The 94,533-nt window shown below is 47.2% G+C and carries 75 protein-coding genes; 39 read left to right on the top strand and 36 right to left on the bottom strand.

Features of this window, described 5'->3' with window-relative positions:
* Window positions 1–660: colicin D domain-containing protein (locus A596_RS23315; protein WP_200882853.1), on the top strand; the 660-nt coding region annotated here is incomplete at its 5' end.
* Entirely contained in the window at window positions 657–923 is a 267-nt protein-coding gene (locus tag A596_RS03535; RefSeq protein ID WP_039912726.1) for a colicin immunity domain-containing protein, read from the top strand. The genes A596_RS23315 and A596_RS03535, both read left to right, overlap by 4 nt.
* 135 nt (window positions 924–1,058) lie before the next feature.
* Here A596_RS03535 and A596_RS23835 read toward each other — a convergent pair whose 3' ends face one another.
* Window positions 1,059–1,322: a SymE family type I addiction module toxin gene (locus A596_RS23835; protein WP_084128005.1), complete on the bottom strand. Its 264-nt coding sequence runs from the start codon at window positions 1,320–1,322 to the stop codon at window positions 1,059–1,061.
* Between the two features lie 140 nt (window positions 1,323–1,462).
* Window positions 1,463–2,116 carry a putative glycoside hydrolase gene (locus A596_RS03545; protein ID WP_235425608.1) on the bottom strand — a complete coding sequence of 218 codons (654 nt, stop codon included), beginning with the start codon at window positions 2,114–2,116 and terminating at the stop codon, window positions 1,463–1,465.
* A 342-nt stretch (window positions 2,117–2,458) separates the two neighbouring features.
* Here A596_RS03545 and A596_RS03550 point away from each other — a divergent pair, with 342 nt between their 5' ends.
* The 3 genes from A596_RS03550 to A596_RS03560 all read left to right on the top strand — a co-directional run bounded on the left by A596_RS03550 (window position 2,459) and on the right by A596_RS03560 (window position 7,977).
* Window positions 2,459–3,823: a family 43 glycosylhydrolase gene (locus tag A596_RS03550; RefSeq protein ID WP_039912728.1), complete on the top strand. Its 1,365-nt coding sequence runs from the start codon at window positions 2,459–2,461 to the stop codon at window positions 3,821–3,823.
* Window positions 3,824–3,904: 81 nt separating this feature from the next.
* Window positions 3,905–5,878, top strand: coding sequence for a glycoside hydrolase family 97 protein (locus tag A596_RS03555; RefSeq protein ID WP_039912729.1), 1,974 nt, complete (start codon window positions 3,905–3,907; stop codon window positions 5,876–5,878).
* 161 nt (window positions 5,879–6,039) lie between these two features.
* Window positions 6,040–7,977 carry a family 43 glycosylhydrolase gene (locus A596_RS03560; RefSeq protein WP_039912730.1) on the top strand — a complete coding sequence of 646 codons (1,938 nt, stop codon included), beginning with the start codon at window positions 6,040–6,042 and terminating at the stop codon, window positions 7,975–7,977.
* 120 nt (window positions 7,978–8,097) lie between these two features.
* Here the strand turns inward: A596_RS03560 and A596_RS03565 are convergent, their stop codons facing one another.
* The 7 genes from A596_RS03565 to A596_RS03590 all read right to left on the bottom strand — a co-directional run bounded on the left by A596_RS03565 (window position 8,098) and on the right by A596_RS03590 (window position 21,794).
* The gene (locus A596_RS03565; RefSeq protein WP_039912731.1) at window positions 8,098–8,808 is read right to left on the bottom strand and encodes a FadR/GntR family transcriptional regulator; all 711 of its coding nucleotides are present in this window, start codon (window positions 8,806–8,808) and stop codon (window positions 8,098–8,100) included.
* Window positions 8,809–8,914: 106 nt separating this feature from the next.
* The gene (locus tag A596_RS03570; protein ID WP_039912732.1) at window positions 8,915–11,725 is read right to left on the bottom strand and encodes a sensor domain-containing protein; all 2,811 of its coding nucleotides are present in this window, start codon (window positions 11,723–11,725) and stop codon (window positions 8,915–8,917) included.
* A 373-nt stretch (window positions 11,726–12,098) separates the two neighbouring features.
* On the bottom strand, window positions 12,099–13,355 hold the full coding sequence (locus A596_RS03575; protein ID WP_200882854.1) for a glycoside hydrolase family 2 protein: 1,257 nt from the start codon (window positions 13,353–13,355) through the stop codon (window positions 12,099–12,101).
* Complete coding sequence (locus tag A596_RS23320; RefSeq protein ID WP_200882855.1) at window positions 13,325–13,963, bottom strand: sugar-binding domain-containing protein; 639 nt, start codon at window positions 13,961–13,963, stop codon at window positions 13,325–13,327. Before A596_RS23320 ends, A596_RS03575 begins: the two co-directional genes overlap by 31 nt.
* Window positions 13,964–14,206: 243 nt before the next feature.
* Window positions 14,207–17,293 carry an efflux RND transporter permease subunit gene (locus tag A596_RS03580; protein ID WP_039912733.1) on the bottom strand — a complete coding sequence of 1,029 codons (3,087 nt, stop codon included), beginning with the start codon at window positions 17,291–17,293 and terminating at the stop codon, window positions 14,207–14,209.
* A gap of 78 nt (window positions 17,294–17,371) precedes the next feature.
* A complete protein-coding gene (locus A596_RS03585; protein WP_039912735.1) occupies window positions 17,372–20,446 on the bottom strand; it encodes a multidrug efflux RND transporter permease subunit in 3,075 nt (1,024 codons plus the stop codon).
* A gap of 193 nt (window positions 20,447–20,639) precedes the next feature.
* Window positions 20,640–21,794 (bottom strand): MdtA/MuxA family multidrug efflux RND transporter periplasmic adaptor subunit, encoded by a 1,155-nt coding sequence (locus A596_RS03590; protein ID WP_039912784.1) that lies wholly within the window; start codon window positions 21,792–21,794, stop codon window positions 20,640–20,642.
* Window positions 21,795–22,423: 629 nt separating this feature from the next.
* Between A596_RS03590 and A596_RS22560 the strand changes: the two genes are divergently transcribed.
* Window positions 22,424–24,679 (top strand): cellulase family glycosylhydrolase, encoded by a 2,256-nt coding sequence (locus A596_RS22560; RefSeq protein ID WP_084128007.1) that lies wholly within the window; start codon window positions 22,424–22,426, stop codon window positions 24,677–24,679.
* A 51-nt stretch (window positions 24,680–24,730) separates the two neighbouring features.
* Here A596_RS22560 and A596_RS03610 read toward each other — a convergent pair whose 3' ends face one another.
* From A596_RS03610 to A596_RS03625, 4 genes are all read right to left on the bottom strand, one after another.
* Window positions 24,731–25,432, bottom strand: a complete 702-nt coding sequence (locus A596_RS03610) for a hypothetical protein (RefSeq protein WP_039912738.1) — start codon at window positions 25,430–25,432, stop codon at window positions 24,731–24,733.
* The gene (locus A596_RS03615) at window positions 25,419–26,372 is read right to left on the bottom strand and encodes an MbnB/TglH/ChrH family RiPP precursor modification enzyme (protein WP_152600085.1); all 954 of its coding nucleotides are present in this window, start codon (window positions 26,370–26,372) and stop codon (window positions 25,419–25,421) included. Before A596_RS03615 ends, A596_RS03610 begins: the two co-directional genes overlap by 14 nt.
* A gap of 83 nt (window positions 26,373–26,455) precedes the next feature.
* Entirely contained in the window at window positions 26,456–26,842 is a 387-nt protein-coding gene (locus A596_RS03620) for a hypothetical protein (RefSeq protein WP_039912739.1), read from the bottom strand.
* Window positions 26,843–27,003: 161 nt separating this feature from the next.
* A complete protein-coding gene (locus tag A596_RS03625; RefSeq protein WP_039912787.1) occupies window positions 27,004–27,738 on the bottom strand; it encodes a helix-turn-helix domain-containing protein in 735 nt (244 codons plus the stop codon).
* Window positions 27,739–27,993: 255 nt separating this feature from the next.
* Between A596_RS03625 and A596_RS03630 the strand changes: the two genes are divergently transcribed.
* Both A596_RS03630 and A596_RS03635 read left to right on the top strand, forming a co-directional pair.
* Window positions 27,994–31,470: an acyl-[ACP]--phospholipid O-acyltransferase gene (locus tag A596_RS03630; RefSeq protein WP_039912740.1), complete on the top strand. Its 3,477-nt coding sequence runs from the start codon at window positions 27,994–27,996 to the stop codon at window positions 31,468–31,470.
* Window positions 31,467–32,555 (top strand): amidohydrolase family protein, encoded by a 1,089-nt coding sequence (locus A596_RS03635; protein WP_084128011.1) that lies wholly within the window; start codon window positions 31,467–31,469, stop codon window positions 32,553–32,555. The genes A596_RS03630 and A596_RS03635 overlap by 4 nt, the downstream gene beginning before the upstream one ends.
* A 47-nt stretch (window positions 32,556–32,602) precedes the next feature.
* Here the strand turns inward: A596_RS03635 and A596_RS03640 are convergent, their stop codons facing one another.
* The 7 genes from A596_RS03640 to A596_RS03670 all read right to left on the bottom strand — a co-directional run bounded on the left by A596_RS03640 (window position 32,603) and on the right by A596_RS03670 (window position 41,654).
* A complete protein-coding gene (locus tag A596_RS03640) occupies window positions 32,603–33,970 on the bottom strand; it encodes an NAD(P)/FAD-dependent oxidoreductase (protein ID WP_084128013.1) in 1,368 nt (455 codons plus the stop codon).
* 23 nt (window positions 33,971–33,993) lie between these two features.
* A complete protein-coding gene (locus tag A596_RS03645) occupies window positions 33,994–35,421 on the bottom strand; it encodes a tetratricopeptide repeat protein (protein WP_152600086.1) in 1,428 nt (475 codons plus the stop codon).
* Window positions 35,422–35,431: 10 nt separating this feature from the next.
* Complete coding sequence (locus tag A596_RS03650; RefSeq protein WP_039912742.1) at window positions 35,432–37,690, bottom strand: DUF3857 domain-containing protein; 2,259 nt, start codon at window positions 37,688–37,690, stop codon at window positions 35,432–35,434.
* 47 nt (window positions 37,691–37,737) lie between these two features.
* Window positions 37,738–38,730, bottom strand: coding sequence for a Gfo/Idh/MocA family protein (locus A596_RS03655; RefSeq protein ID WP_039912743.1), 993 nt, complete (start codon window positions 38,728–38,730; stop codon window positions 37,738–37,740).
* Window positions 38,731–38,913: 183 nt separating this feature from the next.
* Entirely contained in the window at window positions 38,914–39,576 is a 663-nt protein-coding gene (locus tag A596_RS03660) for an SDR family oxidoreductase (RefSeq protein WP_039912744.1), read from the bottom strand.
* Between the two features lie 107 nt (window positions 39,577–39,683).
* Entirely contained in the window at window positions 39,684–40,727 is a 1,044-nt protein-coding gene (locus A596_RS03665; RefSeq protein ID WP_039912745.1) for an AraC family transcriptional regulator, read from the bottom strand.
* A complete protein-coding gene (locus tag A596_RS03670; RefSeq protein WP_039912746.1) occupies window positions 40,728–41,654 on the bottom strand; it encodes a GGDEF domain-containing protein in 927 nt (308 codons plus the stop codon).
* Window positions 41,655–41,958: 304 nt separating this feature from the next.
* Between A596_RS03670 and A596_RS03675 the strand changes: the two genes are divergently transcribed.
* Window positions 41,959–44,721 carry a TonB-dependent receptor gene (locus tag A596_RS03675; RefSeq protein ID WP_052417200.1) on the top strand — a complete coding sequence of 921 codons (2,763 nt, stop codon included), beginning with the start codon at window positions 41,959–41,961 and terminating at the stop codon, window positions 44,719–44,721.
* A gap of 143 nt (window positions 44,722–44,864) precedes the next feature.
* Window positions 44,865–46,811, top strand: coding sequence for a phytase (locus A596_RS03680; protein WP_052417201.1), 1,947 nt, complete (start codon window positions 44,865–44,867; stop codon window positions 46,809–46,811).
* 49 nt (window positions 46,812–46,860) lie between these two features.
* Here A596_RS03680 and A596_RS03685 read toward each other — a convergent pair whose 3' ends face one another.
* The 3 genes from A596_RS03685 to A596_RS03695 form a co-directional block, all read right to left on the bottom strand.
* Window positions 46,861–47,322 carry a GNAT family N-acetyltransferase gene (locus A596_RS03685; RefSeq protein ID WP_039912747.1) on the bottom strand — a complete coding sequence of 154 codons (462 nt, stop codon included), beginning with the start codon at window positions 47,320–47,322 and terminating at the stop codon, window positions 46,861–46,863.
* A gap of 25 nt (window positions 47,323–47,347) precedes the next feature.
* Window positions 47,348–47,641 carry a hypothetical protein gene (locus A596_RS03690; RefSeq protein WP_039912748.1) on the bottom strand — a complete coding sequence of 98 codons (294 nt, stop codon included), beginning with the start codon at window positions 47,639–47,641 and terminating at the stop codon, window positions 47,348–47,350.
* Between the two features lie 139 nt (window positions 47,642–47,780).
* On the bottom strand, window positions 47,781–48,350 hold the full coding sequence (locus A596_RS03695) for a gluconokinase (protein WP_235425609.1): 570 nt from the start codon (window positions 48,348–48,350) through the stop codon (window positions 47,781–47,783).
* Window positions 48,351–48,509: 159 nt separating this feature from the next.
* On the opposite strand from A596_RS03695, the gene gntR reads away from it, so the two are divergent.
* The 3 genes from gntR to A596_RS03710 all read left to right on the top strand — a co-directional run bounded on the left by gntR (window position 48,510) and on the right by A596_RS03710 (window position 53,386).
* Entirely contained in the window at window positions 48,510–49,544 is a 1,035-nt protein-coding gene (gene gntR / locus A596_RS03700) for an HTH-type transcriptional regulator GntR (protein WP_039912795.1), read from the top strand.
* Between the two features lie 37 nt (window positions 49,545–49,581).
* Window positions 49,582–50,955 carry an MFS transporter gene (locus A596_RS03705; protein WP_235425610.1) on the top strand — a complete coding sequence of 458 codons (1,374 nt, stop codon included), beginning with the start codon at window positions 49,582–49,584 and terminating at the stop codon, window positions 50,953–50,955.
* Between the two features lie 79 nt (window positions 50,956–51,034).
* On the top strand, window positions 51,035–53,386 hold the full coding sequence (locus tag A596_RS03710; protein ID WP_039912749.1) for a GH36-type glycosyl hydrolase domain-containing protein: 2,352 nt from the start codon (window positions 51,035–51,037) through the stop codon (window positions 53,384–53,386).
* 73 nt (window positions 53,387–53,459) lie between these two features.
* On the opposite strand, the gene A596_RS03715 is transcribed toward A596_RS03710, so the two are convergent.
* From A596_RS03715 to rpsT, 3 genes are all read right to left on the bottom strand, one after another.
* Window positions 53,460–53,837: a TFIIB-type zinc ribbon-containing protein gene (locus A596_RS03715; protein ID WP_039912750.1), complete on the bottom strand. Its 378-nt coding sequence runs from the start codon at window positions 53,835–53,837 to the stop codon at window positions 53,460–53,462.
* A gap of 207 nt (window positions 53,838–54,044) precedes the next feature.
* Window positions 54,045–54,452 carry a DUF413 domain-containing protein gene (maoP, locus tag A596_RS03720; protein WP_039912751.1) on the bottom strand — a complete coding sequence of 136 codons (408 nt, stop codon included), beginning with the start codon at window positions 54,450–54,452 and terminating at the stop codon, window positions 54,045–54,047.
* A 305-nt stretch (window positions 54,453–54,757) separates the two neighbouring features.
* Window positions 54,758–55,024: a 30S ribosomal protein S20 gene (gene rpsT / locus A596_RS03725; RefSeq protein ID WP_039912752.1), complete on the bottom strand. Its 267-nt coding sequence runs from the start codon at window positions 55,022–55,024 to the stop codon at window positions 54,758–54,760.
* Window positions 55,025–55,266: 242 nt separating this feature from the next.
* On the opposite strand from rpsT, the gene A596_RS03730 reads away from it, so the two are divergent.
* The 3 genes from A596_RS03730 (at window position 55,267) to A596_RS03740 (ending at window position 60,650) form a co-directional block, all read left to right on the top strand.
* On the top strand, window positions 55,267–58,044 hold the full coding sequence (locus A596_RS03730) for a carbohydrate binding domain-containing protein (RefSeq protein ID WP_084128017.1): 2,778 nt from the start codon (window positions 55,267–55,269) through the stop codon (window positions 58,042–58,044).
* Window positions 58,045–58,122: 78 nt separating this feature from the next.
* A complete protein-coding gene (locus A596_RS21875; RefSeq protein WP_052417203.1) occupies window positions 58,123–59,937 on the top strand; it encodes a serine/threonine-protein kinase in 1,815 nt (604 codons plus the stop codon).
* A 32-nt stretch (window positions 59,938–59,969) separates the two neighbouring features.
* The gene (locus tag A596_RS03740; RefSeq protein WP_039912753.1) at window positions 59,970–60,650 is read left to right on the top strand and encodes a hypothetical protein; all 681 of its coding nucleotides are present in this window, start codon (window positions 59,970–59,972) and stop codon (window positions 60,648–60,650) included.
* Window positions 60,651–60,706: 56 nt separating this feature from the next.
* On the opposite strand, the gene murU is transcribed toward A596_RS03740, so the two are convergent.
* Both murU and A596_RS03750 read right to left on the bottom strand, forming a co-directional pair.
* Window positions 60,707–61,396 (bottom strand): N-acetylmuramate alpha-1-phosphate uridylyltransferase MurU, encoded by a 690-nt coding sequence (gene murU / locus A596_RS03745; protein ID WP_039912754.1) that lies wholly within the window; start codon window positions 61,394–61,396, stop codon window positions 60,707–60,709.
* Entirely contained in the window at window positions 61,393–62,454 is a 1,062-nt protein-coding gene (locus A596_RS03750) for an aminoglycoside phosphotransferase family protein (RefSeq protein ID WP_039912755.1), read from the bottom strand. Before A596_RS03750 ends, murU begins: the two co-directional genes overlap by 4 nt.
* 243 nt (window positions 62,455–62,697) lie before the next feature.
* Between A596_RS03750 and A596_RS03755 the strand changes: the two genes are divergently transcribed.
* The 10 genes from A596_RS03755 to A596_RS03800 all read left to right on the top strand — a co-directional run bounded on the left by A596_RS03755 (window position 62,698) and on the right by A596_RS03800 (window position 74,685).
* On the top strand, window positions 62,698–65,343 hold the full coding sequence (locus A596_RS03755; protein ID WP_084128019.1) for an LPS-assembly protein LptD: 2,646 nt from the start codon (window positions 62,698–62,700) through the stop codon (window positions 65,341–65,343).
* Window positions 65,344–65,360: 17 nt separating this feature from the next.
* A complete protein-coding gene (locus A596_RS03760) occupies window positions 65,361–66,671 on the top strand; it encodes a peptidylprolyl isomerase (protein ID WP_052417204.1) in 1,311 nt (436 codons plus the stop codon).
* A 106-nt stretch (window positions 66,672–66,777) separates the two neighbouring features.
* Window positions 66,778–67,809, top strand: coding sequence for a 4-hydroxythreonine-4-phosphate dehydrogenase PdxA (gene pdxA, locus A596_RS03765; RefSeq protein ID WP_052417205.1), 1,032 nt, complete (start codon window positions 66,778–66,780; stop codon window positions 67,807–67,809).
* 14 nt (window positions 67,810–67,823) lie between these two features.
* A complete protein-coding gene (gene rsmA, locus A596_RS03770) occupies window positions 67,824–68,666 on the top strand; it encodes a 16S rRNA (adenine(1518)-N(6)/adenine(1519)-N(6))-dimethyltransferase RsmA (protein ID WP_052417206.1) in 843 nt (280 codons plus the stop codon).
* Between the two features lie 27 nt (window positions 68,667–68,693).
* Window positions 68,694–69,062, top strand: a complete 369-nt coding sequence (apaG, locus tag A596_RS03775; protein WP_039912756.1) for a Co2+/Mg2+ efflux protein ApaG — start codon at window positions 68,694–68,696, stop codon at window positions 69,060–69,062.
* Window positions 69,063–69,082: 20 nt separating this feature from the next.
* On the top strand, window positions 69,083–69,895 hold the full coding sequence (locus A596_RS03780) for a symmetrical bis(5'-nucleosyl)-tetraphosphatase (protein WP_039912757.1): 813 nt from the start codon (window positions 69,083–69,085) through the stop codon (window positions 69,893–69,895).
* Between the two features lie 497 nt (window positions 69,896–70,392).
* Window positions 70,393–71,556 (top strand): cytochrome c oxidase subunit II, encoded by a 1,164-nt coding sequence (gene coxB / locus A596_RS03785; RefSeq protein ID WP_235425611.1) that lies wholly within the window; start codon window positions 70,393–70,395, stop codon window positions 71,554–71,556.
* 2 nt (window positions 71,557–71,558) lie between these two features.
* A complete protein-coding gene (gene ctaD / locus A596_RS03790; RefSeq protein ID WP_039912758.1) occupies window positions 71,559–73,178 on the top strand; it encodes a cytochrome c oxidase subunit I in 1,620 nt (539 codons plus the stop codon).
* A 29-nt stretch (window positions 73,179–73,207) separates the two neighbouring features.
* Window positions 73,208–73,747 carry a cytochrome c oxidase assembly protein gene (locus A596_RS03795; protein WP_039912759.1) on the top strand — a complete coding sequence of 180 codons (540 nt, stop codon included), beginning with the start codon at window positions 73,208–73,210 and terminating at the stop codon, window positions 73,745–73,747.
* Between the two features lie 71 nt (window positions 73,748–73,818).
* Window positions 73,819–74,685, top strand: coding sequence for a cytochrome c oxidase subunit 3 (locus A596_RS03800; protein WP_039912761.1), 867 nt, complete (start codon window positions 73,819–73,821; stop codon window positions 74,683–74,685).
* A gap of 14 nt (window positions 74,686–74,699) precedes the next feature.
* On the opposite strand, the gene A596_RS03805 is transcribed toward A596_RS03800, so the two are convergent.
* Window positions 74,700–74,909 carry a DUF2909 domain-containing protein gene (locus A596_RS03805; protein WP_039912762.1) on the bottom strand — a complete coding sequence of 70 codons (210 nt, stop codon included), beginning with the start codon at window positions 74,907–74,909 and terminating at the stop codon, window positions 74,700–74,702.
* 23 nt (window positions 74,910–74,932) lie between these two features.
* Between A596_RS03805 and A596_RS03810 the strand changes: the two genes are divergently transcribed.
* From A596_RS03810 to A596_RS03845, 8 genes are all read left to right on the top strand, one after another.
* Entirely contained in the window at window positions 74,933–75,733 is an 801-nt protein-coding gene (locus tag A596_RS03810; RefSeq protein ID WP_039912763.1) for an SURF1 family protein, read from the top strand.
* Window positions 75,730–76,299 (top strand): hypothetical protein, encoded by a 570-nt coding sequence (locus tag A596_RS03815; RefSeq protein ID WP_039912764.1) that lies wholly within the window; start codon window positions 75,730–75,732, stop codon window positions 76,297–76,299. The genes A596_RS03810 and A596_RS03815 overlap by 4 nt, the downstream gene beginning before the upstream one ends.
* Complete coding sequence (locus A596_RS03820) at window positions 76,296–77,402, top strand: COX15/CtaA family protein (RefSeq protein WP_084128021.1); 1,107 nt, start codon at window positions 76,296–76,298, stop codon at window positions 77,400–77,402. Before A596_RS03815 ends, A596_RS03820 begins: the two co-directional genes overlap by 4 nt.
* A gap of 30 nt (window positions 77,403–77,432) precedes the next feature.
* Window positions 77,433–78,365 carry a heme o synthase gene (cyoE, locus tag A596_RS03825; RefSeq protein ID WP_052417207.1) on the top strand — a complete coding sequence of 311 codons (933 nt, stop codon included), beginning with the start codon at window positions 77,433–77,435 and terminating at the stop codon, window positions 78,363–78,365.
* Window positions 78,366–78,456: 91 nt separating this feature from the next.
* Window positions 78,457–78,819: a copper chaperone PCu(A)C gene (locus A596_RS03830; RefSeq protein ID WP_160280071.1), complete on the top strand. Its 363-nt coding sequence runs from the start codon at window positions 78,457–78,459 to the stop codon at window positions 78,817–78,819.
* The gene (locus A596_RS03835; RefSeq protein WP_052417208.1) at window positions 78,809–79,477 is read left to right on the top strand and encodes an SCO family protein; all 669 of its coding nucleotides are present in this window, start codon (window positions 78,809–78,811) and stop codon (window positions 79,475–79,477) included. The genes A596_RS03830 and A596_RS03835 overlap by 11 nt, the downstream gene beginning before the upstream one ends.
* A 210-nt stretch (window positions 79,478–79,687) precedes the next feature.
* On the top strand, window positions 79,688–80,287 hold the full coding sequence (locus A596_RS03840; RefSeq protein ID WP_039912766.1) for a Yip1 family protein: 600 nt from the start codon (window positions 79,688–79,690) through the stop codon (window positions 80,285–80,287).
* Window positions 80,288–80,529: 242 nt separating this feature from the next.
* On the top strand, window positions 80,530–81,945 hold the full coding sequence (locus tag A596_RS03845) for a hypothetical protein (protein ID WP_039912767.1): 1,416 nt from the start codon (window positions 80,530–80,532) through the stop codon (window positions 81,943–81,945).
* Between the two features lie 76 nt (window positions 81,946–82,021).
* Here the strand turns inward: A596_RS03845 and hemL are convergent, their stop codons facing one another.
* From hemL to A596_RS03870, 5 genes are all read right to left on the bottom strand, one after another.
* Window positions 82,022–83,305 carry a glutamate-1-semialdehyde 2,1-aminomutase gene (hemL, locus tag A596_RS03850; protein ID WP_039912769.1) on the bottom strand — a complete coding sequence of 428 codons (1,284 nt, stop codon included), beginning with the start codon at window positions 83,303–83,305 and terminating at the stop codon, window positions 82,022–82,024.
* A 91-nt stretch (window positions 83,306–83,396) separates the two neighbouring features.
* A complete protein-coding gene (gene thiE, locus A596_RS03855) occupies window positions 83,397–84,005 on the bottom strand; it encodes a thiamine phosphate synthase (protein ID WP_039912770.1) in 609 nt (202 codons plus the stop codon).
* Window positions 84,002–85,177 carry an acyltransferase family protein gene (locus A596_RS03860; protein WP_039912771.1) on the bottom strand — a complete coding sequence of 392 codons (1,176 nt, stop codon included), beginning with the start codon at window positions 85,175–85,177 and terminating at the stop codon, window positions 84,002–84,004. The genes thiE and A596_RS03860 overlap by 4 nt, the downstream gene beginning before the upstream one ends.
* 36 nt (window positions 85,178–85,213) lie before the next feature.
* Window positions 85,214–85,636: a protoporphyrinogen oxidase HemJ gene (gene hemJ / locus A596_RS03865; protein WP_039912772.1), complete on the bottom strand. Its 423-nt coding sequence runs from the start codon at window positions 85,634–85,636 to the stop codon at window positions 85,214–85,216.
* Window positions 85,637–85,670: 34 nt separating this feature from the next.
* The gene (locus A596_RS03870; protein WP_039912774.1) at window positions 85,671–87,425 is read right to left on the bottom strand and encodes a chloride channel protein; all 1,755 of its coding nucleotides are present in this window, start codon (window positions 87,423–87,425) and stop codon (window positions 85,671–85,673) included.
* 191 nt (window positions 87,426–87,616) lie between these two features.
* On the opposite strand from A596_RS03870, the gene argC reads away from it, so the two are divergent.
* From argC to erpA, 4 genes are all read left to right on the top strand, one after another.
* A complete protein-coding gene (gene argC / locus A596_RS03875; protein ID WP_039912775.1) occupies window positions 87,617–88,663 on the top strand; it encodes an N-acetyl-gamma-glutamyl-phosphate reductase in 1,047 nt (348 codons plus the stop codon).
* 74 nt (window positions 88,664–88,737) lie between these two features.
* Window positions 88,738–89,490, top strand: a complete 753-nt coding sequence (locus tag A596_RS03880) for a DUF6776 family protein (RefSeq protein ID WP_039912776.1) — start codon at window positions 88,738–88,740, stop codon at window positions 89,488–89,490.
* A 21-nt stretch (window positions 89,491–89,511) separates the two neighbouring features.
* Entirely contained in the window at window positions 89,512–89,898 is a 387-nt protein-coding gene (locus tag A596_RS03885) for a bactofilin family protein (RefSeq protein ID WP_039912778.1), read from the top strand.
* Between the two features lie 74 nt (window positions 89,899–89,972).
* Window positions 89,973–90,326: an iron-sulfur cluster insertion protein ErpA gene (gene erpA / locus A596_RS03890; protein WP_039912779.1), complete on the top strand. Its 354-nt coding sequence runs from the start codon at window positions 89,973–89,975 to the stop codon at window positions 90,324–90,326.
* 8 nt (window positions 90,327–90,334) lie between these two features.
* Here the strand turns inward: erpA and A596_RS03895 are convergent, their stop codons facing one another.
* Window positions 90,335–91,453, bottom strand: a complete 1,119-nt coding sequence (locus A596_RS03895; RefSeq protein WP_039912780.1) for an anhydro-N-acetylmuramic acid kinase — start codon at window positions 91,451–91,453, stop codon at window positions 90,335–90,337.
* Window positions 91,454–91,467: 14 nt separating this feature from the next.
* Window positions 91,468–92,811, bottom strand: coding sequence for a peptidoglycan DD-metalloendopeptidase family protein (locus A596_RS03900; RefSeq protein WP_235425612.1), 1,344 nt, complete (start codon window positions 92,809–92,811; stop codon window positions 91,468–91,470).
* A 273-nt stretch (window positions 92,812–93,084) separates the two neighbouring features.
* On the opposite strand from A596_RS03900, the gene tyrS reads away from it, so the two are divergent.
* Complete coding sequence (tyrS, locus tag A596_RS03905) at window positions 93,085–94,392, top strand: tyrosine--tRNA ligase (RefSeq protein WP_039912781.1); 1,308 nt, start codon at window positions 93,085–93,087, stop codon at window positions 94,390–94,392.
* Window positions 94,393–94,533 lie beyond the last annotated feature (141 nt).

Below are 94,533 nucleotides of genomic sequence, written 5' to 3' on the forward strand. Positions count from 1 at the left end.
TCAGCGGGTAGTGGTGCGACTACATTGTGTGGGCAGGATGCGATTGATTTTGGTCGGTACTGGCAGGATTTTACGAATAGCTTTTCAAATCAAGATTATCAATCTGGTTATGCAGGTAGTCTTGGTGGTTGGGGATCTATCACAGGATCAATGAATGTCGCGATTCCGATTGCGGATGCTTGTTCGGGTGATCCTCAGTGTATAAAAACGGCGGGGAGTGAATTAGCAGAAGGACAGGCGACGGCGATTGGATTTATGATTGGTGGTGAGGGATTAATACTTGCAAAGCTTGCAAATAGTGCGAAGAAAGCTGCTGAGGCCAAAAAGGCGGCTGATGCTTTAAGTAAAATTACTACAAACTTTTCAAGTAAGCAGCTTGATAAGAAATTTAAGCATGCAGCAGATTTCGGGGTGGATTCCACTAAGAAAAATCCAGCGACTTTATCCCAATATGAGAAGGCCTTAAGGGATCATTTGTCTGACTCAAATACTGTTGAAAAAGGCACATATGGATTTGTAAAGGATTTTAAGTTGTTCTTCAACTCAAATACTAATAATGCAGTTGTTTTAGATAATTCCGGTAATTTTGTTACAGGGTTTAAATTGTCTCCTGGTTCTGATCAGTTTATCAATTATTTCAAAAACGGAGTTTTACGATGAGCCTCACCGTTCTCTCACTTGCAAAATCATTTGTCATGGAAAGATTGTCGGCGGACCAATTTTCGGATGCATACATGGAAATATGGAAATTTGAAAGAGATTCAAATCTCTTTCAAAAAGATGAAGCAAAATTAAATGGATGCTTGTCTAGTATTTTTTGTTTGGCCGATTTATATAATCCGGAATCAGATAGGGAGGAGTACGAACTCGATGAAAAGCAGCTTAGGAATAAAATATCTGAACTAATTTCAGATCTTGAGTGAAGAGAGTCTGCTGGTTCGTAGGTTGTGGTGAGCTTGCGAACCGCAACATTCGTCATCGCAAATGACGTTGTTAGTTGTGATTACAAAAAACAAATGAATGCCGCTTCCGTAGCGGCATTTTTATTAATTGTTGAATCACTCCGCCGTCAACACCAAACACCCGTGCATGACCCGAATAGTCACCGGCGCGTTGATACCAAACCCCGCCTGCTGTAACCAATCCCCCTTGAGTTGCAACCAGGGCACCGTTGCCTGTTGCGGGTACTGGTGCTTGCGCCGATAGTCGTAAATCACCTTTCCGGTTTTGATTTTACGAATGTGACATGGGGGCGTAGCCCGTAGGTTGTGGTGAGCTCGCGAACCGCAACATTCGTAATTGCTAATAGCATATTGTTTCATGAGTGCAAAAAAACAATTAAAGGTACTCGGATTTTGGTTTTGGTTGTTATTAAGGTATGGCCATGTTGAGGTTGGTTCCTCCCTATCAATCTACAAAAAACCGAATAGCAAAAGCTATTCGGTCTTTTTCATAAAAAATACTATTCTTTTTTCTCCTCCACACACCCTTTCTCCCCATCGCCCAATTTTTCCAATCGAATATTGGTGATACTTACCGTGAATTTTCCATCAGTAGAAATACTAAAAGGCCCGACAATTTTACTTAAATCAAAGTTGTCACTTTTAAAACAATTTAGCGGCAACGGCAGGGAAAACCATTCACCTTTGGGCATTTTTTTAATCAGGCTGTTGATAGATAGATCTGCGCGGCAAGGGTAGCCGCAGTCCAGGCCGATTTTTACATCTTTATCGGGTTTTACATCTACGCGCATATCAATGGTAAGTGCAGCGGCATCTTTAAATTTGGATAGGTCGATCGCGCTGCCGTAAAGACCAAGGTTTCCGACTTCTTTGCTGCGTGGCGACCATTTGATTTGGATTGCATCGCCTTGCGCTTTGAAATCTATTGGCGCTACTTCTATCTTGCCGCCTGCGGATTTACCTTCTCGCCCCTGGATATTCAGGCTCCAGTTGCTTGGGTCGCCCAATGAAATGCTGCGGTTGATTAATTCCCCTTTGACCAGATAAAAATATGCTGGATTCAGGGTGTTTTGCGCTTGCACTGGTAATGCCATGAAAAAACCAAGGCTGGCGCAGGTCAGGAAAGAGGTAAGTGGGGAAAATGCGTTGCCCATAATTATTGTCTCGTGTGACGTTATTATTAATTGTGTATCGCCATTAACTATTATTTTGGCGCCCAAATAATATTCACCCAAGAGTGACAAATGTCAAATTAATGAGCTGGACGCATCATTTTTAGACGCACATAAGCTGGAGCCTCGCAGGTCTCTCATTGTGTATCGCTTTGTTGAACTGCTGGTTCCGAACGTAAAGGAGATTGTAAAGACGCCTGATTCGCCTTGGCAGGTTATTAGCTTTAAGGGTAAACTCGATTTGTCTTATAATATTAGGATGAAATCCTGACGAATAAGATAATCAACCGCAACCCTGCTAACAATAACGAACAGGTGATCACTATGTACAAGCGTTTACTGGCCGGCCTCGGCCTTTGGTTCTGTAGCCTTACGGTGTCTGCTATTACCCTTTCCGGGCTTACCAATTCCCATGATCCGGGTGCTATCACTAAGGATGGACATACCTATTTTCATTTCACCACGGGAACCGGGATTTGGTATTCAACATCCACTAATTTGACGACCTGGACCGGTGGCCCCAGCCCGGTGTTCAGTTCCTATCCCTCCTGGATTTACAACAAGATCCCGAGCTTCGGCGGTTCATTCTGGGCGCCCGATATCATTCATATGAATGGCTATTTCTACTTGTATTACTCCGTATCGACATTCGGTTCTTCGAATTCGGCGATTGGTGTCGTGCGCTCGGAATCGCTCACATCACCCGCTTGGCAGGATTTGGGAATCGTAGTGGAGTCCTACGGCGGCAGTGCGGAAATCAATGCGATTGATCCTGCGCTTTACCGCGATCACGACGGCAAAGTGTATATGAGCTATGGCTCATTCTTTGGTGGTATTGGCCTGGCGGAAATTAACCAATCCACAGGTAAATTAAATGGCAGTGTGACCAAAATTTACGGCGGCAACCACGCTGATATCGAGGCTCCTTACATTACGCGTAATGGCGATTACTATTATTTGTTTATCAATCGTGGCGCTTGCTGCAATGGTGCGAGCAGCACCTATTACGTGCAAGTTGCGCGCTCCACATCTGTTTATGGGCCTTACACCGATGTGCGCACATTGCTACCCAATACCGATGGTAAATACAAAGGCCCCGGCCATATTGGCCTGTTGAAGCAAGATGGTTGTAATTATGTTTCAACCCATTATTACGACTTGAATGATAACGGTGCGGCCAAACTCGATATTTTAAAAATGACCTACAGCAATGGTTGGCCAACATTAACACGCAATTTTTCTGTCGCGAGTTGTGGTGGTGTAAGTGATGGCGTGTATCGGATTACCGCGCGCCATAGTGGTAAGGACTTATTACCCGCAGCGAAATCAGGTGCAAATGGTGCGATGATCCAACAAGAAACCTGGAATTCCTATCGCGCACAACAATGGTATGTAATTAACCAGGGCACCGGTTATTACAGCCTGATTAACGCGGCGAGTTTGAAAAGCCTGGATGTGTATAACAACTCCACGGCGGCGGGCGCGAATATCGCGCAGTGGGATTATTGGGGTGGTGCAGGGCAAAAGTGGAGCCTGACCAGCAGCAGTGGTTATTACACTGTTAAATCGCAACTGAGTAATTTGCCGTTGGATGTATTGAATTTGAGTACCGCTAATGGTGCGCAAATTATCCAATGGAACGCGACGGGGGCCACTAACCAGCAATTCAGTTTAACGCGCTTGAAGTAATTATTTTCAAGTATCAAAACTGCAGCACATTTTATCTGGTGCTGCAGTTTTTTCTCAGAAATAGAGCAATGCGAGGTAAGAATGAAAATAGGTAATGTTTTGGTCAAAATCGCTGTGGTTGCCACAATAATGATAGGTGTTGTTGGGTGTAGTAAAAAGCCGCAGGAAACTCTCACCAGCCCTGACAAACAAATCAGTGTAAAAATAGTGGTGACTGACCAACATACACTTGCCTATAGCGTTGAGCGCGCCGGTCAACCGGTAATCCTCGAATCTGCATTAGGCCTGCAATTAACTGAAGCGGATTTCACTCATGATGTAAAAATTGATGCGCAGTCACCAGTGACTCCGGTGAGTGATAGTTACCAAATTCAAGTCGGTAAAAAAAGCAATATTACTTACACGGCTAACGAACAAACATTTTCTATCAGCAATGCACAACAACAAAAACTGACGTTGATATTTCGTGTTTCCAATGATGGTGTTGCCTTTCGTTATTCGGTGACGGATTCCACTCTTGCCACCAAACAGTTTTCAAAAGAAATTACGGCTTTTAATATCGCGCCATCAGCAAAAGCCTGGCTGCAACCTATGTCAGTTGCGCAAACCGGCTGGAGCAATACTAATCCTTCTTATGAAGAGCATTATCAAATTGAAGTGCCGGTAGGCACTGATGCAACCCTGGGGCAAGGTTGGGTGTTTCCGGCGTTATTTAACCTTGGCGAAAACGCGCAAACCAATCAATGGATTGTGATTTCAGAAGCAGCGATAGATGGTAATTGGCATGGGTCTCATTTGCAATCGGGTTCAGCGGCTGGCCAATACACATTGGCATCGCCGCAAAGTGCAGAAGTGTTTATTTCTGCTACCGGTGAAAAAGGTGGGCTGCTTGCAAATGGCAGTGAAGTACTGCTCTCGCCGTGGCGAATTATTGCATTGGGTTCACTTGCGCAAGTAATGGAATCTACCTTGGGAACTGACCTTGCTACACCAGCCATTCCTATGGAGAAAGATTTTATCAAGCCAGGTCACAGTTCCTGGAGTTGGGCGATTTTAAAGGATGATTTCACTACCTTTGATGTGCAAAAAAAATTTATTGATTACGCTGCTGATATGCAGTGGGATTACACGTTAATTGATGCTGATTGGGATAAAAAAATTGGATATGAAAAATTAAAAGAATTGGTCGATTATGCCGCGCAAAAAAATGTCGGCATTCTGGTGTGGTACAACTCCTCCGGGGATTGGAATACCTCTCCCTATAGTCCCAAAAGCCAATTGATAACCCCAAAACAACGCGAAGCAGAATTTTCCCGTTTACATGACATTGGTGTGAAAGGTGTAAAAATTGATTTCTTTGGCGGCGATGGCCAATCCTTTATGGCGTATTACATCGATATTTTAAAAGATGCGGCCGCACATAAGTTGTTGGTGAATTTCCACGGTGCGACTTTGCCGCGCGGCTGGCAACGTACATTTCCAAATTTAATGACCATGGAGTCAATCAAAGGTTTTGAATTCACAACCTTCACCCAGGCAGATCAGGACGCGGTTGCACAACACGTAGCTACCGCGTTATTCGCGCGCAATATTTTTGATCCTATGGATTTCACACCGATGGTCTTCGGTGATATTCCCAATATTAAGCGCGTGACTGAAAACTCGTTTGAATTGGCAGAGTCGGTGCTGATGATTTCCGGTATCCAGCACTTTGCTGAAATTCCCGAAGGTATGGCAACTGTTCCCGAGTATGTAAAAGATTTTTTACGCGAGTTACCACGGGAATGGGACGATGTGAAATTTATTGATGGCTACCCGGGAAAGTTTGCGGTGATCGCACGTAAAGCAGGTGACACCTGGTATATCGCCGGCATCAATGCTGAAAAAGAAAGTAAAACCCTGACGCTGGATTTACATTTTATCAACGATAAAAAAGGTTATGTCATTGCCAGTGGCGAAACGGAAAGAAGTTTTATGCAGCAGCAAATAAATAGCAAAACACCTCAAACGCTGACCCTGCGACCCAACGCCGGTTTTGTGATGGTATTGAAATAAACCTAGACGTAGGTTGCCGGTGAGCTTGCGAACCGCAACATGGCCATGCACATACAACATGTCCAATATCTATTCGATTGCGAATGTTGCGGTTCCAACGCTCAGCCTGCGCGGCCCGCAGCAACCTACAGAACGATGTACATAATGAGCGATATATTTAAATGAAAAAATTATTAACCAGCTTTTTATTGCCGATCTTCTTGTTAAGTTGTGCAACCAAAGAATCTGCTAAAGAAACTACACCAGCTAACGATGCTGCAGCGTCCGTCGCTCCAGCGGATGTAAATACCTTTACCAATCCGATTTATCCCAATGGTGCAGATCCATGGCTGGAATATTTTGACGGTAATTATTATTTAACGACTACCACCTGGACCTCGCAATTGGTAATGCGCAAATCGCCGACGCTGGCTGGTTTGGCAACGGCGACACCGATCCATATCTGGTCTGAAAGTGAATTGGAACGTTGCTGTAATTTTTGGGCATTCGAGTTCCATCGCTTAAAAACTGAAAAAGGATATCGCTGGTATGTGATGTACACGTCGGGCATCGCCGAAAATTATGACCGCCAGCATTTAAGTATTATTGAAAGTCAGGGTGATGATCCTTTGGGGCCGTACACCTACAAAGGCTCACCCATGCCGGATACCTGGAATATTGATGGCAACTACCTTGAATACCACGGCCAACTTTATTTGTTGTGGTCTGAATGGGTGAAGGACGAGCAATCGATCTTTATTGCCAAAATGAAAAACCCCTGGACGATCACCGGAGAGAAAGTATTAATTTCCAAGCCGGATTACGAGTGGGAAAAATCCGGCATGAAAGTCAATGAAGGTCCGGAGATTTTAAAACGCAATGGCCGAACCTTTATGATTTATTCTGCGAGTTTCTGTAACACACCGGATTATAAATTAGGCTTGATTGAATTAACTGGCGATCCATTAAAACCTGAATCCTGGAAAAAATCCGCTGAACCGGTATTTAGTAAAGCGAACGGTGTTTATGGTCCTGGTCACAATGGATTTTTCAAATCACCGGATGGCACTGAGGACTGGTTAATCTACCATGGCAATGCCAGTGAAAAAGAAGGTTGTAGTTCTACCCGTTCATTACGCGCGCAAAAATTTACCTGGAATGCGGATGACACGCCAAATTTCGGTGAGCCGGTTGAAGCAGGAACGCCGGTGATTTCTCCGGCGGGTGAAAATGGTCCTCTGGTCACTAAAGTACAAGGCACACAAGTGCAGCTGGTTAGCAAAGCCAATAAACAATGTGTAGCGTTTGATGTGAATGGAAAAATTGCCCCGGCAGATTGCCGTAATGAATCTGCCAGTAATTGGGTTCTGGATTACACCACCAACGGGAATTATCGGTTAGTGAATAAAGACGGAAAATTTTTAGGCCAAGGCATTGGGAAAGAGGGCAATGGACAATGTAAGAGGGGAAATTCCAGCGATTTAAATATCGCTCCCTGGTACAACCAGCTGTGCCAGCAATGGCAATTGGTGCCGCATCACCAGGGTTGGTTAAGCCTGGTTAATGCGCAGACCAAACAGCCTATCCAGTTTTCAAATTGTGCGGAGCCCGCACCGGTTTCCGAGAAAAAATCGGTAGAAGATGTCCCGCAATTTATTGAGCAAAAACCAGCATGTGCGTTGTGGCGTATTCAACCATTGCAAGAAGTTGCCATCACCAGTGTGCAAAGTGGTAAAGCGATTAGCTTCGCTGGAAAAAATAAAGCGGGCGCAAATATCGAACAGGACGAATGGAAAAACCAGGCAAATCAGCGTTGGGCATTTGTGCATACTGAAAACGGTTTTTATCAAATTCAATCTGCCGCTAACGACAAGCTGTGTTTAAGTGTCGCTAATAAATCCATTGTGCCCGGCGCCAATATAGAGCTGGCTGCCTGTGGTGATAACCACGCGCAATGGCAAGTGGATTTCCTTACCGATGGCACGGTGAAACTGGCAAACCGCAAAAGCAACCTGGTCGTTGATCTGGCGCATTGCGGGGTGGCGAATCATACCAACTTTGCCCAAGGGCAATGGTTGAACTCCACTTGCCAGCGTTTCCAGCTCAAACCGATCCGGTAATATTTGTTATCGCTCCTGCTTTAAGCGGGGGCAACTATTTCCTGTTCAGAATATTTTTTAAAGACCAAAGCAAAAGCGGCAGCCAATTGGCTGCCGCTTTTTATTTACAGGAAGGTTAAATTATTTTCCCGCTGCAATTGAATCCTCAATAAAATTCAACGCTTCATCGATCAAGGCGAGCATCGCCTGGCGTGCGCGTTCGGGGTTGCGGTTTTTAATGGCATTGAATACTTTTGAGTGATCCTCTACCACACCTTCGTGATTGCCTTTGATAGGATTGGTGTGGCTGATACTTACGCGCAGTGCAGTGGAAATAAAATCGCGCAGGCGAATATAGAAACGGTTGTTGCTCGCGTACAGAATACTAACGTGGAAGGCGATATCTGCTTCCAGGTCTTCCTTGCTATTGCCTTCCGCTTTGCGCATGCCTTCAAGTGCGTTTTCAATCGCCTCCAGTTTGGACTGGTCGGCATAGCGTGCGGCGAGTGCGGCGGCTTCAGGTTCAATCGCGATGCGCACTTGCAAAAATTCTTTCAACACATGCAATGATGGTTTGCTTTCCAGAACCCAGCGCAATAAATCCGGATCAAAAATATTCCATTGATCTTCCGGTTGGATGCGGATGCCCTGGCGGGGTTTGCTGGTAATCAGGCCTTTGGCCGATAACATTTTTACAGCTTCGCGGACGGCGCTGCGGCTTACGCCGAATTTATCGCACAGTTCTGCTTCTGTAGGCAGGCTGTCATCAATGAATTCACCACAGATAATAGTGCGTCCCAGTTCCTGTACCATGCGTTGTGAAAGATTGAAGTTGCGATCGAGGATTGCCATCGTTGTCATTGCTCTAGGAGACCGAATTTATGGCAGCAGATTAACGATTTATTGTTAATAATACAATCTGAGAATTGAACGGAAATTGTCCGTTCTACGTGCGCTTTTAAACCAGTCGATGCAACTTTGTCCAGGCGGGAGCGGGCTTCCAGGTTGCGGCCCAATCGGGTAAATCAGCCGCAGGCATCGGTCGCGCAATACCATAACCCTGCGCCAGTTCGCAGCCAAGGGGAATTAATAATTCGCCGTGGGCAATAGTTTCAACGCCTTCTGCAATGACCTGGCGATGAAATGCATTCGCTAAACCGATTACACCTTTGACAATAGCAAGGTCATCGGCGTCTTCCAGCATATCGCGTATAAACGTTTGGTCGATTTTTAATAATTCGGCGGGTAAACGTTTTAAATAGGTAAGTGATGAGTAACCTGTACCGAAATCATCAACTGCGAAACTGACTCCCAGGTTGCGACAGCGTCGCATAATATCAGCGACTTCAGCGATATCTTCCAGCGCGCTGGTTTCTACTATTTCAAGTTGCAAATAGGCCGGTGGCACTTGCGGGTGCGCCGCTAATTGTTCTGCGAGTTGTGTTACAAATTCACTGCGCTGCAATTGCAGCGCACCAATATTCACGCTGACCGGAATTAAAACGCCAAGCGTTTGCCAATACGCAATTTGTGTTAATGCCTCATTGATAACCCAATCGCCCAATTCAATGCTGAGCGGATGATCTTCAATGACGGGTAAAAATAATGCCGGTGATAATAACCCCCGTTCCGGATGTTGCCAGCGCACCAATGCCTCCGCGCCGATAATTGCACCGGTGCGCATATTGACCTTGGGTTGGTAATACAACACAAATTCTTTTTGGTCCAGCGCAATGCGAATATGCTCGATTGTTTCTCGCTGGGTTTTCACCGCGATATCTTTTGCTACATCAAACAAATGATAACAATTCTTGCCTGCTTGTTTGGCGATGTACATGGCTTGGTCCGCATGTCGCAAGAGCTGATCGGCATCAACCGGGTCTTGTGGATAACGCGTTGCGCCAATGCTGGCAGATACACGCAATAAATGCTGGTTCAAGGTAACGGGTTCGGCGGCCACATTTAACAAGCGCAGGAGTACAGCTTCGTAATCATCGGGTTGTTCAAGGTCAACCATCACTACAATAAATTCATCGCCGCCAATGCGCGCGAGCGTATCGCCTTCACGCAACACTTCTTTTAACCGGTGTGAAATATTTACTAATAATTGATCGCCAATATCGTGGCCATGTTGATCATTGACCGCTTTAAAGCCATCGAGGTCCAAATAGAGCACCGCCAATGAATGGCCGCTGCGATGGCTGCGTGCCATGGCTTGTTTCAGGCGATCTGCCAATAAAACACGGTTAGGTAAACCGGTGAGTGCATCGTAATGCGCAATATATTCCAGCTGGCGCTGGTGTTCTTTGAGCGGGGTAATATCGGTAAATAAATTAACGTAATTTTGGGTGACCCCGTGAATATCCTGTACCGCACTGATCGTCATCATCGCAGCATAAAGCTCGCCATTTTTACGGCGGTTCCAGATTTCACCATACCAATTGCCATTTTCCAGCAGGCTGTGCCACAGCGATGAAAAAAAATCCTGATCGTGCAACCCCGATTGTAACAAGCGCGGATTTTTCCCCAGCACTTCTTCGCGACTGTAGCCGGTAATGTCTGCAAATACCTGGTTGGCTTCAATGATATTGCCTTGAGTGTCAGTAATTAAAATCCCTTCGCGCGCGTGGGTAAAAACACTTGCCGCCATTTGCAGGCGCGATTCGGCATTGCTTTGTTCAATGGCGAGCGATGTTAAACGCGCTTCGCTTTCAATTAAATTAATTTCGTAATCATCGGGATTGCGTGCTTCCTTGATATATAACGCAAAGGTACCCAATACCTGGCCCTGCGCAGAAAAAACCGGTTGTGACCAGCATGCATGAATACCGGCTTCGCGTGCGAGATCACTAAACGCCATAGTCCAGGGATGGCTGTGTACATCGGGAATGATGACACGGTGGCGAAAAAATGCAGCGCTGCCACACACGCCCATGCCTGCACCTACTGGCAAACAATCAATCGCATTGAGAAAAAAATCCGGCAAACTGTGTGCAGCACCACTGTGTAAATGTTGGCCGTCGCTGTCGATCAACATAATACTGCACATACAATCGGGTAATAATTTTTCAACATCGCTGGCGATGGTGCGCAGGATTTCCGGTAGCGTTACTTTGGCGATGAGCATTTCCAGGATGCGGTTGTGATGCTGATGGCGCCGCTCGGCTTGTTTGCGCTCGGTAATATCCTGGTAGATACCGGTAAGACGTACCAATTTGCCATTTTCGAAATGCGATGTGCAGGTGGTGCGCACATCAATTTTTCGACCTTTAAAGGTATATTTTTCCAATTCGATATCAAACACTTCACCGGTTTCGATTGCGCGGCCTATTGCCGTTGCAATGCGCTCACGTGAGCCCGGCAGGTATGAGGAAAATTCTTCATCCAGTGTGGGGGTATATTCTTGCGGCGTAGTGTCATGGATGCGAAAGGTTTCTGCTGTCCAATAGATGGTGCGTGTAGGCACATACATTTCCACGCCGCCGACTTTGGCAATACTTTGCGATGCTTCCAGGATGCGCGCGCTGGTGCGCAGGTCGTCCAGTTGTTTGCGTTCCAGGCTGATGAGGTCTGCCAGTTTTTTTTCCAGGGCTTGCAATTCATTGCGCTGGATTTCAATAGCCAATTTATAAATTTGTAATTCGCGTTCCTGCAATTGTTGCGGCGTTGCGTCTGCGAGTGTTTTTGCCGCGCGCGGTAATCGCTGCTGCCATTCGGCCAGCGCGCGCGCATAGAGATCAGTTTGGTCAAGTGAGGGTTCAGCAGTCATCGGGGTTATTAATCCTTCGGCTAAAACTCCCTGGGGCAGAATGCCTTGAGGTGTTGAGGTCGCTGATAAAATATAGCAGTGGCATTAAAGCGTGTCGAAGCGGGACATTATTATTTTAATTACTGCTGTTTTTAATAGAACCAAAGGGTTGGGGGGCGAAATAATTAGGCAGAAAAAGCTATGATGGAAAACGTTCAGGATAAAAATGCGTGGAAAATTTATTGTAACCGTTTGTCGCGAAGGGGCTGTCGCCTATATCTTTGTCGCCTGTATCGTTATGTTCTATGGCAGTGCATTGGTTTTTGCTGGCGCATCAAGATGCAAATGGAAATTTTTGCACCCTGATGCGGTTGTTCAATCACGAGTGATTGAGTTAATGGGGATTAGCCCCTGCTTTTTTATCGTAGAAATTTTTCAGGACATAAAACGCTTTTTTCTTTTGCCCGGTGTTGGAATAAATTCCCTTGCGGTTGAATTCGTCCTGAATGCCGGGCAGGTGGCGGCGTGGAGAACGGAAATCGGTGAGGATCCATGGCGAAGTACCCACAAAGCCATCAATGCCATCAAGCATTTTCAATGTTTTGATATACAGGTTTTCCTGAAATTCCTCAGTGAAAATTTTATCCACATCGCCATGATTGCCCGCGCGTGCATCGCCACCAAATTCGCTGATAAATACTGGCTTGTTGTAATTGATTTCCCAGGTGATGCGATCAATTTTTTCCGGTGTGCCATCATACCAGCCGATATATTGGTTGAAGCTCACCATATCCAGGTGTTCGGCTAATGGATCTTCTACTACCGCGATGTTCCCGTTGTCTGCGCGATAATGTTTTTCCAGCGCAGCACTTAGCAGTCGGGTGTTATCAAGGCTGCGCGCTTTAGCGGCAAGGCGCGTGAGAAATTGATTGCGCGCATCGGATACCGGCGTTTCATTGGCCAGCGACCAGATGATGACAGCGGCCCGGTTTTTATCGCGTTCAATCATTGCGGTTAATTGTGCTTCAGCATTTTGGTAAGTGCTTTCGTTGTTCCAGTTGATAGTCCAGTACACCGGGATTTCCGACCAGACCAACAACCCTGTTTTTTCTGCGAGGCGCACCATATCTTCATTGTGGGGATAATGGGCAAGGCGTACGAAATTCGCGTTTAATCCTTTCGCCCATTGTAATAATTGCTGCGCTTCCGCCGCATTTTTTACCCTGCCACCACCTTGTGCGGAGTACTCTTCATGCACAGAAACACCGCGCAGGAAAATGGGTTTGCCATTTAATAATAGTTGTTTGCCTTGTGTACTGATACTGCGCAGGCCTATTGAATCGCCAAGTTTGTCTGCGCCGGAGGAGATTTGTACTGCATACAATTTTGGATTTTCCGGTGACCAGAGTTGGGCTGTGCCAACGTTGAATGAAAAGGTCGCTTTGCCGTGTTTATCGGCTGTTAACGTGTACTGGACATTTAACTCCGGCACTTTGAGCGAAATTTTTTCGCCACCTTTTGCTCCGTCCAATAACACAAATCCGGAAACAGTTTTTTCGGCCAGGGATGTAAGTGCGATTTTATAATCGCGAATAAACGTTTTAGGTACGGTGATCAACGTTACATCGCGGGTATGCCACCGTAGTTCCACCAATCGGTATTTAATGTTGGTACGGCATCGGCGTGACGTTTGTTATCTACCTTGACTACCAGCGAATTATTTTTTGCTTTTAAGTGATCGGTGATTTCATAGTGGAAGGGGGTAAATCCGCCCAGGTGTACACCAAGTTTTTTGCCATTCAGATAAACATCTGCACGGTAATTTACTGCACCAAAATATAAAAATGTTCGATCAGATTTTTTTGTAGCGGGGGCGTCAAAGGTTTTGCGATACCAGACGGTGCCTTCGTAGTAATAAAGCTTATCGGTTTGGGTGTTCCAATCGCCAGGTACTTGCAGGCTGGTTGATTTATCAAAATCATATTCCAGTAAATCACCCGGGTGCTTTTGTTTTGAATCGGTGAAGTATGCGTTTTGCGATGGGGTGGACTGTTGGTCAAACGGTTCGTAGCGATAGTTGTAATAACCGTTTTCGTAAGGATCGACAATGATTTTCCATTCACCATTAAGGGATGTTGCTGCGCGAGTGTAGGCGTGTAAGGGTAATTCAGTTGTGATGGTGCTGGATGTTTGTACGGCAAATGCAAATTGCGCCAGGCAGGCGCAAGCCCAAAGGGCGCCGGATAAAAATCGTTTCATAATTTTTCTCTGTTGACTGATGGTCTTATGGTTTATGTCGTTCGCTTGTCTGGGCAAGCTGTGGGTCAGGATCAGTAGAAAAAAATGCGTCGCGGAATAATATTGTTAGGCAGTATGTTTGTGTGCGATGCGCCCCGGATTCTAGTCTGGTTTGCGGCAGGAATTTAAGCGGGGTGGGGTAAAAAATTGTTAATCGTGAGAGTCCGTATCCTGTCGAGGGACGAATACGGACTCCGGCAGCGACTAATGCGCAGTGACGTGAGTGAGATTTTTTTTGCGTAATCCCCAGTTGCGCAATTTTTCCATATACAAATACACCACCGGTGTGGTGAACAGCGTGAGCAATTGGCTGACCGCCAGGCCACCGATAATGGTGATACCGAGCGGGGTGCGTAATTCCGAGCCTTCGTTGAAGCCGAGGATTAATGGCACTGCGCCAAATAGGCCGGCGAGGTTGGTCATGAGGATAGGGCGGAAGCGAATTAATGCAGCCTGGTAGATTGAGTCGCGCGATGACAGGCCTTCGTTGCGTTCGAGTTCCAGGGCGAAGTCGATCATCAGGATCGCGTTTTTCATCACGATACCAATTAACAAAAACAGGCCGAGCATGGCGATCAAACTGAATGGTGTGTTGGTAAGCCAGAGCGCCAGCAATGCCCCGATTCCCGCTGAGGGAAGGGTGGAGAGAATCGTGAGCGGGTGGATAGTGCTCTCGTACAAAATCCCCAGGATTAAATACACGGCGAGCAGCACACACAGAATCAGGATCGCCGGATCTTGCGCCATGCCCGGTGTGCTTGGGCCCCAACCGGGACGCGTGCTGCCGGCGGGAGCGAGGTAAACCTCCTTGGGCATCATGATCTCCGCCACCTTGGCTTCAATCGCTATACGCGCTTGTTCTTCGGTGACACCTTCGGCAAGGCCGTAGCCAATGCTTTCCGATACGAACTGGTTACTATGGCGCACTCGGTCTTCTGCCAAACCGTAGTCAAAACTGGAGAAGGTAGACAGTGGAACGCGGTTGCCATCGCGGGTGATGACTTGTAGCTGGTTGAGTATTTCCGGGGTTGCTGTGTAACCAGGTTCCAGCTCCATTACCACACGATATTGGTTCATCTCCTCGTACATGGTGGATACTTGCCGTTGCGAGAAGGAATTATTGAGCAGGCTGGCGATGGTGGTCATATCCACGCCCAAACGTTGCGCGGCTTCACGGTCGATGGTGAGGTTAATTTGCTGGGTACCTTCTTCCTTTACACCATCCACTTCAACCAGCTCCGGCATTTTTTCCATGGCTGTGGTGAGCGCGGCAGCCCATTTGTAGAGCTGGCGGATATCGTCGGAGAGCATCATAACTTCATGTTGGCTGCGGCTAAACGGAGAGCTCAGGCGAATGTCCTGGTCCGGACCTACCATCAACATGGCACCGGGAATACTGGGCAGTTCACGGCGGATGCGATCAGTCACTTCCATCACTGAAACCCCGCGCTCGGCCATGGGTTTGAGGCTGATACGCATCCACGCATTGCTTACGCCGTTGCCGCCACCGCTTGCACCGAAAACATCCTCGATAGCGGGATCATTGAGCAGTACGCGGCGGAATTCCTGGATCTTCGGCTGCATCAACTGAAAGGAAAAGCCATCATCGCCACGGATAAAACCGGTCATCTGGCCGGTGTCCTGTTCCGGCAGCATGGTCTTGGGAATGGCGATGTACAGGTAAATATTCACCCCGATCACCGCCGCGAGAATCAGCATTACGATCCGGCTATGGCGCAATGCCCAATCCAGTGCCACGGCGTAGCCTTTTTTCAGGTCATCGAAAACACCCGGTTTCTCTTCTTTCCTGGATTCTGCTTTTAACAATTGGCCGCACAGGGCAGGAGTCAGGCTCAGGGAAACCAAGAGCGAAATAATCATGGCCGCTGCGAGGGTGATGGAGAATTCGCGGAAGAGTTTTTCCACTACCCCGCCCATCAGCAAGATGGAAACAAACACCACTACCAATGTGACGTTCATCGCCAGCAAGGTAAATCCAACCTCACGGGCGCCCTGAATGGCGGCCTCAAAGGGCGGCGTGCCCCTTTCGATATGGCGTTTAATGTTTTCCAGGACCACGATGGCGTCGTCCACAACCAGGCCGGCCGCGACGATCAGCGCCATCAACGACAGGTTATTGAGCGAAAAGCCCCACAGATACATCACCGAAAATGCGCCGATGATCGCCACAGGAACGGCCAGGCTCGGGATCAGCGCGCTGTGGGCGCTGCGTAAAAATATGAAGACCACGCCTACAACCAGCAATACCGAAACGGCGAGCGTGATTTGCGCTTCGCTCAGGGTGGCGCGGATGCCGGGAGAGCGATCCATCACCACTTTCAATTGGGTATCGCCAGGCATTAACTCGCGCAGTAGTGGTAACTGGGCGTTGATGGCATCAATTGTTTCAACGATATTGGCGCCAGTCTGGCGGCTTACGGTAAGGGTTACGGCCGAGCTTTGGTTGTGGAAACCATCGGCATAGCGGTTTTCCACGGAATCGCTCACGGTAGCGACATCGCGCAACCGCACCGGCCCTGAATCGCCATAACGAATCACCAGATTCTGGTAATCCGCGGCGGAGCGCAGGGTTTCACTGGTGTAAACCTGCCAGCGGGAATCGTTTTCCTCCAGCACACCCATGGGGCGTTGTACATTGGCATTGCTGATGGCGTTGCGCACTTCGTCCAGCGCTATGCCGTAGCTGGCAAGGGCGTTGGGGTTGAGCTGGATGCGCACCGCTGGTAGCGACGCGCCGTCAATACCCACCTGACCCACGCCTTTAATTTGCGAAAGCTGCTGCGCGAGGATAGTGGAGGCGGCATCGTAGAGTGTACTGGGCGACAGGTTGGGTGAGCTCAACGCCAACGCCATAATCGGCGCTTGTGACGGGCTGATTTTGCGATAGCTTGGATTGCCGGGCATTCCCGCTGGTAACTGGCCGCGGGCGGCATTCAGTGCAGCTTGCACATCGCGCGCGGCAGAATCCAGATCGCGGTCGAGGGTAAATTCGACCCAGATAAATGTTGAGCCCTGGGTAGAGTTGGAGTTGATCGCCGTTACCCCGGGAATGCTGCCGAGGGCGCGCTCCAATGGCGTCGCCACCGTCGCCGCCATACTTTCCGGGCTGGCGCCAGGCAGGCCGGCGAAAATTTGAACTGCGGGAAAATCTACCTGTGGCAAAGGCGCCACGGGCAACATACGCCAGGACAAAAGCCCAAGCAGCACAATCCCGATTGCCACCAAACAGGAAGCAACGGGCCTTTTAATAAACGGTTCTGCGATTGTCATGAGATTGTCCGTAGGTTGGGCAGCCATGCCCGACAAGTGTGTTTTCAGGCATGGTTATGTTGGGCATGGCTGCCCAACCTACGCCTCCTCCGCAAGTTGATTTGTGCCGGGTTTATTCACCCAGCGATCAAAAAACAAATACACCACCGGTGTAGTGAACAGGGTCAATACCTGGCTGACCAACAAACCGCCGACCATCACCAAACCCAGCGGTTGGCGCAACTCAGCGCCGGAGCCGCTGGCGAGCATCAGTGGAATAGCGCCAAACAGGGCGGCGAGGGTGGTCATCAGGATTGGGCGGAAGCGCATCAAGGCGGCGCGATGGATTGCTTCGCGCGGGCTCATACCGAGGGTACGCTGGGCTTCGAGCGCAAAGTCCACCATCATGATGCCGTTCTTTTTAACCAGCCCGATTAACAGGACCACCCCGATTACTGCAATCAAATCCAGTGGTTGGCCCGTCAGGAGCAATGCCAGTAGCGCGCCGACAGTGGCGGAGGGCAGTGTGGACAGGATGGTCACCGGATGGATAAAACTTTCGTAGAGCACACCGAGCACAATGTACATAGTGACGACTGCTGCCAGCACCAGCCACAAGGTGTTGCTGAGCGAGGCGCGGAACGCTTCTGCCGCCCCCTGGAAACGCAATTCAACAGCGGCAGGCAAATCCAGATCCGCCTGTGCAGCGTCAATCGCAGCGATGGCTTCCCCCAAAGACGCATCTTCCGCGAGGTTGAAAGACACCGTTGTGGACGGGAATTGGCTTTGATGGTTGATCAACAACGGCGTCGGGCGTTGGGTGATTTTGGCTACCGTGGACAGCAACACCGGTTTGCCGCTGCTGGAGTTCACATACGTATTCTCCAGCGCCTTTAAACCCCGGGCATAATCCGGATCAACTTCCAGCACCACGCGATATTGGTTGGCTTGCGTAAACAGGGTCGCAATCTGCCGCTGTGCGTATGCTGTCTGCAAACTGCTGGCAATGTTGCTAACACTCACCCCAAGGCGTGCTGCGGCATCGCGGTCAATATCGACATAAGCTTGCAGCCCGCGGGTTTGTAAATCAGCCGCCACATCAGCCAATGCCGGTTCCTGGCGCAAACGCTCCAGCACGCGCGGCAGGGTTTGATCCAGCAAGGCGATTTCCGGGGCAGTCAGGGTGAACTGGTATTGGGTACGGCTGACCCGATCTTCGATACTTAATTCCTGTAGCGGCTGAAACCAGGCGGTGATGCCGCTGATAGTGGCAATTTTTTCCTGCAAGCGGCGAATCACATCGCTGGCGTGGGTATCGCGTTCGCCATGGGCCTTGAGATTAATCAGCAAACGCCCGGAGTTGAGGGTGATATTGCTGCCATCTACGCCGATAAAGGAGGAAAGGCTTTCCACATCCGGGTCTTGCAAAATCAGTGCGGCAATTTGCTGCTGGCGTTCGGTCATGGCGGCGAAGGAGGTGTCTTGCGGTGCTTCGGTAATTGCCTGGATGGCGCCGCTGTCCTGTACCGGGAAAAAACCTTTCGGCACCAGCAAATACAACCCGGCGGTGACGACAATTGTGCCAATCATTACTGCCATGGCGGCGGTTTCACGCTCCAGTACCTTGTCGAGCAATTCCCCGTAGCGACGGATGACCTTATCGAGGACGTCTGGTTTGTTTTCGTCGTGCACCGGCGCGGTTTTGAGCATGCGCGCGCACATCATCGGGGTGAGGGTGAGCGATACGATCAGGGAGATCCCGATCGCCACGGCCAGCGTAATGGCAAACTCCTGGAACAATCGACCAACCAGGTCGCCCATAAACAGCAGCGGGATTAATACGGCGATAAGTGAAATTGTCAGTGATACCAGCGTAAAGCCGATTTCCCCCGCGCCTTTCAGCGCGGCGTTCATCGGTGTTTCGCCTTGCTCGCGATGACGGGAAATGTTCTCCAGCATCACAATCGCATCGTCCACCACAAAGCCAGTGGCGATGGTAAGTGCCATGAGTGTCAGGTTGTTGATGGAGAAATTGAGGAAATACATCACCGCAAAGGTGCCAATCAACGACAGTGGTACCGCGAGGCTGGGAATAATGGTGGCGGGCACCGAGCGCAGGAATACCAGGGTGACGGCGACAACGAGGAAAATGGCGAATACCAGCTCTTTTTGCACATCGCGAATGGAGGCGCGGATACTGTGGGTACGGTCGCTCAATACTTCGATTTTTGCGGCGGCGGGCATGGTCACCATCAGTTTTGGTAGCAATTCTTCGATGCTGTCAGCTACATCAATAACGTTCGCACCGGGCTGGCGCTGGATATTAATCAGCACTGCCGGTTGTTTATTAGCCCAGGCAGCAAGGAAGCGATCTTCTGCGCCTTCTTCCACTGTGGCGACATCCCCCAGACGCAATGGCGAGCCATCGCGCCAGCTGACGATAAGGTCGCGATATTCACTGGCGGAGCGAATTTGATCATTGGCATCCAGCATGGTCGAGCGGTATTCGCCGTCGAAACTGCCTTTGGGCTGGTTGGTGTTGGCGGTGACCACAGCCGTGCGGACTTGCTCCAGGCTCAACTGGGTATTAGCGAGGGCATTGGGATTGACCTTGATTCGAATCGCCGGGCGCTGGCCGCCCGCAAGGGTCACCATACCTACTCCGGGTAATTGGGCGATCTTTTGCGCCATCCGCGTATTCACCAGATCGTACACTTCGGGTAGTGGCAGGCTTTCCGAGGTGACCGCGAGCGTCATGATTGGGGCATCCGCCGGATTGACTTTGCGGTAGATTGGCGGAGTAGGCAGGTCATTGGGTAACAGGTTGTCAGCAGAGTTCAACGCTGCCTGGACTTCCTGCTCGGCCACGCCCAAATCCACTTCCAGCAAAAATTGCAGGGTGATAATGGACGCACCGGTAGAACTGGTCGAAGAAAGTTGTTTGACGCCGGGAATCTGGCCGAGGCTGCGCTCAAGCGGCGCGGTTACCGTACGTGCCATAACATCCGGGCTGGCGCCGGGGTTGAAGGTGAAAATCTGGATGATCGGATAATCCACCTGCGGCAATGCCGCCACGGGCAACAAGCGATAGCCCAGCAAACCGGCAAGCAAAAACGCCAGCATCACCAGCGAAGTGGCGACAGGGCGGAGAATAAAGGGACGGGAAATACTCATTGTTTATCTCAAATAAATAATAAGGTGCGATGTAGCTTCGTAGGTTGGGCAGTGTGTAGGTTGTGGTGAGCTTGCGAACCGCAACATGACCATATATCCGCATCCACCAAAATAATTTGAATATTCAATCAGGTTGGCGGCAGTTGGTGTGAGATGGTCATGTTGCGGTTCGTTCCTCACCGGCAACCTACATTTACATCACCTTGACATCTTTGCCTTCCCACAAGCGATCAATACCTTCCAGCACTACTTGTTCACCTTCCTTCAATCCTTCAAGCACGGCGATGCGGTCGGCTTCCAGTGCGCCGAGCTTGATCTGGCGCATTTTGGCTTTACCGTCGTCAATCACGTAAACATAGGTACCTTTGGTGCCGTATTGCACTGCATCGGCGGGAATGGTCACGGCGCCGTCGAGCGTCTGCAAATGCAGGCGGGCATTAATAAACTGGTTGGGGAAGAGGCCGTCATCGCCATTATCGAATTCGGCTTTCAGGCGCAGGGTACCGGTGGCGGTGTCGATTTGGTTATCCAGGGTGGTCAATTTGCCAGTAGCCAACAGGTTTTGTTCGCTGCGGTCCCACGCCTCCACGCTCAATGCTTGCTTATTGGCTATGGCCAACGAGTTTGCCTGGCGCACAGCCATTAACTGGTTTTCCGGGATGGTGAATACCACCGAAATGGGTTTGGTTTGGGTAATCGTCACCAGACCGGTAGTGTCATTGGCATTGACCAGGTTACCCACATCCACCTTGCGCAAGCCGGTACGGCCGGCAATCGGCGCAGTAATGCGTGTGTATGAGAGCTGTAAACGCGCATCTTCCAGTTGGGCGGAGTGGCTCTTTAATGTGCCTTGCAGTTGGTCGACCAGCGCTTTTTGTTTGTCGTATTGCTGCTTGGCGATGGAGTTGTTCGTCAATAAACGTTCATAAAGTGCGAGGTCGTCCTGGGCATTTTTCAGTTGCGCCCGGGTTTCCTGCAGTGAGCCTTCGGCTTGATGGAGTTTTACCTGATAAGGCGCCGGATCAATTTCAGCCAGCACTTCACCCGCTTTCACCAATTGCCCCTCGGAAAACTTCACACTGATTATCGGACCGCCAACACGCGGGCGCACAGTAACCGTATTGAGTGGACTTACCGTGCCAATGGCTTTGAGATGGACCTTCAAATTACTTTTGCTAACCGCAACTACATGGACGGGCGTTGGGCCCATCCAGGGGTTAGGTGGCGGAGGGCGTTTTGCTTCAGGTTTGCGAATGCCAAAAAACCAGACCAACAATAAAACCACAACAACACCGGCACCCACTAACCAGCGCTGGCCGCGCGAGAGGCGATTTAACGAAGCAAGCATGAAAACATCCATCAATTGATTAATTTGAAACAGGATTGGCGCGTAGATGTTTATAAATAAACGGAATGAAATCTGGCGCATTGGAGCGGGAGGCTATTATGCAAGGAATAAGCCTGCAATCGGTTTTACATTTCTGGACGATTGCACAGTAAATTGTCACATATTTGCAGCAAGATCCGGTTTTTCCCCACAGAAGGCGCACAAAATGTAGGTGTTCTGCCGGGTAATCTTTTTGGTAGTAGATTTATTCCCCCTGCGAGAAAAATTCTCTTCGAATGTTAACTGGTTCTCAGTATTCCTTTTTTGAAAACACAAAAATGACAGCGCTGTCTTAATTAAGTGAGACAAATAACAACAATAATAAAAATAAAATTTTAGGCGTCAAACAAAGCTCTCCAAGCAATCATCCGTGCCCCAGCCGTAATCGGGGCGAAATAATTTTCTGGCGTAGATTTTCGCGTCGTTCGAAGTAACAGGACCACCAAAGTAGTAACGACTTTTGGGTGTTGCTGCCTTGGCTGTCTGCTTTTGCAGGCAACAGGAGTGGCTGTTTCATGCCCGGATATCAGGGCTTTTCTAATAAAACCAGGGTTTAACCCTCATCCATGTTTCGTCCAAGGAGACAATAAATGACTACTCCTCCAAACAAACGCTTCCGGCTGGCCCTGCTCGGGCTGAGTGTGCTGGCAGCGAGCTACGCAGGCTCTGCTTTTGCTGCCTGTAGCTATGTAATTACCAATGAGTGGAACAACGGTGCAACCGGTGAAATTCGCATCACTAACTCCACGACTTCCACTATCAATGGTTGGGCTGTCAATTGGCAATACGCTACCAACAGACTGAGCGGCTCCTGGAATGCCCAAGTGAGTGGCTCCAACCCGTATACAGCCACGAATGTTGGTTGGAACGGTACTTTGTCGCCAGGCCAAACCGCAACCTTTGGTTTCCAGATCAATAAAAATAACAGTGCAGCTGCTGAGCGTCCGACTATTACCGGAGCGGTTTGTGGTGATACTCCGCCGCCTTCCTCTTCATCGGCGCCATCGACTTCATCATCAGCACCAACCACATCGTCGTCTTCTTCAAGCTCCCTGCAAGCTTGCCTCCAGCAATGTAACTGGTATGGCACGCTTTACCCTGTATGTGTGACGACTACCAGCGGTTGGGGTTATGAGAACAATAGAAGCTGTATTTCACGCGCTACCTGTACCAGCCAGCCATCGCCATTTGGCCTCACCAATACTGCCAATTGCGGTACATCTTCAAGCGTGGTGACAACATCCAGCCGCTCCAGCTCTTCAACGCCAGCAACCAGCTCTTCAACGCCAGCGACCAGCAGTTCGCGCTCAAGCTCATCGGTGGCAGTGACCAGTAGCTCTCGTTCAAGCTCTTCTGTGGGCGTGACTACCAGCAGCTCCAGTTCAATCCGTTCATCCAGCTCTGTTCCAACAACCAGTTCCAGCTCAAGCTCCAGTGTTACTCCTCCTGCTGGTGGTGTATTCCGCGTGAACGCGCAGGGTAACCTGACCAAAGATGGCCAGGCGTTGCCGGCACAATGCGGTAACTGGTTCGGCCTGGAAGGTCGTCATGAGCCATCCAATGATTCGACCAACCCCAGCGGTGCGCCAATGGAGCTGTACGCCGGTAACATGTGGTGGGTGAATGACAGTAAAGGTTCAGGCCGTACTATCGACCAAACCATGAAAGAGTTGAAAGCTGCCGGCATCACCATGCTGCGGTTGCCGATCGCTCCACAAACCCTGGAAGCCAATAACCCGCAAGGTATGGCACCTAACCTGAAAAACCATCCATCGATCCGCCAAACCAACGCTCGCCAGGCGCTGGAGGATTTCATCAAGCTGGCTGATCAAAACAACATTCAGATCTTTGTTGATATCCACTCCTGCTCCAACTTCGTCGGTTGGCGTAAAGGTCGCCTCGACGCACGTCCACCGTATGTGGATAAAGATCGCGTTGGCTATGACTACAGACGTGAAGAATATTCTTGCTCTGCAACTGGCAACCCCAGCAGCGTGACTAAAATCCACGCCTATGACAAAGCCAAATGGCTGGCTAACCTGAAGGAAATTGCAGGTCTTCCAGCGAAACTGGGTGTAACCAACCTGGTGGGTATCGATATTTTCAACGAGCCATGGGATTACACCTGGGCAGATTGGAAAGCGTTATCAGAAGAAGCCTACGCTGCAATTGATTCCGTTAACCCTAACCTGCTGATTATTGTTGAAGGTATTTCCGGTACCGCAAATAACCAGGATGGAACGCCTGACACCAAAGATGAAGTGCCACACGGTAATCCGGACCTGAACCCGAACTGGGGTGAAAACCTGTATGGGTTTGCTGAGGCACCGCTCAACATTCCAAAAGACCGTTTGTTGCTGTCACCGCACACCTATGGCCCATCAGTGTTTGTACAAAAACACCATATGGATCCAGCCCAAACCGAGTGTGAGGGGCTTGAAGGTGACTCTGCGGCTGAGCTTGATTGCCGTATCGTGATTAACCCGACAGTGCTTGAAGAAGGTTGGGAAGAGCACTTCGGTTACCTGCGTGAGCAAGGCTACGGTATTCTGGTGGGCGAATTCGGTGGCAACATGGATTGGCCAAACAAAACCAGCCAGGCTGATCGTACTGCGTGGAGCCACATCACCACCAACGTAGATCAACAATGGCAAGTTGCAGCAGTTAACTACTTCAAGAAGAAAAATATCCACGCGTGCTATTGGTCGATGAACCCTGAGTCGGCTGATACCTTCGGTTGGTATTTGACCCCTTGGGATCCGGTTAGCGCGAACGATAAGTGGGGCCAATGGACCACACTTGACCCGCGCAAAACCTCACTGTTGAATTCACTCTGGGGTAAATAATCCCTGATTGGGTAACACAAAAAACGGCGCTGCAATTGCAGCGCCGTTTTTTTATTGCAAAAAATTTTCGCGAATGAGCCATTCCACTAATGGCCGGTTAACTCCTGGCGCAAATGCTTCTGCTAAACATTGCGCTTGCGACGTTAACAACAAATATTCTGCTGCTGACGCCCGGCGCCATAAATCCGGCAAATGCGGTGCGACTACCACATAAAAATTTTCCGCTTTTCCGGCAGCAATTGGTTTTGCTGTCAATAGTGCATGAAAGACTTCGAGTGGGTTGCGATTGAATTGCAATGCCACAACCCCGGGCGCGAGCTGGATTTTATCGACCTGCTTTATCGGCGCTCCATCATTACTCTGCAATTGACCTGCTTGTTTTAATGCATACTCAAATGCAATAGTTGTTTTGGTAAATGCATCTACATCGTCGCGATCCAATAAAAATTGTTTGAATTGTTCTATCTCCGCCGCAAAAAATAACGTGCGCAACGGCATATGGGTGATGTAGTCGATAATTAAAAATTCCTGTTGCCAATATTTTAATAATCCGACGGTGAGAGGGGCTGCAGTGTGCAGTCGTCCCAATCGCCACCAGCCCTGGATTTGCTCAGTAACCATTAACCCCTTGCTGGCGCGTAATTGCTGTAGCCAGCTTCGTTCTTCATCGCTCAGGTTTTGTTTGTGCATTAACGGCGTGTGATTGCCGCGTGCAAGGCTGACCAAACAGGATTGAACATCAGCAAGCGGCATAATTAGGCTCCATTTGTTGCAAATTCAAATGGTTTTTTTCCTGGGCGCAACAATAATGTTGCCAGAGTGCCTGGCAGCGCGTTAGTTGCGCAACGATTTTTTCCTCGCCCAACAATGGCAGTGCGTGCTCAAGTAACTCGTAGGTAATGGCACACAGGTTTGGGGTATAAGGCAAAATAGATTCCAGCATGTCCCATACGGGTTCGGGCACCAGGTCGCTGTGTACGTCCAGTAAAAAACCTTCATGGGTGACGCCACCTGCAATATGAATTTCTATCACTCGATCAAGTTGCAAACGCATCAGTGCCGCTAATGGATCAAAGCCAAAATTAATGGCATTGCAGTAAAAATTATATAAATCCAATAACAATCCGCAGTCGGTGTTGCTTAATAACTGGTTGAGGAATTCAATTTCATTCCATTCATTTCCAATAAAATCAGGTAAGTAACAGGTTGTATTTTCAATAAGGAAAGGAGTTGTGTAACGCTGGCATAAATGCTGGATGCGCGGGCAGAGTAAATCCAGTGCTTCGCGGGTAAACGGCAAAGGGAGTAGAAGTCCGGCGTGATCTTCACCGCCGTCCGGATTTTTGGCGAGGGTAAAACCCAAATGCTCGCTATGCCACAAAAATGGTTGTTGTTGCGCATAGCTATCCAACATGGATAAATAATCCTGGTTCCATCCGCTCGCTGAGCCTATTGATAGACCAAGGCCATGCACTATTACCGGAAAATCACTGGCGATAAATTTAAGCTGTTCAATTTTGTTGTTATCAAAACACAATTTGCGTTGTTGCCTGGTAATGATTTCCTCGCACAAAATGTCGGGGCTAACTTCAATAAAATTAATGATATTGGCATTGCGTAAAATCAGCGCTGAAAAATCCCAATGATAATTAATGCCTACCCCTAATTTGGTTGGACACTGTTTAATCGCCATAATGCCTCCTGCCTGAGACTAACGATGCGTTATCAACAAAAAAAGCCGACACCACAGAATGTCATGTATCGGCTTTTTTTGCGTTAACGTTGCATAAGGCTGGCCGCAACGGGAATACGGGTGTCCAATTTGATAACCGGATTAATGCGGAAGCGCAAATCAAAACCGTTGAAACCGCAATTCAAACACCCGGTCATTCTCCCCAATTGTTTGAGGATGCTATTGAAATCATCAAGTGCGACATCCGCACTATTAAAAGCGATGTCAATAACTTGCACCGGGCTTGCTGCTTTAGTGACATTGCCAGCGGCATCGTAACAGGTTTGTGCTGTGGCGGATTCTGCGGCTGTGAGCGTTGCTATAGCACCGGCGGCGAGCATGGAGTTGCGTAAAAAATCGCGGCGGTCATTGGGATTGCTGGATGCGTTAACGTCTTGAGTTTCAGTGACAGGGGATTTTTCGTCAGACATGATCCTTCTCCTTAACGATTGATAAATGAAAGAGAGTGCTTGCCGGAAACTCCTTGGGCTCTCTCGCATTTAATCATCTGCTCCTGTTGAATATTAACCAGCGAACAATGAAGCAGAATTCTTGTGAAATATTCACATAACTCCAAAAAAATGGCGTACATTTATTTGTTTAACAGTGGTTTAAACAAACCATAATTCCAATGGCGTGCCGCTAATACCAATGTAACACCCTTGCGTTCTTCCAGTGGTAAACCGGCATCCTGGTTATTTAATTCATCGAACTCGCGCGCTACACGTTTAAGTTTGCGTTGGAATTCCTTATGACTGGCAGGGGACAGCATACCGTTTAAGACCAGCAAATATTCATCCTGGTTATCAAAGCGTGCCTTAAAAAATTCCTGTGCAATTTTTTCCTGGAAAAATTGTTGGATAGGGCCACCTTCGCGCCAACCGAAATTGGTTGCAACGCGTAATTTAATTTTATTGCGTGGCAATAATTCAATCAGTTTCAGCTTGTCCAGTTGGATTAATTTTTGCAAACAATCATGTTCGCTAATTTTGTACCAATCCAGAATTTCTTCCATTGTCCAGCGATTCAACACGCACACGGTAACCAATAGCAACATCAAGTCGCGGGTAATTTCCTCTTCTTGTTCGCGGGTTAACTGCTGCAATTGCGGTTGTTGTTCATTCATCAATTGCACCAGGTCAGAAATTTCCATCTGCATTAACTGGCAAATTTGCTCCAGGCGTTGCAGGGATATTTGTTGTTCGGAGAACAGGCGTTTCACACTGGCCTCGGTGAGATCCAGGTGGATTGCCACCCGGGCATAGGTGAGGCCGTGACTTTTCAGGGCTTTTTTCAGGGTGCCAAGCAGGTTATTGATTTGGGGCATGGTGTCGTGGATGCGCTTATGGGGTTGGTTTGTGGTAAAGGTAGCAAAATACGCTACCTTGTGGCCATGAAAATTCAACTTTACAGAAAAAGGTAGAAAGTGGGCGCCGGCTTGGGCATGCTGGCCGGGCGTTAAAAAACCGGCTGCTCCCCACGCGCGATTGCTTGGGGTAAAAGGACGCCGATACTAAATACCACTTAAGGTAGTCCGCTTTAAGGCCCGGCTCCCGGGCCTCTTATAAGGAGAGTCAACACTGTGCTGCCACTGTTCCGCATTAAAGGTTTTATACCTTATCTGCTAGTACTATTTGTAAATGCCTTTATCGATTTGGGCCACAAAATCGTTATCCAGAATACTGTTTTCAAAATCTATGATGGCAATACGCAAGTTATTTTAACTGCGTTGGTGAATGCCCTCATTTTGATTCCTTTTATCCTGTTATTTTCTCCCGCCGGATTTATTTCCGATAAATATCCCAAACACAAAGTCATGCAATACAGTGCCTGGGCTGAATTAGTCGCCGTGTTAGTGATTATGTTGGCGTATTACCAGGGCTGGTTTTGGCTTGCATTTGCGATGACGTTAACTCTCGGTATTCAAGCAGCAATTTATTCACCGGCAAAATATGGTTACATCCGCGAACTGGTTGGCGACATTAACCTCGCCAGCGCTAACGGCATCGTGCAAGCGCTGACGATTATTTCCATTCTCGGCAGCACGTTTGTTTTCTCCGCACTCTTTGAAGTATTTTTGAAAGATGTTGTGATCACTGACCCGAATTCAATTATTACCAGCATAGCTCCGCTCGGTTGGGCATTAGTTGCATTTACATTGATTGAATTATGGATGGCTTACCAATTACCGGATCGCCACTGCGAAACGGAAAAGCAACACCAGACTTTTTCCGTGGGTAAATATTTAACTGGCGGTTACCTTGGCAAAAATTTAAAAACGATTTCCGCTAAACGGGCAATCTGGTTATCCATTATCGGCCTCACCATGTTCTGGGCAATTTCCCAGGCAGTATTAGCGTCATTTCCTGCATTTGCCAAAGAAGTATTAAATGAAAATAATACGCTGGTAATTCAGGGAATTCTTGCTTGTACCGGAATCGGTATTGTGATCGGTTCGCTGGTCGCCGGTAAATTATCCAAAAATTATATTGAGTTGGGTTTAATTCCTGTTGGTGCTTTGGGCTTTGCTGTGTTGCTCGGTGTATTGCCCGCGCTGGATTCGCGCTTTGCAATGGCTATGACATTCATGGGGCTGGGAGTGCTCGGTGGCTTATTTATTATTCCGCTTAATTCATTGATTCAATATCACGCCAAAGCCGATGAAGCCGGTACTGTGCTTGCCGGCAATAACTGGGTGCAAAATATCGGCATGATTGCCTTCCTTGGTTTAACCATGTTGCTGGCGAGTGTCGGCCTGACTACGCCACAATTATTTTTCCTGTTGATGTTGGTTGCATTGGGCGGCGCATTCTTCACTGTTTATGAATTGCCGCATTCATTAACCCGTATTGGTGCTGCTTTATTAGTGCAAGGCAAATACAAAATCAGCGTGGTAGGTTTCGATCATCTACCAAAAACCGGCGGTGTATTACTGTTGGGTAATCACATCAGTTGGATCGATTGGGCGATGGTGCAAATTGCTTGCCCGCGTCCTGTGCGTTTTGTAATGCTGCGTTCTATTTATGAGCAATGGTATTTAAAACCCATCTTTAAATTTTTCGGTGTAATTCCAATCAGCAGCGGCCAAAGCAAGGAATCCCTGGAGTTGATCAATCAGTTATTAATTGCCGGTGAAGTCGTATGTTTATTTCCTGAAGGCGCAATTAGCCGCACCGGATCATTAGGAACATTTCGCACCGGTTATGAACGTGTTGTAGACGGTTTCAATGGTGTGATTGTACCTTTTTATCTGCATGGCTTATGGGGCAGTCGCTTGTCGCGCGCACGCAGTGAAAAACTGCGCAAAAATACCGCGCGTGGTTTGCGTCGCGAAGTCGTTGTTACCTTTGGTCAACCATTGCCTGCGGATACCAAAGCGGAACAACTAAAACAAAAAGTATTTGAACTTTCCTTCGATGCCTGGGAGCAGCACACCAAAGAGTTTGATCCGTTGCCACTTGCTTATATTCGCTCTGCAAAAGAACATCTGGGAGCAACCTGCGTAATTGATACCAACGGCACAGAATTGACCAATGCCAAAATGCTCGCGGCAACCGTGGCTTTTGCGCAGCAAATGCGCAAGCGGGACCGTGAACAAAACGTGGCGATTTTATTGCCCGCCAGCAGTGCGGCGACTATCGCCAACCTGGCGGTAATGTTGAATGGCCAAACGGCGGTGAACATAAATTTCACCACCAGCATTGCGGCTATTCAGGCGGGTGTAAAAAATGCCGCGATAAAAACTGTTTATACCTCGGAAAAATTTATCGAAAAATTGCAGGGGCGCGGCATTGATACCGATGCAATGTTGCAGGGTATGCAGGTGGTTTATCTTGAAAGCCTGAAAGAACAACTGTCAAAATTCGTGGTGGCACTCGGTTTTATCGGCGCACATATTCTTCCAGCTGATCTGTTCTATCTGGTGTTTGGTAAAAGGGTGGGTATTAATGATCCGGCAGCGATTCTTTTTTCCAGCGGCAGTGAAGGTACACCCAAGGGAATCGTATTAAGCCATCGCAACTTTATGGCCAACATAAAGCAAATCAGCGACGTATTAAAAACCCGTGAAGATGATGTGGTGATGGGCAGCTTGCCACCGTTCCACTCTTTCGGTTTAACTGTCACGACCTTCCTGCCATTAATCGAAGGTATTCCGGTGGTGTGCCATCCGGACCCAACTGATGTGGTAAATATCGCCAAAGCCATTTCGCGCAACCGCGTCACTGTGATGTGTGCGACGGCAACTTTCTTGCGTCTGTACAGTAAAAATAAAAAAGTGCATCCATTAATGCTGGAGCCGTTGCGGGTTGTGGTTGCCGGTGCTGAAAAACTGGCGCCGGAAGTGCGCGAGGAGTTCCAGCAGCGGTTTAATAAAATTATTTACGAAGGCTACGGCGCAACGGAAACCACACCGGTAGCGAGTGTGAATATCCCCGATCAGCTGGACCCTAACGACTGGCATGTGCAACCGGGAAATAAACTCGGCACTGTTGGTCTGCCATTACCCGGTTGTTCATTCCGCGTTGTTGATCCGGTAAGTTTGCAAACCTTGCCGGTCGGTGAAGATGGTTTGATTTTAATTTCCGGTACACAAGTTATGCTTGGCTATTTAAATGATCCGGAAAAAACCAAATCCGTTATTGTGGAGCTGGATGGTCGTCGCTGGTACAAAACCGGCGACAAAGGTCACGTTGATGCCGACGGATTTTTAACAATTGTGGACCGCTATTCGCGCTTCGCCAAATTGGGCGGTGAAATGATTAGCCTGGGTGCTGTTGAACAGGAAATTAAAAAAGTAATCACCGAACCCGATGTGGAAATGGTTGCAGTGAATATCCCCGATGAGAAAAAAGGCGAACAAATTGTATTGTTGATCACCCTGGCAATTGAGGCTAGTGAATTACGCCAACGTTTATTATCGATTAATTGTAACCCGCTAATGATTCCGTCACAGGTTCAACAGGTTGAATCTATTCCTAAATTGGGTAGTGGCAAAACGGATTTCAGTGCAGCAAAACAATTGGCGTTGAGTTTGTCTTCAGTAGGTAATGTGGAATGAACGCGTTAAAAAAATGGATTGGTCTCAGTGCAGTGTTTGTGAGCTTTGGAGTGGCTGCATTTTATGTGGCTGCTTCAAAACCTCCAGTGGAGCTTACCGGCACTGGCAAAAGCATTATCGATTTCCATGCGCATGTGGCCGGTTTGGGTTACGGCAATTCCGGTTGTTTTATTAATAAAGAAATGCGGGACAATGTTCGCTTTCCTTTATATCTCTGGGCGATGGGTGTAAGCCTGAATGAGCTGGAAGAGCAAGGTGATAGCATTGTTGTCAAGAAAGTCAGCGATGCAGTCGCGCAATCATCACGCGTTAATAAAGCGGTGATTCTGGCGATGGATGGTGTAATAGATTCGAAAGGAAATCTGGATAAAAACCTCACCCAGATTTATGTCCCTAACGAATACGTGTACGAACAAACGCAAAAATATCCCAATTTGTTATATGCGGCGAGTATCAATCCCTATCGGAAGGACGCAATCCAGCGCTTGGAGCAGGCCAGCGCACAAGGTGCAGTGCTAATCAAATGGTTGCCATCAATTATGTATATTGATCCGGCCGATCCCGCATTGATTCCTTTTTATCAAAAAATGATTGAATTGAATATGCCATTGCTGACGCACACCGGAATGGAAAAATCATTTAGCAGTGCGCGGGATGAATTGGCTGACCCACAAAAATTGGCGCTGCCTCTTTCTATGGGCGTTACCGTTATTGCCGCACATATTGCAACAACCGGTGAGTCCCACGGTGAAGATAATTTCGAACGTATACTGCCCATGTTCAAACAATATCCCAATCTCTATGGCGATATTTCCAGTCTTACGCAGGTTAATAAACTCGGTTTTATGCGTAAAGTTGTCAGTGCACCGGAATTGCAAGGTCATTTAATTTATGGAACAGATTGGCCACTGCAATTTTTCCCACTCGTTTCACCGCTTTATCACCTGGGTGATATTACTCTCAAACAAGCGATTCAAATTTCATTGATTCGCAACCAGTGGGATAGGGATGTGGCATTAAAGCGTGCGATGGGTGTGAAGGAAGAGGTGTTTCAGTGGAGTGATAAATTATTTAATCAGGGATAATAATAAATCGCGAAGTGCAATGCACTCCGCTCGTAGGTCAAAATCAATCAATGCAATTTCAAGCGCGGACGCAACCAGCGATTCAAACGTCCTCCCAGCATAATTAATCCGGTGCGGATTAATCCGTGAATCGCAATCTGGTGCATACGGTATAGCGAAATATAAACCATACGCGCGAGACGTCCTTCGATAAACATACTGCCCTTGCTCAAATTACCCATCAAATTGCCAACGGTGGAATAACTGGCAAGGGAAATTAATGAACCATGATCAGTGTATTTGTAAGCATGTAATGGTTTGTTATCGATCAATGCCAGCAAATTTTTATAGCAAGTGCTTGCCATCTGGTGCGCGGACTGCGCGCGCGGTGGAACGCGTGAGCCATCGGGGTTGGTAAACTGGGCGCAATCGCCAATGGCAAAAATATGTGGGTCGCGCGAGGTTTGCAAAAATTCATTCACCTGCAGTTGGTTGATGCGATTGGTTTCCAGGCCAGCGATATTGGCCATAAACTCAGGCACTTTAATGCCAGCGGCCCATACCATTAAATCCGCTTCAATTAATTGGCCGTCTTTGGTTTGCAATCCTTCTTTGGTCGCGGCAGTAATCATGGTGTTGAGTTTTACATCCACGCCGATTTTTACCAGTTCGCCGTGGGCCGCGCCGGAAATGCGCTCGGGCAATGCAGGAAGAATTCGTGGACCCGCTTCCACCAGGGTAACTTGCAAATGTTCTTTTGAAACTGCGTTAAAGCCGTAATTATGAATTTCCTGTACGGCATGATGTAGCTCAGCGGAGAGTTCTACGCCCGTTGCGCCGGCGCCGACAATTGCGATACGCACGCGATCTTCTGCTCCGGTCACACGCTGGATGCGCAAAAATTTATTGAGCAATTTATTATGGAATTTATGGGCTTGTGTGGGGCTATCCAGGAACAGGCAATTTTCTTTAACGCCGGTAGTGTTGAAATCATTGGAGATTGAACCGAGTGCAATGACCAGGTAATCGTAAGGAATACGGGTTGATGGTAAAAATTCTACGCCTTCATCGTCGTGCATCGGCGCTAACACGACTTCGCGATTATCGCGATCAATATCGATCATGGTGCCGACGCGAAAGAAAAAGTGATGGGCGTTGGCGTGGCCGCGATAACTCACTGCGTCTACATCTTCGTCCATGGTTCCCACCGCAATTTCGTGCAGTAATGGTTTCCATAGGTGGGTGGTGTTGCGATCAATCAGGGTGACTTCTGCTTTGTGTTTGCGTCCGAGTTTATCGCCGAGCTTCGTGGCGAGTTCAAGTCCGCCCGCGCCGCCACCAACGACAACAATTCGCGGCCGGGCCGCAGATCGATTTGCAGTCGATTGGCTGGTAGTAGATTGGCTTGTGGCCAATTGGGTGGTTGATGTTTGCATGGTGCACCTGCATAGGTAGTGGATTAATCTCTCTCCAGAAAAAGGCTTGCCAGGGGCCGCTCGATAAATCGATAAGTATTTTGTTGTAATGCGGCCTTGAATAGCTGTTTGGCAGCCTGGGTGTTGCCAGCGCGATAATCGCGATAGCCGGAATAAAAATAATATTCGGTGCGTTCGCAGCGATTGCGAGCCGTTTTTTCAAATTGTTGGCGATTTATTTTGTTGGTCCAATAGGCGTAAACCGCGCCTTCCCATTCGTTACGCACGTTAATTTTTTTACCGCTGGTTACTTTGGTGAAATCCAGTTCGGTCTGGTCGCGCAGGATATCAGCCTTGATCGCATCGTAAATACTGATTTGCGGTTGCGCTTGCAAATATTCGGTGAAGCTCAGTGCGGCTTGCATCCAGTTTCCCGCATTCATATAAATTTCATGGTATGCCATATCGCTGGTTGCAAGTCCTTGTTGTTTAGCTTTATCGAGCAATTCAAATGCTTTCTGCTCGCGCCCTAACAGGGAATAACTTTGTGCGGCCCAGCCGTAATTTTCAGCAGTGGGTGCAAGCTCCAACACGATCGCAATTTCGTTGAGGGCCAGCTGGTAATGGTTGTTGTCCATAAACATTTGCGCCAATTGGTAATGCATATCCGGTTTATCAGTGGCGAGGGGAATGGCTTTCTGGTAATAGGTAGCAGCGCGGTAAAGTGAATCACTTTTTTCATAGGTACAGCCACCGGCTTCCGCGCGTTCTTCATAGGTTTCTGCGAGGTTTTGATATAACGCACGTGATTGCACCTGATTTCCTTCCGCGTTTTTCAGTGTTGCAATCGCTAAAGGGTAATAACCTTGTGTGCGATACATTTTTGCCAGTTGGATATATGCTTTATCGCTGGCAGGTTGCTCGCGCGTTGCACTTAACAATGCATCAAAAAGCTCATTGGGATTTTTTTCACGGGCATCTTTTTGGGCGATGTAACGTTGTAAAAAATAGGCGAGCGATGGTGGATTTAAATTCTCGCGTGCTTGTGATGATAATTGGTTAAATATCGTTTTGGCTTTTTCCAGCGCTTTGTTATCACCCTTTACTACATCATCGTAATAAATATTGTACAACGCTGTTAAGGTGTTTTCGTTGCCGGGAACCAGTTTTAATACGTTGCGAAACTCCCGGATAGCCTGCTTGCGATCCGCAGCGGATTTACTTTTTTCCGCCTGTGCGATGTAAGCGTAACCCAGTTTGTAATGCAGTTCGGGATTATTGGGATCTTTAAGCAGCTGCTGCTCCAGATCGGAGACCAAAGCAGATGCTGTTGACAAGTTAGATGAGGCAAGAGGCGCGTCAACGTGTTTTACAGTTTGGCTGCAACTCATTAGCAACAAACTGCCAATTAATACCAGTCCAGCAAATCCGCAGGAATTGAATTGCAATGAATTGTTATACGGCTTCACCAATTAATGCCCCTTAAAGTTTATAACCCAGTGCTTCTGCTTTTTTAAACGCAGCATCAGACTCTTTGAATTGATGGGTATATCCTAATGCTAATCCCAATTGGTAATGGGCCTCGGCATTTGTGGGTGCGATTGTCACTGCAGATTGTGCCGTTTCAAGTGCTTGTTGGTAGTCGCCATTTTTAATATGCAATTTGCTCAGCGCGATCAAACTGGCGATATCATTTTTACCGTTGCTTTGCAGTGCGGCCATATCGGCAGCGGTTGCATCGTATTCGTAGGCCAGGGTCCAATCCGTAGAATCGAGCAGCTCTTCTGTTTTCTGGTAAAAATCAGCGTAATTGGCCAATTCAATACGACTGGTTTTCAATGTGAGGTTTTGCTCCACAATATAACGCTGCGGTTCCTGTGTTCCCGTTTGCACTAATTTGTAGTAGGGATTGTCGATATTAACCCCGCGGGTTTTTATACGCAGCTGATGCCTGGTGCTCGGGCTATTAAACACAATGCGTGATTGCAAGCTGTAGCCAGGGTCATTGACATAAGGTTGTTTGCGATCATCCGGTTTGTGCAAATTGCGTAAATCTGCAAATAAATTGGTGAGTTGGGTGATGCTGAAGGCATAATTAATAGGTTCCTTATCGCCACCCCATACTTTGGTAAATGCAAAACGGCCATTGATGACAAATGGTTGCCATAGGTTATCGGCATTGCTGGTATTTAATTCGATCACTTCAGCGGCGTTGTAAATTTGCCCGATTAACTCGCGAAAATATTTATCGCGTTCGCGTGAGTATTGCCACATGCTGCGTAAGCGTTGTTCGTAGAGTCCGCCAAAGGTGAGTTTAAAACTGGCTTGCGCGTTTTGACCGTCAAATTTATCGAAGACCAATTCCAGGTGCGCAAAATGTTTATCCGGCCCCTGGCTGGGTAATACGCTGATTTGTTTGCTCTGCTCGTTAACAATCAACGCTGGCTGGCCTTCAATGCCTACGGAAAAACCGGGGTACAAACTGGTTTCGCCGGTAGTGTCCATCCAGATTTCCTGCAAACCATTTTGCGCTGGAATATGCACAATCATATGGTCAAAACTGATGCCGGGAATGGTCATGTCCGGAATGCCGCGCCCGCGTGTGATGATCAATGCCGGATCGGCTTTTATGCCCAAATCGCGCAATAGTTTTACTGCCAGCACAGTTTGGTCTTTGCAGTCGCCGTAACCGTTTTTCAAAATATCTGTGGTGTCATGGGGTTCATAACCACCGCGTCCTACGTGGGCAAAGACGTAACGAATATGATCCTGGATGGTTTGATAAACCGCTTTGACTTTTGCATCCGGCGTGAGCGCAGTTTGCTTTATATCGGTAACAATTTGCGCTAATGCAGCATCGCTTAATAAGTGTGGTTCAACCAAGCCGTCAGCCCAACGCGCCACATCATTCCACTTATCTGTAGTGGCGACGCGCAGGTAGGGGGCGTAGTTATGTTCGCGCGGCATATCGCTTTGCAATTCAATTTTGGCAATATTTTTTCCAGTCCAGGTGACTGTTTGTTGCTGGCCTTGCGCGCTGCGTTTTTGGGTAATTTGATAGGGCGTAACATCGCTGCTGAATAAATGAATACTGGTGGGTGCAGTAATACTTAATTCGCTGGTAAGGATGGCATCGGCACGCGTACCCTGGCCGGCAGCGAGATCTTCCCACCAGTGGAAACTGAAACTATCGAACCATTGGTTGGGCACCATTTTTTTTGTATCGGTGTAGCGATATTGGAATTCAATCACCGAACCTTTGCGCACATTGGGCAGTGAAAATAATAATTCCTTGCGGTCGTGATAAAAATTTTCATCGGTAGGGCTTTGGATTTGTGTTGCATCGGCCTTGATGCTGTCGAGTTTACCATCAGGTGTGCGCACATGGGCAAACTCCAGCTGGATGTCTTCATAAAAACTATTGAAGGTCACACTGATTTGACTATAGTCGCGCACGGCTTCATCGCTGTTGATATATACCGCCACATAAGATGTGGCATGGCTCATCAGTTGAGCATCGATATAAACATCTGTTTTGCGCAATAAAACCTGTGCTTCGGTTTTGTCGGCAGGTTTGAATCCGCGCATCAGGGTTTTTAGTGGTGGGGCAATTCGCGCGGCCTCACCTTGGTCTTTTTCTGCGGCGAGAGTGCCTGTGCTAATTATCAATCCACACAGAAACAGAAAACCAAACAGGCACAATGAACGCTTTTTTATTAACCGCACAAAAAAATCTGACACGCGATATTTCTCCACAATGAACTAACAGCAAAACCTGCAACTTTTTTCTAGAGCTCTATCCATTGGCCTTCAGCGGCGCTTTCGAAAATGGCATCGATAGCGCGCATGTTGGCAATGGCATCCTCCAGTGATGCAGGTGCCGGTGTATTGTTAAAAATACTTTGCGCAAACGCATCGCCCATTTCACTGTAATGGTTGGCGGGCGGAATATTAATTTCTTCCACATCGCGGTTGCGGGTAATCCGAATTGTTTTGGGCGAAGAATCGGTGGGGCCATAAAACGGTTGGCTTAAATAGAGGCTACCTTCTTCACCACTGGCTTCAACGAATTGTTGCGGTTCGATTTTAGTGGACGTCGTAAAGGTCGCCGCACCATCGTTGAACTCAAGGATGCCAGATACCAGGCAATCCACCTCCTCACCGGGGAACGGGGTGATGTGGCCCATTACTTGTGCCGGCTCTTCGTTAAACAACCAACGCGAAAGCGAAATGGAGTAACAGCCGATATCCAGCAACGCACCTCCACCCATTTCGATTTTATTGCGAATATTGTCACTATCGCGATTGTTGTAGGAAAAATTTGAATGTACCGAGCGCAGTTTGCCGATGCGCCCTTCATCAATCAGTTTTTTTACCAATTGCCACTGCGGATGAAAGCGATACATAAATGCTTCCATCACTTTCAAATGGGGATGGGCTTTTGCGGCATCGACCAAACGTTGCGCGTCTTCTGTATTTAACCCCAATGGTTTTTCGCAGAGTACGTGTTTACCGGCTTCCAAGGCTTTGATCGACCATTCAACATGCAAGTGATTGGGGAGTGGGTTGTAGATTGCATCGATTTCCGGGTCTGCCAGCAATTCGTGGTAATGGCCATAAGCTTTGGCGATGTTCAGTTGGTCGGCTACAGCTCGGGCGCTTTCCTGGGTGCGCGAACAAATCGCGATCACCTGGTTATGGGCAGAGCTTTGCAGTGCAGGGATAACTTTTTCGCGGCCAATCTTGGCAGTGCTAAGCACTCCCCAACGAATTTTTTGCATGGCAGGTCCTTGGTGTCAGAGTTTTTGTCGGTAGATATCAAGGGTGTATAGATAGATATCAAGAATGTTTTTAGTGGTTGTAATGGGTTCTGTAGCGTGCGGTCAGTGTAGCCCAAGCGCGACCTTGAAGGTGAGCCGCGCGCGGGTTAACAGGAAAAAATGCACCAGTGGGCGGGGCCGCATTTACCAGGGCAGTGTGTCGCCGTTGGAATGCCAGAAGGTGCCGCTGTTTTCCAGGGTCAGGCTGGCGATACGCTGGCTCAGGCGCCGGGCGGATTCCTCGGCGGAAATATCGCCACCAAAATTAACCATCGCTGTTTGTACATAACCGGGATGCAATATCGCAACGGCTACACCTTTTGGGTGCAGGTCGCGCGCCAGTGACATGGCGGCTGCATTCAATGCCGCCTTGGACATACGGTAACCGTAATAAGCACCGGAGGTGTTGTCGGCAATGGAACCCATGCGGCTGGTGATAAACGCAATTTTGGAGCCTTTATGCAAGCTGCCCAGCAAGGCTTCGGTCACGCGCAAGGGCGCTACTGCGTTGATGTTGAATTGATGTTCAATGCTGTTGTAATCAATATTCCCCAGCGTCTCGCGCTGCAACACGCCGGCGTTATTGATTAATAAATCGAGTTTTTTTCCGGTGAGTGTATCGGCAAGGTGGTTAAGTGCCTTCTGGTCTGTGACATCCACTCCGGCAATAACGCGTGCACCGGTTTCGGTCAGTTCCGGCGATGCATTGCGGCACACGCCGATCACTTGCCAGCCCTCGGCGAGATAGGTTTTGCACAAGGCAAGGCCAATGCCGCGGTTGGCGCCGGTGATTAATACGGTTTGCATAGGTTCGTCCCCTTATTTGAATGCAGCAGAATGGGAAAACTATAGAGTGAACCATTGCAGATGGAAAGCCCGGCCGGTTAATCCACAACAATCTGGCATGGGGATCGTTAAAGTTTGCCGGGTAATTGTCCGGTCCAACGCTTGAATGCGCGGCGTAAATTGGCGGCATCATAAAAATGCAAATGTTGCGCAATTTCTTCCTGGGTAACACCTTCCTTGCTCAGCCAATCCAATGCCAAATGTTTACGTGCCTGATCAAATTGCTGCTGAAAACTGCTGTTATGTTTTTGCAGTTTGCGTTTGAGGCTGGCACTGCTCATACCAAAATCCTGCGCCGTTTTTTCAAGATGGGGATTGTGTTGGATATTGGTTTTCAGGTAGTGATAAATTTCATGCAGGAAACCACGCACAACCGGAGTTGTAATGCCATGGTGCCGGTTCTCACCTATTGTGGACACCTGTGCAAGCTGAATGGATGAATCGGAAGTGTGCCATTGGCGATACAATTCAGTGCGCGCAATCGATACCGCATTGCCACGTGCATTAAATAACACCCGCTCGCCCAAATGTACCTGATATTGTTCTATGTAAGCGGGTTTATTGTGGCTAACATGAAATGCCCATGGCAATTGATAACCGGCGCGTCGACGCGTATAAACCTGTAAAGCGGTGAAAATCATTTCCAATAAAAAAGGCATGATTAAATCTGCACCAAAATTATCTTGCCAGTAAATGACCAGCCGCTCTTGCTCATAGTGAAAATGCGGGCTGAGTAATGGCGATATCGCATAACTGTGGCCTGCAAATAATTCCAGAAAATCATGCAGGTTGGCTGCATTATCCAGCTTGGCGTTGTTAGTGAACACATCGTGACAAAGTAAAAATGCCAATTCGTGTCCCGCTGGATGCTTCAGTATATTTTCAATCAGTTGAAACAACTGCGCGGCGGAAAACTGCAATGTGTTGTGTGCGAGATCTTGCAGGAAAATACCGGTGTTGCGTAACAGCTTATGTTCCTGGTGTCCGCGGGCACAGGCAAGTTCAATCAAACTATGTGGCCAGCCACCGGCATATATAAATGGCGTGTCTATTTCCCGCCAGGTTTGCGGAAAATAATAACAATCATGTGTTGTGGAATGTGGGAAACTCACCTAGGCAACCTTATCCAGCGTCGATTTGCGTTTTTCTTTCGCATGCAGTAATGCAATCGTTGCGCGTTCAATCAATGAATCGGCTGTGTCTTGCCGGTGTGAATCAGTGAGTGCAATACCAATACTGGCGGTGTGGAAAATACTTTCCCCTTGCGTGCGCGATTTAAACGCGAAGTGATGCAGCGCGCGCGTGATTTCAGCGCTGAGGGCCTCCGCCATTATGCGGCCAGTGTTAGGTAATACCAGTGCAAAGCGATCACCTGCATAGCGGCACAGCAAATCAGTGCCGCGAATGTTCAACAAAATAAATTCACCCAGCGCCTGCAAAAAACGATCACCTTCCTGATGGCCGTAACGGCGGTTGGTATCATCAAAATAATCGATATCAATAAACACTAATGCCAACGATGAATGACTGTGGTAATGGGTTGACAACTCCTGTTGCAATTGTTTGCGTAGATAAGTGGCGCCATTTAATTGCGTAATAAAATCCAGCCCGCGATGTTCGCGAAACAATCGCTCGCGCTTACGCAATTGTTCATTAATCGCAATTTGCTCCTGATGCCAGTGATAAATTCCCAAGGTTAATAAACCGAGTCCGATCGGCATTAATCCGGACTCTACCCAATGGTCCCATAAAGCGGCATCTGGAAAGGTAATAAATTCGTCCAGCCAATCCTGGAATCCGGCCAGAAAAATACAACTCAAACCCAGGCTTAACCATTGGGTCACGCGCCCGGCGGGGCGGCTCTGAAGAATTAATAACAGCCATACTAATGCGAGTAACGCTGCCCCACCTTCACTAATCACATCCAGCCAATTGATAACGTTCCAGCGTTTGGTATCACCCAACGCAAAGTTCGCACTCAATAAAATGTTGGCAGCCAATCCCAGTGCCAGTAATTTCCATTGGTGAAGTTTTAACATAGTGCAATCAATTCCCGCATAAAAAGTTTCAATAAATAAAGCCCGCCACCCTTAACAGTTATTTGTGACAATTTTATGAATTCAATTTTGATTGTCAGGAATCCGGTTTTTTATGTTGGGCTGAGATGACTTGTGCTGTTTTTGCGCATTAATCCGGAGGCAAATCAGCTCAGCGCATATTTTTTTAGTAAGCCTATTTAGTCACTTTACTGTCATCTATGGCACCTAATTTTGCTCACCGATATTTCACATCCCGGCGCAGCACGGGGACACAAACAGATGGGGAAGCAAGGTGGGCCGTTTAATGAAAACTCAAGCACTATCAAAACATAATTTTTTAAAAAATACGCTGGCAATTGCATTAACAAGTATCGCCGCGGGCGCGGTAGCCGATGGGCGCATTGAAGGTCAGGTGAAAACAACCGATTACGGTGTTGCACTGGAAGGTGTGAAAGTGCGCATTGTTGAATTGAATCGCGAAGCGACCAGTCAGCGTGATGGTCGTTTTATTTTTGTCGATGTAAAACCCGGCATTTATACATTGGAAACAAGTTACATTGGTGCTGATGCAATCAGTCGTCGTATCAATGTTACTGATAACGCAACTACAAAAACCCAATTTCAATTAAGCGGTGTTTCCGGCATTGTTGAAAACGTGATTGTTATCGGCCAGGCGGCGGGCCTTAACAAAGCATTGAATAAGCAACGCGCCGCAGAAAATATTATTACTGCTGTATCGGCTGATGCGATTGGCCAATTTCCTGATACTAACGTCTCTGAATCGTTACAGCGTTTACCGGGTTTATCGATTGAGCGCGATCAGGGCGAAGGGCGCTATGTGCGTGTGCGTGGTATGGGGCCAGACTTCAACGCAGTGACGATTAACGGTGTTGGTGTTCCCGGCCCGGATGCAGATCGTCGTGCGGTTGCGTTGGATGTAATTCCGTCAGACCTGTTGGAAAATTTAGTCGTCACTAAAACCTTAACTCCCGATATGGATGCCAATTCATTAGGCGGTAGCATTGAAGTGCAAAGCTTGTCAGCATTTGACCGCGACGGATTATTTTTGCAAATGACGGCGGAAGGTAGCTTTGATGAAAATACCGAACAAACCAGCCCGAAACTTGCGCTTACAGCGAGCAATCAATTCAGCGTTGGCAGCGATGAAAATAATCTGGGCGTAGCGTTTGGTATCAGTTCATTTAAACGCGATTTTGGTTCAGATAATGTGGAAACTGGCGGTGCCTGGGATTTTGAAGAAGGCGCATTGTTGGAAGAAATTGAGCAGCGCGACTACCGTATTTCCCGCGAGCGTTCCGGGTTGACATTCAATATTGATGTTAAACCTTCTGAAAATACTGACTTATATTGGCGTAATCTTTATAGCGAATATACGGACTCGGAAATTCGCCTGGCGAATGTTATTGAGTTCGAAGATCCTGCGGCGGAAGGTGATGTTATTACTGCGGAAGTACAACGCGAATTAAAAGATCGCACTGAAACCCAGAAAATTTTATCCAGTTCTTTCGGCGGCCAAACGCGTGTGGATAACTGGACAGTGGATTATCGCATCGCACATAGCAAATCCAGCGAAGATGAACCACAAAATATCGCCGGTGCAGTATTTAAAATCGACGATGATGTGATTGCTGATGAAGTATTTGAGTTGGCGTTCAACGATAGCAAGAAAATCCATATCACCGCTCCGGCTGAATTTTATCAGGCCGCCAGCTATAAACTGGATGAAGTGGAATTGGGGAGCACCAATACCAATGATGAAAGTAATGCATTTAATCTGGATATCGCCCGCGATCTGGAAATCGGTGCACGCCCGGCGCAATTAAAGTTTGGTGTAAAACGCGTTGAGCGCGAAAAAGATAATGACGTCAATGTCTGGGCATCCGAAGATTTTAACGGCGATACATCCCTGGCTAATTTCAGCGGTGGCAATGCAGATTATAAATTAGGCCAGTTTGGTTCTACTATTAATGCTCGCGCGGTAAAAGCCGCTATTGCCGACGCTGAAGAAGATGAAGTGGAAAGCAGTATTGGTGATTATGATATTACGGAAGATACCAGCGCTGCCTATGTGATGGGGCGCATTGATATCGATGCGCTGCGAATTCTCACCGGCGTTCGCTATGAGAAAACCGATTTCACTGCACAAGGTTATTCCTGGGATGATGCCGAAGAAATTGCCAGCACGCGTAACTTCGATAACTCCGACGATTATTTTTTACCGGCGTTGCACCTTCGTTATAGTGTGAATGATAGAACCCAAATCCGCGCTGCCTGGACTAATTCCGTGGTGCGCCCCGGTTTTGCGCAGTTGTCGCCCGGTCAATTAATTGAAGAAGATGATGGTGATATAGAAGCCGAATTCGGGAATCCGGAATTAAAATCGCTGGAATCACGAAATTTTGATGTGGGTATTGAATATTATCCCGGTGTTGCCAGCGTTATATCGGCATTCGCATTCCATAAAACCATTGATAATTTTGTTTATCAAACCGATTTGGCAGGTTCTGCGGATTACGAAAATTATAAACACGCAGTGACCTATGCTAATGGCGACTCGGCAGAAATTACCGGTATTGAATTGGCAGCATCCAAACAATTTTCATCCTTGCCCGCCCCGTGGAATGGATTGCTGATTGGCGCTAACGCTACGCTGGTGGATTCTACTGCAGAAATCGGTGCTTACGATGATGGCGAATTTGTTGCACGAGATATTGCCATGCCGAGCCAATCCGATACGTCTGCGAACCTGATGGTGGGTTATGAATCAGAAAAAGTCAGCGCGCGTTTATCCGCAAACTATAAATCCCGTTATTTGCTGGAAGTGACCGAACCGCTGGAAGCAGATTACGATGCGTATGTGGATGATCAGTTGCAATTGGATTTCTCGTTGCGCTATTACATCACTGATGCTGTCAAAGTGCATTTTGAAGCGTTAAACCTGACTGATGAAATTTATTACACCTACGTAAAAAATTCACGTTATAACGCGCAATATGAAACCTATGGCGCAACATACAAAATCGGTGTGAGCTTTATGCTGTTTTAGATTTCGCTTATTTGCCATTAAATATCCAGGGCGAAGTTTAAGTGTGAATTAAGCTAATACAAATATTGTAGTGAACACATATGCATCGGGTTATGAAGTGTTTGTTGCCAGATGCATATTTCATTCACCAGGGAATATTGTCCATGAAAAAAATAGTCGTTATGTTATTGTCAGGCTGCGTTTGTTTATCTGTTGGTGCTGTTGCGCAAGAGCAAAAAACCTTATCTAAAAATATCCAGGCGGGTGCCGTTGCTCCTTTAGCCCAATCAAACTATTTGAGTGTTGATGATCGGGCAGGTATAACCTGGTTTGATGCACAAGGTAAACGCAAAGCACATTTGGCTGCATCGGCAGAACTGTTGGATGTGCGCGAGAATGTCGAGGTTAATTACAACAATAAATTAACCCCGTTCGACGTGGCTGCCACCGTATTATTACCGGAACAGCAGGCGGCGTTGATCGCATTGGATAAAACCGGTAAAAAAATTATTGTGCTGGCGCGTTTACCGATTCCTGCATTTAAAATTGAAAACCTGTGCTTAAGCCGTGACACGGCTAATAATTTATCATTGTATTTGCTGGATGAACGCGGCACAGCTGAGCATTGGTTGGTGTTGGACGCCAATGGTAATCAGCAGATCAAAAAATTACGCAGCCTTCCTATCGCACCTAACAGTAAATCCTGTTCGGTTGATGATGCTGGCGAGCATTTATTGATTGCTGAGGAATCTATTGGTGTTTGGGCTTACGGTGCGTCTGTTGAGTCATCACCGGGGCGGCGTGTGGTTGATATGTCCGCGCCGTTTGGCAGGCTCAGTGAAGCGGCGGAATTGGTAAGTGCAGTTCCTGGCGGCCTATTGGTATTTGATGGCGAGCAAAAGAAGTTGCATGCATATCGTACGGATAAGCTTGAATTAATAAATAGCATTGCCGTGAATGATATAGATGAGGCCGAACATCTCGCTGCCCGTTATGATCCGGCAACGCAGCAGATAACAGCGGTGTTGTTTGATGAAGGAAAAAAGCAACACCATGAAGTTGTCATTCCCTGGGGCCATGCGCACACTCTGGCGCAAAAAAAATCGGCGTTAGCAATTAGTTCGGTAACCGCTGATGCGCAAACTCACGTCATGGCCCGTTTTGGTGATGCCGCTGATGATCCTGCTATTTGGGTTAATAAACACAATCCACAACAAAGCCGCGTTATCGGCACTAATAAGCAACAAGGTTTATTTGTTTATGATTTGCAAGGCAAAGAGGTGCAACATTTCAACACCGGTAAATTAAATAATGTGGATGTGCGTTACGGCATTCCGGTTGGGCAGCAACAGTTGGATATCGCGGTGGCGACCAATCGCGATGACAATAGCCTGGCGATTTATACCATTGACCCAGCGACTGGAAATTTAAATTTTTCTGGCAGTGTAAAAACCAATCTTGAAGAGATTTATGGCTTTTGTATGTATCAATCACCGGCATCAGCAAATGCACCGGTAAAAACCTATGCAATTCCCAACGCAAAAAGCGGTGAATTCCAACAGATCGAGCTAACGGCAACTATCGATAAAAAGAAAGCGATAAGCTGGAAAGGTAAGGTTGTGCGTCGTTTTTTTGTTAAAAGCCAACCGGAAGGTTGTGTAGCAGATGATCAGCACCAGCGTTTATTTATTGGTGAAGAAGATGTTGCTTTGTGGACTTTGGGTGCGGATGCAAATGCAAGCCCGCTACCGCAATTGGTGTTGGCTGCGGGCGATACCCTGGTAGCTGATGTTGAAGGTGTTGGTGTTTATGCAGGCAAGGAAAAGTCGTATGTTGTGGTTTCAAGCCAGGGTAATAATACATTTGTGGTGATGGATGCATTGCCGCCGTTCAATGTGCGTGGAATTGTTCGTATCGATCTGGACGCAGCCAATAATATTGATGGTGTTTCTGAAACTGATGGTTTGGAGGTGAGTTCGGTAAATTTTGGGGGGGCGTTTAGCGAAGGTTTATTGGTTGTACAGGATGGGCATAAAGTAATGCCGGAAGCGCCGCAGAATTTTAAATATGTTGCCTGGAAAAAAATCCGCGAAGCATTGCAATTAGAGTAACCTGTTTTAATAGTGAATAAAAAATAGCGCATCGGATGCGCTATTTTTTTCATACTGCTCGAATATACCATTCAGGTTTTAATGCGTAGCCTTTTTCTATATCGCCCCGAAAGCCCAGCTTTTCATAAACCCGATGCGCTTCTATCCGCTGCACACCCGATAATAATACGATCTTGTAACAATCTTTGCTCCATGCCAGTTCTATCGCAAAGCGTAGCATTTTGCTGCCGATTCCTTTGCCGCGACAGACATTGGTGGTAATCACATGTTCAATCATTGCAATCGAGCGAGCGCCGTTGGTGAGTGTAGGGATTAAGCCCAGCATACAGCTGGCAATAAGTTGTTGGTTGGCTTCAACCACAATCAGGTGGGTATATGAATTTGCCAATAATTCATCCATGCGGCTGGATGCAACATCAGCAGGAAGCTCTGGATCTTTAGGACGCAGTTCGCGGTAGAGAGAAAGCAGGCCGCTGAGATCGTTGTGGCCTGCCAGTCGAATTATTTCCATAATATTTCAGGTATTAATGCGAGAGTTATTGGCCTTTGCGCGATTCGCGGATATAGAAGCGCGCATCTTTGGCATTGTTGTAACAGTTATCGAAATTTTCCACCGCTTGCATAGTGCGTGCGGCGGTAATCAAACTGAGCGCTTTTGTATAGCTGACGGTCCCGCTGAAGCCATCGGCTTTCGCAATGGACAATTCACTCCAGGCTGCATCAATTTCTTTATCGCACGCGCTGCGAAATTGGGTTTTCCCCGCGCAGGCTGAAAGGGTAAGGGTCAGTGCAATTAAACTGAAACAAGATAATGTTTTCCGGCCGGGCATGTATGAATCTCCGTGAGCGTTGATGCTTGGATCAACCATATTCGCAAGAGTTCACATTCTGGCGGTAGCGCAAAGGAATGCCAAGCCGAAAATTAATTTTCTGTTGGCACTAGTGATCTTTTTTTAAGGTGGGAGTTGCTCAGGCGAGCATGGCATCCGGTTGTTGGTGCACTTCGCGATCAATAATTCCAATCGCCTGGGCAATAACCTGATCGAGCGAGCCACGCACATCGATACGATAAACATCGGCTTCGTGATTTGGGTCTTCCAGGCTATCAAATTGGCTGTCCACCAGACTGGGAGCCATGAAATGGCCAGCGCGCTTGTTAACGCGGGTTTGAATGGTGTCTTTGTCAGACTGGAGGAAAATAAAAATCGTTTTGAGTCCTGCCTTGCGCAATTCATCGCGGTGGGCCCGCTTTAATCCTGAAAACGCGAGGGTGGAATGTTGGTTTTTGGTGCCGGCATCGCGAAAGTAATCGCGCATCCGGATCACCCAGGGCAAGCGCATCGCATCGGTCAACGGGATGCCTTTGGCCATCAAATCGCGCGATTCCTGGCTGTGGAAATCATCGCCATCCAGAAACTCATAACCGTAATGGTTCGCCAGGGCTTGTGCCACCGAGGTTTTACCGCTGCCAGACACGCCCATCACTATGATCAGGTTGGTCTCTGCATCCGGGTTGGTAATGGCAAATGAGTGCTGCATTGGTTGTGGTCTCGTGTACATCCTACGACTAAATCCAGCTTGCTGCTGGATGATGCAATGGAATCGCAATCAAAAATGCCCGATCAATGCAGATGATAGCGCAACCATTGTGCTTGTGGTATGTTAGCAAAAAATAATAGCCAAGTGCAGATATTGCCTATGAAAACCGCAAAAAAAAGACTTTCAGATAAAAAAATCACTTTGGTTGATGTTGCCAATGCTTCCGGTGTTAGTGCTATCACTGTGTCCCGCGTTATCAACCAGCCTGAAAAAGTCTCGGAGTCCTTGCGTATCCAGGTCCAAAAAGCCATTGATTCACTGGGTTACATCCCGAACCAGCATGCCAGTTCACTCGCGTCTTCCAAATCCCGGGTTATCGGGGTTGCCATCCCTTCGCTCAGCAACATCGTATTTACCGAGGTATTGCGCGGGATTTATGAAGTGATGGGGGCGAGTGGCTACAAGGTTTTGTTGGTCGATACCCATTATTCCCCCCTCGAAGAAGAGAAGATGATCCGCACCTTGCTGAGCCAGTCACCGGAAGGGTTGATTATCACGGGTGGCGATCAAACCAAGGCTTGTCAAAACTTCCTTACCAAGGCGCGAATTCCTATCGTGCAGATAATGGAATTACTCGCTGACCCTATCGATATGAATGTGGGTTTTGCCCACGGCCGTGCGGGTTACGATGTGGTTAAACATTTAATTGGCCAGGGGTATGAGCGCATCGGGTTTATCGGCGCGCGCATGGATCCGCGTGTTCAGCAGCGTATGCAAGGCTACAAGCTGGCACTGGAGCAAATGGGCAAGTTTGATAAAAACTTAATTGTGACCACGCCTGAACCTTCATCTATTGGTGTGGGAGGTGAGTTGTTCAAAAGTTTGATGGCATCTACTAACGGAGTTGTCGATGCCGTTTTTTGTGTGAACGATGACCTGGCATTGGGGGCGCTCTTTGAAGCCCAACGGATGAATATCAATGTCCCCCAGGATCTTGCAATTTGCGGGTTTAACGATATTGAAGCCGCTGCCTACGTGAATCCATCGCTCACCAGTGTATCGGTGGGGCGTTATGAGATGGGGGTAAAAGCCGCTGATATGATTATCCGTGTGCTCAACGAAAAACCCATTGAATCCAAAAAGGTGGATATGGGTTATGAAATCAAAAAACGCGTGTCTACCAGTCGCCTCTGATGATTGCGCCTTACAATAATTATTATCGAGGTGTGCTGTGACCACTGATCAAAACCCGGTATTGACGACAGACTCGCGCATTAGTTGGCGGGAAAAAATCAGCTATGGTATTGCTGATTTGGGCTTCAATTTTTATTGGGCCAATATTGCTACATTTTTAATGATTTTCTATACCGACGTATTCGGTATTTCTGCACTTGCCGCCGGCAGCATGATGTTTACCATCAAACTGATTAACGCATTTACTGATCCAATGATCGGTGCGCTCTCGGACAGAACGCGCAGTCGTTTCGGAAAGTTTCGCCCCTATTTAATCTGGATGGCATTGCCGCTCGCCTGTGCCGGTGTGCTTACTTACACCACACCAAATCTCGGTGAAGATGGAAAGTTAATTTGGGCCTACGGTACCTATTTGTTAATGATGGTGTGTTACACCTGCATCAATATTCCTTACAACGCATTATCCGGGGTCATGTCGAGTGATACCCAGGAGCGTTCAACCATTAATGGATTGCGTTTTATTTTTGCATTTACTGGTAGTACGGTGGTGACTTATTTAACCCCGGATATGGTGAAATATTTAGGGCAGGGCGATGAGCGCCTGGGTTGGCAATTAACTATGGTAGTGTGGGGAATTGCAGCCAGTATTTTATTTATCTGGACATTCTTTAATACCAAAGAGCGGGTAAAACCAATCGCCCCTGAGCCGAGCTCAGTGGTGCAGGATATTAAAGACCTTACTCGCAACGGTCCTTGGGTTGTGCTGTTTTTCCTGGCGCTGATCATTATGATCACCATTACATTGCGCACCAGTTCAGCGGCTTATTATTTTAAATACTACGTTGGCAACCCTGATCTCATTAAAACATTTGTGCCTGCTTATATGGCTGCTGCGGCTGTCGGCGCATCACTTACACCGTTAATGACTCGTTATATCGATAAAAAAATATTGATGATGATATTGATGAGTATCACCGCTGTATTGTCATTTACATTTTATTTTATCCCTAAAGAGCAAGTGGAATTGATGTATGCGCTACAAATTGCGATTGGCTTTGTATTGGGGCCGAAATCACCGCTGGCATTTTCTATGTATGCGGATACCGCTGATTACAATGAGTGGAAGACCGGGCGCCGTGCTACGGCAATGACATTTGCGGCGGCAACTTTTTCGCAAAAACTGGGTAATGCGTTGGCGGCGTTAATGATGGGTGTTATTTTTGCTTCGTTAGGTTACGTTGCCAATGCAACACAAACGGAGGCATCGCAAACCGGTATTGTTATGTTGATGTCATTTATCCCTGCGGTATTTGCGGTGCTTGCTGTTGCGTGCATGTTTTTTTACTCGCTGGATAACAAAACCCTGAAGCAAATCCAGATCGACCTGGCTGCCCGTAAGGCGCAGATATAAATTTCAAACTATATACAAACTCTAGATAACTTTTCATCCGGGTACCTTTTCAGGTACCTTTTTCTTTCAGGTAACTGATATGTTAAGACCTTCACACAATGGTGAGCGTTACGATTTGCTAACGCCCACTGCCATGCCGCGTGCCGCCGGTTTTTTATGGAACCAGCGCATGATGATCCAATCGACTTGTCGCGGGTATGCTGTTGCGCAATTTATGCAACCGGAACCGGCCAAATATGCGTATGCGCCCAATCTGGAAGCGAAAACATTTATGCAGCCAGAGCAACCTTATTATGCGCATCATCCCGGTCGCTTTTTTTATGTGAAGGATGAAGATACTGGCGAGATTTTTTCGGCACCTTATGAGCCGGTGCGGGCACCTTACGAAAATTATATATTTTCGATTGGCAAAAGTGATTTGCGTTGGACGTTGCAATCCCTGGGCATTGAGATAGAAATTACGCTGTCATTGCCGGTTGCGGATGTGGTGGAGTTATGGGATGTAAAAGTTACCAATCGTTCCGCGCGCGCGCGACGCATTAGTGTTTATCCGTATTTCCCTGTGGGTTATATGTCGTGGATGAATCAAGCGGCGGAGTATCGTGCTGACCTCGGTGGCGTGGTAGCGACTTGCGTAACGCCTTATCAAAAAGTAGCGGATCACTTTAAAAATAAACTCTTTAAAGACAAAACATTTTTCCTGCATGAACAGAAACCGATAGCATGGGACGCAAAACAGGAAACCTTTGAAGGTGAAGGCGGGCTGCATAATCCATCAGCTTTGCAACAGGAAACGTTGTCTGGTGGAGACGCCCGTTATGAAACTCCGGCAGCGATTTTGCAATATCGCCTGGAGTTGTCGGCAAATGGCGAACAGGTTTATCGTTTTATTTTTGGGCCGGCGTTTGATGACGCAGAAATAAAAAAAATACGTGACACTTATTTAAGTGAACAGGGTTTTGCCAAAGCGCGCGCTGAATATTCTGCATATGTGGCAAGTGGTAATGGCTGCTTGCAAATTCAAACACCGGATGCCGGGCTGGATAACTTTGTAAACAATTGGTTGCCGCGCCAGGTGTTTTATCATGGCGATGTAAATCGCCTCACCACTGATCCACAGACGCGCAATTATCTGCAGGACAATATGGGCATGACATTTATCAAGCCCGAAATCACTCGCGCTGCATTTTTACATGCGCTGAGCCAACAGGAGGCTTCTGGCGCTATGCCCGACGGTATTTTACTGGTGGAAGGCGCAGAGCTGAAATACATCAACCAGATTCCACACACGGATCATTGCGTTTGGCTGCCGGTATGCTTAAAAACTTACCTGGATGAAACTAACGATTACGCGATGTTGGATGAGCTAGTCTCCGGGCATGATGGGAAGACCCTGAGTGTGTTTGAGCGAATCAGCAGCGCGATGCGCTGGCTGCTGCAAGCGCGTGATTATCGCGGCTTAAGTTTTATCGCCCAGGGTGACTGGTGTGATCCGATGAATATGGTGGGTTACAAAGGTAAAGGGGTTTCCGGTTGGCTTTCTGTCGCAACCGCTTACGCTTTAAATTTGTGGGCCGATGTCTGCGCAAAAACATCACGCACGGATTTACAGCAAGAATTCATTGCCGGTGCAAGAGATGTGAATGCGGCGGTGAATAAATACTTATGGGATGGCGAATGGTTTGGTCGCGGCATCACTGATGATGATGTTGTTTTTGGTATTAGCAACGACAAGGAGGGGCGCATCTTTTTAAATCCACAAAGCTGGGCGATCCTCGGTGGTGCTGCTAATGAAGAGCAGCGCAAAAAAATGATTGCAGCGGTAGAAGCGCAATTGGAAACACCCTATGGTGTTGCGATGTTGGCTCCCGCATATACTGCCATGCGCGATGATGTGGGGCGTGTAACCCAAAAGCATCCCGGATCTGCAGAAAATGGTTCTGTCTATAATCATGCGGCAGTTTTTTATATCTACAGTTTGTTTACTGTCGCTGAGAAAGATCGCGCTTATAAGTTATTGCGACAAATGATTCCCGGTCCAACGGAAGCGGATTATTTGCAGCGTGGACAGATGCCGGTTTACATCCCTAACTATTATCGCGGTGCGTATTATCAATATCCGCGCACTGCGGGGCGGTCATCGCAATTATTTAATACCGGGACTGTGTCCTGGGTGTACCGCTGCCTGGTAGAAGGTATTTTTGGTTTGCAGGGTGATACTGAGGGCTTGCGAGTCAATCCGCAATTGCCATCGGATTGGAATGAGGCAAAAGCAGTACGTGAGTTCCGCGGTGCAAGTTTTGCGGTAAGTATTAAGCGTAGTGCAGTGGAAAAATTGCAATTGCGTTGCGATGGTGAATTGCTGGTTGATAATTGTGTACGCAAGATTGAAGCTGGGCGGCGATATCAATTGGATGTTTTGATTCCTTAATTATCAAAAACGTGGAAACAAAAACCCAAAAGGCGTGCACGGTGCACGCCTTTTGGGTTTTTGGGTATTGATATTAGAAGTCAAAGATTTCGCTCAGTATGGATTTCTTTTTGTAGGGTTTTCCGTAGTGTCCACCGTAGTTGTGGTGTTTACGGTCATCATCATAATGTTTGCGTTGTGAATCGTAATGGCGTTGTTCTTTGTAATCGTGCTGGGGGCGATAATGTTGATCCTGGTGTTGTTGCGGGCGATGATCGTGCACGGTTTGTTGCGCCTGCGGAGCAGGAGTTACCTCTTCTTGTGCACGTTCGATTAATTTATCCAGCTCTCCGCGATCCAGCCATACACCGCGACATTTAGGGCAGTAATCAATTTCAATGCCTGAGCGTTCGGAAATAAGCAGGTGAGGGCGGTCCGGGGATTCGTAACAACTGGGATTTGGGCAGTGCATATTGTGTCTCCGATGTGTGCGTGAAATGAATACACAACGACCGGGCACGCGAAACCTTTGTCATTGTGACAAAGGTCTCGTTCGCAAATGCAGGGCATTTGCCTGCGGTGCCGGAGCCGATGGATTAAAAAGGCTCGTGATGACGACAGTCGCAGCGGGAACTACTCCCCTTCGGTAAGCGGATTTTTCAGTAATGGAGCCTGCTTGTCAACCTGCCTCGGTTTTAGCGGCTTTCCTGGTGGCCTTGGTTGCTGGTTTGGCCTCGGCTACCTTTGGTTTGGTTTCAGCCTCTTTGGGTTCTGTTGTTTTGGCTTTGGGTTTGGCTTTGGTTTTAGCAGGGGAGGATGCCTGGCGGGTTTTGACGATGGCGAGATATTTGACCCAGGCCTGTTCAACCGGGCTCTTGGGTGCGCTTTGATTGGCTATAACTTTGAGAATATGCTGGTCTTCATTGGTCGGATCGGAAACTTCTTCTTGCATCAAGGCGTTAATTAATACGCCCTGCTTGCGGATTAATCTGGCTTGTACGTCGGATAATCCACCCTTCTCAAAACCTTCTGGGAAGTTGACTGCATCCTGGAATGTTTGTTTCAAGTAATGCTCACGCGGCAACATAGGGTATCTCCATTATTAGTATGCGCTCATCAGGTTTGGAGTATCTCCGAATTACCGCGTCCCTGTTATCGGTCATCCCGGGTGGATTTACCCAAAGCACTGCTTTCATTGTTATAGCGCTGGAATCGCTCTCCAGCCAAAAGTTGCTGCCGAATTTAATCTGTTTTTGTGACAGTGTATAGAGCTTAAATTACCCTGGCTGATGGTTTTATCATCCGTTTGTTGGTGATCTGCCCTGTATGTGCAAATTGCGGGCATAAAAAAACCGGCCGAAGCCGGTTTTTTGAGCTGTATACCCGGTGCGATTAAGCAGCCAGTGCCTTCAGCTTGGCATTCAAGCGGCTCTTATGACGAGCAGCTTTGTTTTTGTGGATCAAGCCTTTATCGGCAATACGATCAATCACAGAAACTGCTGATACGTAAGCAGCTTGCGCAGCAGCTTTGTCGCCAGTAGCGATAGCAGCCAACACTTTCTTGAGGTAAGTACGCCCCATAGAGCGCATGCTTGCGTTGTGCTTGCGAGCTTTTTCATTCTGACGCGCGCGTTTTTTGGCTTGGGGTGTATTTGCCACCTTAGTGCTCCTATAAATAAATTCTGGATAAAACTGACTAAAAAGGGTCTGGATTCAGGGACGCGACATTATGCCGTTTTCGATTAGTTTGTCAACCAAAGAAACGATTTTCTAGCAGTAGGGAAATGCCTTTTTACAAAGGTTGGTTTTACGATAGTTTACACGCCGCGGCAGGGACAAGCGGCTGATTCTGGATACACTTTGAGCGATATAAATATAACGATGCTCAGGGGATACCATCCATGATTTACTCATCCATCGGGAAGTATGTGCTTCCCTGCGTTCTTGTTTCATTAGTGGCGGGTTGTGGCAGTGGGGGCGGCGGCAGTAAACCTTCCGGCGGGCCAGCCAGCACCAGTAGCTCAGCGGCAGTCAGTTTGTCCTCAATCTCCGTATCGTCATCTTCATCGACACCGGTAGCTGCGAGCTCATCTGTGGCGAATACGGCAAATAAGATGGTGCCCTTTGTTTTGCCTTATGACGATGCTACCGGCGGAATTACCCAATCGGGTGCATTACTGAACCATTTACCCGCTGGTAAATTTGGTGCGGTCAAGGTAGATGGCCTGGGGCATTTTGCTGTGGGAGGCGAGCGCATTCGCTTTCTGGGCGTAAATATCACGGCCAGCTCAACAGTCACAGCAAAGGCCAATGCGGAAAAGGTCGCGAAACGTTTGGCGAAATTTGGTGTGAACCTGGTGCGTTTCCATCATATGGATAACAACTTCGGGGCTAAAAGTATTATCAACTATGCCGCAGGCAATAGTCGTTCACTCGATGCTGATAACCTCGACAAGCTGGATTATTTTATCCATCAGCTGAAACTCAATGGTATTTATTCCAATATTAATTTAATTAACTCGCGCGAATTTTCTGCTGCCGATGGTTTGCCGGCGGATATCAATCAGCTCAATTGGAAACAGCGTCATGTGTTGGGCTATGTATCTCCGGCTTTTCGCAATCTGGAAAAAGAATTTGCTACCCAATTGCTCAATCATAAAAATCCCTACACCGGCTTAACCTATGCGGAAGATCCTGCCGTTGCTTTTGTCGAAATCAATAATGAAAACGGGATTTTCCAGCAGTATTACGATGGTTCTATCGATAAATGGCCGCAAACTTTTAGTGTGATGTTGAATGGGCGCTGGAATAATTGGCTCGCAGCCAAATATGCATCGACGCAATTACTGGAGGCAGGTTGGGGGGCGATTGATCAACCGCTCGGGACTGAAATATTAGCCAATAATAATTTTGCCATCGGCACAACGGGTTGGAATGTCGAGCAGCACGATACTGCAAAGGCCGTTGCTACAACGGGCACATTTGATGGTCGCACCGGTGTGGAACTAAAAGTGACACAAACTGGCCCGGCAAGTTGGAACGTGCAATTGAACCAGGGCAACCTTGCGATTGTAAAAGACCAGGTTTACACCTTGGGTTTTTGGGCCAAGGCGGAGACCAATCGCCAGCTTGGTGTAGCGCTGGGGCTAGCTTACGCTCCCTGGACTACATTGGTGGAGCGTAATTATTCACTGGCGACTAATTGGAAATATTTTGAAACGAATTTTATTGCGAGCCGGAGCGATAACAACCTACGCATCAACTTCAACGGTTTTGGTAACCAACTGGCGACCGTTTATATCGGCGATGTCAGTTTCAGGGCGGGTGGCAGCCTCGGGAAATTGCCGGCGGGGCAAACGCTGGAGGCAAAAAATATCGGCAACAATTTACGTTCAGTGGGATACACGAGCGGACGAGATAAAGATTGGGCTGATTTTTTGCGTGAATTGGAAACCGCTTATTGGGCGGATATGAAAAGCCACATTAAAACCACCGTGGGTTTTAGCGGTTTGATTACCGGCACGGCAATCATGAACACGCCGCCAGGCACACACCGGCAATTTGATTTCGCCGATGCCCACGCTTATTGGCAGCATCCGGTATTTCCAACGGCGGATTGGGATGCGGTGAATTGGACCGTAGAAAATCAATCGATGGTGAATATCTTTAGCAACACGCTAACGTCGCTCGCGAAGCAGCGCATCCACGGATTGCCATTCACTATTTCCGAATACCAACATTCATCGCCCAATATCTATGGTAGTGAAGGTCCGCTTTTAGTAGCTGCTTACGGTGCGTTGCAGGATTGGGACGGTATCATGATGTTCGCTTATGATTCGGGCCCGAACGACGATTGGAGCCAGGGTTATTTCAGCGATTTTTTCAGCATGAATGCACACCCAACCAAAATGGCCAATATGTTAGTGGCAGCCAATATGTTCCGGCGTGGTGATGTTGCAGCGGCACATAGCCAATTGTTGATGAATTTTGATCCGGCAACTGAATTGAATGTTCTTGCGAGCAAAGGCAGCGGCTGGAATGTTGCCAATGGCTCTCACCTGAATGTACCCGACGATATTCCACTTACCAAACGTTTTGCACTGGATGTGAGTGCAATTCCGCACGGGCAAAGTGTTGCGCCTGCGGCCAGTAATCAAAACCGGTTAACCTCGGATACTGGCGAGCTGGTATGGAATCTTGCCCAGGCAAATCAAGGGTTGGTAACTATTAATACCGCAAAAACCAAAGCGTTGGTTGGATTCATCAATAACCGTGCTGTGACATTGGGTAATGTAGGTATCAAGGTTGCGGCAACTGCGAATAACTGGGCAACGGTTTCGCTGACTGCACAACAGGGTAGTTTTGCTGACCTCAACAGCGCAGCCAACATATTAGTTGTGGCCACCGGTAATACGGAAAATACAAATATGCAATGGAAAAGCGCCGCCAAAAATTCTGTCGGTACCAACTGGGGAACTGCGCCAACGTTAGTGGAGGTTATTCCGGTTGCGCTCGATCTGCCTTACGCAAGCACGCGCACCAAAGCCTGGATCCTGGATGAAACCGGCCAGCGTAAAACAGAATTGACTGTGATTGATAATGCAGGAAAAGCGCAATTAATATTGAATGGCAACACCGCCAGCCTCTGGTATGAAATTGCGGTAGGCGCGGCGAATTAGTGTTGTGCCGCGATAAAATAATGTTGCCATGATAATATCCATCCCCTGAGCCAGGCACCAAAGCGCAGGGGATTTTGCGTGACCGATTCCGACAATTCCAATAAAACCCAGATACGATCTGACCAGTCCGAGGGCGCAGCCCGGGGTGCTGTGCCGGATACATTCGATAATCCTCAAATTACGCATTATTCTGCTTCCCATAATCATTCTGCCGGTTTTGCGCAGGCGCGCGAATTGGTGAAACAGTCACAAACCGGTAAGGGCCTGCTGCTAAAAAAACGTTTTCTGCTGGAGGATGTGCTCGGTCATGGCGGCATGGGTACAGTCTATAAAACCAAGGATTTGCGTAAAGTCGAAGCGGAAGATCCTAATCCCTACATCGCTACCAAAGTATTGAACAAGGATTTCAAGGATCATCCTGATGCGTTTGTGACCTTGCAGCAAGAAACCGCGAAATCCCAAACCCTGGCGCACCCGAATATCGTGACGGTCCACGATTTTGATCGCGATGGCGACACGCTATTTATGACCATGGAATTGCTGGATGGCCAGCCGCTGGATCAATTGCTAAAAGCACAACGCAACAAAGGTTTGCCGAAAGAACAGGTTTGGAGAATCACGCGCGATTTGTGCGCGGCATTGGCCTATGCGCATCAACGCCAATTAATTCATGCGGATTTCAAACCGGGGAATATTTTTGTCAATCGCGATGGTTCTGCCAAGGTGCTGGATTTTGGTATTGCGCGCGCAGCAACACGCGAAGCACAAAAACATGCATTCGATGCGGGGCAATTAGGTGCGTTGACACCGGCTTATGCCACTATCGAAATGATAAAAGATGAACCCCTCAGCTTTAGTGATGATGTATATGCTCTGGCCTGCGTGGTATATGAAATGCTCGCGGGGCGCCACCCTTACAATAATCGTTCGGCGTTGCAGGCACATGAACAACAAATGCAACCCAAGCGTTTGGATTGTTTGAGCTCGCGTGAATGGAAAGTATTAAGTCGCGGCCTGGTGCCAGTGAAATCCGGACGCTATCAAAACATTACACAATTTGCCGATGAATTGTTTCCCAAACGCAATCCCATTTTGCTCACGGCGGCGCTGGGCTTTGCCGTAGTGTCGTTAGCCGGTGCAGGATGGTTTGGTTATAGCCAGCACCAGGCAAAACAACATTTGCAAAAAACTATCGCTGAAAAAATGACGGCGGCCCAAACCTGTTTTGCATTGCAAAATTTTGATTGCACTATTGAACAGAGTTTGGTTGCAACTAATCTCGATCCAACAAATAGCGTTGCTGCACAATTGCTTGCCACAGCCCAAACCGCGAAAGAGCAACGTGCAAATGATGAGCGAGTGCGTGAACTTATTGCGGAAGCACAACATTGCTTGCATCAGCAGGATCTGGATTGTGCAACCCTGTTTTTACAAAAAGCGGAAGCTATTGGCTTGCACAATTCACAAGTAGTCAGTTTTCACGAAGCCTTAAGTGTGGCCCGTGCACAACAAGCACAATCTACTGCACAGAAACAATTAGTTATTAACTCGGCACTAACACGCGCGCAGAATTGTTTGTCAAATAAAGATTATTCCTGCGCGGTAAATAGTGCTAATGCAGTATTGGAACAGGATGCCGCCAATGCGCGGGCTGTTGAAGTAAAACAAGCGGCAACCCTGGCACAAGGGCAGGCACGTGAGTTGGCTGAAAGGATTAACCGGTTAATGGACGATGCAAATAATTGCATGGAAAAGAAAAATTATTCCTGTGCAATCGCCAAAGCTGAATCGGTATTGGAACTGGATGTGACTTATCAACCTGCATCCGCATTAAAAGACCGGGCACAGGAAATCCAGCGTAAACTGAAAGAAACCGGTTTTATCATTAAATAACGATGTAAATAACTTTCTTGGGGCAGGGGTATATGAAATCCAGATTATTGGTTGCGATTATTGCGTATGCACTGGTGAACCCGGTTGTAGCATTTAGCCTTAAGGATTTGAAAGATAATATTGACCGTTCTTATAAATGTAAAAGCGGTGATCAAGGCTGTAAAAACCGCGAACATTTAAAGGCTGCTGCACGTGTAGCTGCGGTTGCGGTCGCGGTAACGTTAATTACTAAAATGATTATTAATTATCGCTCTGAGCGTATTGCGAAAGAAGAACAGGTGAGCGAAGAGTACAAAGCCAAAAACAAAAATTTACCGACGCAATCGGTAGTCACTGAATATCAAACCAAAACTATTCCGGGCAATGTGGTTACACCCGGGCAAGAGGTGATCATTCAATCTGATATCGTAGTTGTTCCCGGCACACGGCAAAAAACAGCATTGATCGAAGAACGTATTGCTATTTATGACAATGAAGATAACACCAGGGAGCTAAAAAATTTTACCAAACTGGTAAATGGGAAAACTAAAGCTGGCGGGCGTTATAAAAATGAATTTTCGTTTACCTTGCCGGAGGGATTGCCGCAGGGCGTTTATCCGATCAAAACCGAGTTGCTCTTGAATGGGGTGGTTGTGAATACGGCAAATAATGATATCCAGCTGGTAATGCATGTTGATAGTTTTGGTGATGGGCAGTTGGTGGCGATAAATTAAATGGTCGAATAATTCGATAGACTATATTAATTCATAGGATGCAATTTTATTGTCTCCTATGAATTAAGGAAATTGTTTAATTGCTGCAATCGTTCCGGCGTTCCCACATCGCTCCAGTATCCGTAATGAACCTGTCCGCGCAACTGTTGTTGTGCGATGGCGTGGCGAAAGGTTTCAACCAGCGGAAATTTTTCGCGCTTATTGGGATAATCAGACACCAGTGCAGGTTTTAACAAGCTGATACCTGCAAATGTGAAACGGTGCAGATGATTTTTTTGTGCATCTTCCAGTAATAATCCGGAGTCATCCAATGCGAAATCGCCGTGTGGATGAAATGCCGGATTAGGCACCAATAATAAATGCCCCGATTGGGTAGTATTTAATGGCGTTGTTACAACATCATTAAATTCAATATCGCACCAGACATCGCCGTTGATTAATAAAAAGGTGTCTTTGCCTAATAAATCCAGTGCACGCAAAATCGCCCCGCCGGTTTCTAGCGGTTCAGGTTCTTGCGAGTAATGGATATGCAGATTCCAGCGTTTACCATCGCCAAGGTGCATGCGAATTTTTTCACCAAGGTAGGCGAGGTTGATAATAACTTCGTGAATACCCGCACGTTGCAAATTTTCCAGATGATATTCAATCAATGGTTTATTGCCGGCGCAAAGCAACGGCTTTGGTGTGTGATCAGTCAGGGGGCGCATGCGGTTACCCAGGCCCGCAGCAAGGATCATAGCTTTCATGGCCGATCTCCAGCGGTGCGATAATCGCTATACCAAGGTTGTTGCTGCGCGATAGGTAAGAGTTTTTGTGTAAACCAGGTGGCAAATTCCTGCAGTTCCGGATATTGGCTGGCAACTTCCAATGCGTAGCGAATAACGAGTGGCAAATCTTGTAGGTAACCGGATTTGTTATCGCGCAATTGCAACCGCGCAAAAATACCCAGCACTTTTATATGGCGTTGCAAGCCCAGCCAATCAAACCAGCGCAGGAATTCTTGTTCACTGACGTTCGGGATTTGTTGTAGTGCGATTGCGCGTTGTCGATAGTAGAGTGCCCATCGCGTCACTTGGGTGGTTGGCCAGCGCACATAACAATCGCGCAGGAGCGATACCAGATCGTAGGTTACTCCACCCCAGAGTGCGCCCTGGAAATCAATAACACCAAGGGCACCATCGCTGCGTACCAATAAATTGCGGGAATGATAATCGCGATGGACAAAACCTTGTGGTTGGTTGAGGGCGTTGTCTTCCAGCTCGATAAAGAGTTGGTCAAGATATTGTTGTTCTGTTCCATTAAGTGAATAGCCGAGCAGCTTGCCAGCAAACCATTCCGTAAAAATTTCCAACTCCCGCCGCAAGAGCGCGCGGTCATAGCGCGGGATAAGCTCAGGCTGGTCATCGCTCTGATGGAGCTGTAAGAGGGTATCGATTGCCTGCGTATAAAATTGGTCGGCATTAGTCCCATCGACTGCGCGAAAGAACAATTTATCACCCATATCCTCAACTAATAAAAACCCCTGTTCCGGATTTGCAGCAAGGATTTCCGGGCTATGTACCTTTTGATTGCGCAGAAGCCGGGCGATGGCTATGAATTGATGGCTGTCTTCCGTAGCGGGTGGCGCATCTACTGCGAGCCATTGCGAGGGTTGTTGAAAACGGAAGTAACGGCGAAAACCGGCATCGCTTCCCAGGCTTTGCAACTCTATGGGATGCCAGCTGTCAGGTGTATTAAGGGTTACCCAGTTGGCAAGTGCTGACTTTCGGGGATCATTAGGGGGTTGTGGTATGGTGTCGTTCATTGATGGCCTGATTGTGCCTAGGGTAAATGCGCAAGTAAGTTATGGCGATAGATTCTACCCGAGTCATGATGCTTTCCCCAATGCATTGCTTTTGCCCAATTCATTCCCAGTACAGACGGTTTCCAGTAGAATCGCAGCAATTTTTTCGGCGGCAACTTTTTCAGGCGCCTGTTGACTCAATCAAGTGAATAAAACAATTGATGGCAGCGCGCGTATCCGCCCGCCAGTATGAGACCGCGGTTAATGGCTCCAACCCAGAATCAACCCAAGCAGTATCGACGTTTTTCATTTATTCCTTCCCGTCTGGCGTTGTGTATAGCAGCCCAGTGTGCAGGCCTATTGTTGCTGCCTGCGACATCAGTCGCCGCTGACACGAATTCATCGAATTCCAGCAGCTCTTCAAGTGCCCCATCAATCAGTTCCTCTTCATCATCTGCCGTCGCTGTTGCGGCTGTTGATCCCAATGATGAGTTGCGTGAGCTGGACTGGGTGCCGATGGCCGAATTGACGGAAGAGCAGAAAAAGCTGGTTCCTACCGCGTGTTGCGGTGCCTATATCGCGCCACCACGGGATGATGCGGAATCGGACCTCGATCCGGAAAAGGCTAATATCCTGGGCAGTGCTGATTACTCCGAAGCGGAAAAACAAACCAAGTTTGTAATGCATAAAGATGTGCGCCTGACCCAGGGCCGCCGCTCGTTCCGTGCAGATACTTTCAGTTTTGATAAAACGACCCGCGAGGCAGAGCTCAAAGGCAACATCCAGGTACGTGAGCCGGGAGTATTGTTGCGTGCCGAGCGCGCTTACGTGGATACCAACACCGGCAATGCCGAACTGGAACAAGCCCGCTTTGTTCTGTACGAGACCCGTGTCCGTGGCCGTGCGGAAAAGCTGGAAAAGTTTGGCGACCAGATCATCAGCCTGGACCAAGGTACCTTTACCAGTTGTGAACCGGGCGATAACACTTGGCTGATCCGCGGTTCCAATATTACTTTGCACAATGACAAGCATTACGGTACTGCGCGCAATATGCGCCTGGAAGTGAAAGATATCCCGATCGCGTATGCCCCGTATTTTCGCTTTCCGATTGGCCCGGATCGCTTGACCGGTTTTCTCTTCCCGTCATTAGGGTTGGATGAGAACGATGGTATTGGTGAATTCACTGCGCCTTTCTATTGGAATATCGCCCCCAATTACGATGCGACTCTGACCTGGCGCTATCTCTCGGATCACGGCAATATCCTGGCGACTGAACTGCGCCATATGTCGAATTACTTCGATACCGAACTCAGGGCCAGTGCGTTGAACAATGATCGCGGTGGGTTTAGCGAACGTTTGCAGGACCAAATCGATAACGGTGAGATTGCTGAGGAAGATGCCTATCCCTATAAAGGAAAGGATCGCTGGCAGTACAACCTGTATCAAACCGGTGGTCGCAACCAGCCCTGGTCAACCTTAATTGATTACACCGACGTCAGCGATACCGATTACCTGCGCGATGTTGATCGCAGTGCGGTAGATTTGAATCGCCAGGCTTATATCCGCCAGCGTGTATCGGGCAGTTACGTTACCGATCATTGGCAATTGGCGGGCAAGATTGAAGAGTTCCGCTTGCTCACTGACCAACAGCTTCCTTATCGCGAAGTACCGCGCATTAATGCCGATGGTGAATACCGCATCAACGATTGGGTGTTGGAGTTGGATAACGAATATGCACACTTCGCGATGAATCGCTATTTCGGTGAAAATCCGGTTCAGGCCGTTGATAGGGCTAATTTGATCACCGGTGAGCGCTTGCGCACCAACTATGCCCTGACCTGGGATAAAGAATACGCTGCCGGTTTTATCAAGCCGGGTGTTGCAGTAAAAACCCTGGGCTATCAATTGGATGCGACCAACATGCGCGCAGATGCCGATACCAGCCCGCAGATCGTTGCGCCGCAAGGCTCGCTGGATACCGGTTTGTATTTCGAACGCGACAAGCAATGGTTTGGCGAAGACTTTACCCAAACCCTGGAGCCGCGCGCGTTTTATCTGTATCGCGATTATGAAAACCAGGATGCACTTTACGGCCTGACCTCGGATGCGAGCTACGTCAACTTTGATACCTCGGATCTGGTTGTAACCTACCAGCAATTATTTCGCGATTCGCGTTTTTCCGGCGGTGACCGTATCGATGATGCAAACCACCTTGCACTGGGTGTCACCAGCCGTTTCGTGGAGTCTGACACCGGGATCGAGCGCGTGCGCGTCAGTATCGGCCAGATTAACTACTTTGAGGATCGCGAAGTCAGCATCCTCAACAACGATGACGATTATGCAAATACCCGCAGTAGTTCCGCTATCGCCGGCCAGTTGAGCGGACAGTTGGGCGATCACCTGCGCTTCAGCAATGATGTTCTGTACGATCACCAGCAGAAAAAAATCAACGCGGTCAGCAGCAGCCTGCATTATATGGATGAACAATACCGCATCCTGAATGTAGGCTATCGTTACAGCCGCGACCCGGTCACCTTAAGCCCCCTGGATGCCAGTCCGAAAATTGGTGAAACCCTGGATCAATTGGATATCACCGCACTCTGGCCGCTGAATAACCAATGGGCAGTCATTGCCCGTACCAACTACGATTTTAACTACAGCGCGGAACTCGATACCTTTGCGGGGCTCGAATACACCGATTGTTGCTACCGGGTCCGGGTGCTGGCTCGCCAGTGGGTGGATTTTGACTTTAGCCCGGATTTCCTTGCCAACATCAGTAGTGATGATTATGACCGTGGTATTTTCTTTGAAGTGCAATTGCGCGGCTTTGGTACCCTGAGCCAGCGTATTAGTAACCTGCTCGATAAAGCCATGCTGGGCTACAGCGAGCGTGAAGCCTCTTTACAATAAAACAGTGATTTGAAGTTATGAGTAAAAACCAAAACAACGTGCGCAACGCCTGGGTACTATTTCTGGGTGGTTTGTTGCTGCTCGGCAGCCAAATTGGTCTGGCCCAAAGCAAGGCTGTATCACTGGACCGTGTTGTCGCTATTGTCGATAAAGATGTGGTGCTTGAAAGTGAATTGAACGCACGCAAGCAAACTATCCTGGAGCGTTTACGTGGCCAGTATCAAGAGTTGCCACCGGAGGACGTGCTCAATAAACAAATCCTGGAACAATTGATTATTGAGCGTATCGAGCTGGGTTTGGCTGAACGTTACGATATTAAAGTGGATGAATCGGAAATCGATCAGGCTATTGGTCGCGTCCTGCAAAAAAATCAAATCACCCTGGCGCAATTGGAAGTTGATTTGCAGCGTCAGGGCTTAACCCTGGCGGGTTTGCGTAAACAAATGCGTAGCGAACTTACTATCAGCCACTTGCAGCAAGGTATAGTAAACAGTCGTATTAAAGTTACTGACCAGGACATCAATAACTTCCTCGCTTCCAGCGATGGCAAATATGCGACTTCGCCGGATTACCACATCGGCCATATTTTGATTGCTGTTTCCAGCAGTGCCGATGCGGAAGCGGTTGCCGAAGCGGAAAAGAAAGCCAATGATATTTACCAAAAACTGCAATCCGGTAGCGACTTCTCGCAAATGGCGATCAGTTTTTCCAACGATCAGGCTGCATTACAAGGTGGCGATATTGGCTGGCGTAAACTTGCACAATTGCCGGAGTTGTTTGGCAATCAAATGGCGAATTTATCTGCGGGCCAGGTTTCCAAGCCATTCCGCAGCGGTGCAGGCTTCCATATCCTGAAAAATATTGAGCAACGTGGCGGCGGCGCACAAATGATTGACCAAACCCACGCACGCCATATTCTGGTAAAAACTTCGGAAATTATGGACGATGCGCAAGCGCGTCAGAAATTAGTGGATTTAAAAGCGCGTATTGAAAAAGGTGAAGATTTTGCCAAGCTCGCGCGTGAAAATTCGGAAGACACCGGTTCCATGTTAAGCGGTGGTGATTTGGGTTGGTCCACCCCCGGAATGTTTGTTCCCGAGTTTGAAGAAGCAATGGCTAATACTTCTCCCGGTAGTATCAGTCGCCCCTTCAAAAGCCAGTTTGGCTGGCATATTTTGCAAGTGATCGAACGTCGTAAAGAAGATATGAGCGATAAAGTGAAGCGGAACCAGGCGGCTAACGTATTGCGTTCACGCCGCTTCGACGAAGAATTCCAATTGTGGCTCACACAAATTCGCGAAGAAGCCTACGTCGAAATCAAACTGTAATTATTTGCACCATTCGCTAAAACTCGATTATAAAAAACGCGGTTAAAAATTGGAGGGCATTGCCACTTCGGTTTTTAACCGTTGTACTTTTTGGGGTACTCATAACATGCCAGACTGCTACCGTATTGCATTAACACCGGGCGAGCCAGCGGGTATTGGTCCGGATCTGGTGATTGCGCTCGCGCAGCAAGCGCAAGCAAACGAAATTGTTGCGATTGCTGATCCCGAATTGTTGCGCGCGCGCGCGCGACAATTAAATTTGCCGCTGCAGTTGCGCGAAATTAATTTGCACGATACGCCTCGCCCTGGTGTTGCAGGTGAGCTGGCTGTGTTATCAGTCGCGCTGGCTGAACCGGCAATACCCGGCAAACTCAACGTAAAAAATGCTCCCTATATTTTGCAAACACTGGATGCCGCTATCGACGGCTGTATTAATGGATCGTTTGCCGCGCTGGTAACCGGCCCGGTACAAAAAAGTGTCATTAATGATGCGGGCATCGCATTCAGTGGCCACACGGAATATCTTGCCGATAAAACCCATACGCCCAAAGTCGTGATGATGCTTGCTACGGAAGGTCTACGTGTTGCATTGGCGACGACCCATTTGCCGTTGAAAGATGTTGCTGGAGCAATTACTCCCGATGAACTCACACAAGTGACCGAAATCTTGCACCGCGATATGCAGGTGCAATTTGGTATTAAAGAGCCACGCATTTTGGTGTGTGGATTAAACCCCCATGCCGGCGAAGGCGGTCATTTAGGCCGTGAAGAAATTGACGTGATCGAGCCGGTATTGAACACATTGCGCGCACGCGGCATGAATTTAATTGGCCCGCTTCCTGCGGATACTTTATTTACTCCCAAGTATCTGGATAAAGCCGATGCAGTACTCGCGATGTATCACGATCAAGGTTTACCGGTATTAAAATACAAAGGTTTTGGCCAGGCAGTGAATGTCACCCTGGGCTTGCCCATTATTCGCACATCAGTTGACCACGGTACTGCGCTGGATCTGGCTGCAACCGGCAACGCTGATTTGGGTAGCTTGCGCACTGCATTGGCGTATGCCCTGGCAATGGTTCAAGCCGCTGTTAATTCCCCGGCCCATACCGCTATTCATTCCCGCCGCGCGCACTAATTTGAGACTTCTTCATGAAAAAAATGTTAAATCATGAATCCCAACATAAAGCGCGCAAACGCTTCGGGCAAAACTTCTTAATCGATCACGGGATCATTCGCGATATTGTTCGTTCCGTGCATCCGCATAAAGATGATGTGATTGTGGAGATCGGGCCAGGTAAAGGCGCCATTACACAATTATTGGCCGATGCTTGCGATAATTTAAATGTGATTGAGCTGGATCGCGATCTGGTGCCCTGGTTAAAGGTTAAATTTGAAAAGCATCCGAACTTCCAATTGTTCCAGGCTGATGCGTTGCAATTTGATTTTGCACAGCTGATAAAAAATGAAAAACCGTTGCGTATTGTGGGCAACCTGCCTTACAACATTTCTACGCCGTTGATTTTCCATTTGCTCAGCTATGCCAACAAAGTGCAGGACATGCACTTTATGCTGCAAAAAGAAGTGGTGAAACGCATGGCCGCGCAAGCCGGTGAAAGTGCTTACGGCCGGCTGGGAATCATGGTGCAATATTATTGTGCGGTGGAAGATTTATTTGATGTGCCACCAACATCATTTGATCCTGCACCCAAGGTAGATTCGGCGATAGTTCGGTTGGTTCCTTATGCGCAATTACCCCATGTGGCCAACAATGTCAAAACGCTGGAAACCTTGGTTAATGTAGCATTCCAGCAACGCCGCAAAACCCTGCGCAACTCGCTTAAACAATTATTAACTGCTGAGCAAATGGAAAAATTGCCGGTGGATTTAAGCCTGCGGCCGGAAGAAATCAGTTTGCCCGAATATGTCGCCATGAGTAACTTGTTGGGCGAGCTTTCATTTAATGGGAAAATACTTGCTGATGATGGCGAGTGATCACTTATTAATATCAGGTAGATAAAAATGTCAGCTATTTCTGTCAATGTAAAAACCCAATACATTGCGGCGCAATCGGTGCCAGCGGAACAGCGTTATGTATACGCCTACACAATCACCATTGCCAATGAAAGTGAAGTGCCGGCGCAATTAATCAGCCGCCATTGGCGCATCACTGATGCGAATGAAAATTTGCAAGAAGTGCAAGGTGTTGGTGTTGTCGGCGAACAACCGCATTTGCAGCCCGGTGAAAGTTATACCTATACGAGTGGCGTAATCCTGGAAACAGAAACCGGTATTATGGAAGGCACTTACCATATGCGCACCGATGAAGGCGCTATGTTTGATGCCCCCATTCCTACCTTTGCACTGGTTCCTCCGCACGCAATGCATTAATTACCGAGGTTTGCAGGTTTATGGCGACTTACGCAATCGGCGATATCCAGGGCTGCCTTGAGCCCCTGCAATGCCTGTTAAAGAAAATCGCGTTTGATCCCGCCAAAGATAAACTGTGGCTGGCCGGTGATTTAATTAATCGCGGGCCGGATACGCTCGCCACTTTGCGTTATTTATATAAGCTGCGCGATTCCATCACCATTGTATTAGGCAATCACGATCTGCATTTTATTGCGGTGTACTACGGCCTGCGCAAATTGGGGAAAAACGATACCCTCGATCAATTATTAATTGCGCCGGATCGCCTTGATCTCGTGTATTGGTTGCGACAACAAAAATTGGTTCATCACGACGAACGTCTGGGTTACACCATGGTTCACGCTGGCATTCCACCGCAATGGACAATCCAGGATGCATTGGCGCGCTCACGCGAAGTAGAAAGTGTGTTGCAAAGTGAGAATCCTGAATATTTTTTAGCGGGGATGTACGGTAACTCACCCAATATCTGGAGCGACCAATTAAGCGGTGCTGATCGCTTGCGTGTGATCACCAATTATTTTACGCGCATGCGCTTTTGCAACGCACAGGGTGAACTCGAATTGCAAACCAAAGAAAGTGCCGATGCTGCACCTTTCGGATTTGCTCCCTGGTTTTCTTTTTTACAGCGAAAAGCCCGCAACGAAAAAATTATTTTTGGCCATTGGGCAGCACTGGAAGGCAAAGTCAATTTTCCCAATTTATTCGCATTGGATACCGGTTGTGTCTGGGGCGGAACCCTTACCGCCATGCGTTTGGAAGACGGTGTTCGTTTTTCCTGCAATTGCCTTGCGTGATTTTTGAATTCTCAAACAACACCGATTGTTATATTAAAAAAACAGGTTAGTCATTCAGGTTAATTAGCTGCTCATTTCTTGCGTTTTGTTATTCCCCGTTTATAGTTATTCCGTCAGATGCGTTTTTATTTTTAGTGGATTTATCACTTAGCATCGATATATGCACTTATGTGCAGTGAGTTGGAATTTAGGTGGCCGGTAATTCTATATAGAGAGCCTGGTGCGTCCTGTGTTCTGGCAATTTCCTCTATAGCCAGTCGGCTGTTTCTGTTGTCAGGTTGCGCCTGGTCCAGTTGTAAACTGGATGTTTCACCTGATTCCTGTGACTGGGAGTGAGCCCGGTATCGAATTGTTTTAACAGCTTTTGCTTTTTTAAAACAATTTTTCATGAATAGTAGTTATGAGCCGTAAATTTTTCTGCTGCACCCCTGGCAGGTACTCGCTCATCTATTCGTTGCGGTTTTCCACGGCAAAGAACCAGAAAAAGGAGTCGTGCAGTGAAACGCTATTGCTGGTCGTTGAATAATAAGTGCAACTGGATACTTTTTTCATTCGTGTGGTGGTGTGCGCGTAGCGTTGCTGCCGATACTACAGTGCACTCCGCTTATAACATGACACGCGGCGCGACCGAGCTTAGTCACAAAGTCTATAACCTGCACATGATCATTTTTTATATTTGTTGTGTGATTGGTGCGATTGTTTTCGGTTTAATGTTTTGGTCTATTGTTCATCATCGCAAAGTGAAAGGTACAGCACCTGCGCAATTTCATGGCAGTTTAAAAATAGAAATTATCTGGACGGCGATTCCTGTACTTATTTTAATTGCCATGGCAATCCCCGCTACCAAAACCCTGGTAGCGATGGAAGATGCCTCCAAAGCTGATATGACGGTTTTGGTTACCGGTTCGCAATGGAAATGGCATTACAAATATATGGAATATCCCATCGAATTTTATTCCTTGCTATCCACACCCCGCGATCAAATTGAAAATAATGCCGTAAAGGATGCGCTTTATTTACGCGAGGTTGATAAGCCGCTGGTTCTTCCTGCCGGGAAAAAAATTCGTTTCCTGGTGACTGCTGATGATGTAATTCATTCATGGTGGGTACCTGATTTCGCCATCAAAAAAGATGCAAATCCCGGTTTTATTAATGAGACCTGGGCAAAAATCGATAACCCCGGGATTTATCGCGGACAATGCGCGGAATTATGCGGTAAAGACCACGGTTTTATGCCGATCGTTGTCGACGTAAAAACACCGGAAGCGTTTGAGCAATGGGTTGCTGAAAAAATTGCCGAGCAGGAAAAAGCTAAAGCGGCAGAAGCAGCGCGCGGGCTTATGACTCGGGAAGAATTAATGGAATTGGGACAAAAAACTTACGAAAGCCGTTGTGCAGTTTGCCATCAACCAGGCGGTGAAGGATTGCCGGGCGCATTCCCTGCATTGAAAGGCAGTGCAATAGTCACTAAAAATAAGCCTGCGCACTTGCACATCGTTTTATTTGGAAAGCCTGCGACCGCGATGCAGGCGTTTGGCAAACAATTAACAGCTGCAGAACTCGCGGCAGTGATTACCTACGAACGCAATGCCTGGGGAAATAATACGGGTGATTTGGTACAAATTGCGGACATCAATGCAGTGCTGAGTGCGGGAGAATAATGATGAACCAGGAAAATATCCAACCGATTGATTCCACTGCGCCGCACCACCACGATCAAGTAGACGACCATAAACCGCGTGGAATTTCGCGCTGGCTTTATACGACCAATCACAAAGATATTGGCACCTTGTATTTATTATTTTCACTGCTGATGTTATTTACCGGTGGCAGTATGGCCATGGTTATTCGTGCGGAATTATTTCAGCCAGGCTTGCAATTTGTCGATCCGCATTTTTTTAACCAGATGACAACAGTTCATGGGTTGGTGATGGTATTCGGTGCGATTATGCCCGCATTTGTAGGGCTCGCAAATTGGATGGTGCCCTTGATGATTGGCGCACCGGATATGGCATTGCCGCGCATGAACAATTGGAGTTTCTGGTTATTACCTTGCGCATTTACCATTTTGTTATCAACGTTATTTATGGAGGGTGGTGCACCGGCAGCAGGTTGGACTTTCTACGTACCTTTATCAACCACTTATTCCAATGACAGCACTGCTTTTTTTGTTTTTGCGGTGCATTTAATGGGTATTTCTTCAATCATGGGGGCGATGAACATTATTGTCACCATTTTTAATTTGCGTGCGCCGGGTATGACCTGGATGAAATTGCCGCTTTTTGTATGGACCTGGATTATTACTGCGTTTTTGCTAATTGCGGTGATGCCAGTGCTTGCCGGCGTAGTGACAATGGTACTTACCGATAAATATTTTGGAACCAGCTTTTTTAATGCGGCCGGCGGCGGTGATCCGGTAATGTTCCAGCACATTTTCTGGTTCTTCGGGCATCCGGAAGTTTACATTATGATTTTGCCGGCCTTTGGCATTATTTCCAGTATTGTTCCCGCTTTTGCACGTAAGCCTTTATTTGGTTATGAGTCCATGGTGATCGCTACAGCGAGCATTGCATTTTTATCATTTATTGTATGGGCGCATCATATGTTCACTACCGGCATGCCGGTCGCGGCTGAATTATTTTTTATGTATACCACTATGTTGATTGCAGTTCCCACCGGCGTAAAAGTATTTAATTGGGTTGCTACTATGTGGCGCGGTGCTATGACCTTTGAAACACCCATGATGTTTGCCATCGCATTTATTGTGTTGTTTACGATCGGTGGCTTCTCCGGATTGATGTTAGCGATTACCCCGGCTGATTTTCAATATCAGGACACTTATTTTGTCGTAGCACATTTTCATTACGTATTGGTAACTGGTGCGCTCTTTGGAATTATTGCCGGCGTATATTTCTGGATTCCAAAATGGACTGGCGTTATGTATAGCGAACGTTTGGGGCAATGTCACTTCTGGTGTTCACTGGTGTCAGTAAATATGTTGTTCTTTCCCATGCATTTTGTCGGGCTTGCAGGAATGCCACGGCGTATTCCTGATTATGCATTGCAATTTGCCGACATGAATGCGTTTATCAGTATTGGCGGATTTTTATTTGGTTTGTCGCAACTATTATTTGTGGCGATGGTGTTTCGCTGTATCCGGCGTAAAGGTGAAAAAGCCAGCGCCCAGGTATGGGAAGGCGCTGAAGGTTTGGAATGGCAAATTCCTTCGCCTGCGCCTTATCACACCTTTCAAATACCGCCGGATATTAAATCCGGGCATTAATGATTCAGCCATTACCGGCGGAGGCATAGATGGGCAATCAGAATATTTCGCACCAACCCTTGCTGCGTAAATTGCTGGTGGTATCTATTGCCATGTTTTTTTTCGGTTTTGCATTAATTCCGCTGTATGATGTTTTTTGTCGTTTAACGGGATTAAATGGAAAAACCGCTAACACAGTTGCTGCACCATCCACTCGTATTGACACCAGTCGCCGTATTAAAGTGGAGTTTATTGCCAATCGCGATGACTCTATTCCCTGGAATTTTGCGCCGGAAATTAATTCCCTGGAATTAAATCCTGGCGCAGTTAAAGTGGTTAATTTTCACGTTAAAAATTTATCAGCCCAAGCCATGATCGGCCGCGCTGTGCCATCGGTATCGCCCGGTGCAGCCGCACGCTATTTTAAAAAAATTGAATGTTTTTGCTTTACCGAGCAACCGCTGGATGCCCATGGTGAAAAAGCCATGCCCGTGCAATTTTATATAGATCCACAGTTGCCCGCTGAGTATTCCACTATCACTTTATCGTATCGCTTATACAAAAGTCAGGGCCAAACGGTGACGCGTTAGCCTGGTTTCGTAGGGTACAGTCTGTAATGCACAGGCTGAACATAGAGTCCGTGCGAATGGAGGTATAGACCATGAGTGCCGGTTATCAACATTATTATGTTCCCCACCAAAGTCATTGGCCCATTGTTGGCGCTGCCGCATTATTTTTAATGGGGTATGGTGCAGCCCATTGGGTTAATGATGATTTAATCGGACCGATATTATTAGCCGTGGGTTTTGGTTTATTGCTATTAATGTTATTTGGCTGGTTTAGCAATGTTATTGATGAGTCCATGAGTGGGCTTTATAGCGAGCAAATGGATCATTCATTTCGCCAAGGCATGAGCTGGTTTATTTTTTCCGAGATTATGTTTTTTGGCGCATTCTTTGGTGCACTTTTTTATGCGCGCATGATTTCAGTACCCTGGCTGGATGGTGCTGGTGACAATGCCATGACGGCGCAAGTGCTCTGGCCTGATTTTGAAGCAATCTGGCCGCTAATAAAAACACCCTCAGGCCTGGAAACCCATGCGATGCCCTGGGAAGGTATTCCGCTTATCAATACGATTATTCTTTTGGTTTCATCTATCACCTTGCAATTTGCGCATATGGGGATTGAACAACAAAAGCCGGCACAGCTAGGGTTCTTTCTGATGCTGACCATTATTTTGGGAATATGTTTTTTAGCCTTGCAAGGATACGAATATGTTCACGCATACGAGGAATTAGGTTTGCGCCTGGATTCGGGCGTATACGGTAATACGTTTTTTTTATTGACAGGTTTTCATGGGTTACATGTCACCCTGGGGGCCATTTTTCTAACGGTCATTTTTTTACGCATTGCTGTAAAAGGGCATTTTACGGCGGAAAAACATTTTGGTTTCCAAGCGGCTGCCTGGTATTGGCATTTTGTGGATGTGGTTTGGCTTAATTTATTTGTATTCGTGTATGTGCTCTAACAGTATTGCAAGCATTAGTAGGGACGAGGGTGCGGAGTGATTATTCCGGTTGCGAGCAAGACGAGAATTACCGCAACAACCAATGCCGAAAATAACAATCGGCGCCCCAGGAACTTCGACATCTTTGGTGCTGTGCCGTCGTTTTTCATCATGACGTAAAGTGCCTGGAACAAGCTGATAATCACCAGTAATAGTAATGCGATAAGGATAAATTTAATTAACATAATAACTCCGCAGGAGTGAGTTTATGACCATTATAGCGTTTAATCGCCATTGGATTGTCCGCTGGCATTGGCTGTTAATAAATTTTATCGCGGTCGCCATTTTGTTATCACTTTCTTTTTGGCAATGGCAACGCGCTGCACAAAAACAGCAGAGCTTACACATGTTGTCCCAATGGCAAATGCAAAAGGCATTGTCGTTGCGTGAATTAATTACGGATCAATCTACTGCACTACTGTCGAGCGAAAGTCTAATGGCGCGCGATGGTGCAACTGTCAATTTTCCTGCACGCTGGCTTGCGCCCTATGTATGGTTGCTGGATAACCAAATCCTGATGGGGCGCCCCGGATACGATGTAATAATTCCTGTACAGGAAAACAATCCTGGAAATATTGCACTGAATTCCGGTGCAATAAGCTCGATAGTGCTCGTCAATTTGGGATGGGTTGCAGCCCCGGCACAACGCACTGACCTACCTGCAATACAAATTCCTGCTGAATTAATTGTGCAAGGAATCTATCGAGCGCAAGCAGGTAGTTTTTTATTGGGAAAAAATCTGGAAGACCTTGGACAATGGCCTATGCGCATGCAACAGCCCGATAATAAATTACTCATTACCTATTTGCCTGACTCATTAATTGCCGGAATGATTTACCAGCAACGTGAATCCCCCTTTGCAATTCACTATCATCCGGTTGTGTTGCCACCTGAACGGCATAAAGCATATGCATTGCAATGGTTTTTATTAGCAATGGCTGCATTGTTGGTAGGCTTGGCCTGTGCAAAAGGCAATGATGAACCGCATTTTGCGGAGAAGCCGTTATGAGTGGCCGGCGATTTTTCCTACTATTTTTCCTGTGTGCAGTGGTACCTTTTGCTGCCGCCAAACTCAGTTTGTCGTACGGTTGGTTTGATTCCGGTGCGACTAATAAAGGGCAGTGGCTGGAACAAGAAATACAGTTGATTCCTGCATTAGCTTCTGGCGATATGCATTGGACTGTCGCTTATGTGACAGGGGAGCAATGCGAAAAAAATTGCCTTGAAACAATAGGTTTGTTGCAACAACTTTACACCGGATTAGGGCGCAAGCAGCTTGGGGCACAAGCATTGTTCATTACTACGAATGCATCCAACCCCGGTATTATTCCGCAACATTTTTCTGTCATTAATACGGTACTTCTTGCCCATGGCAATACTGATAACAATATTCCGGGTAAAAATACTATTTCAGCTGAACAGTTGCGCTTGCTCGAACATCATTTTGTCATTATCAATCAGCATGGGTTGGTGCTGTTGCGTTATCCCCTTTCTGTACAAGCACCTGCGCAAGTTGCAGCGGACATGCGCAGTGATTTATTGCGTTTGATTAATTATGACCGGAGCCGGTTATGAAACCAGAAGCAAACTTTGTTGCAGGTGTTGGCAATATCGCATTCCGGCGTTTGGTAAGCCTGGCAATTTTTCTTGCGTTGATTGTAATAGGTTTGGGAGCTTACACGCGTTTAACCGACGCGGGCCTTGGTTGCCCGGATTGGCCCGGTTGCTACGGAAAATTAACTGCCCCGTTACATGATGGGCATATAGCTGAAATCCAGCAGCAATTTCCGCACGCATTTATTGAGCCCCATAAAGCACATAATGAAATGTTGCATCGCTATGTTGCAGGGTTGTTGGGATTGGTGGTGTTAACCATATTTATCTCCAGCCTGTTAATCAAACGCTGGCGGGTACATTGCAGTTTGATTGCAGTGCTGGTGGTGTTGCAAGCGCTGTTGGGAATGTGGACGGTGACAATGAATTTAATTCCGCTGGTGGTGATGGCACATTTACTAGGTGGGTTTTTGTTATTAAGTTTATTGGTGCTGCTGCGAGTAAAAATTTATTGTCGACACAACGCAGTGATTCCCGAATCGAAATTGCGCGCGTTTTTACCTTTCGCTTATATCGCAGGGTTAATTGTACTTGCGCAAATTGCGTTAGGTGGATGGACCTCGGCAAATTATGCCGCGTTAACCTGTACACAATTTCCGGTGTGCGAACCAGGGTGGCAAACGCGGTTTTCGCTGGAATCTATTTTTCACTTGCCACTTGGGCACGATACCTATGAGTATGGTGTTTTACCTTATGAAGCGCGAATGAGTATTCATATTGCGCATCGCGTTGGTGCAGCAATAACGTTTTTTAGCGTATCAGCATTGTTATTATGTTGCTGGCATGCAGCTCGTAGCAGCGGTTTGCGGCGTTTGATTTTAACTGTGGGTGCAGTATTGGTATTACAGGCAATTTTGGGAATATTGAATGTCTATTTGCATTTGCCGTTGTTCACTGCGGTTGCACACAATCTGGTAGCCGCTAACCTGTTAATGTTGATAGTTGTATTGATTCAGCAATTGCACTGGCGTACCCGCAGTTCTGTTGCGACCCTGCAAAAAAATATTATTGAAAAAAATATCCCTGTTGTCGCTGTCAATATTAACCGCAACATTCATCAATAATGGCTTGAATCTACGCACCAGGGGTGTGTTATGGCTACAGAAAAATTGCTATTGCCAGGCGGCGTGCGCAAAGAAATTTTTACGCTTTTCCGCAATTATTATCAACTCACCAAACCTAAGGTTGTCGCATTGCTGGTGTTAACCGCGTGGGTGGGCATGATGTTGGCGACACCCGAGCCACCGGCGATTTCCCAATTATCTCTAGCATGCCTTGGTATTGCATTGGTGTCAGCCGCCGCTGCCGCATTTAACCAGATACTCGATCAAAAAATTGATGCGCAAATGGCGCGTACCTATATGCGTCCATTGCCGAAAGGTAAATTATCTACGGCACAAGCCGTTTATTTTGCAGTTGCATTGGCGATAAGCGGATTTGTGTTATTGGGCGTGTTAATTAATTGGTTAACAGCATGGCTAACCTTGCTTGGTTTATTTGGTTATGCAGTGATTTACACGCTGCTATTAAAACGGGCAACACCACAAAATATTGTTATTGGTGGCATTGCCGGAGCATTGCCGCCTGTACTGGGATGGAGCGCGGTGACCGGGCAGGTGAGTGGTGAGGCACTTTTATTAATGATGATTGTCTTTACCTGGACGCCACCCCATTTTTGGGCGCTGGCGATTCATCGGGTGAATGATTATGCCCGCGCCGGTATTCCGATGTTGCCAGTGACACACGGCATTCAATTTACCAAAACGCTGATTTTACTTTATACCTTATTGTTAGCATTGGTGTGCCTCTTGCCCTATCTGGTTGGGATAAGTGGGTTAATTTATCTGCTGGGTGCCGTTTTCCTGAATGCAAAATTTATCGTTCATGCATGGCAATTAAAGTTTCGTGCAGATGCTGAATCAGCGATGAAAATGTTTCGCTTTTCTATCGTTCATTTAATGGTGCTATTTCTGGTGTTATTGGTGGATCATTATGTTTATTGGGATATTCAAAGGTTGGCTCAATAAATTTCCTGTGAGGAATGTTGTCGGGATTTTTTTTTGCTTCAGTTTGTGTGGCTATAGTTTTTTTACGTTAGCTGATAAGGAATCAACCGGTTTGAAAATCAATGATGCATGGGTAAGGCTGGCACCCCCGGGTGCCAAGGCTAACGCGGCATATGCGACGCTGTACAATCCTTCGCGTGAAATAATAACGATAAAATCTCTAAGTGCAATTTGTTGTGAACGTGTGATGTTGCATCGCACCCGTTATGAAAATGATCGTGCAATTATGGAACATTTGGATTTGCTCAGTGTACTCCCCCAAAGTAGTGTTGAATTAATTCCGGGCGGATTACATGTTATGTTGCTCAATCCTTCAGCACCGTTGCGTGCAGGGGATAGTGTTGAAATACAACTTCACTTTAGTGATGGGCGGCAACAACGTATCCAACTACCGGTAAAATCTGATGACAATTAATGCTTCGCGCTGTGGGTTTATTGTTATTGCCGCATTGTGTCTAGTGCTTGGGGCTGTCAGCGCGAAGCAATTATTTGCTGCATTGGCAAATAAACCTTTGGTTTTATCCAGCGTGCAATTATTACCTGAACCCAAAGTTGTGCCGCAGGTGCTATTGCGCACTGTGGCCGGAGATGCTTTTGTCCGTGAAAAATTCCGGCAACACTGGAGCCTGGTTTTTTTTGGTTTTACATCCTGTCCGGATTTCTGCCCGATGGAATTGCAGAAATTGAGTAAGCTGTTAACAATTGCCCATGACTCGGAGCGTGATCTACAAGTGATTTTTGTGAGTGTTGATCCGGAGCGGGACTCTGCAGTACGTTTGGCTGATTATGTAACATTCTTTCATCCACATATTATTGGTTTGCGTGGCGACAATCCTGCCGTCGCTAATTTCGCGCGTTTTTTTGGCGCAAACTATGAGCGCTCTGCCATTATTAACAGTCGCTTATTGAATGTTCCTGCTGGCGCGGCCATGCCTTCGGTGGTGGGAGAGCAATATCAGGTAAATCATTCCACCCGGATTTTTATAGTGGACCCACAGGGGCAATATGTGGGATCGGCAACTAATATTGAATCGGCAGAATTACTGTGGTCTGATTTGGAGAAGTTGTTTTAGCGTTGGCAGTTATCGACATAACGGTTTTTGAACTGCATTTGTTCTAATGCGCTACATGAAGTCAGCGGCGCCACGCTTTATACTGATACACGAAGATGTTGATGGTGCTTTTTAGAATAACGTTTGATGTTTTTCTGTGAAGCTTCAATATTCGTTGCAGCCTTTGCAGATAAACGCAGTTTCCATAAACGGTGTAGCTGGAGGCAGGATATGATTTCCCATGTTGCTGGTCTGTTTACCCACCCTCATAGAGAGTGGGAAGAAATTCGCGATACCCAGGAAAGTGTTTCCCATCTTTATTTTGCGCACGTACTTTTTCTTGCCCTGATTCCTCCGGTCTCCATGTTTATCGGTACCACCAAAGTGGGGTGGACGATTGGTAAAGGTGCCCCGGTAATGCTCACCGAATCCAGCGCCGCAATCATGAGTATACTCATGTATTTGGCCATGCTCGCCGGTGTGGCAGTGATCGGGGTGTTTATTAACTGGATGTCGCGCACCTATGATTCATCACCCGGGCTCGCGCGCTGTATTGTATTTGCGGCCTATACAGCAACTCCTTTATTTGTTGCCGGCCTCTGCGCGCTCTATCCCAATGTGATCCTTACAATGTTGGTCGGAATTGTTGCGGTTTTTTATACGGTGTATTTGCTGTATATGGGAATTCCGATTTTTATGAAAATTCCCGAGGATGAAGGTTTTATTTATTCCAGCTCAATTCTGACCATTGGTTTGGTGATGCTGGTATCGATTATGGCGATCACCGTCCTGATTTGGAGTTTTGGATTTGGGCCTGCCTACACGACATAAGTGATTGGCAATCCAAATTATTCTCTCCCCGATTTCACGGAATTTGGTCTGCATAACAAAATAATAATAGACATCTGTTTTGAAATCGGCTGAAATCGCCCCCTCAGAACTAAAGCCGCTGATGTCTATGAGCGGCTTTTTGCTGTTTATCGTTCAGTAGCTTTCCCCTATGTAATTTTTATGTACTGCCAGCTTTTTTACCGATAAGGCTGGCCACGTTTTATTGGCTACCAAGGTGATGTATGGAGTTATCCTTTATTAAGGAACAGTGGCGCAACCGATTGCCCGAGCTGTTAATTCTGCTTCTGATGTTTGTTCTTGTGTGTATTAATTTGTCGCTCTTCCTGCAAGTTGACGTGTGGCGCCAGGACTCAATGTATTATGTGTCGGCTTACAACGATAAACTTGCCGAAGAAGGGCGTTGGATAAATTATTTATTTTTCAATTTTTTGCGCATACTTCCAAGCGATCTTGCAATTCTGATTAGTTATGCGTCCATCGTGGGTTTTACATACAGCGTTGCGGTCAGGGTCACTAACAGCCATTATTTTTCCCTGGCCTTCGGTATTTTATGTGTGCTGGTTCCGGTGTTACCGGTGCAGCTGCAGTGGCCTGAAACATTGTTATTCGGATTTATTTTTTTAGCGCTTTCTCCCCGTTTACAACAGGTTTTACCGCCGTATTATTTCTTCCCCTTAATGGGAATATTGTTTTTTGGTACGTTCAGTGCGTTTTATTTTTTAATGCCATTGCTATTTTTACGTGACCTGGATTTTCCACGATTCTGGCGTTTGATGGCTTACTGGATGGGATCATTTATCGTGGCATATCTGGTAACACAATTGCTTGTATTCGCATTTACCGGAAATACCATGCAAATAGCCGGTTGGCGACAACCGCATTATGTCGTGGATTTTGCCAGTTTGCTGGACAACGTTGCGCGAGTCGCATCATCGTTTGTAGCGCATTGGGGAAAGGCGCAAGTTTTTTTAAAACCTGCGGTGGTTGGCGTATTGGGATTGATTGCTATCGCGGTTGCTATTGTCAAGAAGCAATATTTCACGTTGATTGTTGGTGTTGTGTCGGCGCTGGGTATTTATGTATCAGTAATTCCAATTGGAATTTATATTCAGGAGCGAACTACTCTCAGCGTTTTTATTGCGCTATTTGCAGCTTTGTTTGTTTACGGTTATCAATCAAGAAAAGCCTTGCTGGCAGTGATGATTGTGATGGCTTTACTGTCAATTCGTTTGGCGTCAACCAGCCATGAAGAAATTGGTTGGTACAAAACGTTGAATACTGTATTGCAGCAGCAGTTCTCCGAGGCTATTGAACATCACCCGGAAGAAGTTAATCGAGTATTCATTGCGGTAGAAGTGCCAGAAGTCTTGACGGTGTTTCGTGCTATTGATGCACGGATTAAACATAAAACCCTGCTTTCTGAAGACTTTTCGCCACCCCTGTATTGGGTGCCGACGTTAAAGCAAATGGGTTATACACAGTTCAGGATTTGCCAGGACTTACAGGGTTGGGATTGTGATCAGGTTGTGGAGTATTACAAACGGCGTAATGAACTGAAGCGGGATCACGGATTATTTATCAGCCAGCGTTTACCAGGCGGCGATTTATTGATAATGCTGAACCCGCAAAATCCATAACACAATTTCCGGTAGCCAGTATGTAAAAAAGCCCTTGTGATAATTCCAGGGGCTTTTTTATTTTTTCGTGGAATTTTTATTGCAATTCTGCAAATACTTCTTTCGCTGCCGCCAACGTGTTGCGAATATCTTCATCAGTATGGGCTGCGGACATAAATCCCGCCTCATAAGAGGCCGGCGCTAAATAAACGCCTCGTTCCAGCATACCGTGGAAAAATTTATTGAAGCGGGGAATATCACAGGCCATGACTTGTTTGAAATTGGTGACTTTTTTCTCGCTGGTAAAAAAGAAACCGAACATGCTACCGACATGGTTAGTAGTAAATGGAATACCGGCTTCGTCAGCGAGTTTTTGCAAACCTTCAACCAATTGTGTTGTACGAGTGCCAAGGTTTTTATAAAAGTCCTGGTGTTCTAAAAGCTCCAGGGTTTTTAAGCCTGCGGCCATAGCGACGGGATTCCCGGATAATGTGCCCGCCTGATAAACAGGGCCAGATGGTGCAATCATTTGCATAATATCGCGACGGCCACCAAAAGCGCCAACCGGCATACCGCCACCGATGACTTTGCCGAGGGTGGTTATATCGGCTTTGATATTGTAATAACCCTGTGCACCGGTGTGGCTGACGCGGAAACCGGTCATCACTTCATCCAGAATTAATACGCTGCGATATTGATCGCACACGTCACGCAAACATTCCAAAAATCCCGGCACCGGTGGAACGCAATTCATGTTGCCTACAACGGGCTCTACGATAATGCATGCAATTTGGTCCCCAAGTTTTGCAAAGCATTCGCGCACTTGTTCTGCATCATTGTAATCGAGAGTGATTGTGTGGTCGGCCAATACGGCTGGAACACCAGGTGAGTTGGGAACGCCAAGTGTTAATGCACCTGAGCCTGCTTTAATGAGTAGGGAATCCGAGTGACCATGATAGCAACCTTCGAATTTAATAATTTTATCGCGCTTGGTAAATGCGCGCGCTAAACGAATTGCACTCATTGTTGCTTCAGTACCGGAGCTGACAAAACGCACCATATCCATACCTGGCATCAATGCACAAAGTTTTTCTGCCAATGTGGTTTCACGCTCGGTAGGAGCACCAAAACTTAAACCATGTTTTGCTGCTTCGATTACGGCATTAATAACTTCCGGATGCGCATGGCCCAATACCATCGGGCCCCAGCTTTGTACGTAGTCAATATAGCGTTTATGGTCCGCGTCCCAAACATATGCCCCCAGGGCTTTTTCAAAAAATACTGGTGTTCCGCCGACGGCTTTAAATGCGCGTACCGGCGAGTTAACGCCACCCGGGATATGTTTTTGGGCTTGTAAAAAAAGTTCTTCTGAACGACTCATAGTTAATCCTGGTTATTTTAAATTCAATACAAATTTGGCTAGTGATAAAACGTGACGGGAATCATTTCTCAGTTCTGATTGTTCACGCCAGCTAATACTCGATAAACTTTGCGGCAATTTGCGTGATGTCCGCAGCGGAAAAAAGCTCATGACATATGGCGAACTTATCAGCGCCGGCATCTAGTACCATGTGCACATTATCCAGTGTAATTCCACCAATCACTACAATGGGGGTATTGGGAAACTTTTCCTTCGCTTCGCCAATCAATGCGAGTTTTGCAGATTTTGCATGGGGTTTAGTGTGTGAAGGAAAAAAGCGCCCGAATGCAATATAACTTGCTCCATCAATTATCGCTTGTTGTGCAAGCTCCAGTGAGTCGTGGCACGTTACGCCAACAATTGCATTGTCTCCCAATAGTGTGCGAGCAATTATCGGGCTGCTGTCGCCTTGTCCGAGATGTACACCATGCGCTTTTGCAGCAATCGCAAGTTGCACATCATCATTCACGATCAATACAGCATTATATTGATTGCATAAGGCTACTAGCTGTAACGCATCATATAAGCGCCGTTCCTGATCGGTGGATTTATCGCGATATTGGACCCAGGTGCAACCTGCTTGTAACACAGACTCTACTGCAGTAAATAATTTATTTCCGGGCAGGAGCTGCGAGTCGGTTATTGCATAGAGTTTACTCACAGGATCTCCGCTCTTTTTTCTTCTGCAATGGATTTCACCGCATTTTTCCTCATATCCATTATTGGTTTCTCGAAGTTTTTATAAATAAAAGCAGAAAAAATCAAGGTAACAATCAGCGCAATAATGCTTGTCATTTCTGCTGATATTGCCGGGCTATAGGCTTTTTTAAATGATTCCACGATCGTTAACGTCGGCATATGAAATAAATAGATGGCATAGGCCATATGACCTAGTTTTTCACCTAGTAGTAATAACTTGCTATGAGTTTTACTTTGATTTTGGTCGAGAATGACAATAAGGAAAAACCATAGCGCCATGGCGGGGATAATGCCGTAAAGCAAAAAGTAGGTTGCTATGCGTTGCTCATTTAGTAACACGATGCTATAGGTGGTCGTATAAAAAACGAGAAACAATATACTTGCTATTGCAATAAATAAAATACTTCTATTTGAAACGCTAATTTTTTCCAGTATGTTGCTTTTTTTTGCCAGGAAAGCGCATAAGCCGCCCAGTATAAACGCTTCCAGGTTGTAGAAAAAATCACATCGGGCAGTCATTATCCAGTCTTTTCGCCACATTTGTATGCCATCGGTTACTCTCGGAAAATTTGAAAAAAGAATAAACGTAAAGGGTACGAAAATTAAAATAACAGCAGCAATCAGAGGGATTACCCCATATTTTTTAATTAGCTTTGCCAGCAATATATATATGAATGGGGCAAATAAAAAATAAAGCATTTCTACTGGCATTGTCCAATAAACGTGATTGAAAATAATGCCATTTTCGGATTTGTAATTTGCTATGAACGGTAACAGCAACAACACTTCGTTTGGCGATGCTGTTACCCTTTCCCAATATATAGCGCAGCATATTATTATCGATAAATAGTAAAGAGGAACTATCCGGAATATCCTGCTGATGTAATATTTTTTTACGCCGGAAAAAATAGTGGCATCGTGGCGCTTTTCTATAAATCCAAGAGTGATTAGATAGCCGCTTAAGAGGAAGAAGATTAGAACCGGCACATATCCAAACGGATCAAGCAGCCAGTCCAGCCCTTTAATTGTGGTCAGCTCCGACAAATAAAACGGGTAATGACATACAACTACGGCTAGTGCACATAGCCCTCTCAATACTAAGAGATAATCATATTTTCTTTGCTGCTGGTACATATTCAAGGGGGACTCTATTTACAGGTAGCTTATGATTTAAAATGGCTTCACTACTACAAGAATCACTATGCCAAACAGCAGCATTACCGGCAATTCGTTAAACACGCGAAAAAATTTATGTGTTTTGGTGCAGCGATCATCGCGTAATTGTTTGAAGTAAACAATGCAAGCGTGGTGATAAGCTGCCATTAGTGACACCAGTGTAATTTTGCACCAATACCATACTTGCGTAGAGTAATAATCCCATAGCAACCAACTCATCCAGATGCCAAAAATAAATGTCGCTATCATCGCCGGATTGGCGATGCCACGTAATAATTTACGCTCCATTATTTTAAATCGCTCGCGGCTGGTTTCGTCTTCGCTCATTGAGTGATAGACAAATAAACGCGGCAAATAAAATAACGCTGCCATCCAGGAGATGACAGAAATGATATGGAAAGCTTTGATCCAGAGCATGGTGTAACCTGATGATTAACTGCAGCAACGGCCGCTAGATTCGATAGTAACTGGTGATTTTTTCCCGGCTGATTACGCCCAACGGCTGATGATCATCGGTGAGTGATTCTACCCAAAGTGCATCAACTTGCTGGCGATTCATCAACTCCAATGCTTCATACAAATTCGCATCGGCAGTAATACGGGCCAAATCATACCGCCGTGCGGGAATTTCGTGCAGATTGATTTCAGTGATTTGTGAATCGTCCACTATCGGTAATTGCTGCAAGTGAGCCGCCAGATCCGCAGGTTGCAATAGCTGCTGGTTTGCGCGCAATAAAATCCAGTGTGGTTGTTGCGCCAATAAATGTTCAGCCGCCTTGCGGTGAATGATGGCAGATGTTTCTATCAACCGGCGATCCATTAACCCGCGCACACCAGTGCGGCTCAAAAGCTGCTCCATTACATCAGCGGTGCGAAATTTACCCTGCACATGCAATACGTGCAGGAATAAACCTTCACACTTAAACGCCCAGCGCGTGCAAAGGCAAGCGGCAATCACCACCAGCATGCCGGGGAAAATAATATTGGGGTTATAGGTGAGTTCCAGTATGGCCATCATGGCGGCAAGCGGTGCATTCAGGGTTGCACCCATCATCGCCCCCATGCCCAGAATCACGTAGAAACCAATGGCGCTGGCGGATTCGGGCATGATCATATGGGCAAGGTTTCCCACCGCTCCGCCAATACAGGCCCCGATAAATAGTAGTGGGCCAACTACACCGCCAGGCATGCCTACACCTAAACTGATGGACGTTGCAAAGAGTTTGGTGATTGCGATGGTAAATAGCAGCCAAACACCTATCTCACCGGACATAGCACTGCCGATAGTGTCATAGCCTACCCCCATAATGTGGGGAACCCAAAGCGCACAGGTTCCGGTCAATAAACCCGCGAGCAATAGACGCAGGGCGATTGGTCGATTCAGCGCCCAACGATTTGCATTGCAATGCAAACGAATATAGGCGGCTGAAAATACGGCGATGATTAACCCTGTTATTGCTATCAATGGCAGTTCGCGTAAATCTCCCATGACTGATTGGGCATTGATAAAAGCGATTTCGGGACCGAAGGCGAGACGGGTGATAGTTACCCCGGCGATAGCTGCGAGTGCGATAGGGATAAATCCCGCGATGGTGTATTCCATCAACACCACTTCCATCGCGAAGATAACGCCGGCCATTGGTGTATTGAAACACGCTGCAATAGCGGCGGCGACCCCGCAACCGGCGAGGGGACGGAGTGAATTAGCAGGCAATTTTAACCATTGCCCAAGCAGACTGCCGGTTCCCGCGCCCAGGTGAACGGCTGGCCCTTCACGGCCAACCGATTGCCCGGTGAGCAAACAGGCTGCGCCCCCAAAAAACTGCGTTGCGAAATTGCCGGCGGGCATCCGGCCCTGATGGTTGTGCATGCGATCCAGGACATGGCCAATACTGGCGGCATGGTGCTGTTTATCCACGCATTGCAATATCAATCCCAACAGCGTTGCGCCGATGAAGGGAAGAAAGAAATGAATATAACGACTGGCTGCTTCGAAGTTTTCAAAGCTGCCTGGCAGGAGGGTTCCAAGCGGAATTTCGACGATCCAGCGAAACAGCACAATAATCGCACCGGCGATAATACCGGTGAGCAATCCCAGCAGCGTTAGGTGTGGCAATGAATCACCAGTGGCGAGCTTGTCGCGCAGTGATTCAGTACCGTGCTTCAAGGCGCGCCTGGAGGCTGGGGTTGCAGGGGAATCGGACACAATGTTTCCTATCGGCTTTAGACCAGTGGTCAAAAATGACGGTAGCTTTTACTTTCGATTTGCTGGCAAGGCTCTTATGATAGCCGTCTTCTTATTGCCATGGGGAGGAGCAGCTAGCATAACAACTGCCGGTGCTTGAATCCTGGCTTTCTGTAGTTTGAATATCGTTGGTTTTTGATGAGGGGGTTGAGGTGATTAAAGCAGCCATCGTTGGCGGAACCGGTTATACAGGCGTGGAGTTGCTGCGTTTGTTGTCCAAACATCCACAGGTTGAAGTAACAATAATTACCTCACGCGCTGAAGCTGGTGTAAAAGTCGCAGATATGTATCCGAGTTTGCGCGGCCATATCGATTTGGCGTTTACTGAACCGGATGTGGCGTTACTGGGCGAATGCGATGTTATTTTCTTCGCTACGCCCCATGGTGTTGCCCAGAACATGATGGGCGCTTTGATGAATACCAAGGCGCGTATCATCGATTTGTCTGCCGACTTCCGCATCCGTGATGTCCCGCTTTGGGAGAAGTGGTACAACCAAACCCACGGTGCCCCCGATTTGGTTGCCCAGGCTGTCTACGGTTTGCCGGAAGTGAACCGCGATAAAATCCGCACTGCGAAGTTAGTGGCTTGCCCCGGTTGTTATCCGACGGCAACCCAGTTGGGTTTCTTGCCACTCATTGAAAATAATCTGGTTGATCCAACCCGCCTTATTTCCAACGCTGCGAGCGGTGCGAGCGGTGCCGGGCGTCAAGCGAAAGTAGATAACTTGTTGATGGAAATCAGTGACAGCTTCAAGGCTTACGGTGTAGCCGGTCATCGCCATTTACCGGAAATTGAACAGGGCTTGCGCGATGCCCAACCCGCTGGCGTTGCCCCTGTATCATTGACCTTTGTCCCGCATTTGCTGCCCATTATTCGCGGTATCCATGCCACGCTTTACGCTACCGCCTTGGATGCGAGCAAACTCCCGGATTTGCAAAAGCTTTATGAACAACGCTACGCCAATGAGCCGTTTGTTGATGTATTGCCTGCCGGTGAATTGCCGCAAACGAGAAGTGTGAAAGGCTCCAATGTGTGCCGCATCGCAGTGTTGCGCCCGCAACAACGCGATACTATTGTCGTGCTTTCGGTCATCGATAACCTCACCAAAGGCGCTTCCGGTCAAGCCATCCAAAACATGAACATTATGTTCGGGTTTGATGAAAAGGCTGGCTTGGATGTTGTGGCGTTAATGCCGTAAGGCTTATCAATCATGGGCGGGATAAGTATTTATCCCGCTAATAATAACAACGAATTTTTACACGAATCTTTTGTATGGCCAAAGTTAAAGGCTCTCCGGTTTATCGTTTGCAAGTGGTTCCCCATCGCCCCTTAAAAAGCGCGTTGATTATTGGGGGGATCGCGTTGTTGGTTGTGGCGGCCCTGATTGGTACGTATGAATACGCTGAAAACAAGGCCAGCAGCGAGCGCCTGACCCTACAACAAGCTCAGGATTTGCGCGCCCAATTGGCGAAAGCGACTGAAGAAATTGCAGAGTTGCGCCGCGAACAAACGAAGTATCAGGTAAGTGCAGAAGTTGATCGCCAGGCCGGCGAAGATGTCCGCAAGAAAGTGCTTGACCTGCGCGAAGAGAATGCGGCACTGCAACGCGATATCGATGTGTTGCGCATCATGACTTCGGATAAAAATAAAAATCCCAAAGGCATCAGCTTTGGGGTTTTTTCTGTGTCTTCACTGCCTGACAGCAAGCATCAATTGAAATTGGTTGTGCAAAAGCTGGCTGAAGGCGATGACGAGTTTACGGGACAGCTGCGTTTTATGGTGGTTGGCCAACGCGATGGGCAAGAAGCAAAAATATCCCTTCATGAACTCGCGGTTGCCAAAGCAGATACAGAGCCTATGACAGAGAGTATCCCGCTCAATTTTAAATTTTTCCAAAATCTTGAAACTGAAATCGTGCTTCCTGCAGGTTTTACTCCCGTCCGTGTTGAATTGGCTGTTAAGTCTGACTCAGTGCGCAACTCGGCGGTAGTAGAAGCGCAGTTGGAGTGGCCAGAAATTAAATAGTGCTTTGGTAAGGAGCAATCGATGGCGTTTTCCAATAACCATACCTTGATTTCCCGTGCGACCCGCGTTAATGGTGATCTGCACTTCACTGGTGAGTTACAAATAGAAGGTAAGGTGACCGGTAATATCTATGCCGATGACGAAAAAGACGCAAAACTCGTGATTGCGGATAACGGTGTCGTAGAAGGGGAAATTCGAGCGCCAGTCATTATCGTTAATGGGAAAGTGTTGGGAAACATCCACTCCAGCAAGCACCTTGAACTGGCCGCCAAGGGGAATGTCACAGGCACTGTCCATTATCAATCCATTGAAATGGTGAAAGGTGCTCAACTCAATGGTTCTATGGTGAGCAACCAGCAGCAAGCCTCAACTAATGTTCATGATATTGCGGCGGCCAAGGCTCAATAGTTGACTGTTTTACTCAGGTAAAGGGATAATATTTCTCACTCGTTGTATTGAGCAGGCTGTTATCCGGAGTTTTTATGTCTACCGCTGAAATCTACATCCCCGAAGTTGTTTCCGTCACCGAGAGTGCAATTGCCAAGGTGCGGAGCTTAATTGAGGAGGAAGATAATCCCGATCTCAAGTTACGGGTATACGTTACCGGTGGCGGCTGTTCGGGCTTTCAGTATGGTTTTACATTTGATGAAGCTGTTGCGGATGATGATTCAATCGTAGAGCGGGATGGCGTCAAAGTTGTTGTTGATGCAATGAGCTATCCTTATCTGGTGGGTGCCCGTGTTGACTATGAAGAAGGTCTGCAAGGTTCAAAATTTGTTATCCAAAACCCGAATGCATCCAGTACCTGTGGTTGCGGCTCTTCTTTCAGCATGTAATTGCCTGCTCAGCGGGCAAAATACACTCCCCCCAGAATTACCTCCCGTTTTGCTCCGGTGACTGCACAGAGATTACCGGGGCGATGGTTTATTGTCTGATGGGCTAACCAGGCGAAAGCCATAGCTTCAATCCACTGTGGATCAATACCGAGTTTCGCTGTCGTATCTAGTGTGCATCCGGGTAATAAGTCCTTCAATCGTTGCATTAATCGCTTATTAAATGCACCTCCACCACATACCAGTACTTCTTTTGGTGCATCGCTCAATTGTGTAATGCTGTTGCTGATACTCATCGCTGTTAGCTCGAGTAAAGATGCTTGGATGTCGCATGCATCCAGTTCGTGCGCCAATTTTTTCAGGCGATTACCCAGCCATGCGCGATTAAAACTTTCCCGCCCGGTACTTTTTGGTGGAGGTAAGGTGAAAAACGTTTCTTGCAGTAGTAGGTCAACTAACTCTGTTGATACTTTTCCCGATGCAGCCCATTTCCCGTCTGCGTCGTAGCTTTTGCCTTGGGACTCCTGCATCCATAAATCCATAAGCACATTTCCTGGGCCGGTATCGAAACCACACACAGTCCCGCTCGCAGGCAACCAGGTAATATTGGCCATACCGCCGATGTTGGCTATTACTCTATCTTTGCCGGGATTGTGAAAAATGGCGTTGTGGAAGGCTGGAACTAGCGGCGCACCTTGGCCGCTGGCTGCCATATCACGTCGCCGAAAATCGGCAATAGTAGTTATGCCAGTCAATTCGGCAATGATATTGGGATCACCAATTTGCAGCGTAAAACAACCCTCTGGCGAACCCGGGGGGCGATGGCGAATGGTTTGCCCATGGCTGCCAATAGCAATTATTTCGTTGTGGTCAATACCAATCTTTTTGATCAGGTCAAGGCTGCATGTTGCAAATAACCTGGCAAGTTCTACGTCCAATACACCCATTCGGTCAATTTCATTATCACCGGGTAAGGCGATAGCGTGAATTTTTTTGCGCAGCTCTTCAGTAAACGGAGTGTTATGGGAGGCAATGAGTGTTGGAAAGGTTTGCATGTCAACCAGCGCTGCATCTATGCCATCAGCGCTGGTGCCAGACATCAAACCTATGTAGAGCTGGCGTTTCGACATGGTTAATTGGCTGATTAGTTGGTTTTATTACCGCTCTTGGCTACAGCCACTTTAGTAGAGGATTTGTATTCATCCAGTTTGGCAATAAGGGGGCGGGTTGTGCCATTGAATCTGGCTAACTCGGTTTTCTCAATACCAATTGATTTTGGTAGCGGAACAGTAACGGGATTACGAACCTGGCCGTTGACATGAAATTCATAATGCAAATGTGGGCCAGAGGCCAAACCGGTAGAGCCAACATAACCAATCACGTCACCTTGGCTAATCCTCGCGCCGGCTTTCATTCCTTTCGCAAAAGCATTCATGTGGCCGTATAACGTTTCAATGCCTTGCCCATGCTGAATGATTATGCAATTACCGAAAGCACCTTTGCGCCCCGCAAAGGCAATTTTGCCATTACCGGTAGCGCGGATTGGTGTGCCGCGAACAGCAGCGTAATCGGTTCCTTTGTGCGCGCGAATAATATGTAGTACCGGATGTTTGCGCGCCAAATTAAAATGTGAGCTGATGCGTGCAAATTCGATGGGTGTCCGCAAGAATGCTTTATGCATACCGCGACCATCAGGGGTGTAATAATTACTTACGCCGTCTTTATCTGTATAGCGTACTGCCTGGAAGGTTTTACCGCCGTTGGTAAATTCTGCTGCGATGATTTTGCCGGTGCCAATCTTTTTGCCGTCGAGAAATTGCTCCTCAAACATCACTTTAAAACTATCACCCTTTTGGATGTCCAGCGCAAAATCGATATCCCATCCAAAAATGTTAGCCAGTTCCATGGTTAGATAACTCGGCAATCCTGCACGTTTTCCGGCCATATAAAGAGAGCTGTCGATTGTGCCTTGGCTGAATGCATGCTTCACATCAGGTTTAAGGGCGGTTTCTTTGCTATCGAATCCTTTTGCGGTGCGGTTGAAGCTCAGGCTATTCAGGTCATCAATGATGTAATTCAGGCCTTGAAGTTGCCCGTTTTCAACAAGGAAGGCCATTTTTTGGCCCGGGCGGATATTGCGTAAATCTTTTGCGTCTTTGGCTTCACTAAATAATTCATAAATAGCGCGATCATTTAAGCCTGCACGTTTAAAAATAATAGAGAGGTTGTCGCCATTCTGAACTGTGAACTCTTTCCAGGGGGATGCTTCTGGTTCTATAACTACTGTTCGTTGAGGTTCGGGCGTCGCAGCAACTTCCTGAATAATCATTTCTACAGGAGGAATAACTATAGGATTTGCCTGGGTTTCGGTGCCTTGAAGATGTAACCCGGGAATATGGCTGCTCTCAATCAAAACACTCCTTGAATCTGAATTATCTTCCACAACAATAAGCGCTACTACACCTATAGATAAGGCGGCAGCTGCCATCAAATGCCTACCTGGCAGGTGCTGTGACAGGGTTGCTTTGGTAATTTCGTAATATTTCTTTATTGGCGGCATAAAAATGTCGTCTGTTTTTCATATAGAGATGTGATCCAAGAATGAGCATTTATAGCAGAAAAAAATGCCCTTAACACCCCAAAATTTCATCTTCCTGCAACAAGCCTTTGATTTAACCTTGAATTTGAAGTGAGATCAGGTATCTTGGCCGCCTTTTTGGCTCAAATCGAAACATAATTTCTATCACTTGGTTGGTGCGTTATGACAGCAATTGACACAAATTTTCTGCAAGAGTTACAAGATCGTGGCCTTATTGCCCAAATGACAGGTGGTGAGGCAATTGTCGAGCATCTTAATTCGGGCAGTCGCACGCTTTATTGTGGCTTTGATCCAACTGCAGATAGTCTTCATATTGGAAGCTTGGTTCCGCTTTTGATGTTAAAGCGTTTTCAATTGGCAGGTCACAAGCCTGTTGCATTGGTTGGTGGGGCGACCGGGTTGATTGGCGACCCCAGCTTCAAGGCGCAGGAACGTAAGCTTAACACTCCGGATATTGTTGCTTCATGGGTGGGCAAGCTCAAGAATCAAGTTAGCCAATTTATTGATTTTAATGCGGGAAGCAATTCTGCTGATGTCGTCAATAATTTGGATTGGGTCGGTAAAATTGATGTTCTGACCTTTTTGCGCGATGTGGGCAAGCATTTCTCTGTTAACAATATGATTAATAAGGAATCGGTAAAGCAGCGTATCGAGCGGGAAGGCGAGGGCATCTCTTTTACCGAGTTTACCTATATGCTGCTGCAATCTTACGACTTTGCTGAATTGTATGCGCGTAACCAATGCACACTGCAAATAGGTGGTAGTGATCAGTGGGGGAATATTACTGGCGGGATAGATTTGACTCGCCGCCTCCATGGTGCTCAGGTATTTGGTTTGACTATGCCTCTGGTAACAAAGTCTGATGGGACCAAGTTTGGTAAAACGGAAACTGGTACTGTCTGGCTGGATTCTGCGCGAACATCTCCTTACGCCTTCTATCAATTTTGGTTAAATACAGCAGATGCAGATGTCTATAAATTCTTGCGCTACTTCACCTTCTTGTCTGTTGGCGAGATTGCAAAAATCGAAGCTGATGATGCGGCTCGCGAGTCTAGGCCCGAGGCGCAAAGACTGTTGGCCGAGGAGGTGACCAGAATTGTGCATGGAGATGCTGGCTTGCTCGCGGCGCAACGCATTACCCAAGCATTGTTTAATGATGAGTTATTGGGGTTGAGTGAAGCGGATTTTCTACAGCTTCAACAAGATGGTTTGCCTTCGTCAAATATTGAGCGGGCTAGTCTTGATGCGGTTCCTTTAACCCAGCTTTTGGCTGACGCGGAGTTGGCTGCATCAGGAAAACAAATTAAAGATGCTCTTGCTCGTAGTGCGGTATTTGTAAATGGTATAGCCAAGTCACTTGAAGATAATATGAAAGTGGCGGATGTGTTTGCGCCGGCCCATGCGTTTTTTGGTCGCTTTTATGTGGTGAAAGTTGGCAAAAAGAAGTATCACCTGTTTGAAATTGTTTGATTTTTGTTCGTATTGTTCCCCAATTATTCTGTGCTTCTGAAATTCTTAAAATTGCGCCAAATAAAGCTTGCCTGGGTGAGGGGTGGTGCGTATAGTGCGCGACCTCGCCAGGGCGAGTATCAAACAGATTGTTTCACAAAG

The sequence above is a fragment of the Cellvibrio mixtus subsp. mixtus J3-8 genome (genome assembly GCF_000766945.1).
In the GTDB taxonomy this organism is placed as follows: domain Bacteria; phylum Pseudomonadota; class Gammaproteobacteria; order Pseudomonadales; family Cellvibrionaceae; genus Cellvibrio; species Cellvibrio mixtus_A.

Excerpts from the sequence above, each read along its gene's own strand:
- A596_RS03805 (WP_039912762.1), bottom strand. The coding sequence starts at position 74,909 with ATGTTAATTAAATTTATCCTTATCGCATTACTATTACTGGTGATTATC.
- A596_RS03860 (WP_039912771.1), bottom strand. The coding sequence starts at position 85,177 with ATGTACCAGCAGCAAAGAAAATATGATTATCTCTTAGTATTGAGAGGG.
- A596_RS03610 (WP_039912738.1), bottom strand. The coding sequence starts at position 25,432 with ATGCCGCTTGCTGATGTTCAATCCTGTTTGGTCAGCCTTGCACGCGGC.
- A596_RS03760 (WP_052417204.1), top strand. The coding sequence starts at position 65,361 with ATGAGTAAAAACCAAAACAACGTGCGCAACGCCTGGGTACTATTTCTG.
- A596_RS03740 (WP_039912753.1), top strand. The coding sequence starts at position 59,970 with ATGAAATCCAGATTATTGGTTGCGATTATTGCGTATGCACTGGTGAAC.
- A596_RS03585 (WP_039912735.1), bottom strand. The coding sequence starts at position 20,446 with ATGAGTATTTCCCGTCCCTTTATTCTCCGCCCTGTCGCCACTTCGCTG.
- A596_RS03670 (WP_039912746.1), bottom strand. The coding sequence starts at position 41,654 with ATGTTAAAACTTCACCAATGGAAATTACTGGCACTGGGATTGGCTGCC.
- pdxA (WP_052417205.1), top strand. The coding sequence starts at position 66,778 with ATGCCAGACTGCTACCGTATTGCATTAACACCGGGCGAGCCAGCGGGT.
- A596_RS03625 (WP_039912787.1), bottom strand. The coding sequence starts at position 27,738 with ATGCCCCAAATCAATAACCTGCTTGGCACCCTGAAAAAAGCCCTGAAA.
- erpA (WP_039912779.1), top strand. The coding sequence starts at position 89,973 with ATGTCTACCGCTGAAATCTACATCCCCGAAGTTGTTTCCGTCACCGAG.
- A596_RS03660 (WP_039912744.1), bottom strand. The coding sequence starts at position 39,576 with ATGCAAACCGTATTAATCACCGGCGCCAACCGCGGCATTGGCCTTGCC.
- A596_RS03900 (WP_235425612.1), bottom strand. The coding sequence starts at position 92,811 with ATGGCAGCTGCCGCCTTATCTATAGGTGTAGTAGCGCTTATTGTTGTG.
- A596_RS03750 (WP_039912755.1), bottom strand. The coding sequence starts at position 62,454 with ATGAACGACACCATACCACAACCCCCTAATGATCCCCGAAAGTCAGCA.
- A596_RS03795 (WP_039912759.1), top strand. The coding sequence starts at position 73,208 with ATGGGCAATCAGAATATTTCGCACCAACCCTTGCTGCGTAAATTGCTG.
- A596_RS03655 (WP_039912743.1), bottom strand. The coding sequence starts at position 38,730 with ATGCAAAAAATTCGTTGGGGAGTGCTTAGCACTGCCAAGATTGGCCGC.
- A596_RS03730 (WP_084128017.1), top strand. The coding sequence starts at position 55,267 with ATGATTTACTCATCCATCGGGAAGTATGTGCTTCCCTGCGTTCTTGTT.
- A596_RS03820 (WP_084128021.1), top strand. The coding sequence starts at position 76,296 with ATGAAACCAGAAGCAAACTTTGTTGCAGGTGTTGGCAATATCGCATTC.
- A596_RS03535 (WP_039912726.1), top strand. The coding sequence starts at position 657 with ATGAGCCTCACCGTTCTCTCACTTGCAAAATCATTTGTCATGGAAAGA.
- A596_RS03565 (WP_039912731.1), bottom strand. The coding sequence starts at position 8,808 with ATGGCAATCCTCGATCGCAACTTCAATCTTTCACAACGCATGGTACAG.
- gntR (WP_039912795.1), top strand. The coding sequence starts at position 48,510 with ATGAAAACCGCAAAAAAAAGACTTTCAGATAAAAAAATCACTTTGGTT.
- A596_RS03840 (WP_039912766.1), top strand. The coding sequence starts at position 79,688 with ATGATTTCCCATGTTGCTGGTCTGTTTACCCACCCTCATAGAGAGTGG.
- A596_RS03895 (WP_039912780.1), bottom strand. The coding sequence starts at position 91,453 with ATGTCGAAACGCCAGCTCTACATAGGTTTGATGTCTGGCACCAGCGCT.
- A596_RS03780 (WP_039912757.1), top strand. The coding sequence starts at position 69,083 with ATGGCGACTTACGCAATCGGCGATATCCAGGGCTGCCTTGAGCCCCTG.
- A596_RS03545 (WP_235425608.1), bottom strand. The coding sequence starts at position 2,116 with ATGGGCAACGCATTTTCCCCACTTACCTCTTTCCTGACCTGCGCCAGC.
- A596_RS03810 (WP_039912763.1), top strand. The coding sequence starts at position 74,933 with ATGACCATTATAGCGTTTAATCGCCATTGGATTGTCCGCTGGCATTGG.
- A596_RS23835 (WP_084128005.1), bottom strand. The coding sequence starts at position 1,322 with ATGAAACAATATGCTATTAGCAATTACGAATGTTGCGGTTCGCGAGCT.
- tyrS (WP_039912781.1), top strand. The coding sequence starts at position 93,085 with ATGACAGCAATTGACACAAATTTTCTGCAAGAGTTACAAGATCGTGGC.
- apaG (WP_039912756.1), top strand. The coding sequence starts at position 68,694 with ATGTCAGCTATTTCTGTCAATGTAAAAACCCAATACATTGCGGCGCAA.
- A596_RS03710 (WP_039912749.1), top strand. The coding sequence starts at position 51,035 with ATGTTAAGACCTTCACACAATGGTGAGCGTTACGATTTGCTAACGCCC.
- rsmA (WP_052417206.1), top strand. The coding sequence starts at position 67,824 with ATGAAAAAAATGTTAAATCATGAATCCCAACATAAAGCGCGCAAACGC.
- A596_RS03640 (WP_084128013.1), bottom strand. The coding sequence starts at position 33,970 with ATGCAAACATCAACCACCCAATTGGCCACAAGCCAATCTACTACCAGC.
- A596_RS03580 (WP_039912733.1), bottom strand. The coding sequence starts at position 17,293 with ATGACAATCGCAGAACCGTTTATTAAAAGGCCCGTTGCTTCCTGTTTG.
- A596_RS23320 (WP_200882855.1), bottom strand. The coding sequence starts at position 13,963 with ATGAAACGATTTTTATCCGGCGCCCTTTGGGCTTGCGCCTGCCTGGCG.
- A596_RS03560 (WP_039912730.1), top strand. The coding sequence starts at position 6,040 with ATGAAAAAATTATTAACCAGCTTTTTATTGCCGATCTTCTTGTTAAGT.
- A596_RS03620 (WP_039912739.1), bottom strand. The coding sequence starts at position 26,842 with ATGTCTGACGAAAAATCCCCTGTCACTGAAACTCAAGACGTTAACGCA.
- A596_RS03880 (WP_039912776.1), top strand. The coding sequence starts at position 88,738 with ATGGCCAAAGTTAAAGGCTCTCCGGTTTATCGTTTGCAAGTGGTTCCC.
- hemJ (WP_039912772.1), bottom strand. The coding sequence starts at position 85,636 with ATGCTCTGGATCAAAGCTTTCCATATCATTTCTGTCATCTCCTGGATG.
- hemL (WP_039912769.1), bottom strand. The coding sequence starts at position 83,305 with ATGAGTCGTTCAGAAGAACTTTTTTTACAAGCCCAAAAACATATCCCG.
- A596_RS03615 (WP_152600085.1), bottom strand. The coding sequence starts at position 26,372 with ATGGCGATTAAACAGTGTCCAACCAAATTAGGGGTAGGCATTAATTAT.
- A596_RS03885 (WP_039912778.1), top strand. The coding sequence starts at position 89,512 with ATGGCGTTTTCCAATAACCATACCTTGATTTCCCGTGCGACCCGCGTT.
- A596_RS03635 (WP_084128011.1), top strand. The coding sequence starts at position 31,467 with ATGAACGCGTTAAAAAAATGGATTGGTCTCAGTGCAGTGTTTGTGAGC.
- A596_RS03695 (WP_235425609.1), bottom strand. The coding sequence starts at position 48,350 with ATGCAGCACTCATTTGCCATTACCAACCCGGATGCAGAGACCAACCTG.
- A596_RS03845 (WP_039912767.1), top strand. The coding sequence starts at position 80,530 with ATGGAGTTATCCTTTATTAAGGAACAGTGGCGCAACCGATTGCCCGAG.
- cyoE (WP_052417207.1), top strand. The coding sequence starts at position 77,433 with ATGGCTACAGAAAAATTGCTATTGCCAGGCGGCGTGCGCAAAGAAATT.
- maoP (WP_039912751.1), bottom strand. The coding sequence starts at position 54,452 with ATGTTGCCGCGTGAGCATTACTTGAAACAAACATTCCAGGATGCAGTC.
- ctaD (WP_039912758.1), top strand. The coding sequence starts at position 71,559 with ATGAACCAGGAAAATATCCAACCGATTGATTCCACTGCGCCGCACCAC.
- A596_RS03800 (WP_039912761.1), top strand. The coding sequence starts at position 73,819 with ATGAGTGCCGGTTATCAACATTATTATGTTCCCCACCAAAGTCATTGG.
- A596_RS03570 (WP_039912732.1), bottom strand. The coding sequence starts at position 11,725 with ATGACTGCTGAACCCTCACTTGACCAAACTGATCTCTATGCGCGCGCG.
- A596_RS03675 (WP_052417200.1), top strand. The coding sequence starts at position 41,959 with ATGAAAACTCAAGCACTATCAAAACATAATTTTTTAAAAAATACGCTG.
- A596_RS03685 (WP_039912747.1), bottom strand. The coding sequence starts at position 47,322 with ATGGAAATAATTCGACTGGCAGGCCACAACGATCTCAGCGGCCTGCTT.
- A596_RS22560 (WP_084128007.1), top strand. The coding sequence starts at position 22,424 with ATGACTACTCCTCCAAACAAACGCTTCCGGCTGGCCCTGCTCGGGCTG.
- A596_RS03555 (WP_039912729.1), top strand. The coding sequence starts at position 3,905 with ATGAAAATAGGTAATGTTTTGGTCAAAATCGCTGTGGTTGCCACAATA.
- A596_RS03550 (WP_039912728.1), top strand. The coding sequence starts at position 2,459 with ATGTACAAGCGTTTACTGGCCGGCCTCGGCCTTTGGTTCTGTAGCCTT.
- A596_RS03590 (WP_039912784.1), bottom strand. The coding sequence starts at position 21,794 with ATGCTTGCTTCGTTAAATCGCCTCTCGCGCGGCCAGCGCTGGTTAGTG.
- A596_RS03755 (WP_084128019.1), top strand. The coding sequence starts at position 62,698 with ATGGCTCCAACCCAGAATCAACCCAAGCAGTATCGACGTTTTTCATTT.
- A596_RS03835 (WP_052417208.1), top strand. The coding sequence starts at position 78,809 with ATGACAATTAATGCTTCGCGCTGTGGGTTTATTGTTATTGCCGCATTG.
- A596_RS03715 (WP_039912750.1), bottom strand. The coding sequence starts at position 53,837 with ATGCACTGCCCAAATCCCAGTTGTTACGAATCCCCGGACCGCCCTCAC.
- A596_RS03815 (WP_039912764.1), top strand. The coding sequence starts at position 75,730 with ATGAGTGGCCGGCGATTTTTCCTACTATTTTTCCTGTGTGCAGTGGTA.
- murU (WP_039912754.1), bottom strand. The coding sequence starts at position 61,396 with ATGAAAGCTATGATCCTTGCTGCGGGCCTGGGTAACCGCATGCGCCCC.
- A596_RS03680 (WP_052417201.1), top strand. The coding sequence starts at position 44,865 with ATGAAAAAAATAGTCGTTATGTTATTGTCAGGCTGCGTTTGTTTATCT.
- A596_RS03690 (WP_039912748.1), bottom strand. The coding sequence starts at position 47,641 with ATGCCCGGCCGGAAAACATTATCTTGTTTCAGTTTAATTGCACTGACC.